This window comes from Desertihabitans brevis, from assembly GCF_003327535.1.
Lineage (GTDB): Bacteria > Actinomycetota > Actinomycetes > Propionibacteriales > Propionibacteriaceae > Desertihabitans > Desertihabitans brevis.
The window spans coordinates 172,384-286,943 of the sequence record NZ_QOUI01000007.1; the positions used below are offsets into that span (position 1 = coordinate 172,384).

Below are 114,560 nucleotides of genomic sequence, written 5' to 3' on the forward strand. Positions count from 1 at the left end.
ATCGCGGCTGTGGATGGGGCGTCGGACGGAGGGCGCGCGGCCGACGGTGACGTCATGAGACGTCCAGCACCCCTGCCTCCGGCGTTCTGCGACGGCGCGTTCCGGACCGCGACGGCGCTGGCGCACGGCATCGGTCCCGAACGGCTCCGCAGGCAGGACCTCGCGCACCCGTTCCAGGGGATCAACGCCCCGGCCACGCTCGAGCTCGACGGCTGCACGCTGATCAGGTTGCGCGCGCTGACGCTCACCGACGAGCACCGGTTCACCCACACGAGCGCCGCGCAGCTGCACGGGCTCTGGCTGCCGACACGACTCCGCGACGACCCGACGGTCCACGTCACGTGCGAGGACCAACGGCACCGGAGGGGCGGACGGGGCGTGCGGAGCCACGTCGCTCTCCCGGAGACGGACGTCGTGGTGCGCGTCCGAGGACTGCCGACGCAGAGCCCGGCCGACGTGTGGGCGACGATGGCGACGGCCCTCGACCGCACCGAGCTGATCACCCTGGGCGACCACCTGGTCCGTCGCAGGGATCCGTGGTGCACCCTGGCCGACCTGGACGCCGCCCGTCGTCGCCGACGCGGACGGCGCGGAGCGCGTGCGATGACCGATGCGCTGGACCAGGTCCGCCCGGGACCGACTCGGTGATGGAGACCGAGCTCCGCCTGCAGCTCCTCGCCTGGGGGTTCCCGGAGCCACGCGTGAACATCTGGGTGCACGACGACCGTGGGCGCTTCCTCGCCCGCTGCGACCTGGTGTGGGAGGAGTTCGGGGTCGTGGCCGAGTACGAGGGCGACCACCACCGCACCGACCCGGTCCAGTGGGACGAGGACATCAGCCGTGCGGACCGGCTCTCAGACGAGCACTGGTCGGTCGTCCGCGTGACCGTGCGCCAGCTGCGGACGCAGCCGGCCGCCCTCCGCGCCCGCTTCGTCCGCGCCCTCACCCGGGGCGGCTGGCGCCCCTGACCCGCGACGCCGCGTCCCCGCGTCGCCTCGATCCCGGGCGAGACGCCCCAGGCTCGGCAACCCGGCGCGCCCGGAGCCGCCCGCCGCTGTGGACGATCCGTCGGTCCGGCGGAGCGCATACCGACGGAGCCGCCACACTCGCGGGCCCTGGGAGGGCAGGATCGACGGAACGGCCACACTCGCGGGCCCGGGAGGGGCCGGAGGAGCCAGGGCGGAGGGCACCAGCCCGGGTCAGCGGCGACGGCCGGGGCGCTGGCTGGGCTTGGTGACGGGCTCGCCCTTGGCGACCAGCTCGTCGCGCCGGACGGCGGCGAAGCCGGCCAGGGCGTCGGCGAGGGCGACCACGGAGGGCTTGGAGGCCATCACGTCCACCCGCAGACCGTGCTCCTCGCAGGTCCTCGCGGTGGCCGGGCCGATCACGGCGATGATCGTGCTCGGGTGCGGCTTGCCGGCGATCCCGACGAGGTTGCGCACGGTCGAGGAGGAGGTGAACACGGCGGCGTCGAACTGCCCGCCCTTGATCGCCTCGCGCACCGGCGCCGGCGGCGGGGCGGCCCGCACGGTGCGGTAGGCGGTGACGTCCTCGACCTCCCAGCCCAGCTCGGCCAGCCCGGCCGACAGCGTCTCGGTCGCGATGTCGGCGCGTGGCAGGAAGACCCGGTTGATCGGGTCGAGCACCTCGTCGTAGGGCGGGAACTCCGCCACCAGACCCTTGGAGGACTGGTCCAGGCTCGGCACCAGGTCGGGCTCGATCCCCCACGCCTGCAGGGCCGCGGCGGTGACCTGGCCCACGGCGGCCACCTTGAGGCCGGAGAACGCGCGGGCGTCCAGGCCGTACTGCTCGAACTTCTCCCGCACGGCCTTGACCGCGTTCACCGAGGTGAAGGCCACCCACTCGAAGCGGCCCTCGACCAGACCGCGGACGGCCCGGTCCATCTGCTGGGGGCTGCGCGGCGGCTCGACCGAGATGGTCGGCACCTCCTCGCTGTGCGCGCCGTAGGAGCGCAGCCGCGCCGTCATCGGGCCGGCCTGGTCCTTGGTGCGCGGCACCAGCACCCGCCAGCCGAACAGCGGCTTGGTCTCGTACCAGGACAGGTCCTCGCGGTGCTCCACCACCGGGCCGACCATCACGTGCACCGGGTCGTCCTCGTCCACCTCGAGCTCGGCGACGCGGCGGGCCAGCTCGGCGAGGGTGGTGACGATGCTGCTCTGCTCGGTGCTGCCGCCGCCGAGGGTGACGAGCACCGGGTCCTCGCCGGGACGTCCGCAGCCGATCGCGGCGGTCGCCACCTCGGGCACCGTCCCGGCCCGGGTGCTCACCACCAGCGTGCCGGTGCTGGCCCACTGCGAGGAGCTGGTCTTGGTGATCCGGCCCTCCATCGCCGAGACGAAGTGGGTGCCGGCGGCGTTGTTCAGGGCCACCCCGGCGTACTCGGGGACGGCGGTCAGCGCGGAGACGCCGGGGACGACCTCGAAGTCGATCCCGCCCTTGACGCAGGCGGCGGCCTCGTCGGCCACCCCGCCGTCGAGGAAGGGGTCACCCAGCACCAGACGCACCACCCGGCCGCCCTCGGCGGCGGCCTTGAGCACCTGGCGGGCGCGGGCGGAGGGGGCGAGTGCCTTGCCGTTCTCGCGGGTGCCGACGGTCTGCACCTCGACGCCCTCGGCGGTGCTGACCGCGGGGTGCTCGAAGATGTCGAGCATCCGCTCGTCGTCGACGAGCACCGCGTCGGCCTCGGCGATGGCGGCCACCGCGCCCAGGGTCAGCAGGTCGGGATCACCCGGGCCGGTGCCGACGAAGATGACCCGGCCGCGAGGGTCGGCGACCGGAGGCGTAGCGTGCCGCGAGGAGGGATTGTCGGCCGGGACGGCCTGGGACGCGGGCGGATCGGCTTGCGCGGTGCTCATGGACTCGCTCTCCTCCCACCCCGGCCAGTCTGGGGTGCGTCATCCGTCAGGTCACAGACGCTGACCCGGCTCCAGCCGGGACAGTACCTGCTGCGCGAGCTGGATACCCAGTTGGCGGGCCCCGGACACCGGACCGGCGATCTGGACTCGGAGGAGGGGCTCAGCCGTGGGGGTGGCCGTGCTCCCTACGGTTCTCCCAATTACCGCGTCCAGAGTCAAATCCTGCGGTGCGCCGCCGTCTGCGGGTCGAGACAGCGTGGCCAGCGCGCCCACGGGGGCGAGGCAGCCGGCCTCCAGCCGGGTGAGGAAGCTGCGCTCGGCGACCACCCGGGCGTGGGTGCCCGGGTCGTCCAGCCGGTCCACCTCCGCCAGCCGCGGGTGCGCCCCCGCCACGGCCACCTCGACCGCCAGCGCCGCCTGGCCGGGGGCCGGCAGCAGCACCGCGACGTCGACCAGCTCCGCCGGCAGCGTCCCGTCGCCCGCCACCACCCGGCACGACCCGTCGGCGTCCTCGTCGGTCAGCCGGCCGAGCCGTCGCAGCCCGGCGGCCGCCAGCACGCAGGCCTCCAGACGTCCTGCGGCGACGTGGGCGATCCGGGTGTCGACGTTGCCGCGCACCGGCACCACCTCCAGGTGCCGCCCGTGCGCGCGGGCCCAGTCCTGCAGCTGGACCGCCCGCCGCGGCGACCCGGTGCCGATCCGTGCCCGGTCGGGCAGCTCGGCCAGCCGTCCGCCGACCAGCACGTCGCGGACGTCCTCGCGCGGGGGCACGGCCGCCACCCGCAGCCCCGGGTCGGGGGCGGTGGGCAGGTCCTTCAGCGAGTGCACCGCGAGGTCGGCCCGACCCTCCAGCAGCGCCGTCCGCACCGCGGCGACGAAGACGCCGGTGCCACCGATCTGGGTGAGCGCGCGCTGGTCGACGTCGCCGGAGGTCACCACGCCCACGAACCGGGAGTCGAGCCCGTGCTCGGCCAGCCGGGCCGCCACCCAGTCGGCCTGGACCCGGGCCAGCGGCGAGGTGCGGGCCCCGATCCGCAGCGCGGTCACGCCCGCTCCGCCGCCCGACCCGCGTCCGGCCACCCGGCCGGGTCGACCTCGCCGGCCGGCGTCTCGGTGCGCGACAGCGAGGAGACCGCGGCCACCTGGTCGGGGTCGAGGGCGAACAGCTCGCGCAGCGCACCGGCGTAGTCGGGGCTGCCGCCGGCGGCGGCGTGGCTCTGCAGGCGGACCGTCGGCTGGTGCAGGATCTTGTCGACCACCCGCCGCACCGTGCGCTCCACCTCGTGCAGCTGGGCGGCGTCCAGACCGGGTGCCTTGCCGACCAGGCGGGACATCTCGGCCGAGACCACCTCGGCGGCCATGGTGCGCAGCGCGACCACGGTCGGCGCCACCTTGGCGGCCCGACGGGCGCCGAGGAAGTCCGACACCTCACCGCTGACCAGCTCGCGCGCGACGGCCACCTCGGCGGCCCCGGTGGTGCCGGCCAGCTCGCGCTGCAGCCGCTCCAGGTTGACCAGCGCCACCTGCTCCCCGACGCGGGCGTCCACGTCGGCGGGCAGGGCCAGGTCGACGACGCCGCGCAGCGGGGTGCCCTGCACCAGCTCCGGCCCGACCACCGTGCCGGGCGCCCCGACGCAGGTGATCAGCACCTGCGCGCCGGCGAGTGCGGCCGCCAGCTCGCCGAGCGGGCGGGCAGAGCCGTCGACCTGCTCGGCCAGCCGCTGCGCCTTGGCCAGGGTGCGGTTGACGACGACCACGTCGGCGCCGGCGTCGGCGGCGGTGTGCGCGGCCAGGCTGGCGATCGAGCCCGCCCCGAGCACGACCACGGTGCGCCCGTCCAGCTCGACCCCGAGCCGGGCCAGCGACTCCACCGCGGCACCGACCAGCGAGCGGCCGGCGGCCCCGATCGAGGTCTCGGTCTGGGCCCGCTTGCCCACCCGCAGCGCCTGCTGGAAGAGGCTGTTGAGGGCGGAGCCGACGGTGCCGGCCTGCTGGCTGGTGCTGAGCGCGTGCCGCACCTGCCCGAGGATCTGGCTCTCGCCCACCACCATCGACTCGAGACCCGCGGCGACCGCGAACAGGTGACCCACCGCGGCCTCGTCGTAGTAGACCGCGCAGATCCGCTGCAGCTCCAGCGGGCTCAGCCCGGACGCCTGCGACAGCGCCTCGACGACGACCTCCAGCCCGGCGTGGAACTTCTCCACGTGGGCGTACACCTCGGTGCGGTTGCAGGTGGAGAGCACGACGGCCTCGTCCACCACCTCGGTGTCGGTCAGGCCGTGGGCGAGCTTGGTCACCCCGGCGGTGTCGAGCGCGAGCGCGTTCAGCGACTCCACGCTGGCGCCGCGGTGCGACGCGCTGACCACGAGGATGCTCATGACGGGACCCCTTCCCTGGCTGGTGGGGACGTCATCGGCCCGTGGACGTCGGACCCGTCGCCGTCGGCGCCTGGCCGAAGATCGAGCGGGTCGGTGCGTGGGTGCTGCTGGTGGTAGGCGAGGATCTGCAGCTCCTGGCCCAGGTCGACCGCGCGCAGCGCCACCCCGTCGGGCACCGAGAGCACGGTCGGGGCGAAGCTGAGGATGCTGCGGACGCCGGCCTCGACCAGCCGGTCGCAGACCCCCTGCGCCGGCTCGGCCGGAGTGGTGATCACCCCGATCACCGGGTGGATGCCGGCCACGATGTCGGCCAGCTCGTCGTCGCCGCGGATGGTCAGCGTCTGCGGGTCCGGCCCGTCCAGGGTGACCTGCTGGCCGATCAGCGCCGGCGAGGCGTCGACCAGGGCGGCGACGTGGAAACCACGGGTGGCGTAGCCGGAGTAGCGGGCCAGCGCCGAGCCCAGGTTGCCCATCCCGACGATGACCACCGACCACCACTCGGTGGACCCGATCTGGGCGCCGATCTTGTCGGTGAGGGTGGCCACGTCGTAGCCCACGCCCCGCACGCCGTAGGAGCCGAGGTGGCTGAGGTCCTTGCGGAGCTGGGCCGGGCTCACGCCCGAGGCGTCGGCCAGCTCGCCGCTGCTGACGGTGGCCAGCCCGGCGTCGGACAGCGCGGTGAGGGCGCGCAGGTACAGCGGCAGCCGGGCGATGGTGGCGTCCGGGATGGTGCGCGGCACCCGACCCGTGAGCACCTCGCCCACCGGGTCAGCACCGGAGCCCCGCACTCCCGTCACACGCCTCCTCGGTCCACGGCGTCTGACACGGGCCCGCAGTCGACCGGACGCCACCGTTCACCGTACTGACGCCTGGACGTCGACAAAAGTAAGGGGCCCCTGAGGCAGGTGGGTCGCTCCGCGTCCCGGACGTCCCCGCGCGACCCGCGGTGCTCAGCCCGCCAGGGCGGCCCGCAGCCGGTCGGGGTCGACCCGCCAGAAGTCGTGCTGGACGCCGTCGACGAAGGTCACCGGCACCTGGTCGGTGTAGCGCCGGCGCAGCTCGGGGTCGGCGTCGACGTCCTCGGTCGACCAGTCCGCGCCGGTCTCGGCGCAGACCGCCCGGACCACGGCCAGCGCCTCCTCGCACAGGTGGCAGCTCTCCCGCACCAGCACCGTCACCCGGCTCACTGCTCCTCCTCCAGGGCGTCCACCAGGTCACGCAGGTCCTGCTTGCGGATCTTGCCGGTGATGCTGCGCGGCATCCGCTCCAGCACGTAGATCTCGCTGGGGCACTTGTAGCGGGCGAGCCGGGCCGAGACGTGGCGCTGCAGCTCGCCGACCGACAGCCCGGAGCGGCCGGGCGCGACCGAGACGAAGGCGACCAGGCTCTCCCCGGTCTGCTCGTCGCCGTGGCCGATCACCGCGGCGGCGTGCACCGCGGGGTGCTCCATCAGCGCCTCCTCGACCTCGCTCGGGTAGACGTTGAACCCGGCCACGATGACCACCTCACGCAGCCGCCCGGCGAGGAAGAGCTGCCCGTCGGCCAGGTAGCCGAGATCGCCGGTCGACCACCACCCGTCCGGGCCGGGGGCGCCGTGGCCGTCGGGCCAGTAGCCGGAGAAGAGGTGGTCCCCGCGGACCTGCACCTCGCCGGGTCCGCCGTCGTCGACGCCGCCGATGCGCACCTCGACCCCCGGCAGCGGGACGCCCACGTGGGCGCCCGAGATCAGCTCCGGCTGCCCCAGCGTGGTGCACACCCCCGGGGCGGCCTCGGTCAGCCCGTAGGCCTGGTCGACCCGCACCCCGGTGACGCGGGCGAACTCCCGCGCGAGCGCGGTGGAGAGCGGCGCCCCGGCCGACAGCACCCGGTCGAGGCCGCGCAGGCCGACGTCCACGCCGGGCAGCTGGAGCAGCCGGAACATCACGGTGGGTGTGAGCGGGAGCTCGGTGACGCCCTCGGCGCGGATCACGTCGAGCAGGTCCGGACGCAGCCCGGGCAGCACCACGAGCCGGGCGCCGGCGGCCAGCGAGGTGCCGAGCACCGCGTTCAGCCCGAAGACGTGGAAGAACGGCAGCAGCGCCAGCACCACCGAGGACCCGTCCAGCCCGCTGGCCCGGGCGACGGAGGACACGCTGGTCGAGACCGCGCGGTGGCTGAGCATGACCACCTGCGGGTGGCGCACCGAGCCGGAGGTCTGCACCAGCACCGCCAGCGCCTCGGGGTCGACCGGGGCGGCCACCGTCTGGGGCGCGGTCGGGGTGCCGAGGACGTCGGTCAGCGAGCGGACGTCCAGGAGCCCGCCGGCCACCTCGCCGGCGCCGGCGGGGTCGTCGCTGAGCAGCAGGCTGGCCCCGGTGAGCTCGGCGGTGGCGCGCAGCTCGGCCGGGGTGGCCTGCGGGTTGACCGGGGTGGACACCGTTCCGGTGCGCAGGCACGCCAGGTGGGCGACCACCATCGCCAGGGAGTTCTCGCCGTGCAGCAGCACGCGCTGCGGCGCCCGCAGACCCCACTCGGTGAGGAGTGCGGCGGCGTCGGCCACGGCCGCCTCCAGCTGGGCCCAGGTGGTCTCGCGCCGGTCGCTCCCCGGGGCGGCGGGCTCGATCACCGCCACCGCGTCGGGACGCCGTCCGGCGTGCTCACGCACGGTGTCCGAGAGGTTCACGCGTCGAGTCTGGCACAGCGCCCGGAGCCGCCCTGGCCTCCCCTCCGGCCACCGACCGGGACCCCGCCACCACCCCTGCCGAACCTCCCGCGACTGTGGACGATCCGTCCCTCTCCGCCGGGTCATTCGCCCGTATCGGCCACACTCGCGGCGGGAGGGCGGCAGGGCGGGCGGGCGGCAGGGTCTCAGAAGAAGGGGCTGCGGCGTTCGGCGAGCATGGCGTAGAGGGTGTCCTGGATGGTCTCGCGGACCTGGTTGGTGACGTCGAAGACGGTCATCGCGTCGTCGGCGGTGCTGGCGTCCAGCTGGTCGGTGGCGATCGGCTCGCCGACCTGGATCATCCACTTGCTCGGCAGCGGCACGGCGCCGAGCAGACCCAACCACGGGAACAGCGGGGTGATCGGCAGGTAGGGCAGGCCGAGCGCGCGCGCCGCGGTGGGCGCCTGGGCGAGCACCGGGTAGATCTCCTCCGAGCCGACCACCGACACCGGGATGATCGGCACCCGGGCGGCGATGGCGGTGGAGACGAACCCGCCGCGACCGAAGCGCTGCAGCCGGTACCGCTCGGAGTACGGCTTGCCCAGCCCCTTGAACCCCTCGGGGAACACCGTCACCAGGTTCTCCGTCTGGAGCAGCCGCAGCGCGTCCTCGGGGCAGGCGTAGGTGACGCCGATCCGGCGCGCGAAGTCGTGGGAGAAGGGGGTGGCGAAGACCAGGTCGGCGCCCAGCATCCGGGGGTGCCGGCCGATCTCGTCGAAGATCACCGAGTGCAGCACCAGGCCGTCCAGCGGCAGGGTGCCGGCGTGGTTGGCCACCAGCAGCGCCGGGCCCTCGGCCGGCAGGTGCTCGACCCCGCTGATCTCGGCGCGGAACCAGGAGCGGGCCAGCGGACGCAGCGCGGGCAGCACGATCCGCTCGGTGAACTCGGGGTCGAAGCCGAACTCGTCCACCGCGTAGTCGCCGGCCAGCCGGGAGCGGGTGTAGCCGACGACGTCGTCGACGGTGCCCTGCCAGTCCACCCCGAGCTCGGCGGCGATGCCGACCGCGGTGGCCAGCGGGTCGGCCAGGGCGTCACGGACCGCCTCCGGGGACGCCTCCCGCAACTGGGTCAGCACCGCCCCGGCGGACTGCAGCAGCTCCCCGAGGACCGCGGCGACGTCCAGCGGCTCGCGGTCGAGCGGGTCCTCGTTGCGGGGGCCCCGGGTGCCGTCGTCGGGGGTGTCGGTGGCCGGCGGCCCCTCGCCGGGTTCGGGGCGCGGTCCGCTCTGGTCCTGCGGGTGCGGAGGTCGCCCGTCGACCGGCTCACGGCCTCGGGGTGGCGTCTGCTCCTCCGGGGTGGGCTCCTGGTCAGGCACGGCCGGCTCCCAGGCGGCGCTGCGCGACCGAGACGATGTGGCTGCGCACGCCGGGTGAGGTGAGGGCGATGAACTCCTCGGCGGCGCTGCGGCTGGTCCAGTGCGAGCGCACCTGCAGCGCCTCGGCGACCCGGCGCACGTCGAGCACCCGGCCGAAGGTGATGCCGTCGACGTCGTCGGGGACGGTCAGGTCGGCCCGGGCGGCGGGGCGGCGCAGCGCGGCCAGAGCCGGCCGGGGCACCGGCCAGGCGGGACGTCCGAGCCAGGTGAGCAGCTGCGACAGCATCACCACGTCCGGCGCGGCGACGTTGTACAGGCCGGGCTCGGGGTGGGTCACGGCCCGGGTGACGGCGTGCGCACCGTCGGCGGGGTGCAGGAACTGCAGCCGGGCGTCGAACCCGGCGGCCTTGGGCACCACCGGACCACTCAGCCAACGGGTCAGCTGCGATCTCACCCCCGCGCCCAGCAGCGGTCCGAGCCGCAGCACGGTGACTGCGACGTCGGGCCGGCGCTGCGGGAGTGACCGCGCGTAGGACTCGATCTCCAGGCAGTCCTGGGCGAAGGCGGTGCGGGGTCCACCGCGCAGGCCGGCGTCCTCGCGGAAGGCGGCGGGGTTGCGGGCGGAGGCGGCGTACACCTCGGCGGTGCTGCCCAGCACCACCGAACGCACCCGCGACGAGCGCTGGCAGGCGGCGAAGAGCTGCATCGAGCCGATGACGTTGGACTCCTTGTCCGCGGCGCGGCTGCGCCGGCTGCCCCCGCGGACGACGAGCGGGGCCAGGTGCACCACGGTGTCGACCTCGCGGGAGACGAGCAGCCCGGCCAGCACCGGCGAGCGGACGTCGGCGCGGACGAAGCTGACGTCCTCCAGCGGACGGCGGGGCGGGACCAGGTCGACCCCGACCACCTCCAGCCCGGGACGGGCCGCCAGCGAGCGGGCGCAGCGGGCCGCGAAGTCGTCCGAGACACCGGTGACCAGGACGACACGTGCCATGGCGGGGAGCCTAGTCGTCGCCCCGGCCGCCCCGTCGACGCAGCCGCCCTGGCCGGGGTGCCACCGCCGTCCGGGCACGGCAACGGGCCCCGTCTGCGGACAGACGGGGCCCGGACGCCGCTGCTCGGCCCGGGGGACGGTGCGCCACTCGTGACCGGGTCACGGGCGCACCACCTTCACCGGGCGGCGCGGCTCACTTGCCTGCGCGGCGGCGCTGGATGCGGGTGCGCTTGAGGAGCTTGCGGTGCTTCTTCTTGGCCATCCGCTTGCGGCGCTTCTTGATCACAGATCCCACGAACACATACCTCTTCTGATCGACCCAGCCCTTCCGGGAAACTCCGCAATCCTACCCGGAGCCCCGTCGGCGCGGGAAATCCACTCAGCCGGCCTGGTAGTGCGAGCTCTTCAGGTAGGCCCTGACCGCCTCGGCCGGCACCCGGAAGCTGCGTCCGAACCGGACCGCCTCCAGCTCACCGCCATGGATCAGCCGGTACACCGACATCCGGGACAGCCGCATCATCTCGGCCACCTCGGCCACCGTCAGGTAGGTCGGGGCGTCCACCGCCCGCTCGGAGTGCGCTCCGGCACCGGCAGGCGCGCCGTCGGCGTCAGTCATGGCTCCCCGTCCTCCGCTCGCAGAGCCGCCGCCGGCTCCTGTCTGCAGCGAACCCTAGCGCCCCCTGTGACGGATGGGGAAGGCGGGAACACCACCTCGTCAAGCCGCCACGCCGACGTCCTGCCGGACGCAGCCTCCGCCTCCCACCCACCGCGTCCGCTCCACGCGCGCCGCTCCACCCATGCGCCGCTCCACACACCTTCGGTGGCCCGCACCCACGCTGCAGCGTGTGTGCCGGTGCGCGAAGGTGGGTGCCGTCCACCGACCGCGTCCGCTTCACCCACCTTCCGCGGGCCGCACCCATGCTGCAGCGTGTGTGGCGGCACGCGGAGGTGTGTGTCGCTCGGGTGAGCAGGTGGCGCGCGAGGGGATCAGTACGGCTCGGGGTCCAGACCGAGCTCGGGGAACACCGCACGGCGGGTGGCGAGGATCGCGTGGTCCACCGCCGACTCGGGGTCGACGCCGTCGGCCAGCGGGACGAAGGAGCCGTCGGCGCCGTCGCCCATGGTCGCCGGGGCGGCGTCGCCGTAGGGTTCACGCCAGTCCTCCGGGATCGGCGTCGAGGCCGGCACCGGACGGCCGGCGACCACGCCGAGCAGATGGGTCCAGGCCCGGGCGACACCGTGCAGCGGGGAGTAGCCCCCGCCTCCGACGACCACCCAGCGACCGTCGGTGGTCTCCTCGGCGAGCTCGCGCACCCGTGCGTAGGCCGCGGCCATCCCGTCCACGCTCAGCTGCAGGTCGGTCAGCGGGTCGGTGCGGTGGGCGTCGCAGCCGTGCTGGCTGATGAGGATCTCCGGCTGGTAGGCCCGCAGCACCTCGGGCACCACCGCCTCGAAGGCCCGGCGCCACCCGGCGTCCCCGGTGCCGGCGGGCAGCGCCACGTTGACCGCCGACCCGGGCGCGACGATCGACCCGGTCTCGGTCGGCCAGCCGGTGCCGGGGAACAGCGTCGCCGGCGACTCGTGCAGGCTGATCGTCAGCACACCGGGGTCGTCGTAGAAGATCTCCTGGACGCCGTCGCCGTGGTGCGCGTCGAGGTCGAGGTAGGCGATCCGGCGCACCCCCTGCTCACGCAGCCAGCGGATGCCGACGGCGACGTCGTTGTAGACGCAGAAGCCGCTGGTGAGCGCCGGCATCGCGTGGTGCAGGCCGCCGCTGATGTTGGCCGCCACCCGGCTCTCCCCCGACCACACCGACCGGCAGGCCTGCACGGTCGCCGTGCACACCTGCGCGGCCGCCTCGTGCATGCCGGGGGTGACCGGGTTGTCGGAGGTGCCGATGCCGAACCGGGGGTCGGGCTCCTGCCGGCGCACCGCCTCGATGTAGTCGTCCTCGTGCACCAGGCGGACGAGCTCGTCGTCGGCCGGGTCGGGTTCGACCACCTCCAGCCCGTCCAGCACCCCGAGGGCCTCGGCCAGCGAGACCGCCAACCGCACCCGGCCCTGGCCCATCGGGTGGGCGGGGCCGAAGTCGTAGCCGGTCAGCGCCTCGCCGTGGACCAGTCGTCCCGTCACCGGCTCAGCCACCCGACAGCAGCCGGGACCGGTCCCGGGCCGACTCGATCGCGGCCATGAAGGCGGCCCGGACGCCGTGGTTCTCCAGCGTGCGCACCGCCGCCGCGGTGGTGCCGCCCGGGGAGGTGACCATCTCGCGCAGCTCGGTGGGGTGGCGCCCGGTCTCGCGCAGCAGGTGCGCCGAGCCGAACATCGTCTGCACCACCAGCTCGGTGGAGACGTCGCGCGGCAGCCCGAGCTGGACGCCGCCCTCGATCATCGACTCCACCACGTAGAAGAGGTAGGCAGGCCCGGAGCCGGAGATGGCGGTCACCGCGTCCTGGTACTTCTCCGGGACGGTGACCACCCGGCCGGTGGCCGAGAGCAGCGAGTGCACGTGGGCGAGCTGCTCGGAGCTGGCGTGGGCGCCGCCGGAGATGGCCGCCATCCCCTCGTCCACCTGGGCCGGCGTGTTCGGCATCACCCGGACCACCGCCACCGGGCGCCCGATCTGCTGCTCGATGCTCGCGGTGGTGACACCGGCGCAGAGCGAGACCAGCAGGGCGTCCTCGGCGACCACCGGCCCGATCTCGGCCAGCAGATCACCGAGGTCCTGCGGCTTGACGACCACCACGACGGTGCTCGCCTCCCCCACCGCGCTGGCGTTGTCGGCGGCGCTGACGCCGTAACGCTCGACCAGCTCGGTGCAGCGCTCGGGGCGGCGGTCGGTGACGACGATGTCGGCGGCGTCCCAGTCGGCCCGCAGCAGGCCGGCGAGCAGGGTCTCCCCCATCACGCCGGCGCCGAGGATGGCCAGGCGGCTCACGCGGTCCGCGCCCCGACCGGCTGCCCGGCCACCGCCTCGCGCGGGGCACCCGAGGTGAGCCGCTCGGCCACCAGCTCGGCGACCTGCACCGCGTTCAGCGCCGCCCCCTTGCGGAGGTTGTCGTTGCTGACGAACAGCACCAGGCCCTTGCCCGCCGGGGCGGACTGGTCGGCGCGGATCCGGCCGACCAGCACCGGGTCGGCGCCGGCGGCGTCCAGCGGGGTGGGGACGTCCACCAGCTGCACCCCGGGTGCGGCGGCCAGCAGCTCGGCGGCCCGCTCGGGGCTGAGGTCGTCGGCGAACTCGGCGTGCACCGACAGCGAGTGACCGGTGTAGACCGGCACCCGCACGCAGGTGCCGGCGACCAGCAGGTCGGGGATGTGCAGGATCTTGCGCGACTCGTTGCGCAGCTTCTGCTCCTCGTCGGTCTCGCCGCTGCCGTCGTCGACCAGCGAGCCGGCCAGCGGGAGCACGTTGTAGGCGATGGTCTTCGCGTACAGCTGCGCCGGCGGGAAGCTGACCGCGTCGCCGGTGAAGGCCAGCCCGGAGGCGTCCCCGACCGCGGCGACCTGGTCGGCCAGCTCGGCCACCCCGGTGCCGCCGGACCCGGAGACGGCCTGGTAGGTGGTGACGACGAGACGGCGCAGCCCGGCCGCGTCGTGCAGCGGCTTGAGCACCGGCATCGCGGCCATCGTGGTGCAGTTCGGGTTGGCGATGATGCCCTTCGGGGTGTGGGCGACCTCCTCGCCGTTGACCTCCGAGACCACCAGCGGGACCTCGGGGTCGAGCCGCCAGGCCGAGGAGTTGTCGATGACGACCGCTCCCTCGGCGGCCACCCTCGGCGCCAGCTCGCGCGAGGCGTGCTTGCCCGCGGAGAACAGGGCGATGTCGAGACCGCCGAGGTCGGCGGTCGCGGTGTCCTCCACCACGACCTCGCCACCGGCCCAGGGCAGCGTGGTGCCGGCCGAGCGGGCCGAGGCGAAGAACCGGATGTCCGAGATGTCGAAGCCGCGCTCGGCCAGCAGCGTGCGCATCACGCCGCCGACCTGACCGGTCGCTCCGAAGACTCCTACGCGCATGGGGCCAGCCTAGGCGTCCACCGCAGCCGGTGCCGACCCGTCCGGCGGCTGGGCCGCCCGGCCAGGGGCGACGTCCCGGTGGCCGTCAGCGTGCGAGTAGCGCTGCAGCGTGATGCCACTGCGGAAGGCGCGGACGTCCTGCAGGCAGCCGGGGCATCTGGTGGCCGTCGGGGAAGGAGCCGACGACCGCCGCCCTGGACCACCGGGCCGCCGGACTCATCGGACCAGCACGTCCCCACCCCCGCTGCGCCCGGACGTGGTCGCGTGGGACACCGGGCGCCGGGAGGTCGGACGTGCCTACAGTGACCGACGTGCCTGGTCCCGCCGGCGCCCCCCACGGGGCGTCGGTTGGGGGCAAGAGGGAATCCGGTGCGAATCCGGAGCTGCCCCGCAGCGGTCAGTGGGAACGACCGCCGTCATCCGCACTGGGACGTCCGTCCTGGGAAGCGACGGCCAGTAGGAGGAGCCCCGTGCTCCGCGCCCACGAGCCCGAAGACCTGCCAGCACCTGCCCGGCGACCGCCGGGCAGCAGGCCAGACCTCGCGGGAGGGTCGGCGCCGGCCCGCCCGGACGGGGTGGGCGGCTCCGCCGTGCCCGCGGGTCGTGAGGTGACTCGCGAAGGAGAGCACCGATGACGAACGACCACACCCCGCACGAGGCGCCGGCCGTCCGGCCCACCGTGCACGGCTACCCCCGGCAGGGGCCCGGGCGCCGGCTGAAGAAGGCGGTGGAGGGCCACTGGCGCGGCGAGGTGGACGCCGACGCGCTGCTCGGCGTCGCCGCGGAGCTGCGCCGGGAGCGGCTGCAGACGATGGCGGAGGCTGGGATCACCGAGGTCCCGGTCGGCGACTTCTCGCTCTACGACCACGTCCTCGACACCACGCTGCTGCTCGGCGCGGTCCCGGCCCGGTTCCCCGACCTGCCCGGCACCGGTGCGCCCGCCGACCGGCTGGCCACGTTGTTCGCGCTGGCCCGCGGCACCGACCTGCAGCCGCCGCTGGAGATGACCAAGTGGTTCGACACCAACTACCACTACCTCGTCCCCGAGCTGGACGCCGCGACGACCTTCACCCTGGACGCCGGGCCGCTGCTGGAGCAGGTGGCCGAGGCCCGCGCGCTCGGGCTGGTGCCGCGTCCGGTCGTGGTCGGTCCGCTCACCTACCTGCTGCTGGCCAAGCCGGCCGATCCCTCCGCCGGCTTCGACCCGCTCAGCCTGCTCGACCCGCTGGTCGAGGTCTACGCCGAGCTGCTCGCGGCGCTGGCCGGGGCCGGGGCGGGCTGGGTGCAGCTGGACGAGCCGGTGCTGGTGCAGGACCAGCCGGCGGAGGTGCTCGAGCGGCTGGAGACCGCCTACTCCCGCCTAGCGGCGACCGCGGACCGTCCCCGGCTGCTGGTGGCCACCTACTTCGGTGAGCTCGGGGCCGCCGCGCCGGTGCTGGCCCGGCTGCCGGTCGAGGGCCTGGCCGTCGACCTCAGCAGCACCGCCGGCGCCCGCACCGCGGAGGCCGACCTGGCCGCGCTGACCGACGCAGCCGGGCTGGCCGGGAAGCGGCTGCTGGCCGGGGTGGTGGACGGCCGCAGCGTCTGGCGCACCGACCTGGAGGCCGCGCTGGCCACCGTGGAGCGCCTGCGCCCGCTGGTCGGGCAGCTCGACGTGTCCTCCTCCTGCTCGCTGCTGCACCTGCCGCTGGACCTCGCCGCGGAGACCGCGATCGACCCGGAGGTGGCGAGCTGGCTGGCCTTCGCCCGGCAGAAGCTGGACGAGGTGGTCACCGTCGCCACCGGCGCCTCGCAGGGCCGGCAGGCGGTGGCGGCCGAGCTCGCGGCGGCGGCCGCGGCCCGGGCGTCCCGGCAGGCCTCGCCGCTGGTGCGCCGGCCCGACGTCCGCGACCGGGTGGCTGCGGTGACCGAGGTCGACACCCGCCGCGACAGCCCCTCCGACCTCCGGCTGGCCGCCCAGCAGGAGCACCTCGGGCTCCCGCTGCTGCCGACGACGACGATCGGCTCCTTCCCCCAGACCACCGAGCTGCGCACCGCCCGCGCGGCGCTGCGCCGGGGCGAGCTCGACCAGGCCGGCTACGACGCCGCGATGCGCACCGAGATCGACCGCGTGCTCGCGCTGCAGACCGACCTCGGGCTGGATGTGCTGGTGCACGGCGAACCCGAGCGCAACGACATGGTCCAGTACTTCGCCGAGCTGCTCGACGGGTTCCTCACCACCGAGCAGGGGTGGGTGCAGTCCTACGGCAGCCGCTACGTCCGGCCGCCGATCGTGGTGGGCGACGTGGCCCGTCCGGCGCCGATGACGGTGGGCTGGAGCCGCTACGCCCGCGAGGCCGCCGGTGGACGTCCGGTCAAGGGGATGCTCACCGGGCCGGTGACCATGCTGGCCTGGTCGTTCGGGCGCGACGACCTCGGTGCCGACGAGACCGCGACCCAGATCGCGCTCGCCCTGCGGGACGAGGTGACCGACCTCGAGCAGGCCGGGATCGACATCATCCAGGTCGACGAGCCGGCGCTGCGCGAGACGCTCCCGCTGCGGGCCGCCGACCGTCCGGCCTACCTGGAGTGGGCGGTGCGGGCCTTCCAGCTGACCACCGCCGGGGTGGCCGACCGCACCCAGGTGCACACCCACATGTGCTACGCCGAGTTCGGCGAGATCCTCGGCGCGATCACCGCGATGGACGCCGACGTGATCAGCCTGGAGGCGGCCCGTTCGCGGATGGAGATCGTGGGCGACCTCGCCGCGGCGCACTACCCCAACGCGGTCGGCCCCGGGGTGTGGGACATCCACTCCCCGCGGGTGCCGTCGGTGGAGGAGGTGGTGGAGTCGCTCACCCTCGCACTCGACGGCGGCATCCCCGCCGCACGGCTCTGGGTCAACCCCGACTGCGGGTTGAAGACCCGCCGCTACGCCGAGGTGGAGCCGTCCCTGCGCCACCTCGTCCAGGCCGCCCACGCCGTCCGAGCCCGCCTCACCGCCTGACCCCGCGCCGTCGCCGCCGCCCCGCCCCCCGGCCCCCGCCCCCGCCCCCGGCGAGTGTGGTCGTCCCGTCGCTTCCGTCGACCGCAGAACGACGATCCGGCCACACTCGCGGCCGGAAAGCCGGGCCGGGGCGGCCGGCCCGAAGACCGCCGCCCGGGGCTGCGGCCCGTCCGGCAACCCGCTCCGCCGCGCGAGTGTGGCCAAGCCGTCGCTCTCCACTACCGAGGAACGACGGAACGGCCACACTCGCGGCCAGGTGGAGGGCGGACGGACGGACGGGCGGCCAGAGGGCCGCCGGCGGGGCGGGCGGGGGTCAGAGCCAGTCGACGTGGGGGGCGACCAGGGTGTAGCCGACGAAGGCGGCCACGTCGAGCAGGGTGTGGGCCACCACCAGCGGCCAGACCCGTCGCCAGCGCAGGAACACCAGGCCGAGGACGAGCCCCATCAAGACGTTGCCGGCGAACCCGCCGAAGCCCTGGTAGAGGTGGTAGCTGCCCCGGACCAGCGCGGAGGTGAGGAGCACCGCGACCCACGACCAGCCCTTCTCCCGGAGCCGGCCGAAGAGGTAGCCGACCACCACGACCTCCTCGAGCAGGCCGTTGGCGAAGGCGGCCAGCACCAGCACCGGCACCGTCCACCAGGCGGCGGTGAGGTTGGCCGGCGCGACGGTGGTGTTGACCCCGAGCTCGCGGGCGAGCAGGTAGAAGCCCAGCCCGGGGATGCCGATGCCGGCCGCGAGCCCGAGCCCGACCAGCGCGTCCCGCAGCGGGTGGCGGCGGTCCAGCCCCATCCCCGACCAGCCCCAGCGGCCCGGGCGGGCCCACAGGAGGTAGAGCGCCAGGGCGACCGGCACCGCGAGGAAGACGTTGTTGGCCAGCTGGTAGGCCAGGTCGAGCCAGGGCCGGTCGGGGACGGCGGAGGTGTTCATCGACGTCGTCTGCTGGTTGAGCGGTTCGGGACGGGTCAGCTTCTCGGTCAGGCTGAGCACCGAGTACACCGCGGACTGCCCCAGTGACAGCGCGAGCACGACCAGCACCTCCAGCCCCCAGCGCGGTCGGGTGGAGGGCACGGGCGTCTCGAGCACGCCGTCGTTCTACCACCCGGGCTCCACCGCGCCGGCATGCGAAGGGCAGCCTCTCCGTAGAAGTGTTCGGCGAGGCTCAGCACGCTGGCAGGCCGCGCACGGCCCCCACTAGCGTCCTCGCCATGACCACCTCACGCTTCGTCGAGCAGCTCAACGAGCAGATCGGCTACGAGTTCAGCGCCTCCCAGCAGTACGTCGCCTGCGCCGTCCACTACGCCGCCCAGACGATGCCCCAGCTGGCGGGCTTCTTCTACCGCCAGGCGATGGAGGAGCGCGAGCACGCCATGATGATGGTGCAGTTCCTGCTCGACACCGGTGCCCCGGTCAGCATCCCCGGGGTGGCGACCCCGCGGACGACCTTCGCCGACGTCACCGAGCCGGTCGCGCTGGCGCTGGAGCAGGAGAAGCGGGTCACCGAGCAGATCCACGCCCTCACCCGCACCGCGCGGGAGGAGCAGGACCTCGCCGCCGAGCAGTTCATGCAGTGGTTCATCAAGGAGCAGGTCGAGGAGGTCTCCACCATGGGCGCGCTGCTGGCGGTGACCACCCGCGCCACCGACGTGGACACGGTCGAGGAGTGGGTGGCGCGCGAGCACTCCGGGGAGCACCACGACCCCACCGCTCCCCCGGTCGCCGGCGAGTGAGCGCCGAGCCCGGGGCGACGTCCGGCGGTCGGGCGCCGCGGTACCCGGTCGTGCTGTTCGACTTCGACGGCACCCTCGGCGACACCATCGAGCTGATCGTCGCCTCCACCCGGCACGCGCTGTCCACCGTGGTGGGCATCGAGGTCGACGACCGGGCGGCCCGCGCGTGGATCGGACGTCCGCTGCGGGAGGTGCTCGAGGAGCAGCACCCCGAGCGCGCCGAGGAGATCCTCGCCGCCTACCTGGAGTGGAACCTCGCCCACCACGACGAGCTGATCCGGGAGGTGCCGGGCGTGCCGGAGCTGCTCGACGCGCTGCACGCCGCCGGGGTGCGGACCGGGGTGGTGTCGTCCAAGCGGATCGAGACGGTCCGGCTCGGGCTGGACGTCCTCGGCCTGTCCGAGCGCCTCCCCGACGTGGTCGGCCAGGAGGACACCACCGTCCACAAGCCGGGCCCGGACCCGCTGCTGCTCGCCGCCTCCCGGATGGGCGTGGATCCCTCCGCGTGCGTCTACGTCGGGGACGCGGTGGTGGACGTCGCCGCCGCCCGGGCGGCCGGGATGGCCGCCGTGGCCGTCACCTGGGGAGCCGGGACGCCCGAGGACCTCCGCACCGCCGGCGCCACCGAGCTCGTCGGCGACGCGCCGGCCCTCGCCCGCGTGCTCGGCGTGGACCTCCCCACCTGAGCTCGGTCCGCGGCCGGTCTGGGAGCATCACGGGATGGCGGTGCTGTTCCTGGTGGTGGGGCTGCCGGGCGCGGGCAAGACCACCCGGGCCCGCGAGCTGGCGGCGACCCACCGGGCGCTGCGGTTGACCCCTGACACCTGGATGATCCCGCTCTTCGGCGGGTCCGACGCCGGCGGCAAGCGCGACGTGCTCGAGGGCCGCCTGGTCGCGACCGCCCTGGACGCCCTCCGTGTCGGCACCAGCGTCGTCCTCGACTTCGGTTTCTGGGGACGCGACGAGCGCGCCGCCCTGCACTGGCTCGCCCGCTCGCTGGGCGCCCGCTGCGAGACGGTCTACCTGCCCGTCGACCGCGAGACGCAGCGGCAGCGCATCCGCCGCCGCTGGGAGCAGACACCGCACGAGACCTACCCGATCAGCGACGACGAGCTCGACCGCTGGCGGGCCCGGTTCGAGCCGCCGGACGAGGCCGAGCTCGCCGGCGACCTGGCCGAGCAGCCTCCGCCGCCCTGGAGCTCCTGGCCCGGATGGGCCGCCGTCCGCTGGCCCACCTCCCTCGACTGAGAGCCGATCTTCCCCCGGATCGAGGTGATCCCGCCCACCAGAGGCACCGCTATCACCTCGAACCGCGAGCAGGGGAGGGCGGCTCAGCGCTTGCTGACCAGCCCGCGCAGGAAGAGCGCGAGGTTGGACGGCTTCTCCGCCATGCGGCGGACCATGTAGCCGTACCAGTCCGTCCCGTACGGCAGGTAGACCCGCACCGGGTGCCCGGCGGCGACCAGCCGGCGCTGCTCCTCGGGGCGGATCCCGTGCAGCATCTGGTACTCCCAGGAGTCCTGCGCGCGGTGGTTGCGGGTGGCGAGGTCGGCGGCGATGGCGATCAGCCGCGGGTCGTGGGTGGCGACCATCGGACGGCCCTCGCCCTCCATCAGCACCCGCAGGCAGCGCACGTAGGAGCGGTCGACGTCGTGGCCCTGGTAGGCCACCGACTCCGGCTCGGAGTAGGCGCCCTTGCACAGCCGCACCCGCGAGCCGCTGCCGGCCAGCCGCTCGCAGTCGGCCTCGCTGCGGTGCAGGTAGGACTGGATCACGCAGCCGGTGCTCGGATGGGTGCGGCGCAGCTCGGCGACGATGGCCAGGGTCGAGTCGGTGGTGGTGTGGTCCTCCATGTCGATGGTGACGTCGGAGCCGACGGCCCGGGCGGCGGCGCAGATGGTCGAGGCGTGCTCCAGGGCGAGCTGCTCACCGTCCCCGGGCAGCAGCTGCCCGATCGCGCTCAGCTTGACCGAGACCTCCACCGACTCGGCCAGTCCGGCCTCGGCCAGCCGGGACAGCAGGTCGAGGTAGGCCAGTGCCACCTGCTCGGCCTGCTCCGCGGCCCGGGTGTCCTCGCCGAGATGGTCGACGCTCACCTGCAGGCCCTGGCCGACGAGGGTGCGGCTGACCCGCAGCGCGTCCTCGGCGCCCTCCCCGGCGATGAACCGCTCGACCACGCCGCGGGTCACCCCGACCCGGAGCGCCGCGTCCTTGATCGCCTCGTTCCGGGCCGCCTTCAGCAGCAGCGTCCGCACCATCGCGTCCTCCTGTCGCCCCCGACCGGGGTTCAGTCCTGTCCCAGGTGGGTCCGGATGAAGGCCAGCGACTCGGCCAGGTCGAGCTCGCGCTGGGCCCGCGAGCCGGACGAGCGGGAGTTGATCTCGAGCACCACGTGCCCGTCGTAGCCGGAGGCGGCCAGGTACTGCAGCAGCTCACCGGCGCGCTGGTCACCGTAGCCGGGCTTGAGGTGCTCGTCCTTGAACGACCCCTTGCCGTCGGTGACGTGCACGTGGCGCAGCCGGCTGCCCCAGCTCTTGGCCACGTCCAGCGACTGGGTCTGGGCGGTGGAGGCGTGGGACAGGTCGAGGGTGAGGTACTCGTAGTCGAGCTCGGTGGGGTCCCAGCCGGGCATGTAGGCCTTGAACTCCCCGCGCGGGGTGCGCCACGGGTACATGTTCTCCACGCAGAACTTCACCCCGGTCTCCTCGTTGAGCCGACGCACCCCCGCCTCGAAGCCCGAGGCGTAGCCGCGCTGCCAGCGGAACGGCGGGTGCACGACGACCACGTCGGCGCCGAGCTGGACGGCCGCGCGGGCGGAGCGCTCGAGCTTCTCCCACGGGTCGGAGCCCCAGGTGCGCTGGGTGACCAGCAGGGTGGGCGCGTGGATCGAGACCACCGGCACCTGGTGGAAGTCACGCAGCTTCTCGACCTTGTCGACGTCGGAGGCGACCGGGTCGATGCCGACCATCACCTCCACACCGTCGTAGCCCAGCCTTCCGGCCAGCTCGAACCCGCTGGCGGTGGACTCGGGGTAGACCGACGACGTCGAGAGGGCGACCGTCGGACGGCGGGCCGGGGAGGCAGGGGCGCTCACCGTCGAGACGATAGCGCCAGCGCCCGCGCACCGGTCACCGCGCGTCGCCGTCCAGGTGGTCGAGGTAGTTGAGGATGATCCCCTCGCGCAGCGCCCACGGGCAGATGTCGATGACGTCGAAGCCGGCCAGCTCCATCGCCGCCTCGGCCACCACCGCCCCCGCCAGGATCTGGTGCGAGCGGCCCTCCGACACCCCGGGCAGGTCCGCCCGCTTCTCCGGCTTCATCGTGGCCAGCCGGTCCACCCAGTCCGAGACGTCGGCCAGGGTCAGCCGGCGCGGCACGTAGGGCCCCTCCGAGCGCGGGGCGGCGCCGGCGATCCGGGCCAGCGAGCGGAACGTCTTGGACGTCCCCACCGCCCGCTCGAACGGGCCGACCCGCAGCAGCTCACCGACCACCGCACCGACCTCGGCGCGCACGTGCACCCGCATCTTGTCCACCTGCTTGGCGGGGAAGCGCCGCGACATCCGGCCCGCGCCGACGGCCACCGAGAGCGCGACGTCGGGGTACTCGTCGCGTCCGGCGGCCAGCTCCAGCGAGCCGCCGCCGATGTCGAGCAGGGCGAGGCTGCCGGCCGACCAGCCGAGCCAGCGGCGGGCGGCGAGGAAGGTCCAGCGGGCCTCGTCCTCCCCGGACAGCACCTCGAGCCGGACGCCCGTCTCGGCCTGCACCCGCTCGATCACCTCGTCGCAGTTGCCGGCGTCGCGCAGCGCGCTGGTGACGAAGGGCAGCAGCCGGGAGCAGCCGGTGCGGTCGGCGATCTGCTGGGAGTCCCGCACCATCGCGACCAGCGCCTCGATGCCGTCGTCGGAGAGCGAGCCGCCGTCGAGGTGCTCGGCCATCCGCAGCTGGCGGGAGTGCGAGGTCGCCGGCACCGGCGCGCCGCCGGAGCGCGCGTCGACCACCAGCAGGTGGACGGTGTTCGAACCGACGTCGAGCACTCCGAGCCGCATGGGGCCAACGTAGTGGCGCCCGGACGCCGGCCCGTCCGGTCAGTCCGCGGTGGACCGCTCCGGCGGGTTGCCGGTGACGCAGAAGGCCATCCCGGCCGGGTCCTCGAGGGCGACGAACCCGTCGCCGGGCCACAGCCGCCGGGCCCCGGCCAGCTCCAGCCGGGCGACCTCGGCGTCCAGGTCGTCGGTGCCGAGGTCGATGTGGGCGCGGGTGGGGTGGCCGGTCTCGTCCTCGCCCAGGCGCTGCAGCAGCAGGTGCACCGGCGAGGACGGGTCGGGGAAGAGCTTGCCGGTGAACTCGGAGTCCGCGCCGCTGGCGTCCCAGCGCCACCCGGTGGCCTGGCGCCAGAACGTCTCCTCGGCCTGGTGGTGCTCGGGCGGGCAGTCGATGCACACCTGGACGAGCCGGGTGCGGTGCCCGTCGGGCCAGGTCGTCACCGCTGGGCGCGAGCCGGGCTCCGGGGCACCGGCGGCCACCAGGCAGAAGTCGAACCCGCCCGGTGAGCGCATCGTCAGCCAGTCCTCGGTGCGCCGCACCTCGGTGGCGCCGAGGCCGACCAGCCGCTCGGCCGTCGCGGCGACGTCGTCCACGCTGAGATCGAGGTGGATCCGGGCGCCGGCGTCGACGTCCTGCAGGTGCACCCAGCTCGGCGCGTCACCCGGCGGTTCCAGGCTGCGGAGCTCGGGGTGCCCGGGCCAGGGCTCGCCCACCGCCCACCCGAGCGCGGTGGACCAGAAGGCGCGACCGGCGGCGGCCACCTCCGGGCCGAGGTCGACGGTGACGTGCGCGGCTCGCATCCCGCCACGCTAGCCCTCCGGTGGACCCCTATCGTGGGCGGGTGCCCGAGGTGCTGCTGCCGTTCCCGCGGGCGTGGGTGGAGCTGGTCGACCCCGCCGACGCCGACCAGGTCTTCCGCTGCGACCTCACCTGGCTCACCTCGCGCTGGACCTGCCTGTTCGGCTCCACCGCGGGTGGGACGCCGACCGGCGGCTGCCCCGGCATCTACGCCGACCGTCCCGACGACGGCTGCTGCACCCTCGGCGCCCACTTCTCCGCCGACGACGACGAGCGCCGGGTCGCCGAGGCGGTCGCCGAGCTCACCCCCGAGCTGTGGCAGCACGCCCGCCCCGAGTGGGTGGAGACCGAGGACGGCGAGCGCAAGACCGCGGTCGTCGACGGCGCCTGCGTGTTCCTCAACCGGGCCGGCTTCCCCGCCGGCGCCGGCTGCGCGCTGCACCTGCTGGCGCTGCGCACGCAGACGCCGGTCACCCGCACCAAGCCCGACGTCTGCTGGCAGCTGCCGGTCCGGCGCACCTACCGCGACGTCACCCGCGCCGACGGCACCGAGTACCTCGAGGTGACCATCGGGGAGTACGTCCGCGAGGCCTGGGGGCCGGGTGGGCACGAGCTGGACTGGTACTGCACGTCCAACACCGAGGCCCACGTCGGCACCGAGCCGGTCTACCGCTCCGCCGAGGCCGAGCTGACCGAGCTGATGGGACGTCCGGCCTACGAGGAGCTGGTCGTGCTGTGCGAGCAGGCCCAGGGGTTCCTGCCCCACCCGGCCAGCAGGTGAGGCACACCTAAGCGACCGGTGGGCACCGGTCCTCGCCACAATGACGGCCATGCACGTCGACCATCTCTCCTTCGCCTGCGGACCCGACGGGCTCTCGGCCACCGCCGACCGGCTCTCCGAGCAGCTGGGGGTGGCCTCCGTCGACGGCGGGTTCCATCCGCGGTTCGGCACCCGCAACCAGATCATCCCGCTCAAGGGCCCGCTCTACCTGGAGGTGGTGGAGGTCCTGGACCACCCCGCCTCGGAGAAGGCCCCGTTCGGCCAGGCCGTGCGCGCCCGGTCCGAGCAGGGCGGCGGCTGGCTGGGCTGGGTGATCCGCCTCGACGAGGAGCGGCTCCCCCTGTTCGAGCAGCGGCTGGGACGCGCCGCGGTGGAGGGCCGGCGGGTGCAGCCCGACGGGACGGTGCTGCTGTGGCACCAGCTCGGCGTCAAGGGGCTGCAGAGCGATCCGCAGCTGCCCTTCTTCGTCCAGTGGCTCAGCCCCGAGTCCGAGCGGCCGGCGGCCCTGCAGTCCGATGTCGAGCTCGTCGGCATCGAGCTCGCCGGCAGCCCCGAGCGGCTGACCGACTGGCTCGGTGGTCCGGCCGAGGAGCTGATGCCCGGGCTACCGCTGAGCTGGCACCACCCCTCGGGTCAGCCCGGGCTCGCCTCGGCCACCTTCGCCACCCCGACCGGCCTGGTCACCATCTGATGACGGGCCTGGACGCCGCCCGCGGGGCCCGCTGATGCCGGTGCGGATCCGGCCCGACGTGGCCGCGCTGCCCGTCTACCGGGCCGGCAGGCCGCCGCAGGCCGCGCCGGGCCTGACGCCGTACAAGCTGTCGAGCAACGAGAACCCCTATCCGCCGCTGCCCGGGGTGATGGCGGCGGTGCAGGCGGCGGCCGGGGCGATGAACCGCTACCCCGACGCCGGCAACACCGCGATCACCGCCGCGCTGGCCGCCCGGCTGGGGGTCGACGGCGAGCAGATCGCCTTCGGCACCGGCTCGGTGGCCGTCCTCTACCAGCTGCTGCAGGCCGTCTGCGGACCCGGGGACGAGGTGGTGCACGCCTGGCGCTCCTTCGAGGCCTACCCGATCGCGATCCGGCTGCCCGGGGCGGTCGGCGTCGGCGTCCCGCTGACCGACCGCGCCGAGCACGACCTGGAGGCGATGGCCGCCGCGGTCACCGAGCGCACCCGGGCCGTGCTGGTGTGCACGCCGAACAACCCGACCGGCCCGGTGGTGCGCCACGAGGAGCTGGTCCGCTTCTGCGAGCGGGTGCCGCGCGACGTCATGGTGGTGGTGGACGAGGCCTACGTGGAGTTCGTCCGCGACCCCGACGCCGCCCGCGGGTTGGACCTGCTGGCCGACTTCGACAACGTGGTGGTGCTGCGGACCTTCTCCAAGGCCTACGGGCTGGCCGGCTTCCGGGTCGGCTACTCCGTCTGCGAGCCCGGGCTGGCCGCGGCCGTCCGGGCGGTGACGCTGCCGTTCGGGGTGTCCTCGGTGGCGCAGTCGGCGGTGCTGGCCTCGCTGGAGGCGGAGCCGGCGCTGCTGGAGCGGGTGGACACCCTGGTGGCGGCCCGGACGTCCCTGCTGGCTGGCCTGCGCGGGCTCGGGCTGGACGTCCCCGACAGCGAGGGCAACTTCGTCTGGCTCCCCGCCGGCGCCCGGACCGCCGAGTGGGCGGCCGCGCTGGAGCGGGCCGCGCTGACCGTGCGCCCGTTCCCGCCGACGGGGGACGACCCGGTCGCGCTGGCGGCGGCCGGGCTGCGGGTCAGCGTCGGCGAGGACGAGGCCAACGCCCGCGTGCTCGAGGTGGCCGCCCGCTTCTGAGCGCCGGGGCGTTCCGAGATCCGTCCATGCGCCGCGGCAGCGGCAGCGCTCAGTCGGCCAGCAGCTCGCGCACCCGCGGGACGACCCGCGTGCCGTACAGCTCGATCGCGTGCATGAGCTGCTCGTGCGGCATGGGGCCGTTGCTGTGCTTCAGGTCGAACCGGCTGAGCCCCAGCGTCCGCGCCACCCGGGCGATCTTCTGCGCCACGGTCTCGGGCGAGCCCACGAACACCGCGCCGTCGTCGGCCTCGGCCTCGAACTGCGCCCGGCTGGTCGGACCCCAGCCGCGCTCGCGCCCGATCCGGTCCCGGTTGGCCTTGAAGTGCGGGAACATCAGCTCCCGCGCCTCCTCGTCGGTGTCGGCCACGAAGCCGGGCGAGTGCACGCCCAGCGGCAGCTCGGGACGTCCCAGCTCGCCCAGTGCCCGCCGGTACAGGTCGGCGTAGGGCACGAACCGCTCGGGCTGGCCGCCGATGATGGCCAGCATCATCGGGATGCCGTAGCGGGCGGCGCGGACCACCGACTCCGGCGAGCCGCCGACGCCGATCCAGGCCGGCAGCGTCCCCCGCTCGGTCTTGGGGAACACCTCGGCGTCCAGCGGCGGGCGGAAGGTGCCCTCCCAGCGGACCCGCTCCTCGCTGCGCAGCGCCGCGAACAGGTCGAGCTTCTCGCTGAACAGCGTCTCGTAGTCGGCCAGGTCGTGGCCGAACAGCGGGAAGGACTCGGTGAACGAGCCACGGCCCAGGGTGATCTCGGCCCGGCCGCGGGCGACGGCGTCCAGGGTGGCGAACCGCTCGTAGACGCGTACCGGGTCGTCGGAGCTGAGCACGGTGACGGCGGTGCCGAGGGTGATCCGCTCGGTCCGGGCGGCGATGGCGGCCAGCACGATGTCGGGGGCGGAGACCGCGTAGTCGTCGCGGTGGTGCTCACCGATGCCGAAGGCGTCGACGCCGACGCGGTCGGCCAGCACCCCCTGCTCGACCACGTCCCGGATCACCTGCGCCTGCGGCACGGGCCGTCCGTCGGGGTCGGCGGTGACGTCGCCGAAGGTGTCGAGACCGAGCTGCAGGTCGGACGGCTGGCTCATGATGCTCCTCCTGGTCAATTGTTGACCGTTCAACCATATCGGGCCCGATCGCATTCCGCCCGCTGTGGGCAGATCGTCACTCCCGGCGCCTCCGGACCGACGGATCGCCCACAGCGGCGGTCGGGTGGGACCGGGCGGGTGTGGACGGCGGCGCGGACGGGACGCGGGTGTCGGTGCGGCGCTCTACTGTCGGGGCCATGGCGAAGGCGGCGAGGGCGGGGTTCACCTGCAGCGAGTGCGGGTGGAGCAGCGTGCGCTGGGTCGGGCGGTGCGGCGAGTGCCAGACCTGGGGCTCGATGGTCGAGCAGGGGGCACCGAAGCTCAAGGCGGTGCAGAGCGCGGTGCCGACCGCCAAGGCCGTCCCGATCTCCGACGTCGCCGCGGACGCCGCCAGCCGGACGCTGACCGGCATCGGCGAGCTCGACCGGGTGCTCGGCGGCGGGCTGGTGCCCGGGGCGGTGCTGCTGCTGGCCGGTGAGCCCGGCGTCGGCAAGTCCACCCTGCTGCTCGAGGTGGCGGCCCGCTGGGCCGGGGCGGGCCGGCGCACCCTCTACGTCACCGGAGAGGAGTCCGCGGCCCAGGTGCGGCTGCGGGCCGGACGCACCGGCGCGGTCGTCGACGACCTCTACCTCGCCGCCGAGACCGACCTGGGCACCGTCCTCGGCCACATCGAGGAGGTCTCGCCCTCGCTGATGGTGCTCGACTCCGTGCAGACCGTCGGCGCGGCGGAGGCGGAGGGCTCACCGGGTGGTGTCACCCAGATCCGCGAGGTCACCGGCGCGCTGGTGCGGGTGGCCAAGCGGCGCGGGATGGCGGTGGTCATCGTCGGCCACGTCACCAAGGACGGCACCATCGCCGGCCCGCGGCTGCTGGAGCACCTGGTGGACGTGGTGCTGGCCTTCGAGGGCGACCGTCACTCCGGCTTCCGGATGGTGCGGGCCACCAAGAACCGCTTCGGCCCCGCCGACGAGGTGGGCTGCTTCGAGATGGCCGAGCAGGGCATCGTCGAGGTGCCCGACCCCTCGGGGCTGTTCACCTCCCAGCACGTCGACCCGGTGCCCGGCACCTGCATCAGCGTGACGATGGAGGGACGCCGCCCCCTGCTGGCCGAGATCCAGGCCCTGGTCGCACCCTCGGCGCTACAGGTGCCGCGGCGCACCACGCACGGGCTGGAGAGCGCCCGGGTGTCGATGATCCTGGCCGTGCTGGAACGGCGCTGCGGCATCCGGCTGAGCAACCGCGACGTCTACGTCTCCACCGTCGGCGGGGCCAAGGTGTCCGATCCGGCGACCGATCTCGCGGTGGCGCTCGCGCTGGCCTCGGCGGCCACCGACCGGCCGGTGCCCACCGGTCTGGTGGCCCTCGGGGAGGTCGGTCTGGCCGGCGAGCTGCGGCGCATCCCCTCGGCCGACCGGCGGGTCGCGGAGGCGGCCCGGCTGGGGTTCACCGCGGCGGTGCTGCCGCCGTCGGGGCGGACCGACGGGCGTCCGGCTGCGGGACGTCCGGAGCCGGCGCGGGGCATCACCGTCCGGCAGGCCATGACGCTGGCCGGAGCGCTGGAGGCGGTCGGCGTGCTGGGCGGGCGCGGGCGACGGGAGGATCCACCGGCGGAGGGCTGAGCTGCGCCGCGTCGAGCCGGGCCGACCCGTCCGGAGCGGCGACTAGGGTGCTGTCGTGACCACCCTCCCCCCGGCGCAGCTGCGCCGCTACCGCGCCATGCTCGCCCCCGGCACGCCGCTGCGGGACGGGTTGGAACGGGTGGGACGCGGCCGCACCGGCGCGCTGGTCGTGCTCGGCAGCAACCGCCAGGTCGAGCAGGTCTCCACCGGCGGCTTCCGGCTGGACACGCCACTGACGCCGATGGCGCTGCGCGAGCTGGCCAAGATGGACGGCGCCCTCGTGCTCAGCAGCGACCAGAGCCGGATCGTCGCCGCCGGCGTGCACCTGATGCCCGACGCCGCCATCCCCACCCTGGAGACCGGCACCCGGCACCGCACCGCCGACCGGGTGGCCCGCCAGACCGGGGTGGGAGCGGTCACGGTGTCGGCCTCGATGGCGACGATCGCGCTGTTCCTGGCCGACGGGCGGCACGCGGTGGAGCCGTCGCAGGTGATCCTGTCCCAGGCCGACCAGGCGCTGCGCACCCTGGAGCGCTACGCGGTCCGGCTCCGGGCGCTGCTCAACAAGCTGTCCTCGCTGGAGGTGCAGGACCAGGTGACGGTCAAGGACGTCGTGCTGGTGCTGCAGCGGCTGGAGATGGTCCGCCGGCTGGAGCTGGAGCTGGAGGAGTACGTGGTCGCCCTCGGCACCGACGGCCGGCTGCTGCAGCTGCAGACCCGCGAGCTGGACACCGGTGGGCTGGAGGTCGCCGAGCTCGTGGCCCGCGACTACGGCACCGAGACCCTCACCCTCGACCCGTCCGCCCTGCACGGGCTGGAGATGTCGGCCCTGCTGGAGCCCACCGTGGTGGCCCGCACCGTCGGCTTCTCCGAGGACGACCACCTCGACAGCCGGCTCAGCGCGCACGGGCACCGGCAGGTGGCCCAGATCGAGCGGCTGCCGGCGGCGCTGGGTGAGCGGCTGCTGGCCCACTTCGGCGGGCTGCAGGCGCTGTTCGGCGCCTCCCGGGCTCAGCTGCAGGAGGTCGAGGGGGTCGGCGAGCAGCGGGCCCGCACGATCCGCGAGGGGCTGATCCGGGTGGCGGAGTCGGCCTACACCGAGCGGCCGGTCTGACCGGACGCCCCCGCCGGGCGGTCAGCGCAGCCGCATCACGAGCTGCACCGGGTCGGCCTGCTGGAAGAGCGCGGTGGCGACGTAGGTGCCCGCTCGCAGCGGCGTGTCGGTGAGGCTGCAGTCGCCGTCGCTGCGCAGCCCGGGCCAGGTCATCGACCACTCGTGGGCCTGCTCCGGCTGCAGGGTGGTGGTCTTCGCCGGCACCCACGCCGCGCAGTGGTCGGTGGTCCAGATCCGGTCGGTGCCGGAGTAGATGCGCAGCTCGAAGGTCTTCTCGTCCAGCATGAGCTGGCAGGCCTCGGACATGCCGTTGATCACCGACAGCGCGAGCTCCTGGTCCTCGCCGCTGCGCACGCTGCCCGAGCCGACCAGCGTCACCCGCAGCTGCTCGGAGTCGCAGGTGACCGGGTCGGCCTCCTGCTCCTCCTCCTCGGCTCGAGCGCCTGCGTCCCGGGTCGGGGTGGGCGTCGGCTTCGGGGTGGGCGTCGGGGTCGGCTTCGCGGTCGGGGTCGACTTCGCGGTGGCGGTCGCCTTCGGGGTCGGGGTCGGGGTCGGCTCTGCGGTCTCGGCGTCCCCGGCCGTCTCCGTGGGGTCGACCGAGGGCGAGGCCTCGGACGACGGCGCGGTGGGGCTGGGCGTGTCGGCCGGGACGGCCAGCACGTCGTCGCCGGAGGGCCGGAACGCCCACACCAGCACGAGCACCACCAGGGCGACCACGGCGAGGACGGCCGCACGCCGCATCCAGTAGACGCGTGGCTCCTCCGGGCCGGCGGGGTGCAGCACGGAGCTCATGGCGTCAGACTAGGGAGCCGGACCGCCGGATCCGGCCAGGCGCGCGGTGTGGCGCAGCCCGGGTGGCCCTACGCTGGACCGGATGTCCGCTGCAGCCGCCGACCCCGGGACCGAGGCGCTGGTGCGGTGCACCCTGGCCTGGTACGACCGGGAGGCCCGCGACCTGCCGTGGCGGCGTCGGGGCACCAGCCCGTGGGCCGTGCTGGTGAGCGAGTTCATGCTGCAGCAGACGCCGGTGGCCCGCGTGCTGGACCCCTGGCGGGCCTGGATGGAGCGCTGGCCCGAGCCCGCGGACCTCGCCGACGCGCCGACCGAGGCGGTGCTGCGGGCCTGGGGCCGCCTCGGCTACCCACGGCGGGCGCTGCGGCTGCAGGCCGCCGCCCGGGTCGTGGTGGAGGAGCACGGCGGACGGGTCCCCACCGAGCACGCGGCGCTGCTGGCCCTGCCCGGGGTCGGGGAGTACACCGCGGCCGCGGTCGCCAGCTTCGCCCACCGGCAGCGGCACGTGGTGCTCGACACCAACGTCCGCCGGGTGCTCGCCCGCACCCTCGACGGCCGCGCGCACCCCGACCGGACGCCCACGGTCGCGGAGCGGCGCCGGGCTGCCGCCGTGCTGCCGGAGGATCCTGAGACGGCGGCGCGCTGGGCGGTCTCGTCGATGGAGCTGGGAGCGGTGGTGTGCACCGCGCGACGTCCGCGCTGCGAGGAGTGCCCGGTCAGCGACCTGTGCCGCTGGCGCGCGCTGGGCTACCCGGCCTGGGACGGCCCGCCGCGGGTCGGGCAGCGCTGGCACGGCACCGACCGTCAGTGCCGCGGCGCGCTGATGGCGGAGCTGCGGGAGGCCGACCAGGACGTCCCGCGCGCCACCCTGCTCGCCCGCTGGCACGACCCCGACCAGGCCGCCCGCTGCCTGCAGGGCCTGCTCGCCGACGGTCTGGCCCAGCAGCACGGCGACACCGTCGGCCTGCCCCGCTGAGCGAGCCCTGACCCGGCCGGCGTGCTCGAGCGCGCCCACCAGCGACGTCCCTGACCGCGAGCGGAACGTCCGGGGGCTGCCTGACGCCGCAGAACCCCTCGGACGTTCCGCTCGACGCCCGACGGACCGGGCCGGCGTGGGAGCATGGGCCCAGTCTCGTCAGGAGGAGCACATGAGCCAGCCGCCCGGCCCCGACCGTCCGACCGGCCAGGAGCACCCGGCCGACCCGGCGGGTCCCGGCGTCCCGCAGCAGCAGCCGCCCACCGGGTGGGTCTCGCCTCCGGCCGCCTCCCCCGCACCGGGTACCCCGCCCAGTGGGCCGGCTCCTACCGACGCCGGCCCGCACCCCGCTGCCCCACCGCCCGGCGAACCCCGGCCTGACGGCCCCATCGACCACCCCGGACCCGGCTACGGCCCCGGCCCCGCGGCTCCGCGCCGTGCCGCGTCCGACGCCGCCGCCCAGCCCGGTCCCACCCCGCCCGCCGGGCAGCCCTGGGGCGCGCCCGCGACGGGTCGGTCCCTGCCGCCGTACCTGCCACCCCTGCAGGACCACCCGAAGACCACGACGGTCTTCGTGCTCGGTCTGCTCGGGATCCTGCTGGCCGGGCTGACCGGACCGTTCGCGCTGGTGATGGGACGCCGTGCGCGCCGGGAGGCGGCCGGACGTCCCGAGGTCTACCGGCAGCGGGGGCTGCTGCTGACCGGCTACGTCTTCGGCATCCTGGGCACGATCTACCTCGCCGGCACCGTGCTGCTGGTGATCAGCGCGATCCTGTTCTTCCCGGTGGTGACGGCCTAGGTGTACTGACCCGGGCCCGCCCCGTCCCACCAGCGCAGCACCCGCAGCCCGTGCAGGGTCAGCCAGCGGGAGGGCTGCCCGGCGGGCACGTCCTCGGCGAACCAGACCGCACCCCGCTGGGGGTGCTCCTGGAGCCAGCTGCCGTCCGGCCGCTGCCGGCGGCGCACCACCTCGACGGCCTCGGCCAGCCGCGGGTCGGGGGCGCGGTCGTCGTGCAGGGCGGCGCGGCGGAAGTAGTCGGTGGCGTTGAGCGCGCTGTAGGCCGCCCGGAACGGGTACCCGAAATCAGTCACCCACGGGGCGACCGGTTCCCCGGTGCTCAGCCGGTGCAGCAGCCGACGTCGCAGCAGGTACTCCTCGCCGGTGCGGCGGACGGCCCGCAGGCTGTCGTCGCCGGTCAGCTCCTCGTACCAGAGCAGGCCCTTCAGCGAGTTGAGCGTGGAGGGGAACGAGGAGCGGGTCGAGCCCTCCACCCACTCGCAGTTCCAGCCGCCGTCGGCCAGCTGGTGCTCGGCGAACCAGCCTGCCAGCGGCGCGACGTCGACGCCCAGCCAGGCGCCGTTGGCCAGCGTCCAGGCGTTGATGCAGCAGTCGACCTCACCGCCCCAGTAGGGCAGGTCGTCGTACTCCCAGCGGCTGTTCACGGCCAGCCGCTCCGCGGTGTCGCCGAGGGCGGCGGCGTCGGTACCCCACTCGCGCAGCGTGTTCAGCGTCCAGGTGGTGGCGGTCCACGGCTGCCCGGCGGGCTCGTCCGCGGTGGGCTCGGTGAAGTCGAAGCCGGCGGGGAAGAACGCCCCACCGGCCCACTGGCCGTCGGGGTCCTGCAGCGCGAGCAGCCGGGCGCCGTCGCCCTCGGTGCTGACCTGGCCCCGGGTGGCCTGCCAGACCTGCGGCGGAGCGCCGACCAGGTCGCGCTCGACCTGCCAGCGCAGCGACGGGTCGCTGTCCAGCAGCCAGTTGAGCAGGGCGTCCTCGCTCATGGTCCGAACCGTAGCGGTCGGACGTCCGCCGCGGGAGCCCCCGGCCGCCGTCCTCGGGTCGGGTCAGCCGACCAGGGCCGTCAGCAGCCGGAGGGACTCCTCCGCCCGGAAGGCGTGGCCGCCGTCGGTGACGACCAGCGGTGGCGGGGGTCCGCCGGCGGCCGCCCACACGGGTTCCAGCCGGGCGTGGGACTCCCGGGCCGCCGCGACCGGGAAGATGGCGTCGCGCTCCCCCGCCTCGAGGACCAGCGGACGCGGCGCGACGAGCGCGGCGATGTCGGCCATCTCCAGATCGGGCAGCAGCCCCGGCACGATGTTGCAGGGGCAGTGGCGGATGGCGCAGATGCTGGCCGCGAAGGAGGAGAAGTAGGTCGCGACCAGCGCACCGGCCACCCCGCAGTCGACGGCCGCGGACAGCAGCGCGACGGCTCCGCCGCCGGAGCCACCGGCCACCACCACCCGGTCCGGCGCCACGCCGGGCAGCCGGCCCAGCGCCCGGACCGCCGCCAGCGCGTCCGCCACCCGGTGCCCCAGCACCGGCCGGCCCTCGAGCAGGGTGCGGGCGGCGTCCACGCCGCACGAGCTCTCGCCCTCCTCGTAGGGTGTCGCACCGGGCGGCCGCGGGAACCGGCGCCGGCCGAAGCTGAGCATCTCCGGGCACAGCACGGTGAACCCGGCCCGCACCATCTTGTGGGCCAGGCCGTCGTGGTAGGCGTCGGCCGGGTCGCTGCGCACCAGGTCGTCGGTGCCGCGGCCGTGCCCGGCGACCAGCACCACGCCGGCCCCGTTGGACCGTTCCGGTGGTGGCTGGAGCAGGAACGACGCCACCACGGTGCCGTGCCCGGTGACGAGCCGGACGGCCCGTCCACCCGGAGGGGCCGGCGCCTCGGTGTCGGGCTCGACCACCGCCGGCCCGGACAGCTCGGCCTCGGTCAGCCCCAGCAGCTCCCGCAGCCGGTCCCGGGGACCGCTCACCGACAGCGTCCGGTGGTCCTCGCTCACCGCTCCTCCTCACCTCCCGCGCTCATCCGCGCGGGTCTGCGATCTCGTGCGGCCCTCCGAGCGGGACCGCGTCGTCGATGCCGACCGTACGCCGGAGGGCGACGCCACGGGGGTGGCCCCGGACTACCCGTCGGGCACGGCGCGGGGAGCCCGGGTGGCACCGACGCTGGCCACCACGACGCAGCCCAGGGCGAGCCACTGCGCGCCGGTGAGCCGCTCCCCGAGCAGCACCAGCGCCGCCAGGGCCGCGGCCGCCGGCTCCAGGCTCATCAGCACCCCGAACACCCGCGGCGGCATCCGGCGCAGCGCGGTCAGCTCGAGGCTGTAGGGCAGCACCGAGGAGAGGACGCCGACGGCCAGCCCCAGCGCCAGCACCCGTGGGTCGAGCAGCAGGGCGCCGCCCTCCAGCAGGCCAGGCGCCCCGGCCAGCAGGACGCCGAACAGGCTGGCCACCGCCAGCCCCGACACCCCCTCCCAGCGGCGGGCGGTCCGTGCCCCGAGCAGGATGTAGCCCGCCCAGAACAGCGCCGCCAGCACCGCGAACCCGACGCCGACGGGGTCCAACCCGGTCGGGTCGAAGCCGAGCAGCGCCACCCCGACGCCGGCCAGCCCCACCCACACCAGGTCGCGGGGCCGACGCGAGCCCAGCACGGCCACCGCCAGCGGACCCAGGAACTCGATGGTCACCGCCATGCCGAGCGGGATCCGGGCGAAGGCCTGGTAGATGGCGACGTTCATGCCGGCCAGGCACACCCCGTAGCCGAGGACGACCAGCCAGTCGCCCCGGTGCCGACCCGTCAGCCGTGGCCCCGCCACCGCCAGCAGCACCACGGCCGAGGTCGCCAGCCGCAGCAGGACGAACACCAGCGGGCCGACCAGCGCGAACCCGTCCTTGGCGATCGCGGCGCCGACCTGGAGGGAGACGATCGCGGTCAGCACCAACCAGACCGGGGGCACCCGCTCCAGCAGAGACACCGGCCCTCCTCCCCGCGCTCGCACCCCGCCCCGGTGCGGGGCGGGGTCCATCCTCCCCGCCTCCGGTCCGTCGGCCGAGCCGGCCGCCCGACCGCGGACACGGCAGAGGCCCCCGAGCGGGTGCTCGGGGGCCTCTGGCGGTCGTGCGGGTCAGCCCGCCCGGCGGGAGGTCAGGAGGCCTGCTCGCCGCCCTCGGACCCACCGTCGGCGCTCAGCGCCACCGGCGGGGCGTCGGGGAGCTCGCTGCGCTCCGTCCCCGTGAAGGTGAACGGGTGCTCCGCGCCCTCGGTCTCGTCGACGTCCACCAGCACGATCTCGCCGGACTTCAGCTCGCCGAAGAGGATCTTCTCGGCGAGGTGGTCCTCGATGTCGCGCTGCAGGGCCCGGCGCAGCGGCCGCGCGCCCAGCACCGGGTCGAAGCCGCGCTTGGCGACCAGCGACTTGGCGGCCTGGGTGAGCTCGATGCCCATGTCCTTGTCCTTCAGCCGCTCCTCGACCTGGGCCACCATGAGGTCGACGATCCGCTCGATGTCGGCCTGCGTCAGCTGGTGGAACACCACGATCTCGTCGATGCGGTTGAGGAACTCCGGACGGAAGTGCTGCTTGAGCTCGTCGGCGACCTTGCCCTTCATCTTCTCGTAGCTGCCGAGGTCGTCACCCGTGCGCGTGAAGCCCAGGTTCACCCCGCGCGAGATGTCGCGGGTACCGAGGTTGGTGGTCATCACGATGACGGTGTTCTTGAAGTCGACCACGCGGCCCTGGGCGTCGGTCAGACGACCCTCGTCCAGGATCTGCAGCAGCGAGTTGAAGATGTCGGGGTGGGCCTTCTCGATCTCGTCGAAGAGGACCACGCTGAACGGCTTGCGGCGCACCTTCTCGGTGAGCTGGCCACCCTCCTCGTAGCCGACGTAGCCGGGAGGCGAGCCGAACAACCGGCTGGCGGTGTGCTTCTCGCTGTACTCCGACATGTCGAGGGAGATCAGGGCGTCCTCGTCACCGAAGAGGAACTCGGTCAGCGCCTTGGTCAGCTCGGTCTTACCGACACCGGACGGGCCGGCGAAGATGAAGGAGCCGCTGGGACGCTTCGGGTCCTTCAGCCCGGCACGGGTGCGGCGGATGGAGCGCGAGAGCGCCTTGACCGCGTCGTGCTGGCCGATGTAGCGCTTGCCCAGCTCCTCCTCCATGTGGAGCAGCCGCGAGGACTCCTCCTCGGTGAGCTTGAAGACGGGGATGCCGGTGGCCGAGGAGAGCACCTCGGCGATGACCTCCTCGTCGACCTCGGCGACGACGTCCATGTCACCGGCCTTCCAGGCCTCCTCCTTCTCGGCCCGGGCGGCGCTCAGCTTCTTCTCGTCGTCGCGGAGACCCGCGGCGCGCTCGAAGTCCTGGGCGTCGATCGCCGCCTCCTTCTCCAGCCGGACGGCCGCGATCTTCTCGTCGAACTCGCGCAGGTCCGGCGGCGCCGTCATCCGGCGGATCCGCAGCCGGGCCCCGGCCTCGTCGATCAGGTCGATCGCCTTGTCGGGCAGGAACCGGTCCTGGATGTAGCGGTCGGCCATCTGGGCGGCCGAGGCCAGGGCGGAGTCGGTGATGGTGATCCGGTGGTGCGCCTCGTAGCGGTCGCGCAGCCCCCGCAGGATGTCGATCGTGTGCGCGATCGACGGCTCGGCGACCTGGATCGGCTGGAACCGGCGCTCCAGGGCGGCGTCCTTCTCGATGTGCTTGCGGTACTCGTCGAGGGTGGTCGCCCCGATCGTCTGCAGCTCACCGCGGGCCAGCATCGGCTTGAGGATCGAGGCCGCGTCGATGGCGCCCTCGGCGGCACCCGCACCCACCAGGGTGTGGATCTCGTCGATGAACAGCACCACGTCGCCGCGGGTGCGGATCTCCTTGAGGACCTTCTTCAGCCGCTCCTCGAAGTCACCGCGGTAGCGCGAGCCGGCGACCAGGGAGCCGAGGTCGAGGGTGTAGATCTGCTTGTCGCGCAGGGTCTCGGGCACGTCACCGCGCACGATCGCCTGGCTCAGCCCCTCCACCACGGCGGTCTTGCCGACGCCGGGCTCACCGATCAGCACCGGGTTGTTCTTGGTGCGGCGGGAGAGCACGGTCATCACGCGCTCGATCTCGGGCTCGCGCCCGATCACCGGGTCGAGCTTGTTCTCCCGGGCGGCCTGGGTGAGGTTGCGGCCGAACTGGTCGAGCACCGTCGAGGACGACGGGGCGCCGGACCCGCTCTGCTCCGGGGCGCCGGAGGTCGCGGCCTCCTTGCCCTGGAAGCCGCTGAGCAGCTGCAGCACCTGGTTGCGCACGCGGTTGAGGTCGGCGCCCAGCTTGACCAGCACCTGCGCGGCCACACCCTCGCCCTCGCGGATCAGGCCGAGCAGGATGTGCTCGGTGCCGATGTAGGTGTGGTTGATCTGCAGAGCCTCGCGCAGGCTCAGCTCGAGCACCTTCTTGGCGCGCGGGGTGAAGGGGATGTGGCCCGTCGGGGACTGCTGCCCGTGGCCGATGATCTCCTCGACCTTCTCCCGGACGGCCTCCAGCGAGATGCCGAGCGACTCCAGCGCCTTGGCGGCGACGCCCTCCCCCTCGTGGATCAGCCCGAGCAGGATGTGCTCGGTGCCGATGTAGTTGTGGTTGAGCATCCGGGCCTCGTCCTGGGCGAGCACCACCACTCGTCGGGCCCTGTCGGTGAACCGTTCGAACATCGTCATCTCCTCACGAGGTGCCGGGTCTGGCCGCCCGCTCGGGGGACGTGCCGCCTGGCACCTGCTTCAACTCTAGTCAGCGCCCTCCCCCTCCGGTGGTCCGGCGCCGGTTGCTGACCGGGTGCCGTCGTCGGGGTGGGAACCTCCACCCGTGCAACGGTGCCCCCTCCGGGCCTGTTCCGGTGCGCTGTTCGCCCACGGCGCAACGACCCGGCGTCCGGGTCCGGACGCGGACGGAGGCACCCCGCCGCGCACGGGGTGCCTCCACGGTGCAGCTGCCGGTCAGCTGTTGGCGCGCTCGTAGGCCTCGCGCACGTTGTCGGGGACGCGGCCGCGCGAGCTGACCTCCATGCCGTTCTCGGCCGCCCAGGCGCGGATCTCCGCCGGCGACGCCGAGGAGTCGGACTTGCTGCTGGCGGCCTGCCGGGTGGTCTGGCGGCGTCGGCGGCCGCCGACCCGACGGGCGTGGCTGATCCACAGGGCCAGGTCCGAATGCAGCTTCTCGGCGTTCTCGTCGGAAAGGTCGATCTCATACTCGACCCCGTCGAGTGCGAATGTCACGGTCCGGTCGGCGGGGCCGTTGTCGATGTCGTCTTCGAGCACGATCTCGACTCGTTGTGCCATGTGCGGATTCCTCTCGTCTGTGCTCGGCGAAACAGTTCGACATTAGTACAGCAAGGAACGCGTCGGCAAAAAGAAACTCGCCCGAACCCGGGAGGATTCGAGCGAGTCGGGAAAAGCGGGGGAAATCAGGCCTGCTTGCGGCTCTGCTCGTCGAACTCCAGCCCGTTCACAGCCCGCAGGTCGATCACCGTCGGGTGGTCGCCGTCGGCCCAGATCTGCTCGGCGGTGGGCAGCTGGTCGAGCATCCGCGGGTGGTGCACCACCTCACCGCCGGAGAGGGACACCAGCTCGGCCTCACGGCGGGCCAGCTCGGCGCGCAGCTCGACCAGGGTGGCGTCGCGCTCGGCGACCTGGGCGGTGAGCGCCGCCTTGTCGCCGCGCAGGGTGGAGACCTCGGGCAGCAGCCGGGCGATCTGGTGGCGCAGGTCGGCGACCTGGGAGCGCAGCGTGGTCACCCGGTGCTCCAGCACCTCGGTGTGCTTGCGCTGGTTCGCGAAGCGCTCCTCGAGGGTGTCGAGGACGGCCATCGTGTTGGCCCGCTCGGTGCGCACCTCGTCGCGGTGCGCCGACACCTGCGCGCGCAGGGTCTCGGCGTGACGCTCCCGCTGCTGACGCAGCGCGCGGGCGGCGGCCCGCCAGGCGAGCAGCAGCGCGAGCCCGCCCGCGAGGACGGCGACCGCCAGCCCGGCGCGGATGATCCACTCGGTGCCGAAGGCGGCGGCCACGGCCACGACCGCGCCGACCGCGAACACGGCGATGGACAGGGTGCGTCCCGACGGTGCGACTGACGCGCCGTGCTGGCTGGAGGTGCTCACGGCGCCGATAGTAGTGGCGAGCGGCGACGGCTCAGGGACGTTCAGGGGTATTTTCGGCATCTTCTGGGTTTTCCTCGTCCCCCGGCACCCGGCAGGCCCGTTCCAGTGCCAGTCCGACCACCGTCAGGGCGATGCCGGCCAGCACCGACCAGGCCGAGAACACCACACGTTCGCGGGGTGCCGCCGCGTCCAGCCGGGTGATGAAGTTGAGTGCGTAGCCGAGATATCCCCCGGCCACCACCGCACCGCCCAGGGCAGCCGCCTTCCCCAGGGCCAACCAGGCCACCGCGCGCGACGGCTCCACCCGTTCCCGGCGCTTCTGCACGCGGACGTGGACGCTGCGCGCGAGCCAGCCGACGAAGGCGACCAGCACGAACAGCGCGACCGGGGACAGCCACGGCACCAGCGGTGGCGTCGCCTCCAGGGCACGGAACAGGGCGGCCAGCGCGAGGGCGCCCAGCACACCGAGCGCGGCCGCCACCGCGAGCACCCTCAGCGGGGTCGGCCGGACCGGGGGCGGCGCCCCGTCAGTCCTCGAGGGAGAGGTCGTCACGACGCCGGACGCCCGAGGCGTCGAGCTGCTCGAGCAGGTCGGTGATGTTGCCGTGCCCGGGGATCTCGCCGGCCGGCTCGATCTCGGCCCACGGCACGAGCACGAACGCGCGTTCGTGGGCCCGCGGGTGCGGCAGGGTGAGGTCGGGGCGCTCGACCACGGTGCTGCCGACCACCACCAGGTCGACGTCGAGGGTGCGCGGGCCCCACTTCTCGGTGCGGACCCGGTCGTAGGCGTCCTCGATCGCCTGAGCGCGCTCGAGCAGCGTGGTCTCGTCCAGGGTCGTCTCGGCCAGGACCACGGCGTTGAGGAAGGGCGGGTTGCCCTCGGGGCCGCCCACGGCCTCGGTCTCGTAGACCGAGGAGACGTCGACCACGATGACGTCGGGGGTGTCGCGCAAGGAGCTGACGGCTCCCTGCAGGTTGCTGAGCGGGTCGCCGAGGTTGGACCCGAGGGCGAAGACCACCTGGCGGATCGGCTTCATCCCGCTCAGGGTGTCGGCGTCGATGGCGTAGGGGTTGGGGGAGGTCACGACTTGCTCCTTGTCACGGTGACCGACACGTCGTCCACCTGGACAGTGACGGGGGCTTTCGGCTTGTGGACGGTGACCTCGACCTGCGTCACCGGCGCGAACGAGAGGCACGTGCGGGCGACCCGCTCGGCCAGCGCCTCGACCAGCGCCACCGGCTCGGCCTGGATGTCGGCCACCACCCGCTCGGCGAGGACACCGTAGTGCACCGTCGCCTCCAGGTCGTCGGTCTGGGCGGCGCGGGGGGAGTCCAGCCAGCAGGTGAGGTCGACGACGAAGTCCTGGCCCTGGGCGCGTTCGAAGTCGAGGACGCCGTGCCGGCCGAAGGCGCGGATGCCCCGGACGGTGACCCGGTCGGCCACGGGCACGCCGATCCGCAGGTCGGTCGACGACTGCATCTTCCACCTCCTTCGCCGCGGCCGACCCTACCGAAGGCCACCCAACCGCGCAGTCGAAGGTACGGACGGAACACGGGCGTCACCGTCGGCGCAGCAGCATTCCTGGGATCGTGTCGGCAGCGCCCCCGGCGGGCGGGGACACGCCGCGACACGCCGGACGTGACGCCGATGACATACGCGTTCCCAGGGTTCAGGACGGGTGCATCCAGCGGTGGACGGTGCGGGCGGCGTCGACGTGGTCGCGCACGGAGTGGGTGCGGACGGCCCAGACGCCGCGCTCGGCCAGCAGGGTGGTCAGCGCGACGGAGGCGGCGTCGCGCTCCCGCGGTGGCCGGGGCTCGCCGGTGGGGTCGGCCAGCAGCGTGCCGAGGAAGCGTTTGCGCGAGACGCCGACCAGCACCCGGTGGCCCAGGGCGGTGAGGGCGTCGAGACCGGTGAGCAGGCGCCAGTTGTGCCCCGCGTCCTTGGCGAAGCCGATCCCGGGGTCGAGCACCAGCCGCTCCGGGGCGACCCCGGCCACCAGGGCGGCCCGGACGCGTCCGGACAGCTCGGCGACCACGTCGGCCACCACGTCGGTGTACTGGGCGCGCGAGCCCATCTCGGTGGAGTGGGCGCGCCAGTGCATGGCCACGTAGTCCACGTCGAGCCCGGCGACGGCCGGCAGCATCGCGGGGTCGGCCAGCCCGCCCGAGACGTCGTTGACCATCCGCGCGCCGGCCTCCACGCAGGCCCGGGCGACCGTCGCCCGCATGGTGTCCACCGACACCACGACCCCGGCGTCGGCGAGTGCGGTGACCACCGGCAGCACCCGCTGCAGCTCGACCTCCTCGGGCACCCGCTCCGCCCCGGGCCGGGTCGACTCCCCGCCGACGTCGACGAAGGACGCCCCCTCCTCGACCAGCCGCAGGCCGTGCTCCACCGCCCGCGCCGGGTCGAGGTAGCGCCCGCCGTCGGAGAACGAGTCCGGCGTGACGTTGACGATCCCCATCACCCGCAGCGGTTCAGCGGCGACCGTTCCCCCACCCGTGGATGCGCCGGCCTCCCGCCCCGTGGATGCGCTGGCGCCTCCCGCGCCGGCAGTCGGGCTCGGGGACGGTGACGCCCACGGCGTGCCGGGGACCGTGACGCGACCCGGCCACCCGAGCCCGCTCACACCGGCACCCAGCAGCACGGGCACGGACGCGAGCCGACGCACCCAGCCGAGCGGGCGGGGGCTCCCGGGAGGTGTCGGGGCGTGGCGGGCGTTGGGCGAACTCCTCCGAGGAACGAGGAGGAGGCTCGACCGGGCGGGACACCTCCCGGGAGCCCCCGCCCGCGACCCGCGACCACGAGCCCGCGCACCAGGATCATGACCGCGCGATGAGGGACATGGCCTCGGCTCGGGTGGCCGGGTCGCGCAGCTGCCCGCGCACCGCAGAGGTCACCGTCCGCGAGCCCGGCTTGCGGACGCCCCGCATCGTCATGCAGAGGTGCTCGCAGTCGATCACCACGATCACCCCGCGCGGCGACAGGTGCTGGACCAGGGCGTCCGCGATCTGGGTGGTCAGCCGCTCCTGCACCTGCGGGCGCTTGGCGTAGAGGTCGACCAGGCGGGCCAGCTTGCTCAGGCCGGTGATGCGGCCGTCCGGGCCGGGGATGTAGCCCACGTGCGCGCGCCCGGTGAAGGGGACGAGGTGGTGCTCGCAGCAGGACCAGACCTCGATGTCGCTGACCAGCACCATCTCGTCGTGGCTGAGCTCGAAGGTGGTGCTCAGCACGTCGGCCGGGTTGGAGTGCAGCCCGGAGAACATCTCCGCGTAGGCGCGGGCCACCCGGGCGGGGGTGTCCAGCAGGCCGTCGCGGTCGGGGTCCTCACCGATCCCGATCAGCAGCTCGCGGACGGCGGCCTCGACCCGGGCGTGGTCGAACCCCGGGGCGACCGCAGGCTCGGGCGGGGTGGACTGGGACCGCTCCACCACCCCGTCACCGTTCGACGACGGCGTCGGGCCGGGCCCCTCCTCGTGCGCGCTCACGCCGGCCCTCAGCGCAGCGGGCCCTGCGGACCCTGCGGGCCCTCCGGACCGAGCCCACCCGGAGGCTGCTGCGGCCAGCCGGGCAGACCGCCCGGCTCGCCACCGGGCCGCTCGCCCTCACCGGGGTGGTGCCCCGGAGGCAGCGCGGCGCCGCCGGCGGGGTGCTCGACCTCGGGGTGCGAGCCGTTGGTCTGGGGCGGACGCACCGGCGGCACGGTCGAGGGGACGCGGGTGTCGGAGCCCGTCCACGGCCCGCGCTCGGGCCAACGCTTCAGCGCGGCGAAGATGCTGTCGACCTCGGCCCGGTTGAGGGTCTCCTTCTCGAACAGCTGGCGGACCAGCTCGTCGAGCACCTCCCGGTTGGTCGACAGGACGTCGAAGGCCTCCTGGTGGGCGTTGTTGATCAGCGCGGCCACCTCGGCGTCGACCACCGCGGCGATCTCCTGGGAGTAGTCGATGCCTCCGCCGCCGCCCATCTCGCGGCCGAGGAAGGGCTCGTGGCTGCCCGAGCCGAGCTGGATCGCGCCGATCCGCGAGCTCATGCCGTACTGGGTGACCATCGCCCGGGCCACCTTGGTGGCCTTCTCGATGTCGTTGCTGGCGCCGGTGGTGGGGTCGTGGAAGACCAGCTCCTCCGCGGCGCGCCCGCCCAGCATGTAGGCCAGCTGGTCGAGCAGCTCGCCGCGGGTGTTGGAGTACTTGTCGGCGTCCGGCATCACCATGGTGTAGCCGAGCGCACGGCCGCGGGGCAGGATCGTCAGCTTCTGCACCGGGTCGGTGCCGGGCATCGCCGCCGCGACCAGGGCGTGGCCGCCCTCGTGGTAGGCGGTGATCAACCGCTCGCGCTCGTTCATCAGCCGGGTGCGCTTCTGCGGTCCGGCGATGACGCGGTCGATGGCCTCGTCCATGTCGGCGTTGGTGATCGACTGGCGGTTGCTCCGGGCGGTCAGCAGGGCCGCCTCGTTGAGCACGTTGGCCAGGTCGGCACCGGTGAAGCCGGGGGTGCGGCGGGCCACCGAGGCCAGGTCGACCGCCGGGTCGACCGGCTTGCCCTGGGCGTGCACCCGCAGGATCTGCAGGCGGCCGTTGAGGTCGGGGGCCTCCACCGAGACCTGCCGGTCGAACCGGCCGGGACGCAGCAGCGCCGGGTCGAGGACGTCCGGCCGGTTGGTGGCGGCGATGAGGATGACGCCGCCGCGGACGTCGAAGCCGTCCATCTCCACCAGCAGCTGGTTCAGGGTCTGCTCGCGCTCGTCGTGGCCGCCGCCCATGCCGGCGCCGCGGTGGCGTCCGACGGCGTCGATCTCGTCGATGAAGACGATGGCCGGCGCGTTCTCCTTGGCCTGCTCGAACAGGTCGCGCACCCGGGAGGCACCGACACCGACGAACATCTCCACGAAGTCGGAGCCGGAGATCGAGAAGAACGGCACCCCGGCCTCGCCGGCCACCGCACGGGCCAGCAGCGTCTTGCCGGTGCCGGGCGGGCCGTAGAGCAGGACGCCCTTGGGGATCTTGGCCCCGACCGCTTGGAACTTCGCCGGCTCGGCCAGGAACTCCTTGATCTCCTGCAGCTCCTCGATGGCCTCCTCCACGCCGGCCACGTCGGCGAAGGTCGACTTCGGGGTGTCCTTGTTGGCCACCTTCGCCTTCGACTTGCCGAACTGCATCACCCGGCCGCCGCCGCCCTGCACCGAGTTGATGAGGAAGAAGAACAGCGCACCGATGATGATGAACGGGATCAGTGTCGTCAGCAGCGTCCCGAAGAAGCTCGGCTGCGGGTTCTCACCGACGTACTCGCGCAGCGTCCCGTCAGCCACCCGCTGGTTCAGCCGGTCGATGATCTGCTGGCTCTGGTTCCCCACCCAGACGGCCTTGACGCGGTTGTCCTCACCGGTGGCCTTCTCGACCAGGATCTGCTGCTCGCCGTCGCGCAGCGTGACGCTGTTCAGCTGCTCGTCGCCGTTGATGAGCGCGACGACCTCGGAGGTCGGGCGGGTCTGGTACGAGTTCGACGAGTCGAAGAAGTCCAGGGCCAGCACCACCACGATCATCGCCAGGATGATCCACAGGAAGGGCCCACGGAGGATGCGTTGGAAGTTCATGACCTGCCTCGTGACGGGGTGCCCCGCCGTCGACGGAGCACACGCACCCTACCCGGCCGGGAGAACCAGCACCCGCGTCCTACCCGCCCGCACGGGCGATGATCAGCTGTAGACGTGCGGGGCGAGCGTCCCCACGCTGGTGAGGTTCCGGTAGCGCCCGTCGTAGTCCAGGCCGTAGCCGACGACGAACTCGTTGGGGATGTCGAAGCCGACGTACTTGACCTCGACCTGGTTCGACTGCGCCTCCGGCTTGCGGAACATCGTCATGATCTCCAGGCTCGCGGGCTCGCGGGACCGCAGGTTGGAGACCAGGTACGACAGCGTCAGACCGGTGTCGATGATGTCCTCCACGACGAGGACGTGGCGGCCGGCGATGTCGGTGTTGAGGTCCTTGAGGATCCGCACCACGCCGGAGGACTGGGTGCCCGAGCCGTAGGAGGAGATGGCCATCCAGTCCATCTCGCAGTGGCTGCGCAGGGCGCGGGACAGGTCGGCCATCACCATCACCGCGCCGGTGAGCACGCCCACGAGCAGGATGTCGCGACCGGCGTAGTCCTCGTCGATCTGGGTGGCGAGCTCAGCCAGCCGCTGGTGCACCTGCTCCTCGGTGTAGAGCACCGTCGTCAGGTCGGAGGAGATGTCCGCTGCGTCCACGCGCCAACCCAACCACACGGGGGTGGCGTGCGACGAACTGGTGTTCTGTGGCCGGGTGGTCTGTCCCGGGGTCGGGTCGGGGAACTCGTGAGCGGAACGCTCGAGGGGTTCTGACGGCGCCGAGACCCCTTGGACGTTCCGTTCGCGGCTCAGCGGGCGAAGAGGTGGCCGTCGGAGCGGCGGACGGCGAGGCCGGGGACGTCGACGGGACCCTGGCCGTGCCAGTCGGTGAGGAGGGCGTCGACGGCGAGGACGTGCTGGCGGCTCGGCTGGGTCGAGCCGTGGGCGACGAGCCAGCGGCGCAGCACCCGGTGGCGGACCGCGGGGGCGAGGGCGGCCAGGACGGTGCAGTCGGGGGTGGTGCCGGGGTCGACCTCGGCGGCGAGCTCGTCGAGCACGTCGGCATCAGCCCGCAGCAGGTCGGCCGTGCGGCCCAGCGCCTCGGCGACGCCGGGCCCGAGCTCGCGCTCCAGCAGCGGGAGCACCCGGTGGCGCACCCGGGCGCGGGCCCGGGACGGGTCGGTGTTGGTCGGGTCGACCCAGGGCGGCAGACCGAGCTCGGCGCAGGCGGCCTCGGTGGTGGCGCGGCGCACGCCGAGCAGCGGGCGCAGCAGCGGCTCCCGGAGCTCGGCCATCCCGCCCAGGCTGCGTGAGCCCGAGCCGCGGGCCAGGCCGAGCAGCACCTGCTCGGCCTGGTCGTCGAGGGTGTGGCCGAGCAGCACCAGCGCCCCGTCGGCGGCGGCGTCGGCGAGCAGCGCGCGGTGGCGGGCGGTGCGGGCCGCGGCCTCCGGTCCCCCGGCGCCGTCGACGTCCACCCGGGTGACCCGGCCGTCGACCCCGAGCCGGCGGCACTGCGCCAGCGCCTGCTCGGCCACCTCGGCCGAGCCGTCCTGCAGCTGGTGGTCGACGACGAGCACACGGGCGGGCCGCTCCCGCCGGCGGACGGCCTCGGCCACCCCGGCCACCAGCGCGAGGGAGTCCGCACCGCCGGAGCAGCCGACCACCACCGGCCGCGGACGTCCGGGGTCGGTCCGGTCGGCGCCGTGGCGTCCGAGCGCGCGGACCACCGCACCGGCCACCTCCAGGGCGGCCGGCCCGAGAGCCCGGCGGGCCACCGCTCAGACCCCCACCCGCTGCACCCAGCGGGCCGGCTGGTGGATCTCGGCGAGCGTGGGCAGCGTCTCCGGTCCGGTGAAGACGGTGTTGAAGCCGTCCACGCCACGGCGTCGGACGACGTGGCGGACGAAGGCGGCGCCGTCGCGGTACTGGGCGAGCTTGGCCTCCAGGCCGAGCAGCCGGCGCACCACCAGGTCGAAGCCGCGGCGCGACCGCCGGCCGCTGAAGCGGGCCCGGATCTGGCGCACGCTCGGCACCACCGCCGGGCCCACCCGGTCCATCATCACGTCGGCGTGCCCCTCCAGCAGCGACATCACCGCGGTCACCTGGTCGACCAGCTCGCGCTGCTCCGGGGTGGCCAGCAGCACCGCGAGCGAGCCCTCGGCCGCCGACCCCGACCGGCGTCCGCGGCGGCGGCCGACCTGGCCGGCGAGCCGGGCCAGCGTCTCGGCGCCGCCCAGGTCGGCGCTGCGCAGCAGCCGGCCGGCGATCCCGCGCAGGTGCTCGGCCAGCCACGGGGCGTGGCCGAACTGCACCCGGTGGGTCTCCTCGTGCAGGCAGACCCAGAGCCGGAAGTCCTCCGGCGGCACCCGCAGCTCGCGCTCCACGTGCACCACGTTGGGGGCGACCAGCAGCAGCCGGCCGTCGGCGTCGAACGGGTCGAACTGGCCGAGCACCCGCTGGGCCAGGACGGCCAGCAGGGCGCCGAGCTGGACGCTGGTGGCGGCGGACTGCACCGGCCGCGACCGGGTGTCGCCGTCGAGGTCGGCGAGGACGCGGCTGTAGGTGGCGGCGTTGGCCTCGATCCAGCGGCCCCGGTCGACCACCAGGGTCGGACCGGCACCCGGGGCCTCCAGCCGGGTGGTCTCGCGGATGTGGTCCTCCGCGGCCCGCGCGTGACCGCGCAACGCGTCCACCACCTGCGCGGCCTCGGCCGGGGAGACCCGCGGCCCTGGCCGGACCAGCCGCGCCCCGGTCCGGCTGGCGAGGGCGGCATCCAGCTGCGGCAGCCGGCCGCCGGGTCCCTCTCCGGTCATGACCGGCACTCTACGGCGCCGGGGATCGGGTCGCGTCCTGCCGGTGCCTCCGCCAGAACGGCAGGCGTCTGCTCAGCAGCCGCAGGCGGCGACGGCGGCGGAGGCGCGGTCGAGCCAGACCCGGGCGGCGTAGTCGTTGGCGGCGTCGTTGACGAGGAAGGCGAACACCAGCAGCCGCCCGTCGGCGGTGCGGGTGTAGCCGGCCAGGCTGTGGGTGCCGCGCAGCGTGCCGGTCTTGCCGTGCACCTGCCCCAGCCCCGCCTCCGACCCGGCGTCGGCGTAACGGGAGGTGAGGCTGCCGGTGCCGCCGGCCAGCGGCAGCCCGGTGACCAGGGGCCGCAGCCCGGGGTGGTCGTCGGAGAGCGCCAGCCGCAGCAGCACCGACAGGGTGGGCGCGCCCAACCGGTTCTCCCGCGACAGCCCCGACCCGTCGCGGGTGACCACGCCGTCGGTGGGCACACCGAGGTCGGCCAGCGCCCCGGCGACCGCGGTCGCGCCGCCCTCGAAGGTGGCCGGCTCCCCGGCCGCGACCGCCGCCTGGCGGAGCAGGATCTCGGCGATGTCGTTGTCGCTGTGCTGCAGCATCTGCTCCACCAGCACCGAGACCGGCGGCGAGCTGACCTCGGCCACCGTCTCCCCCTCGCCGTCGGCGGCGGTGCCGCCCCGCTGCACCGACACCCCGGCCTCCTCCAGCAGCCCGGCGAACCGGTCCGCCGCGGCCGTCACCGGGTCGGGCTCGCGGGGGCCCGGACTGGTCCCGCGCAGCTGCCCCTGGTCGTGCACCAGGGCCACCACCGGGGTGACCTGGTCGCGGTAGTTCTCCGGCCAGGTCGGGCTCCAGTCCGGCCCCTCGAACAGGTCGGCGTCCACCGTCAGGGTGATGGCGTCGAGGCCGGCCTCCTCGACGGCGTCGCGGGTCAGCTCGGCCAGCCGCTGCAGGCTGGCCCGCTCGGGGTAGCCCTGCTCCCGCACCAGGGTGAGCAGCGGGTCGCCGCCGCCGACCAGCACCCACTCCGCGCCGCGGCGCTGCACCGCGGTGGTGAAGCGGTGGTCGGGCCCGAGCAGGTGCAGCGCCGCCGCCCCGGTCAGCAGCTTCAGCGTGGACGCCGGGATGCCCGGCTGCGCGCCCTCGCGGTGGAGGGTGCTGCCGGTGGCCACGTCGTCGACCTGCAGGTCGAGCTGGCCGCCCACGTCGGTGCGCGGGACGCGGCGCAGCGCCTCGGCCAGCGCTGCGGCGTCCACCGGCGTCCCCTCCTCCGGCGCCGGGAGCAGCGTCGGCTCGACCGCCACCGGGGTCGGCTCGGGGTCCAGCGCGGACGGGTCGACGGTGGGCTGCCCGCCGTCGACCAGCAGGCCGGTGGCGTACAGCGCCGAGCGACCCCACAGCGTGGCCGCGCCGACCGTGACCGCGAGCACCACGACGAGCGCCACCAGCCCGGTGAGCACCCCGCGAGAACCGGTGCTCAGCCGCCGGGCGGTGTGGTCGCCGTCACGCGGCGGATCGTCGGAGGAAGGCGTCTCCGCGGTCAAGAGCAGGTCGTCCTCACGCTAGAGTCTGCGTCCACGAACCAGTGGCGCCACTGGACTGGTTCTCGTCGACGCACAGGGGAGTCACAGTGACTGAAGAGTATGCCGAGCCGGATCGTCAGCTGGGACGCGATTCCCGTCCTCCGGTCGGCATCGTCTTCGACGTCACCGTCGAGATCCCCAAGGGCGGCAAGAACAAGTACGAGATGGACCACGAGACCGGCCGCATCCGGCTCGACCGGACCCTGTTCACCTCGACCCAGTACCCCTCGGACTACGGCTTCATCGAGCAGACCCTCGGCCAGGACAGCGACCCGCTGGACGCCCTGGTGCTGGTGCCCGAGCCCACCTTCCCCGGCTGCCTGATCGAGTGCCGGGCGATCGGCATGTTCCGGATGACCGACGAGGCCGGGGGTGACGACAAGGTGGTCTGCGTGCCGCTGGCCGACCCCCGCCGCGACCACTGGCACGACATCTCCGACGTCCCCGTGATGATGGTCAGGGAGATCGAGCACTTCTTCACCGTCTACAAGGACCTCGAGCCGGGCAAGTCCGTCGAGGGCGCCACCTGGGTGGGCCGCGAGGAGGCCGAGGCCGAGATCCGGGCCAGCCTGGAGCGCGCCAGGGGCACCGTCTTCGAGAAGAAGAACGTCAACCTCCACTGAGGTGACCACCCCGCCGTCTGCCGGCACGCACGTGCTGCTGGTCGCGGCCGGGAGCGCGGTCGGGGCCGTCCTGCGGTTCCTCCTCGACACCGCGGCCGGCGGCGGGTGGGCGGCGCTGTGGACGCTGAACCTCGCCGGGGCGGCGCTGCTCGGTCTGCTCACCGGCCTGCTGGCCGGACGCCGGTCCGCGCGCTGGCTCGCACCGCTGCTCGGCCCCGGGCTGCTCGGCGGGTTCACCACCTTCTCCGCCGTGCTGGTGCTGACGGTCGGCTCGACCGGGCCGGTCGCCGCAGTGGCCCAGCTGGGAGCGATGACGCTGCTCGGCGCGCTGGCCGCCTGGGCCGGGCTGGTCCTCGCCCGCCGGCTGCACCCCCACGGGGACGTCCCGGCGGAGGCGCGGCGGTGACGGTCTGGACGCTGCTCGCGGTGGCCCTCGGCGGGTTCGCCGGCGGGGCGCTGCGCGGCTGGCTGACCACGGTGCTGCGTCCCTGCGACGGGTTCCCGCGCGGGGTGCTGGTCGCCAACGTCGCCGGCTCGCTGGCGCTGGGGCTGGCGACGACGGCGCTGCCGGCGGGGTCGCCCGTGCTCGCGCTGGCCGGCGCCGGGTTCTGCGGGGCGCTGACCACCTGGTCGACGTTCAGCCTCGACCTGGTGGTGCTGCTGGAGCACCGGCGGCACCGCACCGCCGCCGGCTACGCCCTGCTCAGCCTCGGCGCCGGACTGCTCGCGGCCGCGCTCGGCTTGCTGCTGGGCACCTGGCTGCAGGAGAGTCTGACGCCATGACCGGACCGCAGGAGCACACCCACCTGATGCTGGTCGCGCCGTCGGCCAACCGGGTCTACACCGCCGGCGCGGCGCCGCTGGCCGCCGCGGAGCTCGAGCTCTGCGGGCCCTTCACCGACGTCCGGCCCGTCACCCTGGCCGGCGTCGACTACCTCGGCTTCGACGTCCCGGCACTGGACGCCGACGCGCTGCGGGTGCTGGCCGGGCACTCGACCCACCTGGCCACCTTCGAGCGCGCCGGGACGGCCGACGACCCGCTGCTGCGCCCGGTCGAGGTGCCCGCCACCGCGGTGCTCGACGACGACCTGGTGACGATCCCCAAGTACCAGGGCAAGACCAACGAGCTGTTCACCCGGCTGCTGCTCAACCTCACCCTGGCCCAGGTGCGCACCCGCACCGAGGGCCCGCTGACGGTGCTCGACCCGCTCTGCGGCCGCGGCACCACGCTGACCACGGCCTGGCTGGCCGGCCACCACGCGGCCGGGGTGGAGGCCGACGTCAAGGCGCTGGAGCAGATGGCGGCCTTCCTCAAGACCTGGCTGCGCCGCAAGCGGCTCAAGCACACCGCCGACGTCAGCCCGGTCCGCCGCGACGGCAAGAGCCTGGGCCGACGCCTCGACGTCGAGGTGCGCCCGGCGGAGGGCCCGGCGCTGCGGCTGACCGCCTTCAGCGGCGACACCCGGCAGTCGGCCGAGCTGTACGGGCGCCGGACGTTCGACGCGGTGGTCACCGACGCGCCCTACGGCGTGGTGCACGGCAGCCAGAGCGACGTCCGCGGGGTCAGCGGACGCCGGGACCGCTCGGCGGCCGGGTTGCTGCGGGAGGCGGTGCCGGTCTGGGCCGGGCAGCTCAAGGACGGCGGCGCGCTCGGCATCTCCTGGAACACCCTCGGGATGACCCGGGAGGAGCTCGCGGAGGTGCTGTCGGCGACCGGGCTGGAGCCGTTCGACGGCGGGCCGTGGCTGCAGCTCGCCCACCGCGTCGACGCCTCGATCCAGCGCGATCTGATGGTGGCCCGCAAGGTCTGAGCGCACCGTCCCGGCCGGGAGAGGCGGGAGGCGTTGACAAGCGGTGCCCGGCGGGCGTCTGCTGGGACGACCCCGTCCTCGCCCAGCACCGCTGCTGGCACCACCCGGAGGTCTCGGGGTCGCACCCCGAGGAGCCCCGATGCCCGAACGCCCGTCCCGTGCCCGCCTGCTGGTCGGCGGCGCCGTCGCCCTGACCCTCACCTGCTCCGGCCTGGTCGCCGGCAGCTCGGCCTCGGCCGAGCCGGTGACCACCGGGGGCGACCTCGGCCGGGCGCTGGCGCCGGCCGCCGAGGAGCTGCCCACCCCGTTCGAGGAGGCGGGCGGCAGCGAGTGGACCACCTTCGAGGAGTCCGTCGCCTTCTACCGCGAGCTGACCACGGCCAGCCAGCGGGTCTCGGTCCGCACCATCGGACGCAGCGTGGAGCGGCGTCCGCTGCAGCTGGTCGCCGTCGGCGAACCCGGCCCGAAGTCGCAGCAGGAGGCCGCCGAGGGCTCGGTGGCGTTCTTCGTCTGCTCGGTGCACGGCGACGAGCCGTCGGGACGGGAGTCCTGCATGGCGCTGGCCCGCGACCTCGCGCTCAGCACCGACGCCGCGGTCGCCGACTTCCTCGAGGGCACCACGGTGCTGTTCATCAACGCCAACCCCGACGGCTGGGTGGCCGACACCCGGCAGAACGCCCAGGACGTCGACGTCAACCGCGACTACCTGGCCCTGGAGACGCCCGAGGCCCGGGCGGTGGTCGACGTCATCCGGGAGTGGGAGCCCGACATCCTCAACGACCTGCACGAGTACGGGCCGCGGGAGTACTACGAGACCGACCTGCTGCACCTGTGGCCGCGCAACCGCAACGTCGACGACGAGCTGCGCGACCTGGCCCAGGAGATGAGCGCCGAGCACGCGGCCGGGCGGGTCACCGCGGAGGGCTACACCGCCGGCGTGTACGGCCAGCTGGTCAAGGACGGCGAGCCGTTCCTGCAGGTCGCCGGTGACGACCAGGGCCGGATCCTGCGCAACTACGCCGGGCTGGTCAACGTCGTCGGGATGCTGAGCGAGACCGCCAACGAGCCGCTGGACGAGGCCGAGGAGGCCGACGAGTCGCTGCTCAACCGCCGCCGGGTGGAGGTCAACTACCTCAGCGCGCTGGGCTCGCTGGAGCTGGTGCAGCAGGACCCGCAGCGGGTGGCCGCAGCCACCGCAGCCGCCGCCGAGCGCCAGACCACCGCGGGCGCCGAGCAGTCCGGCGTCCTCTACTTCGGCGGCCAGGACGACATGATCCCGACCGACCCCGACCTGGTCGAGCCCGAGCCGATGTGCGGCTACCAGCTCGACGACGACCAGGTGCGCAGCCTCGGACGCACCCTGGCCCGGCACGGGATCGAGGTCACCCGCACCGAGGACGGCGACCGGGTGGTCGAGCTGGCCCAGCCGACCCGCGGCCTGATCCCGCTGCTGCTCGACGAGCGCTCGCAGTACCGCCTCACCGAGGCCACCCCGCTGGCCACCTGCTGACCCCCGCCGCACCCTTCTCAGCTGGTTCGAGGTGATACCGCGGCGTCGGTGCTGCGGTATCACCTCGAACCGCCGGAGGGAGGGGCGGCGGCGGGAGGGTGGGTCAGGCGGCGAAGCGCTCGGCGGCCCAGGCGAGCTGCCGCCGGGACTGGTAGCCCATCCCGCCCTCGTGGCCGTTGAAGTCGTACACCTCGATCTGCTTCTCCGCCGGCCACTCGGCGTAGGCGGCGAACACGGTCGAGGGCGGGCAGATGTCGTCCAGCACGGCCACCGAGAACAGCGCCGGGCAGGCGGCCCGTCGGGCGAGGTGGACACCGTCGAAGTAGTCGAGGGTGCCGAAGACCTGGGCGGTGCGTCCGCGCCAGCCCTTCAGGAAGGTCTCGATCTGCGGGTACGGCCCGCGCGAGGCGAGGTCGACGCTGCGGCGGAAGTCGCACAGGAACGGCACGTCGGGCATCGCGCCACGCAGCGGCAGACCGACCTTGGCCGCGAGCGCCGCGGCGGCGATGGTCAGCCCGCCACCCTGGCTACCGCCGGTGGCGATGATCCGGTCGGCGTCGACGTGCTCGAGGGTGGCGGCGGCCTGCAGCGCGCGGACGGCGTCCACGTAGACCCGGCGGTAGTAGTAGGTGCGGGGATCGTCCACGCCGGCGACCATCAGCCCGGAGCCGGCCGCGGTACCGCCGCCGAGGTCGGGGTCGGGTGTCGCCTCGGTGCCACCGTTGTTCCAGCCCTGCCCGCGGGTGTCCATGCTGAGGTGCGCCCAGCCGGCCAGCGGCCACGGGTCGACCTGGTGCGGCAGCCCCCGGCCTCCGGAGAAGCCGTGGAACGTGACCACCGTCGGCAGCGGCCCGGTGGCGCCGGCCGGCACCGTGTACCAGGCGCGGATCGGTGCCCCGCCGTAGCCGGCGAAGGTCAGGTCGTGCACGTCCACCAGCGACAGCCCGGTCTCGACCCGCTGCATCCGGACGTCCAACGGGTGGCCGTTCTCGGCGAGCGTGGCGTCCCAGAAGGCGTCGAGGTCGTCCGGTTCGGGGGTGGTGCAGCGATAGCCGGGGAGCTGGTCGAGGGGCAGGTCGGAGCGAGGCACGAGAGGAAAGATGCCATGCCGCCGCTCCGGTGTCTGCACCGCCTCCCGCCGGGAGGTGCCGGCCGGTAGCGTCGCGACGGTGAAGACGCTCTGCCTGCTGCGCCACGCGACCACCGAGGACGCCCTGCCCGGACGCCCGGACGCCGACCGCCGGCTCACCGAGCAGGGCTGGCAGGAGGCCCGGGCGCTGGGCGAGCACCTGCGCACGTCCGGCGTCCGCCCCGACGAGGTGTGGTGCTCCTCGGCCACCCGAGCCCGGCAGACCTGCAGCGCCCTCGACCTCGACGTCGAGCCGCAGCTGGGCCCGGCGCTCTACCGCACCCACGCGGACGGGCTGCTGGAGATGCTCGCCGGCTGTGACCCGGCCACCGGCTCGCTGCTGGTCGTCGGGCACAACCCCGCGATGCAGGACGCCGCCTGGGAGCTGGTCACCCCCGGCACCGCCGAGCAGGAGCTGCTGAGCCGCCGCTTCCCGCCCGCCACCTTCGTCACGCTGACCTTCGACAGCCCCTGGTCGGGCCTCACCCGGGCGGTGCGCACCGAGGTGCGCCTGCCCTGAGGACACGCTAGCGGCCGAGCTCGGGACGCCGCGGCGGATCGAGCAGGATGCCCTGCTTGCGCAGTCGGCGGCGGTCGAACCAGTTGGCGTGCCGGACCACCAGCGAGCCCCACCCCATGGCGCCGTGCAGCACCAGCAGCGGCGCTCCGCGGGAGGGCTGCGCGGCGACCTTGCTCTTCGCCGAGCCCCAGCCCGCGCTCAGCCGGTCGAGGTTGGCCGACCAGTCCTGCGGGACGACGATGGTGATGCTGCCGGCGTTGCCGATGACCTCGATGTCGATGATGTCGCTGCGGGTGGTCGCCTGCAGGCAGTCCAGCCGCACCGAGCCGACGGCACCGTTGATCCGCACGAACGGCGGGATCTCCCAGCGGCCCTCACGGGTGACGCTGGACCAGCCGGCGTCCAGCACCAGGCGGTCCTCCACCGAGGAGCCGGGCGCCCTGAGCAGCCGCGGGTCGCTGGGCCGCGGGCTGGTCAGCGCCGCGGACGGCGGGTCGATCGGGAGGTCGGCGACCAGGGCGTCCAGGTCGGCGTAGGTGCGGGCCTGCAGCGCGGCATCCAGCCGCTCCTGCATCTCCTCCATGGTGAGCCGGCCCTCGGCCATGGCGTCCTGCAGCGCCGAGGCGACCGCGTCACGCTCGCGGTCCCCGATCCGCAGCTCCGGTCTCCGCTCCGACATGGCCGTAGCGTAGCCGCGTCGGGGCCTCCTCCGCCGGGCGCCGTTCCCGCCCGCTCCTACACTCGACGCATGTCCTCGACCGTGGCACCGCCCAGCCGGATCGGCTCGCTGGTCGCGCCCGCTGCCCCACCGCTGGTGCTCACCGTGCTGATGTGGCTGAGCGAGCTGGTCGACACCCTGCTCGGCGGCTTCCTCGACCAGTTCGGCATCCAGCCGCGCGAGACCGAGGGGCTCATCGGCGTCCTCGCCGCACCGCTGCTGCACGCCGGTCTGGGCCACCTGGTCGCCAACACCACCGCCTTCGTGGTGCTCGGCGTGCTGACGGCCCTCATCACCGGGCGCTTCTGGGCTGCCACCGTGGGCATCACCGTGGTGGCCGGGCTGGCGGTCTGGCTGGTCGGTGGCGAGGGCACGGTCCACCTCGGGGCGAGCCTGCTGGTCTACGGCTACGCCGCGTTCCTCTTCGCCTGGGGCATCTTCGTCCGGCGGGCGCTGGCGATCGCCGTCTCGCTGTTCGTCGCCCTCGCCTACGGCGGGATCGTCTGGGGCGTGCTGCCCACCGGGTCGGGGATCAGCTGGGAGGGCCACCTCTTCGGCGCGCTGGCCGGGGTGCTGCTGGCCTACCTGCTCTCCCGTCGCGAGCGCCGGCCGCTCCCCCGCGTCTAGCCGACCGGCTCAGCCGGCGGCACCCGAGCCGAGCTCGACCACCAGCACCCCCGCGGCGATGAGCACGATGCCCACCGCCATCGTGGGCGTCAGCGGCTCGTCGAAGACGACCCGGGCCAGCACGGCGGTCAGCGCCACCCCGGTCGCGGTCCAGATGCCGTAGGCGATGCCGAGGGGCATCCCGTGCTGCAGGGCGAGGCTGAGGCAGCCGAAGGCGAGCACGTAGCCGAGCACCACCGGGACGGCCCACCACCGCTTCCGCAGACCCTCCGACGCCCGCAGCGACATCGTCGCGCCGACCTCGAGCAGGATCGCCACCGCGAGGAAGAGCCAGCTCACCGCGACGTCTCCTCCCGCCGGGCCCGCTGCGCGCCCAGCTCGACCGTGAGCACCCCGGCCACGATCAGCGCCATCCCCAGCCCCATCTGCGCGGTCAGCGCCTCGGCGAACAGGACGGCCGAGAGCAGCGCGGTCAGCGTGACACCGCCGGCACCCCAGACGCCGTAGGCGACGCCGATCGGCAGGCCCAGGCGTAGGCACACCGTCAGCAGGGTGAAGGCGGAGAGGTAACCGGCGACGACGAGCGCGTACCAGGCCGGCTGGTCCAGGGCCGCCTTCAGCGCGAGCGCCGCCGCCACCTCGCTGACGATCGCCGCTCCCAACGCACCCCACACCCGCATCCGCCGTGCCCTCCGTCGTCCGCCCGCAGCCGGGGCGAGGCTAGCCGAGCACCGCGATGCGCAGCCCGGCGAAGACGCCGAGGGGCGGGTGGAGACCCGGGGTCCCCACCCGCCCCTCGGCGGTCGAGCTGGTCCTCAGCGGATCTTGGTGACCTGCACCACCGACGGACGCGGACCGCGCCACTCGCCACGGCGGGGGCGCTGCTGGGCCGGCACGTAGTCGGGGAAGAAGGAGTTCTGCTGCTCCCACGACCCGTCCTCGCCCGGGTGCTGGACGGCGACGAAGACGCTGCCGTCCTGGTCGTGGATCACCGGACCGCAGGTCTCGGCGTCGCGGGGCACCGCCAGGAACTGGGTGACGTGGCCGCGCTCCTCGCCCTCCAGCGGCACCCGGTGCAGGGCGTCGGCCAGGCCGATGGTGCCCGGCTGGCCGTCGGTGGAGATCCACAGCGTGCCCTCGGAGTCGAAGGCCACGTTGTCGGGGCAGGAGATCGGCGCCACCGGGCCGTCCCAGCCGGCGAAGTAGGTGCCGGCCTGGTCGGGCATGCCGCACACCAGCAGGATGTTCCAGTCGAAGGAGGTGGCCCCGGCCTTGTTGCCGCTCTCGGTCAGCTCGATGACGTGGCCCTCCTTGTTCTGGTTCCGGGGGTTGGCGGCGTCGGCGTCGGGGTTGCTGCCGGTGCCGCGGTTGGTGTTGTTGGTGCAGGCGACGTAGACCTTGCCGGTCTTCAGGCTGGGCTCGACGTCCTCGCAGCGGTCCATCGGGGTGGCGCGCATCTTGTCGGCGGCCTCACGGGTGAAGACCAGCACCTCCTCGACGCTCATCTGCGGCACCCGGGAGCGACCGTTCTTGATCAGCGGCACCCACATGCCACGGCCCAGGTTGGCGTTGTCGGGACGCTGCCGGCCGCTGAAGCGGGCGACGTAGAGGTCGCCCTCGGTCAGCAGCAGCATGTTGTTCGCCTTGGCCTCGGCCGAGTCGCCCGCCATGAACTTGCGGCTGGAGACGAACTTGTAGAGGTAGTCGAAGCGCTCGTCGTCGCCCATGTAGGCCGCCACGGTGCCGTCCTCGTCCACCCGGACGTTGGCGCCCTCGTGCTTGAAGCGGCCCATCGCCGTGTGCTTGCGCGGGGTCGACGTGGGGTCGCTGGGGTCGATCTCGACGATGTAGCCGAAGCGGTACGGCTCGTTGCGGTAGTCCTCGTCGGTCGCGTCGAAGCGCGGGTCGATCTTCTCGAAACCGTACACCGAGTCACGGTCGTTCAGGCCGTAGCGGGCGTTGCCCCGGGCCTGCGGGTCGGCCTTGAAGTAGCCGTTGAAGTTCTCCTCACCCGACAGGATCGTGCCCCACGGGGTGGTGCCACCGGCGCAGTTGCCGAGGGTGCCGAGGACGGTGCGGCCCTCGGGGTCGTCGGCGGTCTTCATCCACTCCGAGCCGGCGGCCGCACCGGTCAGCTCGAAGGGGGTGTTCGCGGTGATCCGGCGGTTCTTGGGCGCGCCCTGGATGTAGCGCCAGGGCCGGCCGGCGCGACGCCGCTCGAGCTCGACGACGGCGAAGCCGTGCGCGGCCATCAGCGTCCGGAGGACCTCCTCCTCGTCGGCGTCCGGCGGGAACATGATGCCCCGGTTGGTGTACTCGTGGTTGCAGCACAGCAGCGCGTGGGTGCCAGCCTCGTTGTCCACGAGGATGTCGAGGTAGTCGTTGTTGTAGCCGAACTGCTTCTCCTGGGCCTCCGCGCTCGGGTTCTCCGGGTCGAACGCCGGGGAGTCGTCGAAGAGCGGGTCGCCCCAGCGCAGGATGGTCGACCACTCGTACTCCTGCGGGACGACGAAGGCGTCCTCGGCGGCGTCGACGGGGCCGATCGGCGTGAAGGCCAGCGCGCTGGCGGTCGCCTTCCCGGCGCGGCCCTTGGCCTTGCCCCTGCCCTCGGCCGCGGCGGGGACCGGCCCGGCGAAGCTCAGCGGGACGGCGGCGGCCGCGGCGACGGCGGTGCCTCCGAGCAGCACGGAGCGGCGGCTCAGCGCGGTGGCGGCGATGTCGCGGAACGACGGCTCGGTGCTCTGGTTCGGCACCGGCGCGGCGCACGCCGAGTCACACTTCAGGTGGCAGGTCACGGCGCTGCGGTTGCCGTGCGTCTGCCCAGCCATGGGAAGAAGCTGCACAAGGATCTCCTCGGATCAGCCCCCGACGGATGGCCGAGGGCAGGCGTTCGGACGCGGACCAGCCAACGAGCGGAAGATGAACAGCCGGTGACACAGGTCGAACCGAGCCCGCAACCTCTGGGGTGGTCGTTATTTCGTCACGTCCGGCGCACGGATTTCCTCCCGGCGCACGTCGCCGACACGCCGCGCCGGGCGAACCGTCGCCGCGGGGCTGGACGGTGGCCCGGCCGACTACAATCCAGCCCGGCGACGCCGTCGGCGTCCAGGCCACCCGGGTCAAGAATCGGCCCTTCGCGGCCGGCCACCACAGGAGTAGCCACGGGTGATCCCCGCCACCACTTCTGCCCGCCAGCACGACCCGCTGCTGCCGGGCCCCGGACGCGGCCCCGCCGCCCCGACCACCTCGTCACGTCCCCTCCGCCGCGGAGCCCGCCGGTGAAACGGAGGGCTGATCTGCGCGGTCTGGCCCGCGCGGCACGCGAGCTGCACGGCCGGCTGGACGAGTCCGAACGGGTACGCGCCGGCGTCCGCCTCGCCGTCGAGCTGATCGAGGGCTGCGACCACGCCGGGGTGACGGTGGTCCGCGACGGGAGGGTGTTCACCGGCGCGGCCACCGACGAGGTCGTGGTCCGCGGTGACGCGCTGCAGTACGAGACCGGGCAGGGCCCGTGCCTGCAGGCGGTCCGTGACCAGAAGACGGTGCTCAGCCAGGACCTCACCTCCGAGACCCGGTGGCCGGCGTGGAGCCCGCGGGCGGCGGCCGAGCTCGGCACCCGCAGCATGCTGTCGGTGCTGATCTACGACCAGCACGACGCCTACGGCGCGCTCAACCTCTACGGCGACCGCGTCGACGGCTTCGACGGCGACGACATCGAGCTGGCGCTCGCGCTCGCGACGCAGATCGCCCTGTCCCTGGCATCGGGCCGCGAGATCGACCAGCGCGGCGAGGCGATGGTCAGCCGGACCACCATCGGCCAGGCCCAGGGCATCCTGATGGAGCGGCTGGGGATCAGCGCCGAGCAGGCCTTCGAGTACCTGCGGCGGACCTCACAGCAGATGAACTGCAAGCTCGCGCTGATCGCCCAGGAGCTGGTCCGCACCCGCCGGCTGCCGGCGGAGCGTCCGGACCCGGGCCGCGACCCGGGTCCGGCCCGCGGCTAGTTGAGCGCGCCGTCGTCGCCCGACGGCGCCTCCAGCGGTCCGATCACGCCGCGCAGCTTGGTCATCACCCGGCTGAGCAGACGGGACACCTGCATCTGGCTGACGCCGAGCTCACCGGCGATGTCGCTCTGGGTGCGCCCCTGGTAGAAGCGCATCCGGAGCAGTCGCTGCTCGTCCTCGTCGAGGTGGTGCATGGCCTCCTCGACCAGCAGCCGGGCCTCGGCGGCCAGCACCTGCGGCTCGTCGTCGGACTCGGCGTGCAGCCCCTCGGTGGGGCTGATGTCGAGGGCCACCGGCCGGTAGCCGTGCTCGGCGAGCCGGGCGGCGCGGACGTCCTCCTCGGTCTCGCCGATGTACTCGGCGAGCTGGACGTCGGTGGGCTCGGCGTGCAGCTCCTGGGTGAGCTCGGGCCAGGCCTGGCGCATCGACATCGCCACCTCCTGCTGGTGGCGGGGCGGTCGGACCGTCCAGCCCTTGTCGCGGAAGTGCCGCTTGAGGACGCCGAGGATGGTCGGCACCGCGAAGCTGGCGAACGGCCCGCGGTCGGGCTGGTAGCGGTGGGCGGCCTCGGTGAGCCCGGAGCGGGCCACCTGGGTGAGGTCGTCGTCCTCCTCGCCCCGGTGCCGGAAGCGGCGGGCGAGGGAGTCGGCGAGCGGGAGGTTGAGCACCACGACCTGCTCGATGAGCTCGTCCCGGTCGAGCTCGCCGGTCCCGATCAGCTGGAAGAGCCGGGTGGTCTCCTCGGCCACGGCCGAGGGGTCGCGGTCGGTCGAGGGGGGCTGGAGGGGGGCCACGGGCCCCGTCGAAAGGGGTACGGACGCACTGCTGACCATCAGAAGTCCTTCCATCGCACTGCGTTGGTCGGCGCGCTTCTTGGCCACCTCCACTCTCACACGTCCGGGCGCAGGGCACAAGGCGGGGCGGCCGGACGGGCGCGGCGCCGGCCGTCCGGGAGTGGCCCTCAGCCCAGCGGCGAGGGGGTGATCGTGGCCGCCAGCTCCTCCACCGCGCCGGGGCTGAGCGCCGGGCGCCCACCCGGACGTCCCACCGTCAGGGCGGCGGCCGCGCACCCCCGGCGGGCCGCCTCGACCGGGTCGCGGCCGGAGGTGAGCGCCCAGGTCAGGGTGCCGACGAAGGCGTCCCCGGCACCGGTGGTGTCGACCACCGGGGTGTCGACCTGGGGCAGCAGCAACCGGTCCTGCGGGGTCACCACGACATCGCCCTGGTCGCCGACGGCGAGCACCACCAGCCCGGGCCCGAGCCGGAGCACGTCCGCGGCCACCCGGGCGGCGTCCTCGGGGTCGCGGATGCGCCGGCCGGCCCACAGCTCGGCCTCCCGGGCGTCCATCCGCACCACGTCTGCCCCGGCCACGACCGGCTCGCGGTGGCTCTCGTCCTCGAGCACGCCGTCGAGCACCACCAGCGCCCCCCGCGCGCGCAGCATGCCCAGGGCGCAGCGCACCGCCGCAGCCGGCTGCTGCAGCTGCAGGACGGCGCTGTCGCACTCCTCGACCAGGCCGCCGAGCGGGTCCAGGTCGTCCCCGGTGAGCAGGGTCGCGGACGGGACGTGCTCGAGGTAGCGGTGCTGCCCGTCGTCGGTGACCACGTCGACCATCAGCGCCGACTCGGTGCCGCGCCGACGGCGCACCCCGCGGACGTCGATGCCGTCCTCGACGCAGCGCTGCACCAGCCGGGCCCCGGTCTCGTCGTCGCCGACCACCCCGACCAGGGCCGGGCGGGCGCCGAGCTGGGCCAGGGTGACGGCGATGTTCGCGCCCTTGCCGCCCAGCAGCTCCAGCCGACGGTGCACGTCGACCGTCCCGCCCGGGCCGGGCACGGCTTCGGTCAGCAGGACCAGATCACGGGCGATCTGACCCAGTACCGCGGTGCTCATGCCTCGGCGGTTCCCACTGGACCGGCCGCGAAACAGCCGGTGCGGCGGGGTCAGCTGCTCTCCAGCACTCCCCGCTCCCGGGCGTCGGCCACCAGCTGGCGGACGTGCTCGAGGCTGCCGCAGCCGTCCTCGATCAGCTGGTTGCGGGCGGTCGCGAAGGTCTGCCCGAGCTCGTTGCGCTCGCGCTCGGAGACCTCCTCGCGGGCGGGGTTGAGGATGGTCAGCTCCTCCTCGGTGAGGTGGTGGTTGATCGTCGTGGCCAGCTCCTCGACCGCGTCGTCGAACTCCTCGCCCTCGGTGGCCTCCAGCTCCAGCACCGCCAGCAGCGCCTCGTTGCCCTCGGCGTGCTCCTCCTCGCCGTGCTCGGCCTCGTGCTCGCCGATCGCCTCGCGCCGCCGCAGCCGCGGGTAGACGTGCTCCTCCTCGGCCAGGGCGTGCGCCACGTGCAGCTGGGCGAAGGCGCGCCGGACGGCGTCGCGGTCGGAGGAGGCGTCACGCAGGTCGCGCAGCAGGGTCTCGAAGAGGCGGTGGTCGTTGAGGATCAGCTCGACGACGTCACCGGAGACCGGGCGGCCGAGGTCGATGGGAGTAGCCATGGGGCCAGCATGCCCGGTCGCGCCGACCGGTCCGGCGGCGGGGCACGGGAGGTGCTCCCGGTGCTCTCAGGCGGTCCGGACGGCGGGGGCGTTGTGGTGGCGCCCGATCGGCAGCATCAGCGGTTTGCCGCAGGTGGGGTCGGTGATGACCCGGCTCTCCAGGCCGAAGACCGTGCGGACCGCGTCCTCGGTGAGCACCTCGGCCGGCGACCCGGCGGCGTGCAGCCGGCCCTCGGTGAGCGCGATCAGGTGGTCGGCGTAGCGGGCGGCCAGGTTGAGGTCGTGCAGCACCATGACGACCGTGGTGCCGCGGGCGTGGTTGAGGTCGGTGAGCAGGTCCAGCACCTCGACCTGGTGGCTGACGTCGAGGAAGGTGGTCGGCTCGTCGAGCAGCAGCAGGTCGGTCTGCTGCGCCAGCGCCATCGCGATCCAGACCCGCTGGCGCTGACCGCCGGAGAGCTCGTCGACCGGACGCTCGGCCAGCGCGGTGGTGTCGGTGGCCAGCAGCGCCTCGGCCACCGCGACGTCGTCGGCACGCGACCAGCGCGAGAGCACCCCCTGGTGCGGGTGCCGGCCGCGCCCGACGAGGTCGGCGACGGTGATCCCCTCCGGGGCCACCGGCGACTGCGGCAGCAGCCCGAGGGTGCGGGCCACCTCCTTGGCCGGCATCTTGTGGATCGCCCGGCCGTCCAGCAGCACCCGGCCGGCACGCGGGCCGAGCAGTCGCGACATCGACCGCAGCAGGGTCGACTTGCCGCAGGCGTTGGGGCCGACGATGGCGGTGATCCGTCCCGGCGGGACGACGAGGTCGAGCCCGGAGATGACGGTCCGCTCGCCGTAGCCGACGGTCAGCTCCAGCACCTCGAGGGTGTGGTCGGCGGCGGGGCCCGCGGGGCCGCCGTGCACGACGTGTGGGTGACTCACAACGATCCTCCCGCGCGGTTGGTCCGGACGATCAGGTAGATGAGGTAGGGCGCGCCGAGCACCCCGGTGACGACGCCGACGGGGTAGCGGGTGCCGAGCAGGAACTGCCCGCAGAGGTCGGCCACCAGCACCAGCAGCGCACCGACCAGCCCGGCGGGCAGCAGCAGCGAGCCGTTGGTGCCGACCACCCGGGCCGCGATCGGGCCGGCGAGGAAGGCGACGAAGGCGATCGGTCCGGCCGCGGCGGTGGCGAAGGCGATCAGCCCGACGGCGGCGACGATGAGCAGGATCCGGGTGGGCTCGACCCGCACCCCGAGCGCGGCCGCGGTGTCGTCGCCGAGCTGCAGCGCCCCCAGCGCCCGGGTGCGGCTGAGCAGCACCGCTCCGCACACGACCAGCGCGGCGGTGGCGGGCAGCACCTCCGACCAGTCGGTGCCGTTGAGGCTGCCGGCCAGCCAGCGGACGGCCTCCTGCAGGTCCCACTCCGCGGCGCGGGAGAGCACGTAGGCGGTGACGCTCTCCAGCATCGCGGCGATGCCGATGCCGACGAGGATCAGCCGGGTGCCGGCCACCCCGCCGCGGAAGGCCAGCCCGTAGACCAGCAGCGCCACGGCGAGCGCGGCGACGATGGCCACCAGCGAGACGCTCGGCCCGCTGAGCCCGAGCACCACGATGGCGAAGGCGGCCGCCGCGCTGGCGCCGGAGCTGATGCCGATGACGTCCGGGCTGGCCAGCGGGTTGCGCAGCATGGTCTGGAAGGTCACGCCGCCCAGGCCGAAGCTGAGCCCGACCACCACCGCGAGCACCGCCCGGGGCAGCCGCAGCCGCCCGACGGTGAAGCTGGCGCCCTGGACGTCCTCGCCCAGCACCACCCGCAGCACGTCGAGCGGTGGGTAGACGGTGCGTCCGACCACCAGGCTGGTGGCGAACACGGCCAGCACCAGCAGGGCGAGCACGACCAGCACCACCCGGCGGCGGACGGTCCGGCGGACCCGGCCGCGGGCGACGGCGGCGACCGTCTCGAGGGGCACGGCACCGTAGCCGTCCGGTTCCTCCGCCCGGGTCGGCAGCGCGGCCGGGGCGGTGCCGGCACCGGGCCCGGTCACAGCGCACGCACCGTGCGACGGCGGACGATGGCGATGAAGAAGGGCGCGCCGACCAGCGCGGTGATGATGCCGACGTCGACCTCGGTGGGACGGGCCACCACCCGGCCGAGCACGTCGGCCGCCAGCAGCAGGCAGGCCCCGGTCAGGGTGGAGAACGGCAGCAGCCAGCGGTGGTCGGGGCCGACCAGCAGCCGGCACAGGTGGGGCACGACCAGCCCGACGAAGCCGATCGGTCCAGCCACGGCGGTGGCGGCACCGCAGAGCAGCACAGCCCCCAGCGCGGCGACCGCCCGCGCCACCGCCACCCGCTCCCCCAGCCCGGCCGCGACGTCGTCGCCGAGAGCGAGGGAGTTGAGCCGGCGCGCGGAGAGCAGGCTGATGACGAACCCGCAGAGCAGGAACGGCAGCACCTGGGCGGTGCTCTCGTAGGACGCCCCGCCGACCCCGCCGATCTGCCAGGACCGCAGCCCGCCGGCGATGTCGTTGCGGGGCAGCACCACCGCGGTGATGAAGGAGGACAGCGCCGCCGAGGTGGCGGCCCCGGCCAGGGCCAGCTTGAGCGGGGTCGCCCCACCCCGGCCCAGCGAGCCGACGGCGTAGACGAACACCGCGGTCACCGCCGCGCCGGCGATGGCGGCCCAGATGTAGCCGGTCGCGGTGCTCAGCCCCACCGTGGCCACGGCCGTCACGACGGCCAGCGAGGCGCCGGTGTTGACGCCGAGGATGCCCGGGTCGGCCAGCGGGTTGCGGGTGACGCCCTGCATCACCGCCCCCGACAGGCCGAGCGCGCCGCCGACGGCCACCGCGAGCAGGGTGCGGGGCACGCGCTGGGCCACCGCCGCCTCGCCGATCGTCGCGGTCGAGCCCTGCAGCCCGGCGAGGACGTCGGAGAGGCCGACCACCCGCGACCCGACGGCCACCGACAGCAGCACGAGCCCGGCCAGGACGACCACCACCGCCAGCGCCCACAGCGCACGCCGCCGCCGCGGGCGTCGAACGGGGTCGACGTCCGCGGCGGGAGCGGGTGCCGTGCGGGTGGCGGTGGAGGTCACTGGGACTTGTCGGCGGCCTCGGCGAGCAGGTCGGCGTAGTCCTCCAGCACCCAGGAGATCGCCAGCGGCGTCGGGTTGGCGGCGGTGCCGAGCGGGTCGGTGTTCGGCAGGGCCACGATGGCGTCGTTGGCGATCGCCGGCATCTGGGCCAGCAGGGGGTCGGCCCGCAGCTCCTCCACGACCAGGTCGTCGGCGTAGGTGACGATGATGTCGACGTCGGAGAACCGGTCGATCTGCTCGGCGCTCACCGAGCCCGAGAAGCTGTCGCTCTGCGCCGAGAGCTCGGCGATGCTGGGCGGCGTCGCCATCCCCAGGTCCTCGAAGAAGGCGGCCCGGGTGTCCTTGGCGCTGTAGAAGCTCACTTCGCTGAGGTCGTTCGGGTCGAGGTGGGTGAGGAACATCGTCCGCTTCCCGGACAGCTGCGGGCGGTCGGCGGCGACGGCGTCGATCTCGGCCTCGAGGTCGGCCACCAGCTGTTCGCCCTCACTCGCCATGCCCATCCCGGCGCTGTTGACGAGGATGGTGTCGCGCCAGCTGGTGGCCCAGGCGGCCTCGGGGTAGGCGACCACCGGGGCGATCTCGCTGAGGGTGTCGTAGTCCTGCTGGGTCAGCCCGGAGTAGCCGGCCAGGATGACGTCGGGCTGGGTGTCGGCCACCGCCTCGAAGTCGACCCCGTCGGTCTCGTCGAACAGCACCGGGGTCTCCGCACCGAGCTCGGTGAGCTTCTCCTCCACCCACGGCAGCACGCCGTCGCCGTCGTCGTCGCCGAAGTTGGCCGCGGCCATCCCGACCGGCACCACGCCGAGGGCCAGCGGCACCTCGTGGTTGGCCCAGTTGACGGTGGCGACCCGCTCGGGCTTGGCCTCCAGCACGGTGGTGCCCAGCGCGTGCTCCACGCTGATCGGGTAGCCCTGCTCGGCGGCGGGCACGGACGCGGAGCCCTCACCCTGCTCGGGGGCGGCGGTGCCGGTGGTGCCGCAGGCGGCGAGGCCGAGGACGGCCGTCGCCACGGCGGCGGCGAGAAGGCGAGGTGAACGCACGATTTCTCCACTTCAGGGATCCGCTGGGAAGCCGGTCGACGCCGACCGAGACCCGCCGGTTAGGCAAGGCTTGCTTAGGCTAGGCGCACCTCAGCCCCGGGTGCAACGGCGTCCACCGTCGGCCACGTTGGCCGGGCCTGCTTGACTGGGAGGACTCGACGACAGGAGGGGAAACGACATGGGCATCGGCTCTCTGTTCAAGGGCGCGGTCAAGACCGCCGTGGTCGCGAAGGTCTTCCAGGTGGCGGAGCGCGAGCTGCGCAAGCCGGAGAACCAGCGCAAGATCAAGGAGGGCGTCGACCGGCTGATCAAGTCGCGTCGCCGCTGACCCCTCTCGCTGCCGCGCCGGCCACCCCTCGCCGGGGTGGCCCGCGCTGCTGGTCCTCCTGGACCGGGTAGGTAGAGAGGGCGGCGGCGGTCGGACCCGGCCGCCGGGACCCGGACGGAGGAGCGACCGCAGTATGACCGAGGACGAGATGGCCCGCGACGGCGGCGGGCGGACTGTGGTGGTGGCACTGGACGGCTCGGAGTCCGCGCGGGCGGCGCTGGCCTGGGCGGCTCGCCATGCGCGGCTGACGCAGCAGCCGTTGCGGGCGGTGCACGTCACGACCTGGTCGGTGGATGACACCCTCGTGGCCGCCGACACCGCCCTGGCCGACCCGGGTCTGACCGGACCGGGCGTCGGCGCGCTGGGGCGCACGGCCGCGCTGGGCACCCCGGAGGCGGACGTGCCGGAGGACCAGCCGGAGGGATCTCCCGAGGCACCGGAGTCCGTCACCCGGGCCTTCGACGCGGTCGACCCGGAGGACGACTGGCGGTTGGACGTCATCGGCAGCGCCGACGTCGGGACGACCCTGCTGGAGGAGTCGGCCGGCGCCGATCTGCTCGTCATCGGCACCGGGGAGCACACCGGTCTCGACCGGCTCGTGTCCGGCTCGGTCAGCCACCACTGCCTGTCCCGCTCCACCGTCCCGGTCGTCGCCGTCCCGACCGTGCAGCGCTGACCCCGCGCGGGCACGGAGTCCACCGCGGCCGCGCCCTCCCGGTGGTGGGAGTGCGCCGAGCGGGTAGGTGCCCGGCATGTGGTTCGACTCCTGGTACGACCTCGGCCGCGTCCTCGTGGTGGGGCCGGTCGCCTACGTCGCGCTCGTCGCGGTCCTCCGGCTGACCGGCAAGCGGACCCTGTCCAAGCTGAACGCGTTCGACCTCGTCGTGACCGTCGCGCTGGGCTCGACCCTGGCCACCTCGTTCCTCAGCGCCGACGTCAGCGCCGCCGAGGGCGTCCTCGGCCTGGTCCTGCTCGTCGTCCTGCAGTACGTCGTCACCTGGACCTCGGTGCGCGTCCCTCGCGTGGGGCAGCTGGTGCGCTCCGAGCCCAGCCTGCTCTACCGGGACGGCTTCCTGGAGCGGTCCCTGCGGCGCGAGCGCGTCACCGCGCAGGAGGTCCGTCAGGCCGCGCGCGCCCAGGGTCACGCCGACCTGGACGACGTCGCCGCGGTCGTCCTGGAGAGCGACGGGAGCTTCAGCGTGCTCCGCCGGGAGCCCTCCGACCCGTCCTGAGCCCCTTCCGCCGCCCTCACCCCTCCTCCCACCCGGGGCCTGATCGCTGGGTGGGCCGGCCTGCCAGCGGCGGTGCGACCTGCCTCTGCCGCTGACGCGGCACCCGGAGCGCTGGGCGGGTGAGCGGGCCGGGTCAGGCGTCCGGCTCGGGTGTGTAGATGACGACCCAGTGGTCGCGCTCGGCATCGTGCAGGATCTCGCCGCGGAACACCGTCCACCCCCGCTCGGGGTCGCGCAGCCGCTTGACCATCGAGCGCTGCCCGCCGACCTCGCCGCGCGCCCAGTGCTCGCGGAAGTCGGCACTGGTGGCGGTCAGCTCGGCCAGCAGGTCGCGCAGGTACTCGTCGTCGGGGTAGCGGGCCAGCGCCGAACGCAGCTCCGCGGAGGCGAACCGGGCATAGGCGCCCCCGTCCTCCGCGGGCAGTGGTCCGGTCGGCGGGGTGAAGGCCTGGAAGACGAGGTTGCGACGGAACCGGCTCTCCGGCGGCAGCGGCCCGAGCAGCTCGTCGGCGGCGGCGCTGCGCGAGAGCAGATCCAGCCGGCCGTCGTGGACGGTGACCGGCAGGGTCCGGTCCAGGGCCTGCAGCATCCGTGACAGGCCCGGCCGGATCCGGGTCCGGGGCGCGGGCGGCTCCGGCGGCAGCTCACCGGCCAGCCGGAAGAGGTGGTCCCGCTCGGCCGGCCGCAGGCGGAGCGCCTGCGCCAGGGCCGACAGGATCGCGCGGGACGGGTGCGGGGCGCGGCCCTGCTCCAGACGGGTGTAGTACTCCACCGAGATGGCCGCCGCGTCCGCGAGCTCCTGGCGCCGCAGCCCGGGGACGCGTCTGGACGACCTGCGACCCGGTGGGACCCACTCGGCGGGGACCAGCGCCCGGCGTGAACGCAGGTAGGCGGCGAACTCGGACCCGGCACCCGGCACGGGTCCCATTCTGCTCGACGCGCGCGGGTGGCCCTGCCGGTACCAGCCCCGACGGGGTCTCCCCCACGCCCGGGAACCGGCGCAGAGTCGTCGCGGAGGACACCGGCACAGGGTCGGCGTCCCGGTAGGAGGACACGACATGACGACCGACCGGATCGCCCTCGTCACGGGCGCCAACCAGGGCATCGGCCGGCGGGTGGCCGCCGACCTCGCCGCCGACCACCGCACCGTGTTCGTGGGCTCGCGCGACGCCGCCCGGGGCGAGCGGGCGGCCGCCGAGATCGGCGGCAGTGCCGTCGCGGTGCAGCTCGACGTCACCGACCCCGCCTCGGTGGCCGCCGCCGCCGACCGCATCGCCGACGAGGCGGGACGTCTCGACCTGCTCGTCAACAACGCCGGCATCAGCACGACCCGCCGGGTCGGCCTGGCGGAGTTCCGGCGCACCTCGACCCCGGGCACCGCCCCGCTGGACGACGTCCGGGCCGTCTGGGAGGTGAACGTGCTGGGCGTGTTGTCGGTGTACCAGGCCGTGCTCCCGCTGCTGCGGCGCTCGGGGGACGCCCGCGTCGTCAACGTGACGAGCGCGCTCGGCTCGCTGTCGCTGGGCCTCGACCCGTCCTCGCCCACCCGGGAGGCCTACGACGTCGTCTACGCCGCGTCCAAGACCGCTCTGCACGGGGTGACCCTGGCGATGCTGCTGGAGTCGGCGACGACCGGCGTCAAGGTGAACCTGGTCTCGCCGGGCTTCGCCCGCACCGCGCTGACCGGCTTCCACGGCACCGAGTCGGCCGAGGACGCCGCACGCGAGGTGGTACGGGTCAGCCGGCTCGGCCCGGGCGGAGCCTCGGGCACGTTCACCACGTGGGAGGGCGTCGACCTCCCGTGGTGAGGGGATGCGTGGTGGAGCCACCTTCGGAGTCGAACCCGAGAGTTGGAGCCGCCTTCGGGAGTCGAACCCGAGACCTACGCATGACGACGGCGTCCTGTACCAGCTGAGGTTTCCGAGCCGCCTTCGGGAGTCGAACCCGAGACCTACGCATTACGAGTGCGTCGCTCTGCCAACTGAGCTAAGGCGGCACGCACCCGGACGGGCCGGGCACGGCAGCAGACTATAGCCGCGGGCGGGCGGTGGCGACGAATCCGCTCCCGGTCCCCGCCGGCGGCACGACGACGGGCCCGCACCCTCCGGGCGGAGGGGGCGGGCCCGGTCATGCGTCGGTGCGGCGGGGCCTCAGCCGACGGTGATGCTCTGCCCCACGTAGATGAGGTTGGGGTCGGAGAGCTGGTCGTTCATCTCGTACACGGCCTTCCAGCCACCCTCGACGCCCTCGCGCTCGGCGATCTTGTTGAGGGTGTCGCCGGCCTGCACGGTCACGGTCTCGCCGTCGGCAGCGCGCTGGGGGCTGGAGGAGTCGTTGCTGGAGTAGCTGCCGGTGGACCGCTTCGGCGAGCTCGACCCCTCAGAACGGCTGCTGGAGGCGCTGCTGCTCGAGGAGCTGTCGTCGTCGGAGGAGCTGTTGCTGGCCCCGCCGTTGGAGCGGGTGAGCCCGGCCTCGACGCTGCACACCGGCCAGGCACCCGGTCCCTGGGCGGCCAGCGTCTTCTGCGCCACCGCGATCTGCTCGGACTTCGAGGCCTGGTTCGCCTGCGGGGCGTAGTCGGTGCCGCCGTAGGCCTTCCAGGTGGAGGCGGAGAACTGCAGGCCGCCGTAGTAGCCGTTGCCGGTGTTGATCGACCAGTTGCCGCTGCTCTCGCACTCGGCGACGCGGTCCCACACGGAGTCGGCGTGCGCCTCGGTGCTCCCGGTGGCGACGGTCAGGCCGAGCGCGAGGCCGGCGACGGCGGCCGCACCGGTGGCGGCGCGGGCGATGGATCGGGTCATGGCTTTCCTTCCTGCTGCTGCCACCCCCGGTGCGTCGGGGGCGGCTGCGGTTCCACACGACCCGGGAGCCAGTCGGCGCCCGGGGCCGCCGGCGTGGTCAGCGGTCCTGCGATGAGGTCCAGACCAACGTCGGCGGCCCCGCCACCATAAGGAACAGATGAGAGAAAGCCAAACGATCTTCAGGAATTCGGGCTCCGCAGTGGATCGACGGCGGAGCGGTAGCGGTCCAGCACCACGTCGAGGACCTCCGCCTCCGCTCCCAGTGGAGCGGTGACGAGGTCGGTCCCCTGCGCCACCAGCCGGTCGTGGAAGAACCCCGGGGCGAGCAGGTAGCTCGCCAGCACCACCCGTCCGGACGTCTCCGCGCGGGCCTCCCGGACGGCCTCCGTCACCGAGGGCCGGGCGGCGGAGCCGTAGCCGATGCGCACCGGGGCACCCCAGCGCGCCGCCAGCAGCCCCGCCGTCTCCTCCACGGCCCGGGACGCCTCGACCCGGCTGGACCCGGCCGCGGCCAGCACCACCGTGTCCCCGGGACGGGCCCCGGCCTCTCCCAGCCGTCGGTGGAGCAGGTCGGCCAGCCGCGGGTGCGGACCCAGCGCGCCGGTGGCCACGGCCCGTCCGGGGTGGGCCGCCACGGCGTCGGCGATGTCGACCTGGGTGTGGTAGCCGGCCGACAGCAGCGCGGGCACCAGCACCACCTGCTCCCCCGCCGCGACGAGGCGTCCGAGCACCTCCTCGACCTGCGGGTGCTGCACGTCGACCCAGGTGGGCTCCACGCGGACCCGTCCGGTCTCGGCCACCCGGGTGCAGAGCCGCTCGAACACCCGGCGCCCCTCGGGGTCGTCGGTTCCGTGGGCGCACAGCAGCAGCACCGGGTCGGTGCCCGCCGGGCTCACTCCCGGCACCGGGTCCCCGGCGGCGGCAGCTCTCCGGTGACCAGGTAGCGCACCACCGCCCCGTCGATGCAGGGGGTGCCCTGCCGGAACGCGCCGTGACCCTCACCCTCCAGGGTCAGCAGCTGCGCCGACTCCAGCTGCTCGGCCATCGCGACGGCGTACTCGTAGGGGGTCGCGGAGTCGCCGGTGGTGCCCACCACCAGCACCGGCGGCGCACCCGCGCCCCGGATCGGCTCCTGCCAGACGTCCGGCTCGACCGGCCACACGGGGCACGTCAGCGCCGGTCCGCCGTAGCGGCCGAACACCGGCGCCACCTCCTGGGCCCGCTCCCAGTCCTGCAGCGCGTCCTCGATGCCGCCGTCGGCGGTGTCCACGCAGGAGGTGGCCGGGAAGGCGAAGGCGGACTGCCCGTACCGGCCGTCGGCTCCGCGCTCGTTGAACTCGTCGGCGTAGAACAGCAGCCCGCTGCCGTCGCCCTCGCGGGCCAGCTCGAGCACCTGCAGCAGCCCGGGCCAGCGGGCCTCGGAGTAGAGCCTGGAGATCACCCCGGTGACCGCCAGGGACTGGGTGAGCTGGCGGTCCGAGCGGGTCGGCATCGGTTGCACGTCGGTCTGGTCGAAGACCCGGGTGACCTGCTCGACCACCGCGGTCGGGCTCTCCCCCAGCGAGCACCGCTGCGCCACGCACCACTCGGCGAAGGCGGTCAGCGACCGGTCGAAGCCCTGGGCCTGGATGGTCTCGGAGGTGCGGCTGAGGTCGACCGCGCCGTCGAGGACCAGCCGGCCCACCCGGTCGGGGTACAGCTCGGCGTAGAGCGCCCCGAGATAGGTGCCGTAGGAGTAGCCGACGTAGCTGAGCCGCTCATCGCCCACCAGCACCCGCAGCAGGTCCAGGTCGTGCACCGTCTGCACGCTGCTGATGTGCTCCAGCAGCGGCCCGGAGCGCTCCAGGCAGGACTGGCCGAAGGAGCGGTTGGCCACGATCAGCGCCTGCTCCTCGGCGCTGTCGTCGGGTGAGGTGTCCATCGCGGTGAAGGCGTCGAGGTCCTCACCCTGGAAGCAGGTGACCGGGGTGGAGGCGCCGACACCGCGCGGGTCCCAGCCGACGACGTCGTACTGCTCCAGCCCGGTCCGGTCGAAGCCGGCGGCCAGGCTGGTGCCGGGGTAGCCGGGCCCGCCGGGGTTGACGAAGACCGTGCCCAGCCGCGGCTCGGCGGTGGCCGGCACCTTGAGCATCCGCAGCGTGAGGGCCTGGCCGTCCGGCTCGTCGTGGTCCAGCGGCGCCGACACGTCGGCGCACAACGCCGCCCCGCAGGGCAGCCAGGTGACGTCCTGGTCGTGGTAGCGGGCCATCCCGGTACCCGGTGGCGGGTCGACGAAGCCCTCCGGCTCGACGTCGGGGACGGCGGGCGCGGGTCGGTCGGGATGGTCGGTGGGCCCAGCCGACGGGGTGGCCGAGGGCGGGTCGGTGCTCTCGGACGGGTCGAGCGGGTTGGGCAGCGGGGTGCCCGGTGAGCAGGAGGTCAGCACGAGGGCCGCGAGGAGGGCGGCGCAGGCGCTGAGCCTGGAGCGGATCCGGAGCACGCCGGACACCCTACGTGGCGCCCGGCGCCGTCCGGTCCGTCCGCGGGCGGGGCGTCCGGCCGGTCGGGCGGGGCTCAGGCGCCGGCCCGGCGGCGCGCCCGTCCGCGGCGCATCGCCGCGTCGATGCCCCACCAGCCGCCACCGAGGCAGAACAGCAGGAAGCCGACGGCAGCCAGCAGCAGCTCCAGCTCGCCCTGGAACCCGGGCTGGTCGGAGAAGGGCCAGCGGTACCAGTAGACGAAGACCAGCGCGCCGACGCTGATCGCCACGATGCCCAGACCGGCGACGCGGACCAGCAGGCCGAGCACCAGCGCCAGCGCGACCAGCACCTCCCCGATCGCGGTCACGAGGGCGAACACCTCGGGGTAGGGCAGCGCGGTCGAGGCGAAGAACTGGGTGGTGCCGTCGATGTCGAGCAGCTTCTGCGCCCCGTGCACGCCCATGATCACCGCGACCACGAGCCGCAGCAGGAAGAGCCCGAGGGAGCCGAGGAAGCGGTCGGTGCTGCGCTTGTCGACGGTGGGCTCGTGGTCCTCCTCCGCCGGGGCGGGCTCGCGGACCCCGAGCGCCTGCTGACGGCGGGCCCGGGCGGCGGCGCGGTCGTCGGCGGCATCGGTGTCCCCGGTCCGCCCGCTACCGGTGGTGCCGCGGGGACGCTCGCCCCCGCTCGTGGTCGGCAGCACGCTGGTCTGCTCGGTCGAGGAGCGGTCGGAGCCCTCGTAGCGCGGCAGCGTGGTGGTGGCGTCGTCCGGGCCCGCCTCACGTCCCCGCTCGCCCGACCCGGCCGGGGTGAAGTCGGGACGGGAGCCGGAGCCGGCGGGACGCTCCCCGCCGGGGGTGGCGTCGGGACGTCCGGCGGTCGACGCGTCGTCGTCCCGCGCCCCGGGGGAGCCGGGGGTGCTCTCGGGACCGTTCGCGCTCATTCGCCACTCCTTCGCCTCGTCCACGTGGTGCACCTGGGATTCTGTCAACCTCTCCGGCGCACCGGGTGGAGGCCCCCGCCGCCGGAGTGTCGGCACGCTGCCGGGGCTCAGCCGCGGACGAGGGCGATCATCATCGCCTCGACGGCCAGCAGCGGCGCCACGTTGCCCTCCAGCGCCTCCCGGCAGGCCAGCAGCGCGTCGATCCGGCGCAGGGTCGCCTCCGGGGTGCCCCGGCGGGCGGTGGCGGCGAGCTCGGGGCGCAGCTCCTCGTTGACCAGCTCCGGCCCCGGTCGTCCCTCCAGCTCCGGGGCCACCTCACGGGCCTGGCAGGTCTGCAGCGCCAGCACGTCGCGGTACCAGGTGGTGAGCTCGGTGAGCGCCCGGTCCAGGGCGTCGCGCTGGAAGCGCTTGGCCCGGGCCCGCTGCTGCTCCTCCAGGTCGCGCAGCGCCGAGGCGGCCTGCTTGGGACGCGCACCGCGGGCGCCGAAGCCGAGCGCCTCCTCCAGCGCCGCCCGCTCCCGGGCGTCCACCTCCGCGGTGGCCGCGCCGGCCTCCGCGGCGCAGGACTCGACCAGCGCGGCGGCCGCGGTGAGGCAGGCACCGAGGTCGGTCAGCCGGCCCGGGATGCGCAGCACCTCCCGGCGCCGCTCCCGGGCGGACTCGTCGCGGGCCAGCACCCGGGCGCGGCCGATGTGGCCCTGGGCGGCCCGGGCGACCTCGGCGGCCAGCGACTCCTCCACGCCGTCGCGGCGGTGCAGCAGCGCCGCCACGTCGGCCGGTCGGGGGGTGGCCAGGGTGAGCAGGCGGCAGCGGGAGCGGATGGTGGGCACCACGTCGTCGGCGGTGGGGGCGCAGAGCAGCCACACCGTCTTGGGCGCCGGCTCCTCGATGCTCTTGAGCAGGGCGTCCGCACCGCGCTCGGTGAGCCGGTCGGCGTCCTCGACGACGAGCACCTGGCGACGTCCGAGGGTGGGACTCATCGCCGCCCGACGGACCAGCTCGCGGACCTCGTCCACCCCGATCGAGAGCATCTCGGTGCGCACCAGCGTGACGTCGGGGTGGGCGCCCGAGAGCGACGTCCGGCACTCCGAGCACTGCCCGCACCCCTGCCGGGGGCACTGCAGCGCCGCCGCGAAGGCGCGGGCGGCGGTGGACCGTCCCGAACCGGGCGGGCCGACCACCAGCCAGGCGTGGCTCATCGCGTGCCGGTGCCCGGCCGCGGCGCGGCGCAGCACCCCGACGGGACCCTGCTGGCCGACCAGGTCGGCCCACACCCCCGGCGGCAGCTCGGTCGTGGTCGTGCTCACCGGATCACCGTGCCACGTCCGTCCGACAGCTCCGGCAGCGCCGCGACCCTCGCCCAGACCGCCGCGGCGATCTCGTCGCGCGGCCGGCGGGCCGGGAGCACCAGGTAGCGGTCGGGCTCGCGGGCCGCCAGCGACAGGAACCCCTGGCGGACCCGGTCGTGGAACTCCGCGCCGGCTCCCTCCAGCCGGTCCTTGCTGACCAGCGAGCCGACGGCCTGCTCCGGGTCGAGGTCGAGCAGCACGGTCAGGTCCGGACGCAGCCCCTCGGTGGCCCAGCGCGCCACCTGCTCCACCTCGCCGGCGTCGAGCACCCGGCCCGCGCCCTGGTAGGCCAGCATCGAGTCGACGTAGCGGTCGCTGACCACCACCGCCCCGCGCGCCACCGCGGGCCGCACCACCTCGGCCAGGTGCTGGGCCTTGTCGGCGGCGTAGAGCAGGGCCTCGGTGCGTGGTGCCATCTCGGTGTGGGCCGGGTCGAGCAGCAGCGCGCGGACCAGCTCACCGAGCCGGGTGCCGCCCGGCTCGCGGGTCCGCACCACCTCGTGCCCGGCGGCGGTCAGCCGTTCGGCGAGCAGCCGGGCCTGGGTGGACTTGCCGACCCCGTCGCCGCCCTCGAGGACGACGAAGAGCCCCGGGCCGGTCACCACCGGGCCCCGGGGCGGAGCCGTCGTGGACGCCGGCTCACCGGGGAGTGCCGTTCGCCCGGACCGCGGCGCGCAACCGCTCCTGCAGCGGCCCCCACTGCGACAGCACCTCGCGCCGGGCCCGGGTCTGGGCGGCGAGCAGCTGCTCGTAGCGGCGTCCGGCGCTGAAGGCCTGCTGGGGCCCGAGCTCGCTGACCGACCGCTCGATCTCGGCCAGCTGGGGGTCGACGCACCCGGGCAGCAGCTCGGTCAGCCGGCGCACCCGCTTGTCGACCTTGCGGGCCCAGGTGGGCAGGTTGCGCCGCGCCACCAGGGTGGTGGCGTGGGCCTGGTCGGCCAGCACCCGCAACCCCGCCCAGTCCTCCGAGGGTGACGTCGGCGACAGCGTACGGCCCGCCTTGAGCAGGGCGTGCACGGCCTGCTGCACCGCGAGCGCGACCGCCTCGGTGGCCGGTGCGGTGCCCGCGGTGCCCAGCCGGGGCACGCTGGAGGACTGCACGACGAGGTCGAGCAGACGCAGGTAGCGCTGGCTGCGCAGCACCGGCCCGGCGGTCACCGGGGCCCGTCCCGGGTCGGCGTCCAGGCCGCCGAGCTGGTCGATCAGCCAGTCGAACTCCTGGTCGACGTCCTCCACCCAGCGCGGCTCCAGCGCCTGGGCCAGCCCGCGCAGCTCACCGCGCAACCCGGCCAGCACCTCGGTCAGCAGCCGGGCGTCGTGGGTGGTGCCGGTGCGCAGCGACAGGTCGGCGGTGAGCCACTCGCGCAGCCGGGCGGCCAGCAGCGCGGTGACGAAGCCCTCCAGGTCGGTGCCGGTGTCCCACTCGACGTCGTCGAAGCGGCCGAGCGCGGAAGCGGGGACGCCGAGCCGGGTGCCCGGCTGCGGCAGCTCCTTGACCCGGGTGCCGCCGACGGCCTGCAGGGACTCGGTCAGCCAGCCCAGCTGCTTGCGGTTGAGGTCGACCGGCTGCAGGGTCACCTCCCGGTAGCGGGCCATCGTCATCCCGCCGCGCCGGACCGTCACCCGGTCGTCGTGCAGCACCGCTCGGGTCTCGTGGGCGGCGCCGCGGATGACGAACTCCGAGCGCTCGCAGTGCAGAGCGGCCACCGGCTCCAGCGGTGCGTGCCGGCGGAAGGGAAGCACCAGCTCGGCCAGCCCGGGTGGCAGGTCGGCCTCCCCCATCGGCTCGATGGTCTCCACCGGCAGGTAGGGCGCCCAGCCCGGTGCGGCGAGGTACCACTCCCCGCGCCCCTCGGCGACCCGGTGGGCGAGGGTGACGCCGGCCCGGGTCAGCCGGAGGTCGGCGGCGTCCAGCACGGTGACGTCGATCTCGTAGGTCTGGGTCGGGCCGCGGGAGACCATGCTGACCAGGTCGAGGTCGGGCCGGACGAGGCGCTGCCCGGGCACGCCGTAGGGCAGCTCGAAGTAGCGCCGCTTGGCCGGCGCCGGCCGGTCCTTACCGCCGCCACCGGTGCGCTCGCGGACCTCGCTACCGGCCCGCAGCACGTCCGGACGCCGGCCCGCGGCCCCGTCGGTCTCAGCCGCCACCCGGGTGTCGTCGCGCTTCGCCACCGCTCACTGCCCGGTCCGGCCCGACCCGGAGGTCGAGCGCGCCGTCGTCTTCTTCGCCGCCGTCTTCTTCGCGGTGGTCTTCTTCGCCGGGGTCTTCTTCGCCGTCGTCTTCCCGGCCGCGGTCGTCGCACTCGAGGTGCTCTTGCGCGCCGCGGTCTTCTTCGGGGCCGCCTTCCGGCTGCTCTTCTTGGCCGGGCCCTTGGCCCGCTTCTCGGCCAGCAGCTCGGCGGCGCGCTCGGGGGTCAGCGTCTCCAGGTCGTCGTCGCGGCGGAGCGTCGCGTTGTACTCCCCGTCGGTGACGTAGGGACCGAAGCGACCGTCCTTGACGACCATCGGCCGCCCGCTCGCCGGGTCCTCCCCCAGCTCCTTCAGCGGCGGCTTCGCCGCGGCCCGGCCCCGCTGCTTGGGCTGGGCGTAGATCGCCAGCGCCTCGTCCAGGGTGATGTCGAAGATCTGCTGCTCGCTGCTCAGCGAGCGCGAGTCGGTGCCCTTCTTCAGGTACGGCCCGTAGCGGCCGTTCTGGGCGGTGATCTCCACGCCGTCGGGGTCGGTGCCGACCACCCGCGGCAGGTTGAGCAGCTGCAGGGCCTGCTCCAGGGTGACGTCCTCGATGGTCATCGAGGAGAACAGCGAGCCCGTGCGCGGTTTGGCGCTCTTGGGCGCGTCCTCGGGCAGCACCTCGGTGACGTAGGGCCCGAACCGGCCGTTGCGGGCCACCACCGTGTGCCCGGTCTCCGGGTCGGTGCCGACCTCGCGCTCCTCACCCATCGGCCGGCTCAGCAGCTCCCGCGCCAGCTCGACGGTGAGCTCGTCGGGGGGTAGGTCGTCGGCGACGTTGGCCCGGCGCCCCTCCGCATCCTCCACGTAGGTGCCGTAGCGGCCCACCCGGACCACCACCCCGGAGTCGACATCACCCAGCTCGAAGGTCGACAGCCGCCGGGCGTCGATGTCGCCGAGCTCGTTGACCAGGGTCTGCAGCCCCTCGTGGCCGCCGCTGGGGCCGAGGTCGGTGCTGGCGCCGCCGAAGTAGAAGTCGCTCAGCACGGCCAGCCGGTCCGCCCGCCCGCCGGCGATCTCGTCGAGGACGTCCTCCATCTCGGCGGTGAACTGGTAGTCGACGAGCTTGGCGAAGTGCTCCTCCAGCAGCCGGGTGACCGCGAAGGCCAACCAGGTCGGCACCAGCGCCGAGCCCTTCTTGAACACGTAGTCGCGGGCGGTGATGGTGCGGATGATCGAGGTCGTCGTCGACGGACGCCCGATCGACAGCTCCTCCATCTTGGCCAGCAGCGACGGCTCGGTGTAGCGGGGTGGCGGGCTCGTGGTGTGGCCGTTCGGGGTGACCCGCTCGGCGGTCAGCCGCTGGCCCTCGGTGAGCTCGGGCAGCCGTGCCTGGGCGTCATCGGACTCAGCCCCGCTGCTCTCCTCCACCGACTCCACGTAGGCCTTGAGGAAGCCGTGGAAGGTGATGGTCCGACCCGTGGCGACGAAGGTGCAGGTCTCGCCCTGCTCGGGCCGGGCGGAGATCTCCACCCGCACCGACTGGCCGCGGGCGTCGGCCATCTGCGAGGCGACGGTGCGCATCCAGATCAGCTCGTACAGCCGGAAGGCGTCACCGGTGAGCCCGGTCTGGGCCGGGGTGCGGAAGGTGTCGCCGGCCGGCCGGATCGCCTCGTGCGCCTCCTGGGCGTTCTTCACCTTGGAGGTGTAGACCCGGGCCTTCTCCGGCAGGTACTCCGAGCCGAACAGCTGGCGCACCTGGGAGCGGGCGGCCTCGACCGCGGAGGAGGACAGCGTGATGGAGTCGGTCCGCATGTAGGTGATGAACCCGCGCTCGTACAGCTCCTGGGCCACCGACATCGCGCGCTGGGCGGTGAAGCCGAGCTTGCGGCCGGCCTCCTGCTGCAGGGTCGTGGTGCGGAAGGGGGCGTAGGGACGGCGGGTGTAGGGCCGGGACTCGACCGAGCTGACCGCGTAGGCGGCCGTCTCCAGCCGGGTGGCGAGCTCGCGGGCGGCGGGCTCGTCCAGGTGCAGCGGGTCGCCCTTGAGCCGGCCGCGGGCGTCGAAGTCGCGCCCCTGGGCGATCCGGCGCTCCCCGACCGTCGTCAGCCGGGCGCCGAAGGTCGGCTCGGCCTCCGACTCCCCGCCCGTCCCGAGCACGGCGTCGATGTCCCAGTAGCTCGCGCTGCGGAAGGCGATCCGCTCCCGCTCGCGGTCGACCACCAGGCGGGTGGCGACCGACTGCACCCGACCGGCGGAGAGCCGGGGCATGACCTTCTTCCACAGCACCGGGGAGACCTCGTAGCCGTAGAGCCGGTCGAGGATGCGGCGGGTCTCCTGGGCGTCGACGAGGTCGGTGTCGAGCTCGCGGGGGTTGGCCACCGCCTCGGCGATCGCACCCGGCGTGATCTCGTGGAAGACCATCCGGCGGGCCGGCACCTTCGGCTTCAGCTCCTGCAGCAGGTGCCAGGCGATCGCCTCGCCCTCGCGGTCACCGTCGGTGGCCAGCAGCAGCTCGTCGACGTCCTTGAGCGCGGCCTTGAGGTCGCGGATGGTGCCCTTCTTCTCGGGCTGCACGACGTAGAGCGGCTCGAACCCGGACTCGACGTTGACCCCGGTGCGGGCCCACTTCTCCCCCTTGTACCTGGCGGGGACGTCGGCCGCACCGGTGGGCAGGTCGCGGACGTGGCCACGGCTGGACTCCACCACGTAGCCGTCGCCGAGGAAGCTCGCGATCTTGGTCGCCTTGGTCGGCGACTCCACGATCACCAGTCGTCGCGTCGTTGTTGCCACTGCTGCCTCTTCCGTCTGCTCCGCCCGCCGTCCGCTCCGGTCTCCCGGCGGGCACGGTGGACACCGTACCCCCAACGGCCGACGTCGGTCGGGTCCCGCGGGACGGACGGCGCAAGCTCCGGCGGCACACCGCCCGGACCCGTCTCAGGGCATCGGGACGGCAGCCGGCGCCCGCCGCGGGAGCGGGGCCTCCGCGGGCCGGACCACCGCCGGCACGGGTTCGGCGGTGACCTCGATCCGGCTCCGGGTCCCCCACGCCGAGCGGCGCAGCGTGGCCAGCGACCAGACCCGCATCGGGATCATCACGAAGAGGTTGAGCAGGCCGAACAGCGGCGTCACCGCGAAGGTCAGCAGCCGCGACCGCAGGCGCTGGTCCGGCCGGACCACGTCGAAGTAGCGCACCGAGCGGACCAGCGACATGGCCGCCACGAAGAACAGGTAGTCCAGCAGCACCATCCCGCCGTTGACCAGCGGGTGCACCACCAGCACCCAGGCGAGCATCGAGGTGAAGACCATCCACTGGGCCAGCTCCAGCAGCGACAGCCACCAGGCAGGGCGCCGAGGCGTGTGGTGGCGCAACGACCAGAGCGACTCACGGAAGAAGGACCTCCCCCAGCGGGCCTGCTGACGCAGGTAGTGCGAGACGTTCTCCGGCACCGCGGTGTGCGCCACGGCCTGGACGGCCAGCACCGCCTCACCGGTGAGCAGGGCCCGGTTCGTGAGGTGGCGGTCGTCACCCACCACGGCCGGGGCGCCCAGGAAGCGTTGGGTGAGGAACCCGGCGAGGTTGCGGTGCACCATGTCGGCCCGGTAGAGCGCCAGCACGCCGCACACGCAGAGCACCGAGCCCAGCGTGCTGTAGGCGCCGCGCTCGATGAGGAAGGCGTTGACGTAGCGCACGTCCACCAGCCGGGTCAGCAGGTTGCGGTCGTGGTTGGACGGGATGACCATCCCCGTCACCGCCTCGGTCCGCGGGTTGCTGAACGGCCGCATCCCCTCGCGCAGCGACTGGGGCTCCAGCCGGGCGTCGGAGTCGATGCAGGCGTAGACGTCGACCGTCCCCTCCAGCGCCCGGAACCCGGTCGCCAGCGCCTCCCGCTTGCCCCGGTTCTCCGGGTGCACGAGCAGCTCGACGCCGGGCACCGAGCGCGCCAGCTCCCGAGCACCGGGGTCGGTGGAGGCGTCGTCGACGACCACCACGCGGTGCGGACGACGATTCTGGTCGCGCAGTGAGTCCAGGCACTGCCGCAGCAGCTCGGCGTCCTCGTTGTAGACGGTGACGACCACCCCGACCCGCAGCGCGTTGTCTGGGTGCTCGGGACGCGACACGAGCGAGAGCACGAGCTTGAGGACGAGCAGCGGCAGCAGCAGCGCCCCGTAGAGCGAGAGCCCCGAGCCGCGCAGCACGAGCACGGCGGTCAGCCCGGCCAGCCCGGCGAAGAGGAGGACCGCGAGCAGCGGCTTGGCCTCGACCCGGGTGACCCCGGGGCGGACGCCGACACCCTCCGCACCTGCCGTGGTGGCCGTCCTCGCGGTGCTCACGAGGCCTCCAGGCGGTAGCCGACGCCCCGCACCGGCTGGACCACGCGCGGCCCGTCGGCGAGCTCGATCTTGCGCCGGAGCCGGCTGAGGTGCGACTCGAGCGCCCGCGAGCTGCCCCCACCCTCGTGCAGCGCGACGCGGGACAGCTCGATCCGGGTGAAGACGCGAGCCGGTTGGCGCGACAGCACGGCCAGCAGCTCGAACTCCGAGCGGGTCAGCTCGACCAGCCGCGAGCCCACCCGCACCTCCCGGCGGCCGTGGTCGATGGCGAGCTCGCCCCAGGTCCAGCGGTCGGCGTCGCGGTCGCGGCTCTGCACGGCCCGGTGGTGCAGCCGGAGCACCACCCGGCGCAGCTCGTCGAGCACCGACGGTCCGGTCAGCACGTGGTCGGCGCCGTCGAGGCGAAGACGTCGTCCGACCTCTCGGTCGCGCTGCTCGAGCAGGACCAGCAGTCCCGCGTCCTCGTGCAGGTGGCGGGTCAGCCGGCGCACCGCCTCGGCCACCCGGTGGTCGCCACCGTCGGCCTGGACCACGAGGAGGGAGGGCACCTCGTGCCGCAGCCGACGGATCGCCGCGGCGACGTCGTCCACCTCCCGGTAACCCACCGACAACCCGGCGGCCACCCCCTGTAAGGAATTGAGTAAACCGCTGGAAATCCCCAGCCGTACGATCAAGAAAGTTGACAGATGCGTATCACGTGATGTCATCCGAACGCTTCTCCCCCGATGAGCGTCTGGCACCGCCGCCGCGGGCCTTCGGTGCGCCGCGACGACGCCTGGCGAGCCCCCGAAGCTCGCGATGGCGCCACTCTGACCCAGGTGCCAGCACCCGCAGAAGGCCCGTTATCTGTTCGTTATAGGACCGCGAGCCTTCGCCCGACCCGGTCGGTGAGGCTCTAGCCAGCCATACGGGAGATTCGGGGGAATCGGAATGGCAGAACACCGGGCGCATCGGCGCCACCAGGGCGGTCGCACTCGACCGCGACTCGTCGTCACGGGCGTCGCCACCGCCGTCGCGTCCGTCGTCGTGCTGGCCGGCCTGGTGGTCGGCCAGCACGGCGCATCACCTCCGCCCTCCGGCGCCGGCCCCGCTCCGGTCGGGTCGGGAGCCACACCCCCGGAGCAGGGGTCGGATGACCGGCCCGGCACCGAGCAGCCCACGCCGCAGTCGGTGCCGCTCGGACCGGCCGAGGAGCCGGGCCCCGGGCCCGACCTCGCCGAGCTCGAGGCGGCCGCCGAGGAGGAGCCGACCCCGCCGGCCGGCTCCGACGACCTGGACGACGTGACCACCGCACCCGACGAACCGGACCCTGCCGAGCAGGCCGTCCAGCTCGACGAGGCCGTCGAGCGCCACGAGCGCGACCAGGACGACGCGGTCGAGGCCGCCTCGCTGGACGAGCTCGCCGAGGCCGAGGAACCAGCCACCGACCCGGACGTCCCGGGCGACCTGGAGGGCGAGGCCCGCGAGCAGCAGGAGCAGCTGGCGGCCGAGCTCGAGGACGTCCTGCCCGAGTAGGCCACCGGCCCGCCCGGACGTCCACCGGGCCCGTCCCGAGCAGCCCACCGGGCCGTTCGACCACACCACCGCCCGTCCCCGCACGCCCTCTCCACGCCACCAGCCTCTCCACGCCACCAGCGCCGTCCCACCCGAAAGGAACTCCGGTGTCCGGATCAGCTGCGCGCCGCCGTTGTGCCGCCGCGCTCGCCGTCTTCGCCATGCTGCTGACCTCGTTGGTCGCCAGCCCCTCCACGCCCGCGGCCGCGGCCGAGAGCACCGGTCAGGTCGACGCCCAGGGCCAGGCCTGGCGCACCCACGACATCACGCCGACCACGGCCGGCACCGTCACCGCGAGCCTCGCCTGGCCTGCCGCCGGCGCCGACCTCAACCTCTTCGTCCGCCGGGTCGACGACCCCGACGCCGCCACGGTCGGGCCGATGCTGAGCCACAGCAGCACCGCGTCCCGGCCCGAGCAGCTGAGCTGGGAGGCCGTCGCCGGCCAGACCTACCGGCTCTACGTGCAGGCGGCGGCCGGGGTGAGCGACTACACGCTCAGCACCGACCAGACCGCCGACCCCGAGCGCCGCTACCTGGGCACCGCCGCCTCGGCCGGGCAGACCTACCGGGCGCACCCGTTCTCGGTCACCGCGCCGACCGTGGTGGCCGGCAGCCTCGGCTGGACGGGTGGGGCCGACCTCGGGCTGTACCTGCGCACCGAGAGCGGCGCCGTCGTCGACGTCATCCGCTCCGACGCCAATCCGGAGCGGCTGACCGCCGAGGTGCCGGCAGGCGACTACGAGTGGCTGGTCCGGGCCGAGAGCGGCACCGCGGCCTACGAGGTCACCTCCTCCCTGCGCCAGGCGGGTGCGCTGACCGCCGGCCAGGAGCGCCACTTCACCGCCCAGGCCGGATTCGTCTCCACCGGCGGCGGCCGACAGGTGTATGAGTCCCACGACGTCACCGTGGGCGCCGACGGCGAGCTGGGTGTCCAGCTGGACGCCGTCGGGAACGCGAACCTCGACCTCTACCTCAGTCCCCTCTCGACCGGTGGTCAGGTCGGAGCCATCCTGCTGTCCTCGGCCACCACCGCCGACATCGAGCAGCTCAGCCTGCCGGTCAGCGCCGGCGAGCGGTACCGGCTGACCGTGAAGGCGACCTCGGGCGCGTCCGGCTACGACCTGCGTGCGACCCTGCGGCCCGGGCCCGGACGGTCCATCGTCGGCACCACCGACCCCGCCTCGCAGAACTGGCGCACCTACACCCTGGCCGTGGACGAGCCGGGCCTGCTGACCGCCGAGCTCGGCTGGTCCGGGCCGGGTGACCTCGCCCTCTACCTGCGTGACCCCGAGGGCGACCTGGTTGCCATCTCCAAGACCACGGCGAACCCGGAGCGGATCGCGTTCGAGGTCGACGAGCCCGGTGACCACCAGCTCGTCGTCTCCTCCACCGGCAGCGCCGCTGCCTTCACCCTGGACGCCGCGCTGCAGACCGGTGCGGGGCGCAGCTTCCCCGGCCACCTGGGCTTCACCGCCACCGGCGGTGGCCGTCAGGGCTACGACTCCTTCGACTTCACCGCCACCGAGGACGGCACCGCGACCGCGTCGCTGGGCTGGCAGGGCGGGGCCAACCTCGACCTGTACGTCCGCGAGGTCACCGACCCGCAGACGCCGGACGCCGGACCGCTGCTGGCCAGCTCGCAGACCCCGGCCACTCCGGAGCAGCTGTCGTTCTCCGCTGAGGCCGGCAGCACCTACCGGCTCTACGTCTCCGCCCCCAGCGGTTCTGCGCACTTCGACCTCGACGTCGCGGTGCAGGCCACCGCCGACGAGCGCACCTTCCTCGGGACGTCCCACACCACCGGGCAGCGCTACCGCACCTACCCTTTCGAGGTCTCCGGACCGGGCACCCTGAGTGGCAGCCTCTCCTGGCAGGGCCCGGCCGACCTCTCGCTGTTCGTCCGTGACCCCGACGGCGCCCTGGTCGGGCAGTCCGTCACCGCCGGCAACCCCGAGCAGGTCAGCGTCGGGGCCGAGAGGGCCGGTGCGTACCAGCTCGTGGTGGCCGCCAACAGCGGCTTCGCCGCCTTCAGCCTGGACGCCGCCTTCGTCGCCGACGAGCCGGCAGCGGCCTGCACGCCGCTGTCGACCCTGGGCTGCGACGCGCTGGTGCCCGAGCCCCCGGTAGCGCTGACCTTCGACGGCGCGGGCGGCGGCCTGGTCGACGGTGACGGTGAGGGCACCGGGTTCACCCTGGTCGACCCGCCCTCGGCGCGGCTGGCAGCCGATGGAGCCCCCAGCAACCCCGAGGTGCCCGGCTTCGAGCCCTCCCTGCTGGACGTCGCCGACGGCACCCTGACCGTCGAGGCCACCCGTGGCATCCAGTACGCCGACAACGTCCAGACCACCGGGACCAACTCGCTGCTCAACGCCCTCGGCGTCGGGGTGGAGGCGGCCGACGCCGTCACCACCGTCCGCACCACGGTGGTCGCACCGGACTTCGACGCGACGGCCAACGCCGAGAAGGGCGGTCTGTGGTTCGGCCTCGACGAGGACAACCTGGTCAACCTCTCGGTGCAGAACCAGTCCGGCACCAACGTGCGGGTGCAGTTCCAGCGGGAGGTGGGCGGGAAGGTCGTCGGGGCCACCGACGAGAAGAACTCCGCCGTCTTCCCCGAGGGCACCGACGTCGCGCTGACCATGGTGCTCGACGCCGAGGCCGGCACCGCCGTCGGCAGCTACCAGGTGGGTGGCGCCGCCCCGGTCTCCCTGGGCTCGTTCCCGGTCCCGGCCTCCTTCTTCGAGGGTGCGGCGCTCGGCGAGGGTGGGACGCCCGCCAGCCTGGCCGGCGTCTTCGCCACCGAGCGCAACGAGGCCACGACCCCGGTCACCGTCACCTTCGACGACTTCGGCGTCCAGGTGGAGCGGGAGACCGCCCCGGGCAACACCGCACCGGAGGTCCTGCTCACCGGTGACCGCACCCTGGTCGAGGGCCAGCAGACCCGGATCCCGGTCGGCACCTTCGACGAGGACGACGACGAGGTCGCCGTCACCGTCGCGGGTCTGCCCGAGGGCCTGGCCTACACCGACGGCGTCATCTCCGGCACGCTGGCCCAGGACACCGTGGCCGAGCAGCCCTACACGGTCGAGGTGACCGGGGACGACGGCACCGCCACCAGCACCGCCTCGTTCACCATCACCGTGCTCGACGACCTCGCGCTGGACATCAACTTCCAGCCCGCGACCGCCCCGGTGCCGGCCGGCTACCGGGCCGACACCGGTGCCGCCTTCGGCGACCGCGGGGACGGACTCAGCTACGGCTGGGTCGCCCAGGGTGGTGACACCCCGCTCGACATGAGCAAGAACGCCCGGCTCCGCGACCGGACCGGGATCGACCCGCGGCTCAACACGCTGATGCACCTGCAGTACCGCGACATCCAGACCGTCTTCGGCGGCAGCATCAGCTGCACCACCAACCAGTGCGAGCCCGGGGCGTGGGAGCTGGCCGTGCCGGAGGGCCTCTACGAGGTGACGGTCTCGGTCGGCGACCAGCCCGGCGCCGGCACCGTCTACGACTCCCGTCACGCCATCAACGTGGAGAACGGGGTGGCCATCGCGCAGTTCCAGGCGACCTCCGCCGAGGAGTTCCGCGAGGTCACGGTGCAGACCGGCGTCGAGGACGGCCGGCTGACCGTCAGCGCGATCGGCGGGCAGAACACCAAGATCAACTACGTCCGGGTGCGCAGCCTCGGCGCGCAGCCCTTCGTCACCGCGACCGTCCCGGCGCTGCGGGCCACCGACGTGGCCCTCGACACCTCGGTCTCGGCCTCGGTCTCCGTCCCCGGCACCGGCCTGGGCGTCGACCCCGACCGCGACACCTCGCTCACCGACGCGGCGGTCAAGCTCTTCGAGCAGACCCCGACCGGTGAGGTCGAGGTGACCGGTAACCGCGGCTCCACCGGCGGTAACGACACCATCTCGTTCAGCCCCGGCGCCGCGCTCAAGCCCGACACCACCTACCGCTACGTCATCGACGGGGTCCTGGACGAGGCCGGCAACACCTTCGGGGCGTTCCAGACCTACTTCACCACCGGCGACGACGGTGGCGGGCAGAACGAGGAGGAGTTCACCCCGGTCGAGGGCGTCAGCTTCGAGAAGGTGCTGCTGCCCACCGCCTCCGGCTCGGCCAACGGCAAGTACTTCGCCTCGCTGGTGGTGCACGACGGCCACCTGTGGGCGACCACCATCGGCCAGGGCATGTTCCGCTACGAGATCCTGCCCGACGGCACCCTCGGCCCGGCCCAGGACCTGGGTCTGTTCGCCGGGCGGGCCGCGGTCGGCCTGGTGTTCGACACCTCGGACCCGGACCTGGCCTGGGTCACCCACGCCACAGCCAACCTCGGCAACGAGAGCGCCCGGATCGGCTCCACGCTGTCGGTGGTCGACTTCTCCGACGTGGACGCACCGGTGGTCACCGACGTCTTCACCAACCTGCCGCGCTCGCAGAAGGACCACCTGTCCAACTCGCTCAGCTACGGCCCCTCCGGCGACGGGGGCGAGCCCTGGCTGTACTTCCTGCAGGGCTCCAACCAGGCCGCCGGTGACGTCGACGGGGCCTGGGGCACCCGCGGGGAGACCCAGCTGACCGCCGCCCTGCTGCGTTTCGACCCGCAGCAGGCCCTGCAGACGGCCCGCACCGACGGTCCCATCGACGTCGCCACCGAGGAGGTCGGCGGCGACTACGACCCGTACGCCGACGGTGCGCCGCTGGAGATCTACGCCACCGGCATCCGCAACGCCTACGACCTGCTGTGGCACTCCAACGGCCACCTCTACGTCCCGACCAACGGCACCGCCGGCGGCGGCAACAGCCCCGGCGTCACGGTGGCCGGCGGCACGATGACGATGAGCACCACCCAGCAGGCCGGGCAGAACGGCTACGGCAACGGCACCGACGTCACCGAGGTGTGCAGCACCCGGCGGATCGACGGCCAGCCCTACACCGGCGGCTCGGTGCCGGCGGTGACCAACCACCCGACCCAGCGCGACTTCCTCTTCGACGTCGAGCAGGGCGGCTACTACGGCCACCCGAACCCGACGCGGTGCGAGTGGGCGCTGAACAACGCCGGGCTGCCCGCGGGCGCCGGCTCCGGCGGGTCGAAGTACCCGGCCAGCACCCAGCCCGACCCGAACTACCGGGGGTGGGCCTACGACTTCGACTTCAACAAGTCGCCCAACGGCGTCATCGAGTACACCTCCGACACCTTCGGCGGGGCGCTCAAGGACCGGATGATGGTGGTCCGCTTCAGCGGCAACGACGACATCCTCACCATGCAGGTGGCCGACGACGGTGAGGTGCTCGGCGCCCAGAACGGCACCGACGTCCCGGGCTTCACCGGCTACGCCGACCCGCTGGACCTCATCGAGGACACCTCGGTCAACCCGGGCAACCTCTACATCAACCAGTACAACCGCGGCGGTGAGCCGCAGGAGCTCTACCTGCTGCGGGTGCCCGAGGGCGAGACCGCCGGGGGCATCGACGTCAGCACGGACTCGGTGACGATGTCGGCGACGCTGAACACCGAGCAGCCCACCGACAGCACCCAGATCACCCTGCACAACACCGGTGACGAGCCGGTCGCCGTGACCGCCGCCCTGCGCGGCGCGCACGCCGGGCAGTTCAGCGTCGGCACCCCGGGCACCGTCGCCGCCGGCGGGGAGAAGGCCCTGACGATCGGGTTCGACCCGAGCGGCTCGGTCGGGGTGCGCACGGCGGAGCTGGTGCTCTCCACCCCGGACGGGGTGACCCGCACCGTCGCGCTCCGGGCGTTGGCCTTCCAGGGTCAGGAGGGCGGGGAGGAACCGCCGCTGCAGCTGGTCCTGGACGCCCTCGAGCTCGAGGTCACGGCCGGCTGGAGCGGTCTGGCCGGGGGCACCGACCCGGCACCGAAGGGGGACGAAGTGCTCGCGCCGCTGTTCGAGCGGGCCGGCGACGGGCCGGTGACGATGCGGCCGGTGGCGGCGTTCGCGCCGCAGGAGGATCTGCCCTTCGGCTGGTACACCGCCGAGGGGTCGCAGGTCACCACCCACCAGGTCGGATCGATCGCCAACGGGCAGCTGCAGACGCTGCACCCGGGAACGGCCGCAGGCAGCCAGACCGAGTTCGACCCCGGCGAGGAGGAGTTCGGGCTCTACTACTTCTCCAACACCTTCGACCGGACCGGCTACACCGAGGACGCCCGCAACGACAGCGGCGGGCTGCACCGGGCCCGGACCTACCCGCTGGGTGGGGACCGGTTCCTGGTGGCCTTCGAGGACGCGGCCAACGGCGACTACCAGGACTACGTGTTCGTGGTGGAGAACGTCCGGGTGGCCGGGCAGGAGCCGCCGCCGGTCGCGGAGACGGTCAAGGTCAACTTCCAGAGCGCGGACGCACCGGTGCCCGCTGGCTACCTGCGCGACTCCGGTGAGGCCTTCGGCACCCGCTCGGGTGCCGACCAGGGCAGCGGCCTCAGCTACGGCTGGGTCGGCGCGACCTCGGGCCAGCCACTGGGCCTCGTCGGCAACGGCCGCGACCGCAACCTCGCCGCCGACCAGCGCCTCGACACCCTGCTGCACATGGACCTGCCCCCCGACGCCTCCGGCGGGGTCGCCCAGGAGGGCAGCTGGGAGCTCGCGGTGCCCGACGGCGCCTACCAGGTGACCGTGACGGTCGGCGACGCCCAGAAGGGCAGCGCCCCGGAGGACCACGTCATCAACGCCGAGGGGGTGGCCCTGGTCGAGGGCTTCGGCAACTCCCCCGCCGCCAACGGCTCCCCCGACCGCCACACCACCGAGGCGGCCACCGTCGAGGTGCTCGACGGCCGACTGACGATCGACCAGGACGGCGGCACCAACACCAAGATCAACTACGTGGAGGTGACCCCGGTCGACGGGGCGGGCGAGCCGCAGACGGTGGCCCAGGTGAACTTCCAGACCGCGGCCACGCCCACCCCGTCGGGGTGGGTGGCCGACACCGGGCAGCTGTTCACCGAGGACCGCGGCTACGGCTGGGTGCGCACGGAAGGTGGGGCGACGAAGGCCGCCGACACCCGGCTACGCACCTCCGAGTCCGACCCGCTGACGGCCTCCCTGGTCATCGTCGACGACAGCACCGTCGCGGGGGTGGTCGACGGTGAGTGGGAGTACGCCGTAGCCGACGGCGAGTACACCGTCGAGGTGTCGGTCGGCGACCCCGACTACGCCGACTCGGTGCACTCGGTCGACGTCGAGGGGACGCCGGTGGTGCAGGGGTTCGACCCCGGCGCCGCTGGCGACTACCAGACGGGCGAGGCCACCGTGCACGTGGACGACGGGGCGCTGACCCTCGCCTCCACCGGCACGAACACCAAGCTGCAGTGGGTGCGGATCACCAGCACCTCCGACACCGACGTGGTGCCGCCGCGGGTGGCGGTCGCGCTGGAGGGCGACGGCGAGGACGGCGAGTACAGCGGCCCGGTGACCGTCACCGTCACGGCCACCGACCAGACCCTGGAGTTCGTCGACTACTCCGTCGACGGCGGCCCGGTGCAGAACTACACCGCACCGTTCCAGGTCACCGGCACCGGCGACCACACCGTCGAGGTGACCGCGACCGACGGTGCCGGCAACGTCACCGAGCGCTCGGTGACCTTCAGCATCGTCCAGCTCGGCAACGGCGACCTCACCCTCACCAACCCCGAGGCGGCGCCGTTCCACGACCGGCTGGTGATGAGCCGGATCCAGTCGACGGCCTCCAACCCGTCCAACGCCGACACCGCGGTGGTGCGGCTGGGCAACAACGGCAGCGCCCCGCTGCAGGTGCTCGGGCTGCAGGTCGCCGACCCGGACGACTTCGAGCTGGTCAACCCGCCCCAGCTGCCGGCCACGGTGGCCGTCGGCTCCCAGCTGACGCTGACCGTCCGCTTCACCGGGGTCGGCAGCGGGCAGAACACCGCCTTCGAGTCCGAGCTGAGGATCCGTCACAACGGGTCGGACGGGCCGTCGGCGGTGGTCGAGCTGGGCGCGATCTGGCAGTCCCAGAGCGAAGGCGGCAACGAGCCGGACGTGGCCGAGATCGTCGAGGCCTTCGGGGTCGGGACGACCATCGTCGGCAGCGGACAGCAGGTCAACAACTCCGGACGGCTGGAGAAGATCGGCGACGAGGTGCACTCGAGGACCTGGCGCCGGCTCAACACGTCCCAGCCGGTCACGGTGCGCCAGCTCGCGGCCTACCACACCTGCTGCAACAACACCGCGGCCTTCGGCTGGCACCCGGTGGGCAACAAGGGCTCGTTCAACCGGGTGCTCACGCACAACGGTGCGTGGGCGCAGACCCTGCGTCCGCGGATCCAGGGCTCGGGCACCAACCCGGCGCTGGCGAGCTTCACACCCGGTCCGGCGACCTGGAGCTGGCGGATCGACCCGGAGTCGAGCGACTGGACGCTCAACGACACCAGCCCCGACAGCTGCGGCAGCGGCAACGCCGGCTGCCAGCTGGGCCACCACATCCGGATCTGGCCGGTCGAGGACCGCGAGGGCCAGGCGGTCCCCGGGCAGTACTTCGTGACGATGGACTACTCCGGGATCAACTACGACTACAACGACAACGTCTACCTGGTGACCAACGTCGCCCCGGCGGACGCCCAGTGACGGGTCCGCGTCCGCGACGCTGACCTCCCCCGAGGGTCCCGGCAGGCACTGCGCCTGCCGGGACCTGGGCTCTGCGGGTCAGGCGGGCAGCAGCAGCCCGTCCGCCAGCGCCTCCCGCACCCGGGGCAGCACCCGCGCACGGACGGCGTCCGGGTCGTCCTCGAGCAGGGTGGCGACCGCGGCCAGGAGCTGGCCGAGGGTGAGCTCGCCGTCGCACGCGCCCAGCACGCCACCGGTGGCGGTGTCGACGGCCATCGCGGAGCGCAGCCCGCGCTGCTGGCGCAGCACGACGTGCTCGGGGTCGGCCGCGCCGGGACGTCCGATGGTCTCCTGCACGACGTCCTCGGCGAGCCGCCAGCGCAGGGCGAGCAGCTCCTCCTCGGCCAGCAGCGACCAGGTCAGCCCCTGCTGCTGACCCGCCAGCGCCGGCCCGACCGGCTGCTGGACCGCGTGCGGCCAGTCGAGGGTGCGCAGCTGGGGCCGGGCCCGCTCGGCCCGGTGCACCGCGAGCCACCCCATCCCCACCGCCTCCACCCCGAGCGCCTCGAGGTAGTCCAGCCAGCGGTGGTACCGCTCGCGGTAGGTGGGGCTGCCGGTGAGCCCGGCGTCGGCCAGCCACAGCTCGACGTAGGCAGCCGGGTCGAGCACCTCGCGCTGCACCGCGAACAGGTCGCAGCCGCTGCCGGCCACCCAGCCCGACACCCGATCACCCCAGTGCTCGCCACGGACGTGGGCCCAGTTGGCCAGCACCTGCAGGGTGCCGCCGGGGGCGAGGTGGCGGGTGCCGTCGGCCACCACCCGGCGCACCAGGTCGTCGCCGGTGAACCCGCCCTCGCGGTAGACCAGGCGTTCGCCCTCCGGCGGCGACATCACGTACGGCGGGTTGGTGACGACCAGGTCGAACTGCTCCCCCGCCACCGGCTCGTACAGGCTGCCCTCGCGCAGCTCGACCGGACGCCCGGAGCCGGTGCGCGCCCCGCTCAGCCGCAGGGTGAGATCGGCGAGCGCCAGCGCCCGTCGGTTGAGGTCGGTGGCGACCACCTGCTCGGCGTGCCGGGCCAGGTGCAGGCTCTGCACCCCGCAGCCGGTGCCGAGGTCGAGTGCGCGGCCGACCGGACGTCGGATCGCCAGCTGGGCCAGGGTGGTCGAGGCCGGTGAGGCGCCGAGCACGTAGTCGGGGCGCATCGGCGCGACCTGCTGGTCCAGACCGGGGGTGAGGTCGGCCACCAGCCAGCCGCCCGCGCCGTCGTCGTCGCTGGCGTAGGGCCGGACGTCCACCGCCGCCCGTGCGACCTCGCCGGCGGCCTCCACCAGCCCGGCCGCCCGCAGGTCGTCCAGGCTGTCGCCGAGGGCGCGACGCAGCTCGCTCACCGAGACCTCGCGCTGCAGCAGCCACAACCGCACCAGGGTGGCCAGCTCCGAGCCGTCCCCGCGCAGCACCCGTTCCGCCGGGACCGTCGAGTTGCGCCCCAGCCCTGCCTGACCGTCGGCGCCGATCAGCGCGAGCACCGGGTCGGAGCGGTAGTCCAGGGCCTCCAGCCGGTCCCGCAGGCGGGCGACGGCGGCGTCGTCGAGGAGGGGCACGGGGTGAAACCTACCGGGGCCGTCGCCCTGGGAACCTGTCCGCCGCCGGTGGCTGGGCGGGCGACGCGCCGCGACACGCCGGACGTGACCGAGATGAGATACGCGATCTCGGGGAAGGCGGAATAGGGGTGGGCTGCGCTAGGTTCCCGTGCTCGTGACGACAGTGTGGGTACCGCTGAGGCGACGGCGTCACGTCGACCTCGCCCTGGTGATCAGCGCCGGCTGTCGCTGACCCCTGCGTCCCTTCCTCTCCCACACCCCGGCCGTCGCCACCGCTGCGCGACGTGCCTCCGCACCCGAAAGGCAGCTCTGCGATGAGCACATCTGCGACCGAGCACTCGGTCGGCAACAACACGACGCCCAAGCGGGCGTCCCTCCCGTTCTGGGCCCAGGTGCTGCTCGGCCTGGCCGTGGGCATCGGCCTCGGTCTGGTCGCCCGCACCTGGGAGGTGGACTGGCTGACCACCACCCTGTCCACCGTCGGCAGCACCTTCGTCTCCCTGCTCCGGGTGATCGTGGTGCCGCTGGTGCTGACCGCGATCATCGTCTCGATCGCCAACCTCCGTGAGGTCACGAACGCGGCCCGGCTGGCCGGTCAGACCCTGCTGTGGTTCGCGATCACCTCGCTGATCTCGGTCGTCATCGGCATCACCATCGGCCTGCTCACCAACCCCGGTGCCAGCGCCACGGTCGACCTGTCCGCCGCCGAGGCCTCCAGCACCCAGGGCACCTGGCTGGACTTCCTCACCTCGATCGTCCCCGCCAACATCCTCGCCCTCGGGGCCGAGGCCGACGGCGACGGCGGCGTCTCGCTGTCGTTCAACGTGCTCCAGCTGGTCGTGCTGGGCATCGCGCTGGGTGCGGCGTCGCTGGCCGTGGGCAAGAAGGCCGAACCCTTCCTCGACTTCAACCGCAGCGTGCTGGAGATCGTGCAGAAGCTGGTCTGGTGGGTCATCCGGCTGGCCCCGATCGGCACCGCCGGTCTGATCGGCCGGGCCGTGGCCAACTACGGCTGGGACCTGATCGGCCCGCTGGCGGTGTTCACCATCGACGTCTACGTCGGCTGCGCCATCGTGCTGTTCGTGCTCTACCCGGTGCTGGTCAAGGCGCACGGGCTGAGCGTGCGGCGCTTCTTCGCCGGCGCGTGGCCGGCGATCCAGTTCGCCTTCGTCTCCCGCTCCTCGGTGGGCACGCTGCCGCTGACCCAGCGGGTGGTCACCCGCAACCTGGGCGTCTCGCCGAACTACGCCAGCTTCGCGGTGCCCTTCGGCGCCACCACGAAGATGGACGGCTGCGCCGCGATCTACCCGGCCCTGGCCGCCATCACGGTGGCCCAGCTGTTCGGGATCGAGCTGGGCATCCAGCACTACCTGCTGATCGCCTTCGTCTCGGTGGTGGGCTCGGCCGCGACCGCCGGCCTGACCGGTGCCGTGGTGATGCTGACGCTGACCCTGTCGACCCTGGGTCTGCCGCTGGAGGGCGTCGGTCTGCTGCTCGCGATCGACCCGATCCTCGACATGATGCGCACCGCCACCAACGTGGCCGGCCAGACGCTGGTGCCGCTGATCGTCGGCAAGCGCAACGGCCTGCTCGACGAGAAGGTGTACAACTCGGCCAACGTCAGCTCAATCGAGCACGACGACCCGACCGACACCGTCAGCCAGGAGCGCCAGACCATCCCGGTCTGATCCCCCGGCTGCACGACGGCCCGGCACCCCCTCGCGCGGGGGTGCCGGGCCGTCGGCGTCTCAGGCCGGCGGGCGGGCGGCGGCGTCGATGACGTCGGCCAGCTCCCGCGGGAGCGACCACATCGGCCAGTGCCCGGTCGGCAGGTCGACGTAGTCGAGCGCGGTGTGGTCGAGGAGGGCGGCGAGGAAGGGCACACCCTCGGCGGCGTAGGAGCGGTACTCCTCGCTGCTGAAGGCGGTGCACACCACCGTCCCGGGCACCGCGAGCCGGGCCGGGTCGCCGAGCCGGACCACGCCCCGCACCGTCTGGGCCGGCTGCGGCACCGCGCGTCGGCGGAACTCCTCCAGCTGCTCGGGCGTGAGGTCGCGCATGCTGCCTCCGGCCAGCTCCTCCTCCCACGCCGCCTCCAGCGGGAAGGTGTCGCCCTCGAGGTCGGGGTTCATCGCGTGGCCGTCGCGCACCGGGGCGGTGTCGACCCAGACGACGTGGTCGACCAGGTCGGGGTGGCGGTCCAGCGCCAGGGTGCCGGGCAGGGCGGCGCCGCTGTGCAGGACGAGCACCCGCCGGTCGGCGTCGCGGTCGAGGGCGGCCGCGATGCACCCGGCGTGGTCGTCCAGCGTCACCTCCCCCGGCGGCCGGACGGGTTCGGCCTCCAGCCCGGGCAGCGTGAGCGCCGTGACGTCGTGCCCGCGGTCGCGCAGGAGCGGCAGCACGTCGTCCCAGGCCCAGGCGCCGAGCCAGAAGCCGGGGACGAGCAGGATCTGTGTGGTCATAGTCACATGCTGGCAGCCGTCACCGACAGAAACGGATGGGGACGCACGGCGGCCCGGCACCTGCGCGGTGCCGGGCCGTCGGAGCGGGTGCTGCGTCAGCGGCCGTCGCGGACGCCGGTCGCCTCCAGGGCGTCCACCAGGCCCTCGCCGAAGAAGGCGTTGTCGGCGGTGCTGCCGGTGCAGCGGTCGTCGGCGGGGCAGGGCACGTCGTCGGCCTGCCGCTCCAGCAGCCGGATCAGCTGGTGCGGCTTGGCCTTGGGGTGCTCGGCCTTGAGCAGCGCGAGCACACCGGCGGCGTGCGGGGAGGCCATCGAGGTGCCCGAGGAGCGGCCGTAGCCACCGGGGACGGTGGACAGGATCGAGCTGCCCGGGGCGGTCACGTCGATGACGCCCTCGCCGTAGTTGGAGAAGCCGGACTTGGCCACGTTGACGTCGTTGGAGGCCACCGTGACCACCCCGTCGAGCTCGGCGGGGATGTCGAGGCAGCCGTTGTGGATGTCCCGCTGCACCGGGGTGGTGTCGTTCGGGCTGGAGCTGTCGGTGGTCTTGTTGGCCAGGTCGACGTTGCTGTTGCCGGCCGCGGCGGCGTGCACGACCCCCTCGCGGGTGGAGTAGTCGACCGCCCGGCGGACGGCCTCGACGACCGCGCCCTGGTTCTCGTCGTCGGTGCACCAGAACTGCCACGGGTCGATGTAGTAGCTGTTGTTGGTGACGTCGGCGCCGTGCTCGGCGGCCCAGACGAAGCCGCAGATGGCGTACTCGGGGTAGATGAAGCCGTCGTCGTTGACCACCTTCACCGAGGTGAGCCGGCTGTTCGGCGCGACACCGACGATGCCGATCCCGTTGCGGGCGGCGGCCACGGTGCCGGCCACGTGGGTGCCGTGGCTGCTGGTGGTCGGCAGCCAGGACTCACGGGTGGTGTCGGGGACACCGGCGTCGACGCAGCTGACCGAGTTCGCGTCGTCCACCTGGGAGGCGAGGTCGGGGTGGGTGTCGTCGATGCCGCTGTCGAGCACCGCGACCGTGACGTCGGCGCTGCCGTCGGAGGCCACGTCGGCCCCGATCTGGGCCATGTCCCACTGCTCGCCCTCGCGCGGGTCGGCCGCGGCGGCCTCGACCACGACGCCCTGGCGCTCCTCGAAGGTCTGCGCGGCCTGCCGGGTGCGCATCCGCTCCGCGGCCGCGGCCGCCCGCTCCTTGACGGCGGCGGTCCGGGTGGCGCCGACCGACTCGACCGCCGAGCCGAGGCGGCCGCGGGTGACGTCGCTGGCGAAGCTGTCGGAGGTGGAGTGCACGACCAGGACGCCGATCTGCGGCCAGGCCTGGACCACCTCGCCGTCGGCGGCCTCGACCGCCCGCTCGGCGCGCTCCAGCTGGATGGCGCTGGGACGGGTGTTGACGACATAGCTCATCAGCTCGCCGTCGGCGGCGGTGGCGGTCGGGGCGGCGAGCCCGGCGCCGAGCAGCGCGGTGACGCCGAGGCAGGCGGCGAGGGCGGGAGGCACGCGGCGGAGCCGGCGGTGGCCGTCCGGAGATGTCGGTGGCATGGGGTCTCCTCGGGGGTCGGCCGGGCGGGGGGTGGCGTCACGGCGTCGTGGCGTCTCCGCCCGGGGAGTGGGATCAACCTAGGCCCCGCACCCGGCCGGCGCCACCACCGCCCGGCCACCGTCATCCGACCGTCACGCCCGCCCCCGCCTCCCCCGCCCGCCTTCCCCGGACGCGGTTCGAGGTGATAACGCGCTCCTCGGAGCGCGGTATCACCTCGAACCAGCGGAGGGGTGCCCGCGGGGCGGTGGGTCAGCGCCTCCGGGCGGTGTCGGCCTCGGCCGGGTCGCTGGCGCGCTCGCCGGTCGGGTCCGGCTCCTGCGCGCCGGCCTCCATGGTGTTGCCGCGACGGGTGCTGACCACGACGGCGGCCACCACCACCGCGAGGGCGACCGCGGCGATGACGAAGCGCACCGGGGAGTCGTCGCCCAGGGTGGACATGCCCACCACCGCCGGGGCGATCAGCACGGCCACCAGGTTCATCACCTTGATCAGGGGGTTGATCGCGGGGCCGGCGGTGTCCTTGAACGGGTCGCCGACGGTGTCGCCGATCACGGTGGCGGCGTGGGCGTCGGAGCCCTTGCCGCCGTGGTTGCCGTCCTCGACCAGCTTCTTCGCGTTGTCCCAGGCGCCGCCGGAGTTGGCCAGGAAGACCGCCATCAGGGTGCCGCAGGCGATCGCGCCGGCGAGGTAGCCCGCCAGCGCGGGGGCGCCGAGCCCGAAGCCCACCGCGACCGGGGCGAACACCGCCAGCAGACCCGGGGTGGCCAGCTCGCGCAGCGAGTCACGGGTGACGATGTCGACCACCCGGCCGTACTCGGGACGGGCGGTGCCCTCCATGATCCCGGGGATCTCACGGAACTGGCGGCGCACCTCGTAGACCACCGCACCGGCCGCGCGTCCCACCGCGCTGATCGCCAGCCCGGAGAAGAGGAACACCACGGCCGCACCGGCCACGATGCCGACCAGGGTGGCCGGCGCGTAGACCACCGAGGCGTCGACGAAGCGCTGGTAGCCCTCGCCCAGCACGCTGGCGACGGCGTCGGTGTAGGAGCCGAAGAGGGCGGTGGCGGCCAGCACCGCGGTGGCGATGGCGATGCCCTTGGTGATGGCCTTGGTGGTGTTGCCGACGGCGTCCAGCTCGGTGAGCACCTGGGCGGCCTCGCCGTCGACGTCGCCCGACATCTCCGCGATGCCCTGGGCGTTGTCCGAGACCGGGCCGAAGGTGTCCATCGCGACGATGACGCCGACGGTGGTGAGCAGGCCGCAACCGGCCAGCGCGATCGCGAACAGCCCGATCACGCCGCCGCCGCCGAGGGCGAAGGCGCCGAGCACGACGGCCGCGATGACCAGAGCGGTGTAGACCGCCGACTCCAGGCCGAGCGAGATGCCGGAGAGGATGACGGTGGCGGGGCCGGTGAGCGAGGTGCGCCCGACCTCGCGGACCGGACGGTCCTCGGTGCCGGTGTAGTACCCGGTGAGGGTGAGGATGACCATCGCCAGCACGATGCCGACCAGCACCGAGCCGATGGCCACGAGCCGCGGGTCGTCGACCAGACCGGTGAACTCGGCCTCGGTGCCGAGGGCGGCGAAGCTGTCGGGGAGGTAGAGGAAGGCCGCGACCGCGCAGAGCACGGCCGAGATGGCGGCGCTGACGTAGAAGGAGCGGTTGATGGTGCGCAGACCGTTCTCCCCGGTGCGCGGCCGGGTGAGGAAGACGCCGATGATGGCGGTGACGACGCCGATGGCCGGCACGATGAGCGGGAAGACCAGGCCCGCCTCGCCGAAGGCGGCGCGGCCGAGGATGAGCGAGGCGACCAGCATCACCGCGTAGGACTCGAACAGGTCGGCGGCCATGCCCGCGCAGTCGCCGACGTTGTCGCCCACGTTGTCGGCGATGGTGGCGGCGTTGCGGGGGTCGTCCTCGGGGATGTTCTGCTCGACCTTGCCGACCAGGTCGGCGCCGACGTCGGCGGCCTTGGTGAAGATGCCACCGCCGACCCGCATGAACATGGCCAGCATCGCCGCGCCGAAGCCGAAGCCCTCGAGGATGGTGGGGGCGTCCCCGCGGAAGATCAGCACCACCGCGGCAGCCCCGAGCAGGCCGAAGCCGACCGTGGCCATGCCGACGCTGGCGCCGGTGCGGAAGGCGATCCGCATCGCCGGCTCGCGGCCGGTGTCGCGGGCCGCGGCAGCCACCCGGACGTTGGCGCGGACGGCCAGCCACATGCCGAGGTAGCCGATCAGCGCGGAGAACCCGGCGCCGACGACGAAGGCGACCGACCGCGCACCACGCAGCAGCCACTCGTTGCCCTCGCCGTGGGCGGGCAGCGCCAGCAGCAGCACGAAGGCCACCACCGCGAAGATCCCGAGGGTGCGGAACTGGCGACCCAGGAACGCCGCCGCGCCCTCCTGCACGGCCACCGCGATCCGCTTCATGTTGTCGGTGCCCTCGGCGGCCTGCAGCACCTCCCGGCGGAAGACCAGGGACATCGCGATGGCGATCAGGGCGATGGCCCCGACGACCGCGACGATCGTCAGGTTGGACCCGGCGAGGGTGATGGGCATACGGCGTCTCCTGCGAGCGTGTTCGGCGGTGAACGGGCTGGGGAGATATAACCACACAGGCACTGGTCTGGGGCGGCAGGACGGCGGTTCGGGCCCGGATCCGTCGGGCCCGCGTGCCACGCTGTCTGCGATGACGACGACCGACCCCGCTCCGCCGACCACGGACACCGCCTCCGAGCACCGCTGCGTGCGTCCGCCCCGGTCGCCGGTCAGCGCGGACTGGCCGGAGTGGCTGCCCGAGGCGGCGGTGCGGGCGCTGGCCGGCTGCGGGATCGAGCGGCCCTGGCGCCACCAGGTGCAGGCGGCGGAGTCGGTGCGGGCCGGGCGGCACACGGCGCTCACCACCGGGACGGCCTCGGGCAAGTCGCTGGCCTACCTGATGCCGCTGCTCGCCGAGGCGCTCGGGCCGGCGGACGCGCGCCGCACCGGGAGCCGACCGGCACCGGCTGGTGGACGTCCGGGCAGCGTGCGGCAGGCGTCGGTGGCCGACCTCGTCCGCGGCCTGCGGGAGCCGACCGCGCTCTACCTCTCCCCCACCAAGGCACTGGCCCACGACCAGCTGCGCTCCTGCACCGCGCTGCGGCTGCCTGACTGGCGGGTCGGCGCGCTCGACGGCGACAGCTCCGAGGTCGAGCGGCGCTTCGCCCGCGAGCATGCCCACCTGGTGCTGACCAACCCCGACATGCTGCACCGCTCGGTGCTGCCGCAGCACGCCCGGTGGTCGCGGCTGCTCGGCTCCCTCACCCACGTCGTGGTGGACGAGTGCCACCGCTACCGCGGGGTCTTCGGCGCCCACGTCAGCGCGGTGCTGCGGCGGCTGCGCCGGCTGTGCCACTCCTACGGCGCCGACCCGGTGTTCGTGCTGGCCTCGGCGACCAGCGCCGAGGTGGCCGCGTCGGTGTCCCGACTGGTCGGGGTGGAGCCGGCGGAGGTGGTGGTCGTCGACGAGGACTGCTCGCCCCGGGCCGAGGTGACCATCCGGCTGCGCCAGCCCGAGCAGGGCATCGAGGAGGCGGCCTCCCGGGCGCTGGTCGACCACGTCAGCCGCGGCGAGCAGGCGCTGGCCTTCATCGGCTCCCGGCTGCACAGTGAGCTGGTGGCGCTGTCGGCGCAGAGCCGGCTGTCGGAGCTGGGGTTGCAGACCGCCGCGGCCGACGGGCTGCCGCTGGTCGAGGCCTACCGCAGCGGCTACCTCGCCCGCGAGCGGCGCAGCATCGAGGCCCGGCTGCAGGACGGCTCGGTCCGTGGGGTGGCGGCCACCAACGCGCTGGAGCTCGGCATCGACGTCGCCGGCCTGGACGCGGTGGTGATCGGCGGCTTCCCCGGCACCATGGCGGCGTTCTGGCAGCAGGCCGGACGGGCCGGACGCCGCGGCGGGTCGGCCGAGGTGACGATGCTCACCCGCGACGACCCGCTCGACCTCTACTACTTCGACCACCCCGAGCTCGTCTTCTCCGGACGGGTCGAGGCCTGCGTCCTGCACCCGCAGAACCCCTACGTGCTCGGCCCGCACCTGGCCGCCGCGGCCCAGGAGATGCCGCTGCAGGCCGACGACGTGCGCTGGTTCGGCCCGCAGATGGTGGCCGTCGCCGACCGGCTGGCCGCGCAGGGGGTGCTCCGCCGGCGCGCCCGGGGCTGGTTCTGGACCCGGCCGGACCGGGCGGTGGACGCGATCGACCTGCGCAGCGCCGGTGGACGTCCGGTGGAGGTCCTCGAGGCCGGCACGGGCCGGGTGGTCGGCCAGGCCGACCCGCAGACGGCCGACCGCAGCGTCCACGAGGGCGCGGTCTACCTGCACCGCGGGGAGCTCTGGCTGGTCGAGCGCTACGACCCCGACGCCGGTGAGTGCACCGCGCGGGTCGCCGATGTGCCCTACCGCACCTCGGCCCAGTCGGTCAGCGACGTGCGGGTGCTGGGCCGACGCCGCTCGAGCCGCCTGCCCCGCGCCGACGTCTTCCTCGGCGACGTCGAGGTGACCTCCCAGGTGACCGGATACCTCCGCCGCGACGCCCTCACCGGCACCGTCTGGGACTCCACCCCGCTCGACCTGCCGCGCCGGGTGCTGCAGACCCAGTCGATGTGGCTGACCGTGGACGAGACGCTGCTCGCCGAGCTGAACCTGAGCCAGCAGGAGCTGGCCGGGGCGGCCCACGGCGCCGAGCACTGCGCGATCGGGCTGCTGCCCGCCTTCGCCCCGTGCGACCGGTGGGACATCGGCGGGCTGTCCACGGTGCTGCACCCCGACACCGGCGCCTGCACGATCTTCGTCCACGACGGCCACCCCGGCGGCGCCGGGTTCGCCGAGCGTGCCTTCGAGGAGGTCGAGCGCTGGCTGACCGCCACCTGGGACCGGCTGCGGCTCTGCCGGTGCGAGACCGGCTGCCCGGCCTGCGTCGTCTCGCCCAAGTGCGGCAACCAGAACCAGGTGCTGGACAAGCCGGCCGCCACCGCGCTGCTCGCCGGCGTCCTCGGTCGCTGACCTCGCCGGCCCGGCCCGCCGGCACGTGGCCTCAGGTCACCGGCCGGCCAGCTCGGAGCTGCCCGCGTGGGCCACGGCCCGCAGCTCCAGGGCTCGGCCGCCCACCTCGAGCCCGATCGGCTGGGCCACCTCGGCCGTGACGACGAACTGCCACTCATCCCCCGCCACCTCGCAGTCGAGCACCCTGGCCCCGTTCTGCCGCGCCGTCTGCTCCGCCGCGGTGCAGGCGTCCCCGCCCCCGCGCACCGCCCGGGCGCCGGCCAGGGCCGCGAGGTCGGCGTGGTCCCGCGTCACCGCGGTGGCCAGCACCGCGGCGCCCACCCCGACCACGACGCCGCCGACCAGGAGCACCACCGCCAGCACCGTCACCGTCAACCCGGTCCCGCTGCCGCGCTCGTCGTGCGGCCGCGCACCGGAGGACGCCCGACCCCCGGCGCGGAGCGGGAGGACCGGACGGCGGTCCCGGTCGCCCGGGCACCCGCCCCGGGCCGTCACGGCGCCTCACCCGGTTGCCAGGACGCCCGTGCGACGGCCGTCAGCGTGAGGGGCTCCGCCAGCCGCCCCCACGGGTCGACCTGCCGGCGCACGGTCACCACCACGGCGTTCGGCGAGTCCTGCACCGACACCTCCACCTCTCCGGCCCGGTCGACCAGCTCGTCGGCGGCCGCGGTGTCGCCGCGGGCCACCAGCTCGGCCACCTCGCTGGCCAGACCCTGGTGGGCGAGCTGGATGCCCACCATCGCCAGCACGCCGCCCAGCAGGACCATCAGCACGGCCGCGGCGACCACCCCCATCGCCAGCTCGGCCGTCACCATGCCTCGCTCGCCCCGCCGCGCTGCCTGCTGGTCGGCTGGCGCCTGCCGCCCCAGCACGTCCTCGCTGCCCATCTGCTGCTCCTCTGCTGCTCCCCGACGGTGCCGAGCGGGCTGGGAGCGCCCCCGGTCGCGCTCCCAGCCCGCTCGTCCTGCTCAGAACGGGTTCTGGTTGAGGACGAGACCGAGGATCCAGATGAAGATGTCCACGATGAGCTTGCGCAGCTCTTCGCTGGTCAGGATGCTGATGAGGACGCCGCCCAGCCCCACCGTGGCCACGGTGCCGACCGCGTACTCGGCGGTGGTCATCCCCCGCTCGTCATGACCGTCGGTGGCGACCTCGTCCGGCTCCACCACGGTGTTCGTGTTCTCCGACATGTTCTTTCCCTCCCGGCAGCCAGCTGCCTGGTCTCGGTGGCGCCACCCCGTGTGGCGCCGGCCCCTCGTGGAGCCGACCCCACCGTTGGCGGGTCGCAGGGGCTTCGACGGCCCGCGCGTCAGGGGTGTGGACGCTGCTCGGAGCCGGTGTGTGCCTGTGCACAACTCCCGGACGGGATGCCGCGACGCGTCGTGTTCGCCGGCCATGATGCGGCGGAAGCGGCGCTCGTCGTCGGCCAGGTGGCGCAGCAGCCCGAGCAGCGACATCGTCGACGGCGGCACCGACCGCCGGGCCAGCTGCTCGGCGTCGAGGCCGCTGCACTTCATCTCCAGGTGAGCCGGTAGCTGCGCGGGTAGTCCAGCAGCAGGCCGCGCTCGCCGTCGGCGACGCCCTCGGTCTCCCGGGGGTCGTCGTCGGGGTCGACCCACATGTCGGGGGTAGACCGTGGCCCCACTCCACCGCTCGGTGTGTTCGCCTCGTCGGGGTCCACCCGGTCACTCTCGGCACCACGGGATCCGCGGCGCCACCCGGTATCGCGGCGTGGCCGCAGGGCCGCGGCCTCAGCCGAGCAGGGTGCCGACCATGCCGCCGACCACGGGGACCACCCCGACCAGTACGAAGGCGGGCAGGTAGCAGACCATCAGCGGGAGCACACTGCGCACCCCCACCGACCGGGCCCGCTCCTGCAGGGTCGCGTGGTGGGCGGCCCGGGCCTCGGTGGCGTGCTCGGCTACCGTCCGGGCCTGCTGGGTGCCCGAGTGCAGCCCGCGGGCGAGGTCGCGGACGACCCGCCCGACCAGCGGGTCGTCACGCAGCTCCAGCAGCGCATCGGCCTCTGACATGCCGACGTCGATGCGCGCCACCACCCCGCCGAGCGCCCGCGCTGAGGGCGTCTCGCTGACCCGGCACACCGCCCGGCAGGCCTCCCCGACCGGGAGCCCCGAACGCAGACAGCTCGCGAGCAGCTCCCAGGTATGCGGCCAGGACGCCATCAGCTCGACCTGCTGGCGGTGGTGGTCGGCGGAGACGAACCAGCCGAGCCCGACGGCGACCACGGCGCCCGCGGCCACCCCCGCCAGCAGCCGCACCTGCCAGGGCACGTCCAGCGCGGCCGCGACGCCCAGCACGGCCGGCAGCGCGAGCAGCAGCCGCCGCCGTCCCGGCAGGCTCCCCTCCCGCCCGCGCCATGCACGCCGCACCCATCGACCCAGCCGGCCGTCGGCGTCCTCCACCCCGGCGCGGGCCGCGCCCAGCACGGACGGCTGCCCGCGTACCAGCCCGAGCACCGCCAGCACCGCCAGCGCGACCGGGACCACCGCGTCGGCGATCACGAGGCCAGCCTCTCGCTCCACAGCACCCCGCCACAGGCCAGCAGCACCCCGCCCAGCAGGCACAGCTGCCCGACCCAGGAGGAGAGCAGGAAGCTGATCGGGTCGCCCCCGATCGCGTAGCCGAGCGCCAGCCCGACCAGCGGCAGCACGGCCATCAGCCGACCGGTCGCCCGGGCCGCCGCGAGCTCGGCCCGAACCACCCGCTGCACCTCGCGGTCGGCCCGCAGCGCCGCCGACACCCGGTCCAGCGCATCGGTCATCGACGCCCCGGTGCGCTGGCAGAGGCGCCAGGCCTCGACCACCGGCCGCAGACCCCCGGCTCCCGGCCGGTCGGCGGCGCGCTCCAGCACGGCCAGGGAGTCCCCGCCCGAACGGTGCACCGCCGCGGCGGACGCCAGCAGCGGATGGTCCTCCGCGGCGGTGGTCAGCGCGTCACCGGGCACCTTGCCGACCCGCAGCTCGCCCGCCAGCACGGCACACGCCCGGGCCACCTCGTCCGCCCGCCGCTGCTCCCGGTGCTCCCGCAGCTGCCCGTGCACCACCCACGCCGCCGTCCCGCCGAGCACCAGCAGGCAGGCGGTGACCACCGCCGCCGCGATCCCCCACGACACCCCCACCGCCCCCAGCACGACGATGCCCGCCGCCGGCACCGCCAGCACCAGCCGACGCCGCGCCGGAGCGCCGACCGGCTCGACGGCGACGGGCACCGGCTCCAGCCGCCGGTGCCAGCCCGGCTCCGCCGACGGGCCGCACCACAGCAGGGCCGCCGCCACCCCCAGCGCCAGCGCCAGCACCGCCATCACCAACCTCCCCTCCGCGGTCCGGAGCCGCTCATCGCGCCAGCAACCTCTCCAGCGCCTCGCCACCGGCCTCCTTGTGCACCACGCCGTCACCGAAGGTGACCGCCGGCACGGTGCGCACCCGGTCGGTGACCTCGTCGCGCAGCAGCACCGAGATGCCGTCGACCCGTCGTCGCCCGCCCTCGCGCCGGATGTGCACCACGGCGTCCAGGGCCGCGGCCGCCTGGGAGTGCAACGCCTCCCGCGACATGCCCCCGAGCGCGGCCAACGCCTCCAGCCGGGCCGGGACGTCCGCCGCGCTGTTGGCGTGCACGGTGCCGCACCCTCCCTCGTGTCCGGTGTTGAGCGCGGTCAGCAGATCGCACAGCTCCGCACCGCGGACCTCGCCCAGCACCACCCGGTCGGGCCGCATCCGCAGGGCCTGCCGCACCAGGTCGCTGAGGGTGACCCGCCCGGCGCCCTCGGCGTTCGGCGGACGGCCCTCGAGCCGCACGCAGTGCGGGTGGTCCGGGTCGAGCTCGCGCGAGTCCTCGACCACCAGCAGCCGCTCCTGCGGCGGCGCCAGCGAGAGCAGCGCGGCCAGCAGCGTGGTCTTGCCCGACCCCGTCCCGCCGGAGACCAGGAAGGCCGCCCGGCAGGCGACCAGCCCGCGCAGCAGCTCCGCCCCGGCCGGCGGCAGCGAGCCCACCCGCACCCAGTCCTGCAGGGTGAACCGGCCGCGCGCGGGCACCCGCAGCGACAGGCAGGTGCCCGGGTCGGCGAGGGTGCCCAGCACCGCGTGCACCCGGGTGCCGTCGGGCAGCCGGGCGTCCACGAACGGGGCGGCGTCGTCCAGTCGCCGGCCCACCCGGGCGGCCAGCCGCACCGCCAGCCGGCGCACCTCGTCGTCGTCGGCGAACTGGAGCTCGACCCGCTCCAGACCGTGCCCCCGGTCGAGGTAGACGTGCTGCGGACCGTTGACGAGCACGTCGGTGACGCCGGGCAGGCCCAGCAGCGGATCGAGCGGCCCGGCCCCGAGCGCGTCGCGGCGCAGCCACTCCAGCGTCGCCAGCAACGACTCGTCGGTCACCACCCAGCCCAGCGCCCGCATCTCGCGGGCGACGTCGGCCGGCGCGGGCTCGCGGCCCAGCTCGGCCAGCCGCGGACGTAGCAGGTCGAGGTCGGGCGCCCCGAGGCTCACCGGACCAGCTCCGCGGCCAGGGCGTGCACACCGCGGCGCCACCGGCGCGAACCGGCCTGCGCCACCGCACCACCCCGGGCGACCGCCTGCCGCAGCCGGGCGTCGTCGGGCAGCACCGCGAGCACCGGCGCCCCGACCGTCCGCTCCAGGGCCTCCACCCCGATGCCCGCGCCCGCGGCGGCGACGCCGACCACCTCCACCGGACCCGTCCGCCGGCTGGTCCGCGCCACCAGCGCCCGGGCGGCCGCCAGCGCGCGCACCTCGGCCCGCACCACCACCCAGCGCCGGGTGGCCGCCGTCAGCGCCTCCTCCGTCACGGCGCCGGCGCCGCGCGGGCAGTCGACCAGGCAGACGTCCCACCAGCGACGCCCCGAGGCCAGCACCGAGGCCACCGCCGGCAGCGGCGGCGGATCGGCCGCCGGACGGGCCATCGACAGCACCCCCACCCCGTCGGCCTCCGGCAGCTGGCCGCGCAGGTCGCCCACCTGGCCCGACGCGGCGGCCAGGTCGGGCCACCGCCACCCCACGGCACGCTCCAGCCCGGCCGCCAGGTCGAGCCCGCCGCCGTCGACGTCGAGGTCGACCGCCAGCACCGAGCCACCTCCGGCCGCCACCGCCGCGGCCAGCGCCACCACGAGCGTGGACGCCCCCGCGCCGCCCGTGGCCCCGGTCACGGTGACCACCTGCTCCCCCGGTGCGCCGCCGCCGACCGCGCCCACCAGCCGCGACATCAGCACGCCGGCGGTGTCGGGCAGCGTGACCACGCACGCGTCGAAGGCGCACGACCACCGGCTCAGGTCGCCGTCGGTCTCAGCCGCCACCAGGTGCACGCCGTCGCGGCGCGCCAGGGCCGCGGCCTGCACCGACTCGGCCACGTCGATGCCGAGGTAGACCTGGGTGGCCGAGGTCCAGGCCGGACGCAGCTCCTCCGCGCTGCGGACCCGCCACACCTCCACCCCCGCCGCGGCCGCCGCGGCCAGGACCCCGGAGGCAAGCCGCTCCTGCCCCGTCACCAGGGCCACCGCCGGCCCGGCGGGTGCGGTCGACGGCCCCGGGGAGACCGCTGTCGTTGTCGCCATGCCCGCGAGGTGGGCCTGCGGAGGCACCGCTGCCGGGTGTGGCCGCCGACCTGTGGACAACACGTCGCAGCCGGCGCAGCCTGTGGACACGTCGGTCCCCGGAGGAGCGCTCCCGGGTCTTCACATCGGGCCCGGCGAGGAGTAGAACAGAAGCAGAACCTCGACGCGAGCAGGCACCCACGCGGAGATCCAGCCATCTTGAGTGGTCGTTGAGCAGCAGGCTTGTCCTGGGCCAACAGTTGTGGTGCACGCATGGTCACCGTGCCGCGTCGAGCCAGCGGGGCTCGCCGGGCTCGATCCCGACGGGCCCCGCGCCCACGTCTGCCGAACCGCATCCTGGGCGTCCCCGGAAACGTCGGCGGCGCTCACTACACTCCCCGGACATGCCCACCGGTGCGCCGACGTCCTGCTCCCCCGGGGAGCGCCCATGACGACGATCGAGAAGGTCGAGACCTTCTTGGTGCCGCCGCGCTGGCTGTTCGTCCGGGTGCAGACCTCCGACGGCCTGGTCGGCTGGGGCGAGCCCGTCGTCGAGGGCCGCGCCGAGACCGTCCGCACCGCCGTCGAGCAGCTGGCCGAGGGCCTCGTCGGCTCCGACGCCACCCGCATCGAGGACACCTGGCAGGTGATGACCAAGGGCACCTTCTACCGAGGTGGCCCCGTCCTCTCCAGCGCCGTGGCCGGCATCGACCAGGCCCTGTGGGACCTCGCCGGCAAACGGCTCGGTGTGCCCGTGCACACCCTGCTCGGGGGGCACGTCCGCGACCGGATCCGGGTCTACGCCTGGGTCGGCGGCGACGACCCGGCCGAGGTGGCCGAGCAGGTCTCGGCCCGGATCGAGTCCGGGCTCACCGCGGTCAAGATGAACGCCTCGGGCCGGATGAGCCGGCTCGCCACCGTCCGCGAGCTCGACGGCGTGGTGGAGCGGGTCGCGCGGGCTCGGGAGGTGCTCGGCGACGACCGCGACATCGCCCTCGACATGCACGGCCGGTTCACCGCCGCCAACGCCCGCCGGCTGCTGCCCGCGCTGGAGCCGATGCGGCCCTTCTTCGTCGAGGAGCCGGTCACCCCCGAGAACAGCCACCTGCTGCGCGGTGTGGTCGAGTCGACCTCGATCCCGATCGCCACCGGTGAGCGGCTGTACAACCGCCAGGACTTCCTGCCCGTGCTGCAGGCCGGGGTGGCCGTCGTCCAGCCCGACCTCTCCCACGCCGGCGGCATCTCCGAGGTGCGCCGGATCGCCTCGCTGGCCGAGACCTTCGACGTCGCGCTGGCCCCGCACTGCCCGCTCGGGCCGATCAGCCTGGCCGCCAGCCTCCAGGTCGGCTTCGCCTCGCCGAACCACCTCATCCAGGAGCAGAGCATCGGCATCCACTACAACACCGGCGCCGACGTGCTCGACTACGTCGTCGACCGCTCGGTCTTCGACTTCGCCGACGGCTGGATCCACCGGCTGACCGGGCCGGGCCTGGGCATCGAGGTCGACGAGGACGCCGTCCGCGAGGCCGACCGCAGCCCGCACGGCTGGCGCTCCCCGGTCTGGCGCCACCCCGACGGCTCGTTCGCCGAGTGGTGAGCACCGACCCCGCGTCCGCAGCGGACATCGCCCCGGTCCTCTGCCTCGGCGAGACGATGGTGCTCGGCGCCTCCGCGCACCGCCTGCCGCTGGAGGAGACCCCCGACGTCGAGCTGCACGTGGCCGGGGCGGAGTCCAACGTCGCCGCCGGGCTGGCCCACCTCGGCCAGGACGTCGAGTGGTTCTCCCGGCTCGGCGACGACCCGTTCGCCACCCGCATCCGCGCCCTGCTGCGCAGCCGCGGGGTCCGCGCCGACGCCGTCGTCACCGACCCCCGCCGTCCCACCGGGCTCTACTTCAAGGACGTCCGTCCGACCGGCAGCCGCGTCCTCTACTACCGCGCCGGCTCGGCCGCCTCCGCCCTCGGTCCCGACGACCTGGACCGGCTGCACCTCGACCGGCGTCGGCTGGTACACGTCTCCGGCATCACCGCCGCGCTCTCGGCCAGCTGCGACGCCCTGCTCGAGCGGCTGCTAACCCTCCGCCGTCCGCGTCCGCCGATCAGCTTCGACGTCAACCACCGCCCCACCCTCTGGGACCCCGCCACCGCCGGCCCGCGCCTGCTGGCGCTGGCTCGGCGGGCCGATGTCGTGCTGGTCGGCCTGGACGAGGCCGAGCGGCTGTGGGGCACCGCCGACGAGGACGCCGTCCGCGCCCTGCTGCCCGAGGTCGCCTCCCTGGTCGTCAAGGACGCCGACCGCGCCGCCACCTCCTTCACCCTGCGCGACGGCGGCGACGAGCGCACCAGCGTCCCGGCGCTGCGGGTGGAGGTGGTCGAGGCGATCGGGGCCGGGGACGCCTTCGCGGCCGGCTGGCTGGCGTCCTGGCTCGACGGCCACGACCCGACCACCGCGCTCCGGCTGGGGCACCTGATGGCCGCCTGCACGCTGCAGCACCTCGGCGACCTGCCGCCCCTGCCACCCGCCGACCGGCTGCGCGCGCTGGCCGCCGACGCAGACTGGGACCAGATCGACAGCACCCTGCTCACCCGACTCCCGGAGCACCCATGACCGAGCCCACCCGTCCTGCCTCTCCCGACGCCCTCGACACCCTGCTGGCCGGACAGCCGGTGATGGCGATCCTGCGCCACCTCGGCCCCGAGGACACCGTCCGGCTGGCCACCACCGCCTGGGACCTCGGCATCCAGCTGGTCGAGGTGCCGATCCAGACCCCCGACGCCGTCCCCTCGCTGGAGGCCGCGCTGGCCGCCGGTCGCGAGCGGGGCCGTGGGGTCGGCGCCGGCACCGTGATCAGCGTCGAGCAGGTCGAGCTGGCGGCCCGGCTCGGGGTCACCTTCACCGTGGCGCCCGGGCTGGACGTCGACGTCGTCGCCGCCAGCCAGCAGCACTCAGTACCCCACGTGCCCGGGGTGGCCACCGCCAGCGAGATCCAGAGCGCACTGCGCGCCGGCTGCCGCTGGCTCAAGGCCTTCCCCGCCACGGTGCTGGGGACGTCCTGGTTCGGCGCCATGGTCAAGGGCCCGTTCCCCGGCCTGAAGCTGGTCGCCACCGGCGGCATCGACGCCGGCAACGCCCGCAGCTACCTCGAGGCCGGCGCGTCCCTGGTCGCGGTCGGCTCGGCCCTGGAGGACCCCGAGCAGCTGCCGCGGCTGGCCGAGCTGATCCGCCCGGCCTGACGTCGGTTCAGCCGGCGCCGGGCGCGCGTCGCAGCCGGTCCGTGGTCTCCGCACCGGCGGCCAGCGCCCGGGCCACGTGCAGCAGCCAGTCCCGCACGCCGCCGAGCGAACCGGTCGCGTACCCCGCCAGCGCGCGCCGGTAGTCCACGGCGGCGTCGCGGTGCCCGGCCTCGGGCACCAGCACCCCGACCGGGTCGACGCCGTCGGCGACCAGCACCAGGTGCTCCAGCGCCCGCGCGACCACGCCGTTGCCGGCCGCGAACGGCAGCAGCGTCGCCACCTCGGCGTGCGCCACCGCCGCGGTGAGCAGTGACGGCGCCGCGCTGCGGCGGCCCAGCAGGCGGGTCAGCTCCAGCACGCGGTCGGCGACCTCCGGACGCACCCGGCCGACCTGGGCGTCGGGCAGGACGCCTCGGGCCAGCAGGGTGTGCACGCGGGTCAGCGCCTGCCCGGGGGCGCCCCGGACCAGCGGGGCGAGCTCGCCCAGCTGGGTCGACACCCGGACCGCACCGGCCCGCCAGTCCCGCCGCGGCTCACCCGGCGCCAGCGGGTCACCGGCGGCAAGCTCGGCGCTCGCCGCGGCCCCGTGCAGCAGCGCCCGGGCCCGTTCCGCCGGCGGCACCGCCCGCAGCCCGCGGTCGCGCAGCACCGCGTCGGCCGCGGACCGGGCGGCCTCCAGCCCCGAGGGCACCCCTACCAGCCGCCACAGGTCGAGCAACGGGTCGTCCACACACCCACCCTGGCAGCCCCTCCGGCCGCACCTCCACCCCCGGCGCGGCGACGGGCCGGGACCCGGCGGCGGCCGCACTAGAGTGCGCCCATGGCAACGGCTCGGCGCACCCTGCACCCGGTCGCCGCCCTGGAGTGGATGGTGCCGTCCGGGCGGGACGTCCTCGACCTGGCCGCCGGCTCGCCCGCGTTCGCCCGTGAGCTGGCCCGCACCGGGTTCGCGGTGACGGTGGTCGACCGCGACCGCACCAACCTCACCGCCACGCCGGCCGCGACCGTCGACCCCGGCACCGGACCGCGGCTGCACCAGGTCGTCGGCCAGCCCGAGAGCCTGCCGTTCCGGTCCCGCCGGTTCGACGCGGTCACCGCCGCCGACACCCTGCAGCGGTTCGCGCCCGGGCTCGCCCTGCCCGAGATCGCACGCGTGCTGCGTCCCGACGGCTGGTTGTCGGTGGTGCACACCACCCGCGACGACACCGTCCCGTGGGTCAGGCGGCTCGCCGCCCGGGTGCAGCAGGTCGACCCCGAGGCGATGCGCGGCGACTACGGCCAGGACGCGGTGGAGGCCATCCGTGAGAGCGGGTGCTTCACCGACCTGGAGCGGCGCGACTTCCGCAACTGGATCCCCATCACCCGCGACGGGCTGCTGGAGATGGTGGCCCGGCGTCCGGCGGTCCAGCGGCTGCCGGAGGACGAGAGCGTGGCCCTGCTGCAGGACGTGTCGGCGCTGTTCGACTCCCTCGCCCGCCACCCCGAGCCGCTGCTGCTGCCGTTCCAGTCCTCGTGCTGGCGGGCGCGTCCGGCGCCGTGCGACGAACCCGACCTCGACGACGCCCTCAGCCTCTCGCTCTGAGCCCGCCCGCGGCGTGGCGGGGACGACCCTGACACGCCCCCGGTGCTCGCCCGTCGCGACGGTCGCGGTGGCCGCCTCGTGCCTAGACTGAGGCGCGACCCGTCAGGAGCGAGATGACGCAGACCATGCCCGACCAGGAACGTTCGGCGCGCCGGCACTGGCAGCTGCCCGGTGTGCGGCTGCGGGTCGCCGTCGGCCTGAGCGTGCTGGTCGGGGTGATGCTGGTGCTGGCGGTCTGGGCCACCGTGCAGCCGGTGATGACGAGCTCACCGCTGGCCGCGCGGATCGTCTTCCTCCTCCTCGCCGTGGCCGGGGTG

General features: G+C 74.2%; 105 protein-coding genes, 1 tRNA gene, 1 pseudogene and 1 riboswitch (1 of these 108 running past the window's edge). Of the genes and pseudogenes, 34 read left to right on the forward strand and 73 right to left on the reverse strand.

Annotated elements, in window-relative coordinates; all coding sequences use genetic code 11:
• Positions 1–54 precede the first annotated feature (54 nt).
• Both DT076_RS12500 and DT076_RS12505 read left to right on the forward strand, forming a co-directional pair.
• Positions 55–648, forward strand: coding sequence for a hypothetical protein (locus tag DT076_RS12500; RefSeq protein WP_147264142.1), 594 nt, complete (start codon positions 55–57; stop codon positions 646–648).
• Positions 645–968, forward strand: a complete 324-nt coding sequence (locus DT076_RS12505; RefSeq protein ID WP_158548123.1) for a hypothetical protein — start codon at positions 645–647, stop codon at positions 966–968. Before DT076_RS12500 ends, DT076_RS12505 begins: the two co-directional genes overlap by 4 nt.
• Before the next feature lie 231 nt (positions 969–1,199).
• On the opposite strand, the gene DT076_RS12510 is transcribed toward DT076_RS12505, so the two are convergent.
• From DT076_RS12510 to DT076_RS12570, 13 genes are all read right to left on the reverse strand, one after another.
• Positions 1,200–2,876, reverse strand: a complete 1,677-nt coding sequence (locus DT076_RS12510; RefSeq protein ID WP_114127012.1) for a bifunctional uroporphyrinogen-III C-methyltransferase/uroporphyrinogen-III synthase — start codon at positions 2,874–2,876, stop codon at positions 1,200–1,202.
• Between the two features lie 51 nt (positions 2,877–2,927).
• Complete coding sequence (hemC, locus tag DT076_RS12515; RefSeq protein ID WP_114127130.1) at positions 2,928–3,923, reverse strand: hydroxymethylbilane synthase; 996 nt, start codon at positions 3,921–3,923, stop codon at positions 2,928–2,930.
• Positions 3,920–5,254, reverse strand: coding sequence for a glutamyl-tRNA reductase (locus DT076_RS12520; RefSeq protein WP_114127013.1), 1,335 nt, complete (start codon positions 5,252–5,254; stop codon positions 3,920–3,922). Before DT076_RS12520 ends, hemC begins: the two co-directional genes overlap by 4 nt.
• Positions 5,251–6,051 carry a redox-sensing transcriptional repressor Rex gene (locus DT076_RS12525; RefSeq protein WP_325048369.1) on the reverse strand — a complete coding sequence of 267 codons (801 nt, stop codon included), beginning with the start codon at positions 6,049–6,051 and terminating at the stop codon, positions 5,251–5,253. Before DT076_RS12525 ends, DT076_RS12520 begins: the two co-directional genes overlap by 4 nt.
• Before the next feature lie 153 nt (positions 6,052–6,204).
• On the reverse strand, positions 6,205–6,441 hold the full coding sequence (locus tag DT076_RS12530) for a glutaredoxin family protein (RefSeq protein ID WP_233493921.1): 237 nt from the start codon (positions 6,439–6,441) through the stop codon (positions 6,205–6,207).
• Positions 6,438–7,916, reverse strand: coding sequence for a class I adenylate-forming enzyme family protein (locus DT076_RS12535; RefSeq protein WP_158548124.1), 1,479 nt, complete (start codon positions 7,914–7,916; stop codon positions 6,438–6,440). The genes DT076_RS12530 and DT076_RS12535 overlap by 4 nt, the downstream gene beginning before the upstream one ends.
• Before the next feature lie 185 nt (positions 7,917–8,101).
• Positions 8,102–9,271: a 1-acyl-sn-glycerol-3-phosphate acyltransferase gene (locus DT076_RS12540; protein ID WP_114127015.1), complete on the reverse strand. Its 1,170-nt coding sequence runs from the start codon at positions 9,269–9,271 to the stop codon at positions 8,102–8,104.
• Entirely contained in the window at positions 9,264–10,265 is a 1,002-nt protein-coding gene (locus tag DT076_RS12545; RefSeq protein ID WP_114127016.1) for an NAD-dependent epimerase/dehydratase family protein, read from the reverse strand. The genes DT076_RS12540 and DT076_RS12545 overlap by 8 nt, the downstream gene beginning before the upstream one ends.
• 193 nt (positions 10,266–10,458) lie before the next feature.
• Positions 10,459–10,560 carry a 30S ribosomal protein bS22 gene (locus tag DT076_RS12550; protein WP_042842924.1) on the reverse strand — a complete coding sequence of 34 codons (102 nt, stop codon included), beginning with the start codon at positions 10,558–10,560 and terminating at the stop codon, positions 10,459–10,461.
• Between the two features lie 84 nt (positions 10,561–10,644).
• Positions 10,645–10,881, reverse strand: a complete 237-nt coding sequence (locus DT076_RS12555; RefSeq protein WP_114127017.1) for a helix-turn-helix domain-containing protein — start codon at positions 10,879–10,881, stop codon at positions 10,645–10,647.
• Positions 10,882–11,252: 371 nt separating this feature from the next.
• The gene (locus DT076_RS12560; RefSeq protein ID WP_199539152.1) at positions 11,253–12,398 is read right to left on the reverse strand and encodes an acetoin utilization protein AcuC; all 1,146 of its coding nucleotides are present in this window, start codon (positions 12,396–12,398) and stop codon (positions 11,253–11,255) included.
• 4 nt (positions 12,399–12,402) lie between these two features.
• Entirely contained in the window at positions 12,403–13,203 is an 801-nt protein-coding gene (gene proC, locus DT076_RS12565) for a pyrroline-5-carboxylate reductase (protein ID WP_114127018.1), read from the reverse strand.
• The gene (locus tag DT076_RS12570) at positions 13,200–14,282 is read right to left on the reverse strand and encodes an aspartate-semialdehyde dehydrogenase (protein WP_114127019.1); all 1,083 of its coding nucleotides are present in this window, start codon (positions 14,280–14,282) and stop codon (positions 13,200–13,202) included. Before DT076_RS12570 ends, proC begins: the two co-directional genes overlap by 4 nt.
• A 329-nt stretch (positions 14,283–14,611) precedes the next feature.
• A riboswitch (cobalamin riboswitch) is annotated at positions 14,612–14,783 on the forward strand.
• A gap of 130 nt (positions 14,784–14,913) precedes the next feature.
• Between DT076_RS12570 and metE the strand changes: the two genes are divergently transcribed.
• Entirely contained in the window at positions 14,914–17,268 is a 2,355-nt protein-coding gene (gene metE, locus DT076_RS12575) for a 5-methyltetrahydropteroyltriglutamate--homocysteine S-methyltransferase (protein WP_114127020.1), read from the forward strand.
• 313 nt (positions 17,269–17,581) lie between these two features.
• Here metE and DT076_RS12580 read toward each other — a convergent pair whose 3' ends face one another.
• The gene (locus tag DT076_RS12580) at positions 17,582–18,352 is read right to left on the reverse strand and encodes a CPBP family intramembrane glutamic endopeptidase (RefSeq protein WP_233493922.1); all 771 of its coding nucleotides are present in this window, start codon (positions 18,350–18,352) and stop codon (positions 17,582–17,584) included.
• A 122-nt stretch (positions 18,353–18,474) separates the two neighbouring features.
• On the opposite strand from DT076_RS12580, the gene DT076_RS12585 reads away from it, so the two are divergent.
• Genes DT076_RS12585 through DT076_RS12595 form a run of 3 tightly spaced genes read left to right on the forward strand, consistent with a single transcriptional unit; the run spans position 18,475 to position 20,244 of the window.
• Complete coding sequence (locus DT076_RS12585; RefSeq protein ID WP_114127021.1) at positions 18,475–18,996, forward strand: ferritin; 522 nt, start codon at positions 18,475–18,477, stop codon at positions 18,994–18,996.
• Positions 18,993–19,682: an HAD-IA family hydrolase gene (locus DT076_RS12590; RefSeq protein ID WP_158548125.1), complete on the forward strand. Its 690-nt coding sequence runs from the start codon at positions 18,993–18,995 to the stop codon at positions 19,680–19,682. Before DT076_RS12585 ends, DT076_RS12590 begins: the two co-directional genes overlap by 4 nt.
• Positions 19,683–19,716: 34 nt before the next feature.
• On the forward strand, positions 19,717–20,244 hold the full coding sequence (locus tag DT076_RS12595) for an AAA family ATPase (RefSeq protein WP_114127023.1): 528 nt from the start codon (positions 19,717–19,719) through the stop codon (positions 20,242–20,244).
• An 83-nt stretch (positions 20,245–20,327) separates the two neighbouring features.
• On the opposite strand, the gene DT076_RS12600 is transcribed toward DT076_RS12595, so the two are convergent.
• The 4 genes from DT076_RS12600 to DT076_RS12615 are packed head-to-tail and all read right to left on the reverse strand — an operon-like array spanning position 20,328 to position 23,840.
• Positions 20,328–21,254 (reverse strand): proline dehydrogenase family protein, encoded by a 927-nt coding sequence (locus DT076_RS12600; protein ID WP_114127024.1) that lies wholly within the window; start codon positions 21,252–21,254, stop codon positions 20,328–20,330.
• A 29-nt stretch (positions 21,255–21,283) separates the two neighbouring features.
• Positions 21,284–22,090 carry a sugar phosphate isomerase/epimerase family protein gene (locus DT076_RS12605; protein ID WP_114127025.1) on the reverse strand — a complete coding sequence of 269 codons (807 nt, stop codon included), beginning with the start codon at positions 22,088–22,090 and terminating at the stop codon, positions 21,284–21,286.
• Positions 22,091–22,124: 34 nt separating this feature from the next.
• Positions 22,125–23,042: a Ppx/GppA phosphatase family protein gene (locus tag DT076_RS12610; RefSeq protein ID WP_114127026.1), complete on the reverse strand. Its 918-nt coding sequence runs from the start codon at positions 23,040–23,042 to the stop codon at positions 22,125–22,127.
• A 39-nt stretch (positions 23,043–23,081) separates the two neighbouring features.
• Positions 23,082–23,840 (reverse strand): VOC family protein, encoded by a 759-nt coding sequence (locus DT076_RS12615; RefSeq protein WP_114127027.1) that lies wholly within the window; start codon positions 23,838–23,840, stop codon positions 23,082–23,084.
• Positions 23,841–23,881: 41 nt separating this feature from the next.
• Here DT076_RS12615 and DT076_RS12620 point away from each other — a divergent pair, with 41 nt between their 5' ends.
• Genes DT076_RS12620 through hisC form a run of 3 tightly spaced genes read left to right on the forward strand, consistent with a single transcriptional unit; the run spans position 23,882 to position 26,436 of the window.
• Positions 23,882–24,619: a hypothetical protein gene (locus tag DT076_RS12620; RefSeq protein WP_114127028.1), complete on the forward strand. Its 738-nt coding sequence runs from the start codon at positions 23,882–23,884 to the stop codon at positions 24,617–24,619.
• Positions 24,620–24,668: 49 nt separating this feature from the next.
• Entirely contained in the window at positions 24,669–25,310 is a 642-nt protein-coding gene (locus DT076_RS12625) for a VOC family protein (protein WP_114127029.1), read from the forward strand.
• Positions 25,311–25,344: 34 nt separating this feature from the next.
• A complete protein-coding gene (hisC, locus tag DT076_RS12630) occupies positions 25,345–26,436 on the forward strand; it encodes a histidinol-phosphate transaminase (protein WP_114127030.1) in 1,092 nt (363 codons plus the stop codon).
• A gap of 49 nt (positions 26,437–26,485) precedes the next feature.
• On the opposite strand, the gene DT076_RS12635 is transcribed toward hisC, so the two are convergent.
• Positions 26,486–27,523 carry an LLM class flavin-dependent oxidoreductase gene (locus DT076_RS12635; RefSeq protein ID WP_114127031.1) on the reverse strand — a complete coding sequence of 346 codons (1,038 nt, stop codon included), beginning with the start codon at positions 27,521–27,523 and terminating at the stop codon, positions 26,486–26,488.
• Positions 27,524–27,720: 197 nt separating this feature from the next.
• On the opposite strand from DT076_RS12635, the gene radA reads away from it, so the two are divergent.
• Both radA and disA read left to right on the forward strand, forming a co-directional pair.
• A complete protein-coding gene (radA, locus tag DT076_RS12640) occupies positions 27,721–29,142 on the forward strand; it encodes a DNA repair protein RadA (RefSeq protein WP_114127032.1) in 1,422 nt (473 codons plus the stop codon).
• A gap of 55 nt (positions 29,143–29,197) precedes the next feature.
• On the forward strand, positions 29,198–30,256 hold the full coding sequence (gene disA / locus DT076_RS12645; RefSeq protein WP_233493923.1) for a DNA integrity scanning diadenylate cyclase DisA: 1,059 nt from the start codon (positions 29,198–29,200) through the stop codon (positions 30,254–30,256).
• 21 nt (positions 30,257–30,277) lie between these two features.
• Here disA and DT076_RS19660 read toward each other — a convergent pair whose 3' ends face one another.
• The gene (locus tag DT076_RS19660) at positions 30,278–31,048 is read right to left on the reverse strand and encodes a hypothetical protein (protein WP_199539153.1); all 771 of its coding nucleotides are present in this window, start codon (positions 31,046–31,048) and stop codon (positions 30,278–30,280) included.
• A gap of 82 nt (positions 31,049–31,130) precedes the next feature.
• Here DT076_RS19660 and DT076_RS12660 point away from each other — a divergent pair, with 82 nt between their 5' ends.
• Positions 31,131–32,024, forward strand: coding sequence for an HhH-GPD family protein (locus tag DT076_RS12660; protein WP_114127035.1), 894 nt, complete (start codon positions 31,131–31,133; stop codon positions 32,022–32,024).
• A 172-nt stretch (positions 32,025–32,196) separates the two neighbouring features.
• On the forward strand, positions 32,197–32,823 hold the full coding sequence (locus DT076_RS12665; protein ID WP_114127036.1) for a hypothetical protein: 627 nt from the start codon (positions 32,197–32,199) through the stop codon (positions 32,821–32,823).
• Here DT076_RS12665 and DT076_RS12670 read toward each other — a convergent pair.
• The 16 genes from DT076_RS12670 to dacB form a co-directional block, all read right to left on the reverse strand.
• Complete coding sequence (locus DT076_RS12670; protein WP_114127037.1) at positions 32,820–33,803, reverse strand: squalene cyclase; 984 nt, start codon at positions 33,801–33,803, stop codon at positions 32,820–32,822. The genes DT076_RS12665 and DT076_RS12670 overlap by 4 nt on opposite strands.
• A gap of 63 nt (positions 33,804–33,866) precedes the next feature.
• The gene (locus tag DT076_RS12675) at positions 33,867–34,805 is read right to left on the reverse strand and encodes an alpha/beta hydrolase family protein (RefSeq protein WP_114127038.1); all 939 of its coding nucleotides are present in this window, start codon (positions 34,803–34,805) and stop codon (positions 33,867–33,869) included.
• Positions 34,806–34,928: 123 nt separating this feature from the next.
• Positions 34,929–35,780, reverse strand: coding sequence for an EamA family transporter (locus DT076_RS12680; RefSeq protein ID WP_233493925.1), 852 nt, complete (start codon positions 35,778–35,780; stop codon positions 34,929–34,931).
• A 170-nt stretch (positions 35,781–35,950) separates the two neighbouring features.
• Positions 35,951–38,488 (reverse strand): ATP-dependent Clp protease ATP-binding subunit, encoded by a 2,538-nt coding sequence (locus DT076_RS12685; RefSeq protein ID WP_114127040.1) that lies wholly within the window; start codon positions 38,486–38,488, stop codon positions 35,951–35,953.
• Positions 38,489–38,770: 282 nt separating this feature from the next.
• The gene (locus tag DT076_RS12690) at positions 38,771–39,112 is read right to left on the reverse strand and encodes a histone-like nucleoid-structuring protein Lsr2 (protein WP_114127041.1); all 342 of its coding nucleotides are present in this window, start codon (positions 39,110–39,112) and stop codon (positions 38,771–38,773) included.
• 125 nt (positions 39,113–39,237) lie between these two features.
• Positions 39,238–39,927: a hypothetical protein gene (locus DT076_RS12695; RefSeq protein WP_114127042.1), complete on the reverse strand. Its 690-nt coding sequence runs from the start codon at positions 39,925–39,927 to the stop codon at positions 39,238–39,240.
• Between the two features lie 31 nt (positions 39,928–39,958).
• Complete coding sequence (locus tag DT076_RS12700) at positions 39,959–40,408, reverse strand: DUF3180 domain-containing protein (protein ID WP_158548126.1); 450 nt, start codon at positions 40,406–40,408, stop codon at positions 39,959–39,961.
• Positions 40,409–40,454: 46 nt separating this feature from the next.
• On the reverse strand, positions 40,455–41,012 hold the full coding sequence (folK, locus tag DT076_RS12705) for a 2-amino-4-hydroxy-6-hydroxymethyldihydropteridine diphosphokinase (RefSeq protein WP_233493926.1): 558 nt from the start codon (positions 41,010–41,012) through the stop codon (positions 40,455–40,457).
• The gene (gene folB, locus DT076_RS12710) at positions 41,009–41,407 is read right to left on the reverse strand and encodes a dihydroneopterin aldolase (RefSeq protein WP_114127044.1); all 399 of its coding nucleotides are present in this window, start codon (positions 41,405–41,407) and stop codon (positions 41,009–41,011) included. The genes folK and folB overlap by 4 nt, the downstream gene beginning before the upstream one ends.
• 190 nt (positions 41,408–41,597) lie before the next feature.
• Complete coding sequence (gene folP / locus DT076_RS12715; protein WP_114127045.1) at positions 41,598–42,395, reverse strand: dihydropteroate synthase; 798 nt, start codon at positions 42,393–42,395, stop codon at positions 41,598–41,600.
• A gap of 358 nt (positions 42,396–42,753) precedes the next feature.
• Positions 42,754–43,365 (reverse strand): GTP cyclohydrolase I FolE, encoded by a 612-nt coding sequence (gene folE, locus DT076_RS12720; RefSeq protein ID WP_114127137.1) that lies wholly within the window; start codon positions 43,363–43,365, stop codon positions 42,754–42,756.
• 62 nt (positions 43,366–43,427) lie between these two features.
• Positions 43,428–45,521: an ATP-dependent zinc metalloprotease FtsH gene (ftsH, locus tag DT076_RS12725; RefSeq protein WP_114127046.1), complete on the reverse strand. Its 2,094-nt coding sequence runs from the start codon at positions 45,519–45,521 to the stop codon at positions 43,428–43,430.
• Between the two features lie 102 nt (positions 45,522–45,623).
• On the reverse strand, positions 45,624–46,175 hold the full coding sequence (gene hpt, locus DT076_RS12730) for a hypoxanthine phosphoribosyltransferase (RefSeq protein ID WP_114127047.1): 552 nt from the start codon (positions 46,173–46,175) through the stop codon (positions 45,624–45,626).
• Between the two features lie 149 nt (positions 46,176–46,324).
• Entirely contained in the window at positions 46,325–47,290 is a 966-nt protein-coding gene (gene tilS / locus DT076_RS12735; RefSeq protein WP_114127048.1) for a tRNA lysidine(34) synthetase TilS, read from the reverse strand.
• A 3-nt stretch (positions 47,291–47,293) separates the two neighbouring features.
• Positions 47,294–48,328, reverse strand: coding sequence for a zinc-dependent metalloprotease (locus DT076_RS12740; protein ID WP_114127138.1), 1,035 nt, complete (start codon positions 48,326–48,328; stop codon positions 47,294–47,296).
• A 72-nt stretch (positions 48,329–48,400) separates the two neighbouring features.
• Positions 48,401–49,858 carry a D-alanyl-D-alanine carboxypeptidase/D-alanyl-D-alanine endopeptidase gene (gene dacB, locus DT076_RS12745; protein ID WP_158548127.1) on the reverse strand — a complete coding sequence of 486 codons (1,458 nt, stop codon included), beginning with the start codon at positions 49,856–49,858 and terminating at the stop codon, positions 48,401–48,403.
• A gap of 119 nt (positions 49,859–49,977) precedes the next feature.
• Between dacB and DT076_RS12750 the strand changes: the two genes are divergently transcribed.
• From DT076_RS12750 to DT076_RS12770, 5 genes are all read left to right on the forward strand, one after another.
• On the forward strand, positions 49,978–50,520 hold the full coding sequence (locus DT076_RS12750; protein ID WP_325048370.1) for an inorganic diphosphatase: 543 nt from the start codon (positions 49,978–49,980) through the stop codon (positions 50,518–50,520).
• Between the two features lies 1 nt (position 50,521).
• Positions 50,522–50,926, forward strand: a complete 405-nt coding sequence (locus DT076_RS12755) for a CrcB family protein (protein ID WP_114127050.1) — start codon at positions 50,522–50,524, stop codon at positions 50,924–50,926.
• Positions 50,923–51,303 (forward strand): fluoride efflux transporter FluC, encoded by a 381-nt coding sequence (locus tag DT076_RS12760; RefSeq protein WP_114127051.1) that lies wholly within the window; start codon positions 50,923–50,925, stop codon positions 51,301–51,303. The genes DT076_RS12755 and DT076_RS12760 overlap by 4 nt, the downstream gene beginning before the upstream one ends.
• Positions 51,300–52,331 (forward strand): TRM11 family SAM-dependent methyltransferase, encoded by a 1,032-nt coding sequence (locus DT076_RS12765; protein WP_114127052.1) that lies wholly within the window; start codon positions 51,300–51,302, stop codon positions 52,329–52,331. Before DT076_RS12760 ends, DT076_RS12765 begins: the two co-directional genes overlap by 4 nt.
• 139 nt (positions 52,332–52,470) lie before the next feature.
• Positions 52,471–53,841: a M14 family zinc carboxypeptidase gene (locus DT076_RS12770; RefSeq protein ID WP_114127053.1), complete on the forward strand. Its 1,371-nt coding sequence runs from the start codon at positions 52,471–52,473 to the stop codon at positions 53,839–53,841.
• A gap of 103 nt (positions 53,842–53,944) precedes the next feature.
• On the opposite strand, the gene DT076_RS12775 is transcribed toward DT076_RS12770, so the two are convergent.
• Positions 53,945–54,931 (reverse strand): acetylxylan esterase, encoded by a 987-nt coding sequence (locus DT076_RS12775; protein ID WP_114127054.1) that lies wholly within the window; start codon positions 54,929–54,931, stop codon positions 53,945–53,947.
• Between the two features lie 79 nt (positions 54,932–55,010).
• Between DT076_RS12775 and DT076_RS12780 the strand changes: the two genes are divergently transcribed.
• Positions 55,011–55,490, forward strand: coding sequence for a SixA phosphatase family protein (locus tag DT076_RS12780; RefSeq protein ID WP_158548128.1), 480 nt, complete (start codon positions 55,011–55,013; stop codon positions 55,488–55,490).
• Positions 55,491–55,497: 7 nt separating this feature from the next.
• Here DT076_RS12780 and DT076_RS12785 read toward each other — a convergent pair whose 3' ends face one another.
• Positions 55,498–56,169 carry a DUF1707 SHOCT-like domain-containing protein gene (locus DT076_RS12785; protein ID WP_114127056.1) on the reverse strand — a complete coding sequence of 224 codons (672 nt, stop codon included), beginning with the start codon at positions 56,167–56,169 and terminating at the stop codon, positions 55,498–55,500.
• Positions 56,170–56,238: 69 nt separating this feature from the next.
• Between DT076_RS12785 and DT076_RS12790 the strand changes: the two genes are divergently transcribed.
• Positions 56,239–56,835 (forward strand): rhomboid family intramembrane serine protease, encoded by a 597-nt coding sequence (locus DT076_RS12790; protein ID WP_114127057.1) that lies wholly within the window; start codon positions 56,239–56,241, stop codon positions 56,833–56,835.
• A gap of 9 nt (positions 56,836–56,844) precedes the next feature.
• Here DT076_RS12790 and DT076_RS12795 read toward each other — a convergent pair whose 3' ends face one another.
• The 3 genes from DT076_RS12795 to DT076_RS12805 form a co-directional block, all read right to left on the reverse strand.
• Positions 56,845–57,174: a DMT family transporter gene (locus DT076_RS12795; RefSeq protein ID WP_114127058.1), complete on the reverse strand. Its 330-nt coding sequence runs from the start codon at positions 57,172–57,174 to the stop codon at positions 56,845–56,847.
• Positions 57,171–57,515 (reverse strand): DMT family transporter, encoded by a 345-nt coding sequence (locus DT076_RS12800; RefSeq protein ID WP_114127059.1) that lies wholly within the window; start codon positions 57,513–57,515, stop codon positions 57,171–57,173. The genes DT076_RS12795 and DT076_RS12800 overlap by 4 nt, the downstream gene beginning before the upstream one ends.
• Before the next feature lie 135 nt (positions 57,516–57,650).
• Positions 57,651–59,663 carry a PhoX family protein gene (locus tag DT076_RS12805; RefSeq protein WP_114127060.1) on the reverse strand — a complete coding sequence of 671 codons (2,013 nt, stop codon included), beginning with the start codon at positions 59,661–59,663 and terminating at the stop codon, positions 57,651–57,653.
• 450 nt (positions 59,664–60,113) lie between these two features.
• On the opposite strand from DT076_RS12805, the gene DT076_RS19420 reads away from it, so the two are divergent.
• The gene (locus tag DT076_RS19420) at positions 60,114–60,839 is read left to right on the forward strand and encodes a GAF and ANTAR domain-containing protein (RefSeq protein ID WP_158548129.1); all 726 of its coding nucleotides are present in this window, start codon (positions 60,114–60,116) and stop codon (positions 60,837–60,839) included.
• On the opposite strand, the gene DT076_RS12815 is transcribed toward DT076_RS19420, so the two are convergent.
• The 7 genes from DT076_RS12815 to DT076_RS12845 form a co-directional block, all read right to left on the reverse strand.
• Positions 60,836–61,588, reverse strand: a complete 753-nt coding sequence (locus tag DT076_RS12815; protein WP_158548130.1) for a sigma-70 family RNA polymerase sigma factor — start codon at positions 61,586–61,588, stop codon at positions 60,836–60,838. The two genes, DT076_RS19420 and DT076_RS12815, sit on opposite strands and share 4 nt — an antisense overlap.
• Positions 61,589–61,800: 212 nt before the next feature.
• Complete coding sequence (locus DT076_RS12820; protein WP_114127062.1) at positions 61,801–62,733, reverse strand: PfkB family carbohydrate kinase; 933 nt, start codon at positions 62,731–62,733, stop codon at positions 61,801–61,803.
• Between the two features lie 50 nt (positions 62,734–62,783).
• Positions 62,784–63,329, reverse strand: coding sequence for a hemerythrin domain-containing protein (locus DT076_RS12825; RefSeq protein ID WP_114127063.1), 546 nt, complete (start codon positions 63,327–63,329; stop codon positions 62,784–62,786).
• Positions 63,330–63,395: 66 nt separating this feature from the next.
• The gene (locus tag DT076_RS12830) at positions 63,396–64,253 is read right to left on the reverse strand and encodes an ABC transporter ATP-binding protein (protein WP_407642728.1); all 858 of its coding nucleotides are present in this window, start codon (positions 64,251–64,253) and stop codon (positions 63,396–63,398) included.
• Positions 64,250–65,359, reverse strand: coding sequence for a FecCD family ABC transporter permease (locus DT076_RS12835; protein WP_199539154.1), 1,110 nt, complete (start codon positions 65,357–65,359; stop codon positions 64,250–64,252). Before DT076_RS12835 ends, DT076_RS12830 begins: the two co-directional genes overlap by 4 nt.
• A complete protein-coding gene (locus tag DT076_RS12840; protein ID WP_199539155.1) occupies positions 65,356–66,411 on the reverse strand; it encodes a FecCD family ABC transporter permease in 1,056 nt (351 codons plus the stop codon). Before DT076_RS12840 ends, DT076_RS12835 begins: the two co-directional genes overlap by 4 nt.
• Positions 66,408–67,451 carry an iron-siderophore ABC transporter substrate-binding protein gene (locus DT076_RS12845; protein WP_233493927.1) on the reverse strand — a complete coding sequence of 348 codons (1,044 nt, stop codon included), beginning with the start codon at positions 67,449–67,451 and terminating at the stop codon, positions 66,408–66,410. Before DT076_RS12845 ends, DT076_RS12840 begins: the two co-directional genes overlap by 4 nt.
• A gap of 178 nt (positions 67,452–67,629) precedes the next feature.
• On the opposite strand from DT076_RS12845, the gene DT076_RS19665 reads away from it, so the two are divergent.
• The 3 genes from DT076_RS19665 to DT076_RS12855 all read left to right on the forward strand — a co-directional run bounded on the left by DT076_RS19665 (position 67,630) and on the right by DT076_RS12855 (position 69,011).
• A complete protein-coding gene (locus DT076_RS19665; protein WP_199539156.1) occupies positions 67,630–67,779 on the forward strand; it encodes a hypothetical protein in 150 nt (49 codons plus the stop codon).
• A 133-nt stretch (positions 67,780–67,912) separates the two neighbouring features.
• The gene (locus DT076_RS12850) at positions 67,913–68,455 is read left to right on the forward strand and encodes a universal stress protein (RefSeq protein ID WP_114127067.1); all 543 of its coding nucleotides are present in this window, start codon (positions 67,913–67,915) and stop codon (positions 68,453–68,455) included.
• A gap of 76 nt (positions 68,456–68,531) precedes the next feature.
• Positions 68,532–69,011 carry a DUF421 domain-containing protein gene (locus DT076_RS12855; protein WP_114127068.1) on the forward strand — a complete coding sequence of 160 codons (480 nt, stop codon included), beginning with the start codon at positions 68,532–68,534 and terminating at the stop codon, positions 69,009–69,011.
• A 133-nt stretch (positions 69,012–69,144) separates the two neighbouring features.
• Here DT076_RS12855 and DT076_RS12860 read toward each other — a convergent pair whose 3' ends face one another.
• Entirely contained in the window at positions 69,145–69,930 is a 786-nt protein-coding gene (locus DT076_RS12860) for a helix-turn-helix domain-containing protein (protein WP_199539157.1), read from the reverse strand.
• Positions 69,931–70,069: 139 nt separating this feature from the next.
• Here DT076_RS12860 and DT076_RS12865 point away from each other — a divergent pair, with 139 nt between their 5' ends.
• Positions 70,070–70,819, forward strand: a complete 750-nt coding sequence (locus tag DT076_RS12865; protein WP_114127070.1) for an SDR family NAD(P)-dependent oxidoreductase — start codon at positions 70,070–70,072, stop codon at positions 70,817–70,819.
• A 115-nt stretch (positions 70,820–70,934) separates the two neighbouring features.
• On the opposite strand, the gene DT076_RS12870 is transcribed toward DT076_RS12865, so the two are convergent.
• From DT076_RS12870 to DT076_RS12920, 11 genes are all read right to left on the reverse strand, one after another.
• Positions 70,935–71,007, reverse strand: a tRNA-Thr gene (locus DT076_RS12870).
• 154 nt (positions 71,008–71,161) lie between these two features.
• Complete coding sequence (locus DT076_RS20360) at positions 71,162–71,812, reverse strand: LysM peptidoglycan-binding domain-containing protein (protein ID WP_114127071.1); 651 nt, start codon at positions 71,810–71,812, stop codon at positions 71,162–71,164.
• Positions 71,813–71,991: 179 nt separating this feature from the next.
• Entirely contained in the window at positions 71,992–72,708 is a 717-nt protein-coding gene (locus tag DT076_RS20265) for a sirohydrochlorin chelatase (RefSeq protein ID WP_199539158.1), read from the reverse strand.
• Positions 72,705–74,291: an alpha/beta hydrolase gene (locus DT076_RS12885; RefSeq protein WP_147264144.1), complete on the reverse strand. Its 1,587-nt coding sequence runs from the start codon at positions 74,289–74,291 to the stop codon at positions 72,705–72,707. Before DT076_RS12885 ends, DT076_RS20265 begins: the two co-directional genes overlap by 4 nt.
• A 74-nt stretch (positions 74,292–74,365) precedes the next feature.
• The gene (locus DT076_RS12890) at positions 74,366–75,214 is read right to left on the reverse strand and encodes a DoxX family protein (RefSeq protein WP_114127073.1); all 849 of its coding nucleotides are present in this window, start codon (positions 75,212–75,214) and stop codon (positions 74,366–74,368) included.
• Between the two features lie 107 nt (positions 75,215–75,321).
• Positions 75,322–76,521 (reverse strand): DNA polymerase III subunit delta', encoded by a 1,200-nt coding sequence (locus DT076_RS12895; protein ID WP_233493930.1) that lies wholly within the window; start codon positions 76,519–76,521, stop codon positions 75,322–75,324.
• Positions 76,518–77,165 (reverse strand): dTMP kinase, encoded by a 648-nt coding sequence (gene tmk, locus DT076_RS12900; protein ID WP_233493931.1) that lies wholly within the window; start codon positions 77,163–77,165, stop codon positions 76,518–76,520. The genes DT076_RS12895 and tmk overlap by 4 nt, the downstream gene beginning before the upstream one ends.
• Before the next feature lie 37 nt (positions 77,166–77,202).
• Positions 77,203–78,735, reverse strand: a complete 1,533-nt coding sequence (locus DT076_RS12905) for a CYTH domain-containing protein (protein ID WP_114127075.1) — start codon at positions 78,733–78,735, stop codon at positions 77,203–77,205.
• 3 nt (positions 78,736–78,738) lie between these two features.
• A complete protein-coding gene (topA, locus tag DT076_RS12910; protein WP_114127076.1) occupies positions 78,739–81,525 on the reverse strand; it encodes a type I DNA topoisomerase in 2,787 nt (928 codons plus the stop codon).
• A 144-nt stretch (positions 81,526–81,669) separates the two neighbouring features.
• Positions 81,670–83,067 (reverse strand): glycosyltransferase, encoded by a 1,398-nt coding sequence (locus DT076_RS12915; RefSeq protein ID WP_114127077.1) that lies wholly within the window; start codon positions 83,065–83,067, stop codon positions 81,670–81,672.
• On the reverse strand, positions 83,064–83,690 hold the full coding sequence (locus DT076_RS12920; protein WP_114127078.1) for a winged helix-turn-helix transcriptional regulator: 627 nt from the start codon (positions 83,688–83,690) through the stop codon (positions 83,064–83,066). The genes DT076_RS12915 and DT076_RS12920 overlap by 4 nt, the downstream gene beginning before the upstream one ends.
• A 403-nt stretch (positions 83,691–84,093) precedes the next feature.
• On the opposite strand from DT076_RS12920, the gene DT076_RS12925 reads away from it, so the two are divergent.
• Positions 84,094–84,582: a hypothetical protein gene (locus DT076_RS12925; RefSeq protein WP_114127079.1), complete on the forward strand. Its 489-nt coding sequence runs from the start codon at positions 84,094–84,096 to the stop codon at positions 84,580–84,582.
• Positions 84,583–84,728: 146 nt separating this feature from the next.
• Entirely contained in the window at positions 84,729–93,230 is an 8,502-nt protein-coding gene (locus DT076_RS12930; RefSeq protein WP_147264145.1) for an OmpL47-type beta-barrel domain-containing protein, read from the forward strand.
• A gap of 78 nt (positions 93,231–93,308) precedes the next feature.
• Here DT076_RS12930 and DT076_RS12935 read toward each other — a convergent pair whose 3' ends face one another.
• Positions 93,309–94,814 (reverse strand): DUF7059 domain-containing protein, encoded by a 1,506-nt coding sequence (locus tag DT076_RS12935; RefSeq protein ID WP_114127081.1) that lies wholly within the window; start codon positions 94,812–94,814, stop codon positions 93,309–93,311.
• 314 nt (positions 94,815–95,128) lie between these two features.
• Between DT076_RS12935 and DT076_RS12940 the strand changes: the two genes are divergently transcribed.
• The gene (locus tag DT076_RS12940; RefSeq protein WP_114127082.1) at positions 95,129–96,502 is read left to right on the forward strand and encodes a dicarboxylate/amino acid:cation symporter; all 1,374 of its coding nucleotides are present in this window, start codon (positions 95,129–95,131) and stop codon (positions 96,500–96,502) included.
• A gap of 60 nt (positions 96,503–96,562) precedes the next feature.
• On the opposite strand, the gene DT076_RS12945 is transcribed toward DT076_RS12940, so the two are convergent.
• From DT076_RS12945 to DT076_RS12955, 3 genes are all read right to left on the reverse strand, one after another.
• Positions 96,563–97,276 carry an alpha/beta fold hydrolase gene (locus DT076_RS12945; protein WP_114127083.1) on the reverse strand — a complete coding sequence of 238 codons (714 nt, stop codon included), beginning with the start codon at positions 97,274–97,276 and terminating at the stop codon, positions 96,563–96,565.
• A gap of 95 nt (positions 97,277–97,371) precedes the next feature.
• A complete protein-coding gene (locus DT076_RS12950) occupies positions 97,372–98,823 on the reverse strand; it encodes a S8 family peptidase (protein ID WP_114127084.1) in 1,452 nt (483 codons plus the stop codon).
• A 250-nt stretch (positions 98,824–99,073) separates the two neighbouring features.
• Positions 99,074–101,389 (reverse strand): sodium-translocating pyrophosphatase, encoded by a 2,316-nt coding sequence (locus tag DT076_RS12955; RefSeq protein ID WP_114127085.1) that lies wholly within the window; start codon positions 101,387–101,389, stop codon positions 99,074–99,076.
• A 130-nt stretch (positions 101,390–101,519) separates the two neighbouring features.
• Here DT076_RS12955 and DT076_RS12960 point away from each other — a divergent pair, with 130 nt between their 5' ends.
• Positions 101,520–103,868, forward strand: a complete 2,349-nt coding sequence (locus tag DT076_RS12960; protein ID WP_114127086.1) for a DEAD/DEAH box helicase — start codon at positions 101,520–101,522, stop codon at positions 103,866–103,868.
• A 36-nt stretch (positions 103,869–103,904) separates the two neighbouring features.
• Here DT076_RS12960 and DT076_RS12965 read toward each other — a convergent pair whose 3' ends face one another.
• The 8 genes and pseudogenes from DT076_RS12965 to ssd form a co-directional block, all read right to left on the reverse strand.
• Entirely contained in the window at positions 103,905–104,363 is a 459-nt protein-coding gene (locus DT076_RS12965) for an Rv3654c family TadE-like protein (protein ID WP_114127087.1), read from the reverse strand.
• Complete coding sequence (locus DT076_RS12970; protein ID WP_114127088.1) at positions 104,360–104,755, reverse strand: DUF4244 domain-containing protein; 396 nt, start codon at positions 104,753–104,755, stop codon at positions 104,360–104,362. The genes DT076_RS12965 and DT076_RS12970 overlap by 4 nt, the downstream gene beginning before the upstream one ends.
• An 81-nt stretch (positions 104,756–104,836) precedes the next feature.
• Positions 104,837–105,058, reverse strand: coding sequence for a DUF4244 domain-containing protein (locus tag DT076_RS20010; protein ID WP_233493947.1), 222 nt, complete (start codon positions 105,056–105,058; stop codon positions 104,837–104,839).
• Between the two features lie 243 nt (positions 105,059–105,301).
• Positions 105,302–105,385 (reverse strand): annotated as a pseudogene (locus DT076_RS20015) (hypothetical protein); the annotation flags it as partial.
• Between the two features lie 234 nt (positions 105,386–105,619).
• Positions 105,620–106,390 (reverse strand): type II secretion system F family protein, encoded by a 771-nt coding sequence (locus DT076_RS12980; RefSeq protein ID WP_114127089.1) that lies wholly within the window; start codon positions 106,388–106,390, stop codon positions 105,620–105,622.
• Positions 106,387–107,193, reverse strand: a complete 807-nt coding sequence (locus DT076_RS12985) for a type II secretion system F family protein (protein ID WP_147264146.1) — start codon at positions 107,191–107,193, stop codon at positions 106,387–106,389. The genes DT076_RS12980 and DT076_RS12985 overlap by 4 nt, the downstream gene beginning before the upstream one ends.
• 28 nt (positions 107,194–107,221) lie before the next feature.
• Positions 107,222–108,370: a TadA family conjugal transfer-associated ATPase gene (locus tag DT076_RS12990; RefSeq protein ID WP_114127091.1), complete on the reverse strand. Its 1,149-nt coding sequence runs from the start codon at positions 108,368–108,370 to the stop codon at positions 107,222–107,224.
• Complete coding sequence (gene ssd / locus DT076_RS12995) at positions 108,367–109,449, reverse strand: septum site-determining protein Ssd (protein WP_147264147.1); 1,083 nt, start codon at positions 109,447–109,449, stop codon at positions 108,367–108,369. Before ssd ends, DT076_RS12990 begins: the two co-directional genes overlap by 4 nt.
• Positions 109,450–109,876: 427 nt before the next feature.
• Here ssd and dgoD point away from each other — a divergent pair, with 427 nt between their 5' ends.
• Genes dgoD through DT076_RS13010 form a run of 3 tightly spaced genes read left to right on the forward strand, consistent with a single transcriptional unit; the run spans position 109,877 to position 112,661 of the window.
• Complete coding sequence (gene dgoD, locus DT076_RS13000) at positions 109,877–111,025, forward strand: galactonate dehydratase (RefSeq protein ID WP_114127093.1); 1,149 nt, start codon at positions 109,877–109,879, stop codon at positions 111,023–111,025.
• On the forward strand, positions 111,022–112,035 hold the full coding sequence (locus DT076_RS13005) for a sugar kinase (protein ID WP_199539161.1): 1,014 nt from the start codon (positions 111,022–111,024) through the stop codon (positions 112,033–112,035). The genes dgoD and DT076_RS13005 overlap by 4 nt, the downstream gene beginning before the upstream one ends.
• A complete protein-coding gene (locus tag DT076_RS13010) occupies positions 112,032–112,661 on the forward strand; it encodes a bifunctional 4-hydroxy-2-oxoglutarate aldolase/2-dehydro-3-deoxy-phosphogluconate aldolase (protein ID WP_114127094.1) in 630 nt (209 codons plus the stop codon). Before DT076_RS13005 ends, DT076_RS13010 begins: the two co-directional genes overlap by 4 nt.
• Before the next feature lie 7 nt (positions 112,662–112,668).
• Here the strand turns inward: DT076_RS13010 and DT076_RS13015 are convergent, their stop codons facing one another.
• Positions 112,669–113,391 carry a Fic family protein gene (locus tag DT076_RS13015; protein ID WP_114127095.1) on the reverse strand — a complete coding sequence of 241 codons (723 nt, stop codon included), beginning with the start codon at positions 113,389–113,391 and terminating at the stop codon, positions 112,669–112,671.
• Positions 113,392–113,481: 90 nt separating this feature from the next.
• Between DT076_RS13015 and DT076_RS13020 the strand changes: the two genes are divergently transcribed.
• Together DT076_RS13020 and DT076_RS13025 are read left to right on the forward strand one after the other, a co-directional pair.
• Positions 113,482–114,243: a class I SAM-dependent methyltransferase gene (locus DT076_RS13020; RefSeq protein ID WP_114127096.1), complete on the forward strand. Its 762-nt coding sequence runs from the start codon at positions 113,482–113,484 to the stop codon at positions 114,241–114,243.
• A gap of 113 nt (positions 114,244–114,356) precedes the next feature.
• On the forward strand, positions 114,357–114,560 hold the 5' portion of the coding sequence (locus DT076_RS13025) for a hypothetical protein (RefSeq protein ID WP_114127097.1). Its footprint extends 267 nt past the window's final position; the window shows 204 of its 471 coding nt (coding positions 1–204); the start codon lies at positions 114,357–114,359; its stop codon lies beyond the right edge, outside the window.

Coding starts and splice junctions, on each gene's coding strand:
- DT076_RS12945 (WP_114127083.1), bottom strand. CDS start 97,276: ATGACCACACAGATCCTGCTCGTCCCCGGCTTCTGGCTCGGCGCCTGG.
- DT076_RS12690 (WP_114127041.1), bottom strand. CDS start 39,112: ATGGCACAACGAGTCGAGATCGTGCTCGAAGACGACATCGACAACGGC.
- DT076_RS12770 (WP_114127053.1), top strand. CDS start 52,471: ATGCCCGAACGCCCGTCCCGTGCCCGCCTGCTGGTCGGCGGCGCCGTC.
- DT076_RS12940 (WP_114127082.1), top strand. CDS start 95,129: ATGAGCACATCTGCGACCGAGCACTCGGTCGGCAACAACACGACGCCC.
- folB (WP_114127044.1), bottom strand. CDS start 41,407: ATGCAGTCGTCGACCGACCTGCGGATCGGCGTGCCCGTGGCCGACCGG.
- dgoD (WP_114127093.1), top strand. CDS start 109,877: ATGACGACGATCGAGAAGGTCGAGACCTTCTTGGTGCCGCCGCGCTGG.
- DT076_RS12555 (WP_114127017.1), bottom strand. CDS start 10,881: ATGACTGACGCCGACGGCGCGCCTGCCGGTGCCGGAGCGCACTCCGAG.
- radA (WP_114127032.1), top strand. CDS start 27,721: ATGGCGAAGGCGGCGAGGGCGGGGTTCACCTGCAGCGAGTGCGGGTGG.
- DT076_RS12820 (WP_114127062.1), bottom strand. CDS start 62,733: ATGAGCACCGCGGTACTGGGTCAGATCGCCCGTGATCTGGTCCTGCTG.
- DT076_RS12785 (WP_114127056.1), bottom strand. CDS start 56,169: ATGTCGGAGCGGAGACCGGAGCTGCGGATCGGGGACCGCGAGCGTGAC.
- DT076_RS12665 (WP_114127036.1), top strand. CDS start 32,197: ATGAGCCAGCCGCCCGGCCCCGACCGTCCGACCGGCCAGGAGCACCCG.
- DT076_RS12955 (WP_114127085.1), bottom strand. CDS start 101,389: ATGCCCATCACCCTCGCCGGGTCCAACCTGACGATCGTCGCGGTCGTC.
- DT076_RS12660 (WP_114127035.1), top strand. CDS start 31,131: ATGTCCGCTGCAGCCGCCGACCCCGGGACCGAGGCGCTGGTGCGGTGC.
- DT076_RS12520 (WP_114127013.1), bottom strand. CDS start 5,254: ATGAGCATCCTCGTGGTCAGCGCGTCGCACCGCGGCGCCAGCGTGGAG.
- metE (WP_114127020.1), top strand. CDS start 14,914: ATGACGAACGACCACACCCCGCACGAGGCGCCGGCCGTCCGGCCCACC.
- DT076_RS12585 (WP_114127021.1), top strand. CDS start 18,475: ATGACCACCTCACGCTTCGTCGAGCAGCTCAACGAGCAGATCGGCTAC.
- DT076_RS12600 (WP_114127024.1), bottom strand. CDS start 21,254: ATGGTGCGGACGCTGCTGCTGAAGGCGGCCCGGAACGAGGCGATCAAG.
- folP (WP_114127045.1), bottom strand. CDS start 42,395: ATGGGGATCGTCAACGTCACGCCGGACTCGTTCTCCGACGGCGGGCGC.
- hisC (WP_114127030.1), top strand. CDS start 25,345: ATGCCGGTGCGGATCCGGCCCGACGTGGCCGCGCTGCCCGTCTACCGG.
- DT076_RS12890 (WP_114127073.1), bottom strand. CDS start 75,214: ATGAGCGCGAACGGTCCCGAGAGCACCCCCGGCTCCCCCGGGGCGCGG.
- DT076_RS12595 (WP_114127023.1), top strand. CDS start 19,717: ATGGCGGTGCTGTTCCTGGTGGTGGGGCTGCCGGGCGCGGGCAAGACC.
- DT076_RS12850 (WP_114127067.1), top strand. CDS start 67,913: ATGACCGAGGACGAGATGGCCCGCGACGGCGGCGGGCGGACTGTGGTG.
- DT076_RS20010 (WP_233493947.1), bottom strand. CDS start 105,058: ATGTCGGAGAACACGAACACCGTGGTGGAGCCGGACGAGGTCGCCACC.
- DT076_RS20360 (WP_114127071.1), bottom strand. CDS start 71,812: ATGACCCGATCCATCGCCCGCGCCGCCACCGGTGCGGCCGCCGTCGCC.
- DT076_RS12790 (WP_114127057.1), top strand. CDS start 56,239: ATGTCCTCGACCGTGGCACCGCCCAGCCGGATCGGCTCGCTGGTCGCG.
- DT076_RS12635 (WP_114127031.1), bottom strand. CDS start 27,523: ATGAGCCAGCCGTCCGACCTGCAGCTCGGTCTCGACACCTTCGGCGAC.
- DT076_RS12545 (WP_114127016.1), bottom strand. CDS start 10,265: ATGGCACGTGTCGTCCTGGTCACCGGTGTCTCGGACGACTTCGCGGCC.
- DT076_RS12765 (WP_114127052.1), top strand. CDS start 51,300: ATGACCGGACCGCAGGAGCACACCCACCTGATGCTGGTCGCGCCGTCG.
- DT076_RS12970 (WP_114127088.1), bottom strand. CDS start 104,755: ATGGGCAGCGAGGACGTGCTGGGGCGGCAGGCGCCAGCCGACCAGCAG.
- DT076_RS13020 (WP_114127096.1), top strand. CDS start 113,482: ATGGCAACGGCTCGGCGCACCCTGCACCCGGTCGCCGCCCTGGAGTGG.
- ftsH (WP_114127046.1), bottom strand. CDS start 45,521: ATGAACTTCCAACGCATCCTCCGTGGGCCCTTCCTGTGGATCATCCTG.
- DT076_RS12825 (WP_114127063.1), bottom strand. CDS start 63,329: ATGGCTACTCCCATCGACCTCGGCCGCCCGGTCTCCGGTGACGTCGTC.
- DT076_RS19665 (WP_199539156.1), top strand. CDS start 67,630: ATGGGCATCGGCTCTCTGTTCAAGGGCGCGGTCAAGACCGCCGTGGTC.
- DT076_RS12610 (WP_114127026.1), bottom strand. CDS start 23,042: ATGCGGCTCGGAGTGCTCGACGTCGGTTCGAACACCGTCCACCTGCTG.
- DT076_RS13010 (WP_114127094.1), top strand. CDS start 112,032: ATGACCGAGCCCACCCGTCCTGCCTCTCCCGACGCCCTCGACACCCTG.
- DT076_RS12625 (WP_114127029.1), top strand. CDS start 24,669: ATGCACGTCGACCATCTCTCCTTCGCCTGCGGACCCGACGGGCTCTCG.
- DT076_RS12500 (WP_147264142.1), top strand. CDS start 55: ATGAGACGTCCAGCACCCCTGCCTCCGGCGTTCTGCGACGGCGCGTTC.
- DT076_RS12800 (WP_114127059.1), bottom strand. CDS start 57,515: ATGCGGGTGTGGGGTGCGTTGGGAGCGGCGATCGTCAGCGAGGTGGCG.
- DT076_RS12740 (WP_114127138.1), bottom strand. CDS start 48,328: ATGACCGGAGAGGGACCCGGCGGCCGGCTGCCGCAGCTGGATGCCGCC.
- DT076_RS12855 (WP_114127068.1), top strand. CDS start 68,532: ATGTGGTTCGACTCCTGGTACGACCTCGGCCGCGTCCTCGTGGTGGGG.
- DT076_RS12960 (WP_114127086.1), top strand. CDS start 101,520: ATGACGACGACCGACCCCGCTCCGCCGACCACGGACACCGCCTCCGAG.
- DT076_RS12570 (WP_114127019.1), bottom strand. CDS start 14,282: ATGCGCGTAGGAGTCTTCGGAGCGACCGGTCAGGTCGGCGGCGTGATG.
- ssd (WP_147264147.1), bottom strand. CDS start 109,449: ATGGCGACAACGACAGCGGTCTCCCCGGGGCCGTCGACCGCACCCGCC.
- DT076_RS12865 (WP_114127070.1), top strand. CDS start 70,070: ATGACGACCGACCGGATCGCCCTCGTCACGGGCGCCAACCAGGGCATC.
- DT076_RS12685 (WP_114127040.1), bottom strand. CDS start 38,488: ATGTTCGAACGGTTCACCGACAGGGCCCGACGAGTGGTGGTGCTCGCC.
- DT076_RS12615 (WP_114127027.1), bottom strand. CDS start 23,840: ATGCGAGCCGCGCACGTCACCGTCGACCTCGGCCCGGAGGTGGCCGCC.
- DT076_RS12950 (WP_114127084.1), bottom strand. CDS start 98,823: ATGCCACCGACATCTCCGGACGGCCACCGCCGGCTCCGCCGCGTGCCT.
- DT076_RS12510 (WP_114127012.1), bottom strand. CDS start 2,876: ATGAGCACCGCGCAAGCCGATCCGCCCGCGTCCCAGGCCGTCCCGGCC.
- DT076_RS12805 (WP_114127060.1), bottom strand. CDS start 59,663: ATGGCTGGGCAGACGCACGGCAACCGCAGCGCCGTGACCTGCCACCTG.
- DT076_RS19660 (WP_199539153.1), bottom strand. CDS start 31,048: ATGAGCTCCGTGCTGCACCCCGCCGGCCCGGAGGAGCCACGCGTCTAC.
- DT076_RS12670 (WP_114127037.1), bottom strand. CDS start 33,803: ATGAGCGAGGACGCCCTGCTCAACTGGCTGCTGGACAGCGACCCGTCG.